Origin of the sequence: Stagnihabitans tardus, from assembly GCF_009925085.1 — a bacterium.
In the GTDB taxonomy this organism is placed as follows: Bacteria; Pseudomonadota; Alphaproteobacteria; order Rhodobacterales; family Rhodobacteraceae; genus Stagnihabitans; species Stagnihabitans tardus.
The window spans coordinates 170,028-280,426 of record NZ_JAABNR010000003.1 but is presented as its reverse complement, the minus strand read 5'-3'; the positions used below and the strand labels follow the sequence as shown (position 1 = coordinate 280,426).

Here is a 110,399-nt window from a genome sequence, read left to right as displayed (position 1 = left end):
TTGGGAAAGAAGGGCCGAAGCCGGTCCATCTGGGCTTCGGTCAGCCAGAACAAGTTGCTCATAAATCAGGTCTCCTGGCCGACCGTGAATCACGGTCTTAGAGCGTGATCAATGGGTCCTGACCCTAAAGACTCGCCGCCTCATAGATCGGCGCGAGGCTCGCGCCCCAATCGCCGTCATAGAGCTTCAGCCATTTGTCGGCCTGGGTCTCTTCCGTCGCCAGGGTCCGCATCAGCGGCGCGAGGAAGCGTTGTTCGTCCAGGCCGCGTGCCGCCAGCCCCGCATGGGACAGGGCGACCGATGCGCGGGCCAGGTCGATCAGCTTGACGTCATCCACCTCTGCCCGCAGGCCAGAGACGGAGGCTGCGACCCGCAGGGCCTCGCGCTGGTCGGCGTCCAGCGCCTTGACCAGGTCCCAGGCGGCGTCCAGCGCGGCGTCGTCATACATCAGGCCGACCCAGAAGGCGGGGAGGGCGGTGATATGGGCGGCGTCTCCGCAATCGGCGCCGCGCATTTCGATGTATTTCTTCACCCGGGCCTCAGGGAAGACGGTCGTCATGTGGTCAGCCCAATCCGAGAGCGTCGGCTTTTCGCCGGGGAGCGCGGGGAGCTTTCCCGCCAGGAAATCGCGGAAGGACTGCCCCAGGGCGTTGATGTATTTCCCGTCGCGGTAGACGAAATACATCGGCACATCCAGGACCCAATCGACATAGGCCTGGAAGCCCATGCCCGACTGGAAGGCAAAGGGCAGCATCCCCGTGCGGGAATTGTCCAGGCCCCGCCAGATGCGCGAACGCCAGGATTGGTGGCCGTTCTTCGCCCCGTCAAAGAACGGCGACGAGGCGAACAAGGCCGTCGCCACTGGCTGCAGGGCAATCGCCACCCGCAGCTTTTTGACCATATCGGCCTCGGAGCTGTAATCCAGGTTCACCTGGACCGTGCAAGTCCGATACATCATCTGCGTGCCATGGGTGCCGACGCGGCCCATGTAGTCGGTCATCAGCCGGTAGCGGCCCTTGGGCATGACCGGCATGGTCTCGTGGCTCCACTCGGGCGCGGCGCCGATGCCCATAAAGCCGATGCCCAGGGGCTCGGCCAAAGAGCGGACCTCTTCCAGGTGGTTCAGAAGCTCCGCATCGGTCTGGTTCAGGTTCTCGACCGCAGCGCCCGAAAGTTCAAACTGCCCGCCGGGCTCCAGCGAGATCGTGGCGCCATTCCGAGAGAGCCCGATGATATTCTCGCCCTCGCGCATCGGCTGCCAGCCGTAGCGATCCTGCAGGCCCGCGAACAGGGCCGAGATCGACCGATCCCCCGCATAGGGCAAGGGCGCATGGGTATCCTTGAGGAAACCGAACTTCTCATGCTCGGTGCCGATGCGCCAATCGGATTTCGGCTTGCAGCCCGAGGCGACAAGCTCCGCCAGCTGGTCGAAGCTTTCGATGGGGCCGCCACCGGATTGAGGAATCGACATCGGCAGAACCTTCTTGCAAGTCAGGTGCGCAGAGGTGGCTTGGCCCGCGCGTCAAGTCAAGTGAGCATCACGAAAGGTCATGACCGCTGTGTGACGGCGGAGATGCGGCGCCAGATCACCCGGGCCTCGGACAGGCTCTCGGGCGGGGGGCTGTCCAGGGCGGCCACCAGGGCGGCGGTGTCCAGGCCCGGCAGGTTGGCGAAGGCGTCGAAGAGCCGCTCGGCCCCCGCCGCATCGACCGGGATCAGAAGCGCCTGGCCGTCCGATTGCTTCAGCCGCCACATCCGGGCGCCGCGCACGGTCATCAGGCGGATCTCGGTCAGGTCGTTCAGGGAGAGGAAGCCGCCCATGTCGGGGGCGAGGTAGCCCACCTGGCCCTCGTCGAGCTCGACCATGCCGGGGGCATTCACGGCCTGGACAAAGCGCGTGCGGCGCCAGGCGTTCAGGGCCAGGGCCGCCCCCAGCGCGGCGATGATCAGGCCCAGGGGAATCAGGATCAGCCCGCCCTGGGCCGCGACCCAGAGGCCAAGCAGGGTGACGGCCCCGGCGCCGATGGCCTCGCGGTGGCGGCGGAGCAGGGAGGAGAGATCGGGGCGCGAGGTCCAGAAGGGCTTAGCCATGGATCACCTCCGGGTCATGCAGCAGGATCAGCGACCAAGAGCCCACTTGGCCAAAGCCGATGCGGCGATAGGCCCGGGCCGCGGGCTCGGAGACGGCAAAGAGCGTGGCCCGCGCCGCGCCAGATGCCGCGATATGCAGCGCCACGGCCCGCCCGGCATGGCCCCGCTTGCGCCGATCGGGCGGCGTATAGACCCCGCCCACCTGCACGATCCCCGGTATCCGGGCATTAAACCCCGTCATCGCCAGGGGGGTGCCCTGATCCATCAGAACCACATGGCTGCGGTTCTTGGTATAGGTGGCATAGCTCTCTTCCACCCGCTTGGGCGCGCGGTCTGCCGGGGTGCCCAGGGCCGCAAGCTGATAGTCCAGCATCCAGGATTTGATCACCGCTTCCGGCGCTTCGGACAGGGGGAGGATCTGACCGGGCCCCTGGGGGATGGTCAGGTCCGCGACATCCAGAAGGAAATGCGGCTCGTCCTGGTCCAGGGTCTTGGCGGCGCGGGTCAGGTCGAGCGCGGCTCCAAGGCCACGGGCCCAATCGCGCACCCCCACAATTCCCGAGACCTTTCGCCCCGCCAGAACTCCTGCCGCCGCGCCATAATCCCCCGAGGGCAGGAAGGGCATGACCATGCCGCCATCGGTCAGGGTCAGGACATCGGTGATCTGCCCGGCGCGCCGGGTCAGCCAGAGGGTGACGGCATAGGGGCTGCCGCCCGCCATGCCGTGATGGGCCAGGTTGTTCAGCGGGAACATCGCCTGATGCGCATGGGGCATCAGAAAGGCTTCGATCTCGGCTCGGTCGGCCTCGGTGGCGCGGATCATGCCTGGGATCATCGCCAGTCCCCCAGGTTCGCCTGCCACAGCGTCAGGGCGGCCACGGCAGCGGTATCGGCGCGCAGGATGCGGGGGCCGAGTGACACCGGCGTGACGAAGGGCAGCGACCGCAGACGCTCACGCTCTTCGGGGGCAAAGCCGCCCTCGGGGCCGATCAGGACGGCCCAGGGGCCGGGGGAGGCCTGCAAAAGCGCGGCCTGGCCCTGGAGGCCCTCGTCGGCCCAGAGGATGCGGCGGGCGGGGTCCCAGTCCTTCAACACCCGCTCCAGGGGGCGCAGGTCATCGACGGGCGGCACGAAGGTCGCCTCGCATTGCTCGGCGGCCTCGATGGCATGGGCCTGGGCCTTGTCCTCGCGGAAGCGCTCGTTGGTATAGCGGGTCTGGACGGGCAGAAGTCGCGCCACCCCCAGCTCCACCGCCTTTTCCACGATGAAATCGCAGCGCGCCTTCTTGATCGGCGCGAAGATCAGCCAGAGGTCGGGGGGTGCCACCAGGGGCGCGCTCAAAGCCTCGGCCCGCAGGATCCCGCTGCGCTTGGCCGCATGTTCCACCCGCGCCAGCCATTCGCCATCCCGGCCGTTGAAGACCTTGACGACGGCGTCTTTTCCAAGCCGCATGACGTTGAACAGGTAATTCGCCTGAGCCTCGTCCAAGGCCAAAGCTTGCCCCGGGGCGAGGGGCTGGTCTAGATACAGCCTGATCTTTGCCTCTGTCATGACGAGGAACCTATGTCCGAGACTCCGAAAATGCCAGAGGCAGCACCCGCCCCGGATGCGGCTTCGCTCAACAAGGTCGCCGATGCGCCGAAAGACAACTGGGTCGACCTTTACGCGCCTGAGGCGGCCAAGCCCTATCTGCGGCTTTCGCGGGCGGATCGGCCCATTGGGACTTGGCTTCTGTTCTTTCCCTGTCTTTGGGGCGTGGCGCTGGCGGCCCTGGGGTCGGGCTACAAATCCTGGGACCTTTGGCTGGCAGTCTCTTGCCTGGCCGGAGCCTTCTTGATGCGCGGGGCGGGCTGCACCTGGAACGACATCGCAGACCGCCATATCGATGCCAAGGTCGCCCGGACTCGCTCGCGCCCGCTGCCCTCGGGCGCGGTCAGCGTGACCAAGGCGCTGTTGTGGATGGTGGGCCAGGCGCTGGCGGCGGCGGCGATCCTGTTCTCGTATAACGGAACGGCCATCGGGCTGGGCCTGGCCTCGCTGATCCTGGTCGCGATCTATCCCTTTGCCAAACGCTTTACCTGGTGGCCCCAGGTCTTTTTGGGCCTGGCCTTCAACTGGGGCGCGCTTTTGGCCTATGCCGCCCATACCGCGACGATCACCCCCGAGGTCGTGGCGCTTTACGCCGCTGGCATCGCCTGGACGCTTTATTACGACACGATCTATGCCCATCAGGACCGCGAGGATGATGCGCTGATCGGGGTGAAATCCACCGCCCGCCTGTTTGGCGACAAGACCCGCGCCTGGCTGCGGCTGTTCATCGGCCTGACGCTTGGGCTGATGGGGCTTTCGGTGATCCTGGCGCTGCGGGCCCAGCCCGATATGCTGAAGATGGCCATCGCCTTGGCCGGGGTCTGGGCCATGGGCTGGCACATGGCCTGGCAGATGCAGAAGCTGGACCTCGACGACCCGGCCTCTTGCCTGCGCGCCTTCCGGGCCAACCGGGATGCGGGCCTTATCCCTGCGCTGTTTCTTGCCGCCGCCGCGCTGCTGTGATTGAACGCCCCGCCCCCCAAGGCTAAGCAGCGGCAATGACCGAGATTCCTCCTCTTGCGCGCCGCCTCTCGCCCCTCTGGCTGGGACTGGGGGGATTCGCCCTCGCCGCTGTCCTGTCGCTTGGCGCGGGCATGGGCCTGTCGCGGCTGATCGAAAGCTCGACCGAGCGGGTGGTGCGGCTGAAGCTGATTGCGGCGGGGCATGACTGGGCCTCGGTGGCGAGTGATGGGCTGACCGTGACCCTGACCGGGACGGCGCAGACCGAGGGCCAGCGCTTTGCCGTGGTGAACCTGGTGGGGCAGATCGTCGATTCCACCCGCATCGACAGCCAGATCGAGGTGACGCCTCCCGAGGTCATCGCCGCGCCCCGGTTTTCGGTCGAGATGCTGCGGGGCGACGACGGCGTGCAGCTGATCGGCCTGCTGCCCGAGGGCGAAGACAAGGAGGCCCTGACCTCTGCCGCCAAGGCCCTCGCGCCCTCTCCCATGGACATGCTGGAAACCGCCGCCTATGCCGCGCCCGAGGGCTGGGCCGAGGCCCTGGCCTTCGGGACCGAGGCCCTGACCCTGCTGCCCCGGTCGAAGATTTCGGTCTCGGCGGAGGGGGTGAATATCATCGCCATCGCGGGCTCCGAGGTGGAAAAGCGCCAGTTCGAGGCGGCCCTGGCCAAGGCCGCGCCCAAGGGGCTGCGGGTGACAACCGACATTTCCGCCCCGCGCCCGGTGCTGACGCCCTTTACCCTGCGCTTCGTCCTCGACGCCAAGGGCGCGCGGTTCGACGCCTGTTCCGCCGATACCGAGGCGGCCAAGGCCAAGATCCTGGCCGCTGCGGGGATCGAGGCGGCCTGCACCGTCGGCATGGGCGTGCCCTCGCCCTCCTGGGCCGATGCGACCTCGGCGGCGATTGCGGCGGTCAAGGCCATGGGCGGCGGGACGGTCACCTTCTCGGATGCCGATATCACGCTGGAAGCCGGGGAGGATGTGACCCAGGCCGCCTTTGACACCGCCTTGGGCGATCTGCGCGCCGGGCTGCCGGATGTGTTCTCGCTGCAAGCCTCGATGCCGGAAAAGGCCAAGGCGGCGGTCTCGGGGCCCTTGCTCTTCACCGCGACGCTGGAGGCCAAGACCCACAAGGTCGATCTGCGCGGGCCGCTGTTGGATGAGCGGATGACGCTTGCCGTGGGTTCCGTCGCCAAGGCGCATTTCGGCGCCAGCAAGGTCCATGTGGCGACGGTCCTGGACGCCTCGGTCCCCGAGGGCTGGACGGCGCGGGTCTTTGCGGGGCTGGATGCGCTCGCTGTGCTGGACAGCGGCATGCTGATGGTCAAGGCGGATATGGTCGAGGTCACCGGGGTTTCGGGTCTCAAGACCGCGTCTGACCGGGTGAGCCAGCTTCTCAGCCGCAAGCTGGGCCAGGGGCAGCGCTTCAAGGTCGATGTGGATTACGACAAGGCGCTGGACCCGATGGCGGGCCTGCCCACGCCCGCCGAATGCCTGGAGCGGGTGCAGGCCGTGATGGCCAAGCGCAAGATCGCCTTTGACCCGGGCTCGGCCGAGATCGCCGCCGAATCCGCCGCGATGATGGATGCCCTGGCCCAGGCCCTGAAGAACTGCGGTCCGATCAAGATGGAGATCGGCGGCCATACCGATGCGCAGGGCTCGGCCGAGGGCAACCTGGCCTTGTCCAAGGCGCGGGCCCAGGCAGTGCTGGTGGCGCTCCAAGGGCGGCTCGTCGATGTCTCCGCCATGCAGGCCGTGGGCTTTGGCGAGGGCGTTCCGGTGGCCGACAACGGCACCGAGGCCGGGCGGCTGGCCAACCGCCGCATCGAGTTCCGCCTGATCGAACCCGGCCAGGGCGATGCGACGCTGGCGGGCCTGGTGGCGACGGCGGGCACCGGCCCGAAGCTGGAGTTCGAGACCGGGGCCGATGGCGCGCCTCTGGCTCCGCAAAAACCCGTGCCGCGCCCCAAGCGGCGGCCCGCAGAATGATCAGGATGACCCGATGAACCGCATGCAACTGACCTTCGCCACGGCCATCGTCCTGTTCCTGGCCTTTGGCCTGGGCTGGCTGGCCCATTGGCTCTTGCAGCGCCTGACGCGGGTGGCGGGGGGCGATGTCTCCGAGATGGACCACCTGGCGCAAAGCCTGCACGAGGCGGAGGAACAGCGCGACCAGGCGATCCTCTATCTCGAGGCGCGCGAGGCGGAGCTGGTGGGGCAACTGGCCTCCTCCGATGCCGAGTTGCGCGCGGCGATGGAGGGTCTGCGCGATGCGCGGGCCGAAAGCGAGGGGCTGAAGGCCTATATCGAAGAGCTGCAAGGCCGTAAGGGCTGAGGTTGCGCCGCGGAAAGGCGGCCTTGCCAAGGCGCTCCCCTGGCGGGAGTTGGCCTCTTCCCTTCAGTCAGGCCCTTCCCTGCCCCGGCCTCACCCCCTAGGCTATTCCCCGAAAGAGGTGCCCCATGACAAACCCGCATTGGATCTACACGCAGACCATCAAGACCTTCGCCGCCGGAGCCGAGCCCCCCTTCGAGGACCCGTCCGAGCTGATGCACACCTGGGGCAAGGTCTGGGGCATCGACAATGATGTAGGCCGCATCCGGTCGATCCTGATGCATCGCCCGGGACCGGAGATGCAGGTCATCGACCCGTCCAAGCGCCTGGCCGAGATCGGGTCCTATGGAGATCCGGAAGTGGGCTGGTATTTCCAGTCCGACACGCCGCCCGACATCCCCCTGATGCAGGCCCAGCATGACGCCTATGTCGCAGCCCTGCGCGCCGAGGGCGTCGAGGTCCATTTCGTCGATGGCGAGGCGGGCAACCGGCTCAAGCAGATCTACACCCGCGACCCGCTGATCATGGTCAAGGGCGGCGCCATCGTCTGCCGCATGGGCGCCCGCATCCGCCGGGGTGAAGAGCTGGCGATCACCCGCACGCTTGCCCGCCTCGGCATCCCGATCCTGCGGACGATCTCGGGCAATGGCATCATGGAGGGCGGGAGCTTCGCCTGGCTGAACGAGAAGACCTGTGCCATCGGCGTCGGCGTCCGCGTCAACCGCGAAGGCGCCAACCAGGTCGGCGAGGTCCTGGCACGGCAGGGGGTCGAGCTTCTGATCGTCGAGCTCACCGGCTATGACATCCACCTGGATGTCTCTTTCCTGATGATCGACAAGGACTTGGCCATCCTCAACCCGATGGGCCTGCCCTATTCCTTCCTGGAAGAGCTGACCCGCCGCGGCATCCGCTATATCGAGACCGATCCGGGCGACGACCCCTGGATCGTGAACTCCATCGCCATCGCGCCGGGCAAGATGCTGATGCCCGAGGGCGCCACCAACCGCACCTTGGACCGGCTGGCGGCGGCGGGGGTCACCTGGGCGACCGTGCCCTATGCCGCCAACCACAAGAACGGCGGCGGGCTGCACTGTTCGACCACGCCGCTCATCCGCGACAAGGTCTGAGGGGCGCTGCCCCTCGGGCTTCGCCCTCACCCCGGGATATTTGGGCCAAATTGAAAGACATTTCGATTTGGCCCAAAGCCCGAGCCGGTTGGGCCTGCCAAGGCCCAGAGGCGAGACATAGGCTTGCGCGGAACGCGCTCCTTACCTTTCGCCTTCCAGGTTCAGCCAAAGAACCTCGGCCTCTGACAGCTGCAAGGCCGCCCCGGCCAGGGTCGAGACGATCTCACCGGGAGACCTCGGCCCGATCAGCGCGAAGCTGGGGAAAAGCTGCGACAGCACCCAGGCCGTCGCGATGTTGTGGGCAGAAACGCCCTTTTCCACAGCCAGGGCCTCGGCCCGCCGCCGCCGCTCGGCATTCCGCTCGCTGCCGAAGCAGGTCTCGGGTGCGGTATCGGCGGGCAGCCGGTTGCGCAGTTCCTCGGGCAGGAAATAGCCCCGCGCCTGGGAGGACCAGGACAGGTGCGCCACTTCTCCGCGCCGCAGGAAGCTCAGCATGTCCGGCGTGTTGGAGGTCACGCAGCCCGCCCAGACCGGCTTTTCCATCACCGCCAGCGAGAGGTTGTTGTTCAGGATCGACATGCCCTGCAGCCCATGTTTCGCCGCATAGGTATTGGCCTCGGCCATCCGGCGCGGAGTCCAGTTCGACCCGCCGAAAATCCCGATCCTGCCTTGGGCGCGCAAAACGTTCAGCGCGTCGATGAACTCGCCCACCGGCACCTGCGGATTGTCGCGGTGCATGATATAGACCGGCGCGAAGTCCAGCCCCAGGCGGTCCAGCGAGATCTCCAGCTGCGCCCCGATTGATTCCGGGTTGCAGTAGGGCGTATGCGCGCCCTTGGCGATCACCACGACCTCACGCGCAACCCCCCGCGCCTTGATCCAGTCGCCCAGCACCTTCTCATGCAGCCCGCCGCCATAGACAAAGCCGGTGTCAAAGGCATTGCCCCCGGCCTCCATGAAAGCGTCCCAGACCAGCGCGCCCTCGGCCACGGTATTGCGGTTGTCGCAGCCGATGATCAGCTTGGAGACCGCGCCCACCCCCGCCAGCTCCGCCTTGGGAATCTGCGGCAGCCCCTTGGGCAGCACGCCCGGCGTCTTGCGGTTCGTTGCGGGCGTCTCGGCAAAGGTCCGATAGCCGACCTCGGCGCGCCAGCGGTCCAGGGTCTCGTTGTTGCCGATCGAATCGGCATGGGTCGGCGCCGGATGCACGCCTTGCAAGCCCCCCGCCGCGATGGTCGCCGAAACGGCCTCCGCCTCGAAGGCGAAGAGCATCCGCTCATCGCCCAGCACTTCGCTGCGCGACACGCCCCCCACCGTCACCGTGATCGAGGTGGTCGAGGGCCCGACATTCCGCCCCGGCACCCAGGGGTCGGCAATGACCAGGGTCCCCTTGTCGCCGGTGATCGTCGCCGAATTGTCCATGTTCCGCGCCACGGCCACCGCAATCTCGGCCACAAACCCACTGGCGAAGCCCAGGATCCCATGCGCCACCGCATCGACGCCCGTCTCTGCCAGCACCCCATGACCGCGCACGACAGAAGGGTTGGCAAAGCCCTTGCCCTCCGCCGCCCCCGCGATCAGCCGCGCCAGCGACACCGGATAGCCGCCGACATCGAGGATCCCGCCGCCGCCCAAGGCCATCTCGTAAAGCCTTGATCCCTCACGGTAAGGCGCGTTGAAGCCGAACTGCGTGCGGATATGGCGCGGAGTCCCGATCTCACCGGAGGCGATGATCTCCAGCACCCGCGCGATCTGCGGATGGCAGCGATACATGAAGGCCTCCATGAAGAAGCGCCCTTCCTGCGCTGCCACCTCGGAAATCGCCACGACCTCGGCCGCATTCATCCCCGCAGGCTTTTCGCAAAGCACATGCTTGCCAGCCCGCAGGGCGGCAATCGACAGCTCGGCATGCCAGGGATGCGGGGTGGAGATATAGACGGCATCCACCCCCGGATCCGCCATCAGGCCCGCATAGGTGTCATGCTGCACCGAAAGCCCGTATTTCTCGGCAAAGGCCTGGCGCCGCGCCGCATCGCGCCCCGCGACCGCCACCAGCTTGCCCGACTTGGATTGCGCCAGCCCATCCGCGAAATTGTTCGCGATTGAGCCGGGGCCGATGATTCCCCAGCGAATGGTCATGATGATCCTCCCTCGATACTGGCATGCTAGCAGTCGCACCGCCCCGAAGGAAGAAAGTTTTAGTAAATTTTAGCAGACCCGTCCCGCAGGCGCCAAAGCCTTTGAAGGGGGGTCGATCCCCCCTTCAAAGGCCCACCCGTCAAAGGTCGCCCCTTAAAGGCGGACCAGCTTTTCGTATTCGGTCGAAACGCGGCGGGTCAGCTCACCCACCTCGAAGTTATAGGGCCCGATCGACCCCACCGGGGTCACTTCCGCCGCCGTGCCGGTCAGCCAGCACTGCTCGAAGCCCTCAAGCTCTTCCGGCATGATGTGCCGCTCATGCACCACGATCTGCATGTCGCGCAGCATGCCGATGACGGTCTGCCGCGTGATCCCGTTCAGGAAAGCGTCGGCCTTGGGCGTATGGACCTCGCCATTCTTGACGAAGAAGATATTCGCGCCCGTCGCCTCGGCCACATAGCCGCGATAGTCGAACATCATGGCATCCGAGCAGCCCTTGGCCATGGCCGCATGCTTGGACATGGTGCAGATCATGTAGAGCCCGCTCGCCTTGGCCGCCGAGGGAATCGTCTCGGGCGAAGGCCGCTTCCACTTGGAAATGTCCAGCTTCGCGCCCTTGAACTTCGCATCGCCGTAATAGGCGCCCCAGGTCCAGACCGCGATGGCCAGCTTGACCGGGTTTGCGCTCGCCGCCACGCCCATCTCGTCCCCCGCGCCGCGATAGGCCAGCGCTCGGACATAGGCATCGGTCAGCCCATTGGCCTTCAGCGTCAAGTCCTTGGCCGCGTTGATTTCCTCGACCGTATAGGGGATCGGCATGTCCAGAAGCTCGCCCGAATACAAGAGCCGCTGCGAATGCTCGGTCGACTTGAAGATCTTGCCGTTGTAGCAGCGCTCGCCCTCGAAGACGGCGGAGGCATAGTGCAGCGCATGGGTCAGGATGTGCACATTGGCCGAGCGCCATTCCACCAGCTTGCCATCCATCCAGATCAGCCCGTCGCGGTCGTCATATCCTGCCATTTCACCCTCCGATTTTGCGAATGTTGCGCCTGTTAGGTCCACTTCGGACATAATATTGCGCGAAATCGGGGTTTGGCTATCAGTTGTGTCCGACAATGTCAACAAGGCTGACGTAATTCCTGGCTGCATTTGCAGCTTGGAACGGCAACAGGGCTGACGTAGATTCGACCAAGGGAGGATGCCATGGCAGAGAATACCTCGGGCAGCGAAGGTCTGCTTTTCCTGACCGACGAACAGCTGCGCAAAGGCATCGAGGCGATGTTCTTCGCCTATCGCGGCTTCACGGCCGATCCCGACCGCATCCTCGAAGGCATGGATTATGGCCGCGCCCATCACCGCGCGATCCATTTCATCAACCGCACGCCGGGGCTGACGGTCTCGAACCTTCTGGCGATTCTGGGCGTGACCAAGCAAAGCCTGAACCGGGTTCTGCGGACGCTTTTCGACGACGGCCTGGTCGAGGCCCGCGTCGGCCGCACCGACAAGCGCGAGCGCCGATTGCACCTGACCGACAAGGGCCAGGCCCTGGAGCGCGCGCTGTCCGACGCCCAGCGCGCCCGGATGCGGGCGGCCTATCGGGCCGCAGGGCCGCAAGCCGTCCAGGGCTTCCGCACCGTGCTGGAGGCCATGATGGACCCCGAAATGCGCCGCCAATACCTGCGCGAGGAGGGGCTATGACCGCGCCGGACGCTCATCTTCTGATCGTCGATGACGATGAACGCATAAGGGGGCTTTTGCAGAAGTTCCTGATGCGCAACGGGTATCTCGTGACCACCGCCCGCGACGCCGACCAGGCGCGGCGGCTGATGGCGGGGCTCGATTTCGACCTGATCGTCCTGGATGTGATGATGCCCGGCATGGATGGCATCAGCTTCACCCGCGAAATCCGCGCGCGGATGGCGGTTCCGGTCCTGCTTCTGACTGCGCGCGGCGAGTCCCAAAACCGCATCGAGGGGCTTGAGGCCGGGGCCGATGACTACCTGGTCAAGCCCTTCGAGCCCAAGGAGCTTCTGCTGCGCATCAACGCCATCCTGCGCCGCGTGCCCCAGGTGAAACCGCCCGAGCCCGTCAGCCGGACGCTGAACCTCGGCCCCTTCCGCTATGACCCCGACCGGGGCGAGCTTTGGCGTGGCGAGGAGCTGATCCGCCTGACCGCGACCGAGGCGCAGCTGATGCGGATTTTCGCGGCGACCCCGGGGGCTCCGGTCCCGCGCGAGAAGCTCGGCGCCGATGAGGGCGGAGACCGCGCCGTCGATGTGCAGATCACGAGGCTTCGCCGCAAGATCGAGGACGACCCCCGCCAGCCGCGCTACCTGCAAACCGTGCGCGGCGAAGGCTATATGCTGCAACCGGACTGAGCCTAGACACCCGGCCCTTCCGGGCCAAGCGCGGGGAAGCCCATGAAATTGCCACTGGAAATGCGCATCCGGCGCATGAACAAACGTCTGACCGAGCTGGAGCAATGGGTCGCGCGGGAAAGCCTGCCCCTGGCCGATTGGACGCTGGACGGCGCGCCCGTGGCCATGGGCACCCGCTGGCAGGACCAGGGCCAACCGCGCCGCTTTGCCCATCCGTCCGTCGAAATCCCCGCCCATTGGCCGCTGCATGAGACACGGCTCCAGCTCTGGCTCGGCGGAGAGGGGCTCTTGCGCATCGGCGACCAGTCCCATGGGTTGAACCCGCCGCATCAAAGCTTCCCCCTGCCCTCCCGCCGTTTCGCCATCGAGGCCGATTGCGTGGCGCGGCTGGAGCAAGGCGTCCCCGCCCGCGACGCCGCCCTCACCCGGGCGGAGGTCGTCTGGCAGGAAGAGGACCTCCAAGACTATATCCTCCTCCTGCAGCAGGTCGTGGAATTCACCCGCACCCTCGGCGGGCACGAGGTCGAGGGCTGGGGTGTGCCGAACTGGTTCCCCCGCCGCCCGCATCCCGACCACTCCGACCCGCATCCGGCCTGCGACCCGGTGATGTCCCTCGCCGAGGCGAGCTTTCACCTCCTCGACTGGCCGACCGAGACGCAAGCCTATCTCCGCCGCATCCAACACACGGCGGAAAGCCGCGAGATCTGGCGGCTGCCGGACCTGTCAGGCCCGCTGACCCCCTTGCCCGAGACCGCCCGGGCCAGCGTCCTCCGCGCCCGCGATCATCTGCGCGAGGGCCTGAGGGCGCTGCAAACCCGCTTCCCGCAGCAAGGCGAGCTGGCGTTGACGGGGCACGCTCATATCGACCTCGCCTGGCTCTGGCCGATGGACGAGACCCGCCGCAAGGCCCAGCGCACCTTCCACACCGTCACCCAACTGGCGAAACGCTTCCCCGAGTTCCGCTTCAACCACTCCACCGCGCAGCTTTATGACTTCGTGGCGCAGGACGACCCCCAGCTCCTTGAGACGATCAAGACCCTGGTGGCCGGCGGTCAGTGGGAGCCCATCGGCAATATGTGGGTCGAGCCCGACACCAACATGCCCTGCGGCGAAAGCCTGATCCGGCAGGTGCTGTATGGCGCGGCGCATTTCGCCCGCGTCTTCGGGACGACCTCGACGGTCGCCTGGCTGCCCGACACCTTTGGCTTCTCCCCCGCCCTGCCGCAAATCTTGGCGCAAGCCGGGCTGACATCGGTCTTCACCATCAAGACAAACTGGTCCGAGCGCCACAAGCTGCCGCATGACCTCTTCCACTGGCAGGGGCTCGATGGGTCCCAGGTGCTGATGCACACATTCGAGAACCCGGCCAATGGCTATAATGCCGAGATCGGGCCGAGGGCGGTGCTTTCGACCTGGAAGGACTATATCGACCGCGACCTCGTTGGCGAATCGCTCCTTTGCTACGGCCATGGCGATGGCGGGGGCGGCCCCACGGAAGAGCAGGTCCTGAAGATCCGCCAGCTCGCCGATTTCCCCGTGGTGCCCAGGCTGCGCCATGTGAATGTCAGCGACTGGTTCGGCAGCCTGCCCCCGCGGATGATCCGGACTCCGGCGACCTGGGTGGGCGAGATCTACCTGGAATATCATCGCGGCACGCTGACGACCCAAGGCCGCACGAAATACCTTCACCGCCGTGCCGAGCGCGCCTTGGTGACGGCGGAAATCCTGGGCTCCCTGGTGGCCCTGCGCGGAGGTGCCCTGCCTGCGCCGCTGACGGCGCAATGGCATGTGCTTTTGCGCAACGAGTTCCACGACATCCTCCCCGGCTCCTCCATCGCCGAGGTCTATGCCACGGCCGAGGCCGAGTTGGCCCAGGTCGTGGCCCAGGGCTGCGCCACCCAGGCCCTGGCGCTGGATGCCTTGGCCGCCCGTCACAAGGGCCCCCATCCCGGGGTCGTCGTGGTCAACCCCGACCTGCAAGCCCGCCCGATGCGCCTGGTGCTGGACCAGCCCGTCGCGGGATCGCAAGCGACCGCCGAAGGCCATCTCCTCGCCTCCCCCGAGGTTCTGCCGGGCCTTTCCGTCACGGCCCGCACCCAGACGGCGGCTCCGGGGCCGCTGACGGTCAGCGCCTCCCACCTGGAAAACGCCTTCATCCGGGCCGAGATCGGCGCCGATGGCACGATCACCAGCCTGGTCGACAAGCGCACGGGGCGCGAGGCCCTGGCCGGGCGCGGCAACCAGGTCTGGGCCTATGTCGACAAACCGCGCTATTTCGACGCCTGGGATATCGAGGAGGATTACACCGAGAACGGCCAGGAGCTGCTGGCTGAAAGCATCGCGGTCTCGGAAACCGGCCCTCACCGCGCCTCGGTGACCGTGACGCGGCGCTTTGGCGCCTCGACCCTGGTGCAGCACTATCGGCTGTGGGCCAATGCGGCGCGGCTGGACATCAGGACCGAGGTCGATTGGCACGACCGCCGCATCCTGCTTAAATCGCGCACGCCTTTGGCCATCCACGCGCAAGAGGCTCTGTTCGAATGTGCGCTTGGCGTGATCTCGCGCCCCACCCATCGCAACACGCCCCGGGACTCCGCCAGGTTCGAAGTCGCCGCCCATCGATTCGCCCTGGTCCAGGAGCGCGGCTTCGGTGTGGCGCTTTTGAACGACGGGAAATACGGCCACCACGTTCTGGGCAACGAAATCGGCCTCAGCCTCTTGCGGTCACCCGTCTATCCCGACCTTTTCGCCGACGAGGGGCGCCAGGCCTTCACCTATGCGCTCTTGCCCTTCAGCGGCGATTGGGAGGACCAGGTCCTGCCCGAGGCCCAGGACCTGAACCAGCCGCTGATCGCCAGGGGGGCAGGGGTCAGCCCGGGCCAATGGCAGGGCTTGAGCCTGCTCGGCCGCGTGGCGCTTTCGGCGCTGAAGGTGGCCGAGGCGGGTGAGTCCTTGATTTTGCGGGTTTACGAACCCGCCGGCGGGAGGGTCGCGCTGCGACCAAGGCTGGCCGAGGGCTGGCAGGTCGAGGGCGGCGCGACGCTTCTCGAGGCGCCCGCTGCGGCGGTCGAAACCCTGTCTCCCTTCCAGCTCGCCAGCCTGCGTTTGCGGCCCAGCCAGGCGTCATAAGGCATTTTAACCAAATCCTGACGCGCCGCGGGTCCCGGATGACGGGGCCGGCGGCGCCTGCCTTTTCAGCGAAACCAATTCTTAAGCGGCGGGGTCTATTCGATGGAAGACCCGGAAACCTCCGGGATGTCCGCGTAACACCTTGGTTGATTCGTCATGAGAGATGCCCATGCCGCATGACTGGAAGATTTTCGAAACTGAGGATCGGTTGAGCATCACGCCAACCGATCCACTGATGACCTTCCTGCAAGGCCACAGGGACCAGCCGGTTCGCGTCTCGATGCGCCACCAGAAAAGGCCTGATTCCCGCGTGTTGCAGGTCCTTCTGACGGCTTCGCGCAGCTGGAAGGGGCGCGATCTTGGCTTTGACGTGTCCGACTTGCCCCCCCGGCTGGTTCAGGACTTTGCCCGCCTTGGGCTGACCGCTGACAACACTGGCTGGAGTGGATTGAAATGACCTTGAAGGTTCTTGCCATCGACGATTCCAAGACGATCCGCGAGCTTTTGCGCAGCGTCATGGAAGAGGCGGGCTTCGACTATACCTCTGCGGTGGATGGCGTCGACGGGGTCGAACGCTATGCCGAGGTGCGGCCCGATATCGTGATCACCGATATCAACATGCCGAACATGGATGGCTATGGCGTCATCGATGCGATCCGCAAGGGCGACATCGACAACCAGGTTCCGATCCTGGTGCTGACCACGGAAAGCGGCGACAAGCTGAAGCAGCGGGCGCGTCAGGCAGGGGCGACCGGCTGGATCGTCAAGCCCTTCGACGATGTGTCGCTGGTCTCGGTGATCCGCCGCGTGACGGGGATTGGCTGACATGGGCAATCCGATCCTCGACACTTTCTTCGAAGAGACCGAGGAGCTGCTGGAATCGCTGGCCGAGGGCCTCGAGTCGATGCAGGGCGCCGAGTTTGACAAGGAAACGGTCAACTCGGTCTTCCGCGCGGTCCATTCGATCAAGGGCGGCGCCGGTGCCTTCAAGCTGAACGAGCTGGTCAGCTTTGCCCACAGCTTCGAAACCGTGCTGGACGAGGTCCGCTCCGAAACGCTGGAGCTGACGCCGCAGATCATGCACACGCTGATCCGCTCGGCCGACCATCTGACCGACCTGGTGGACGCTGCCCGCTCGGGCCGCTCCATGCCCGAGGATGTCTCGGCCGGTTTCCTGTCGGCGCTGCAGGCTTGCCTCGGCGAAGGCAAGATCGAGGCCGTCGATGCCTGGGACAATTTCGAATTTGCCGCCGTGACCCTGGATATCGCGCCCATCGAAGAGCCCGGTGCCGAGGCGGAGGGAGAGGCTGCACCTGCGGGTTTCAGCATCGCCTTCAAGCCCCATGCCGCGCTTTACGCCAATGGCCACGAACCGGCGCTGCTGTTTGCGGCATTGGCCGATCTCGGCCAGATGACCACGACGGTCGACCTGTCGGCGGTGCCGGAATGGGACGATCTGAACCCGACCGAGCCCTACCTGTCCTGGACGATCGCGCTGCGCACCGACGAAAGCGAAATCGCGGTGCAAGAGGTGTTCGAGTTCGTCCATGGCCTCTGCGACCTTGTGATCTCGCCGCTGACCGATCCCACGCCACCTGCCAAGGCCGAGCCTGTGCCCGAGGCGAAAGCTGCGCCAGCTCCGGCTCCCCAGGCCGCCGCACCGACGGCGCCTGCGGGCCCCTCGGCCACGGCAGAGGCGCCCAAGGCCGAGGCGCCGACCATGTCGGACCGTGCTGCGGCTGCCGTGGCGGCGCTGAAAAAGCCGGAAAAGGGCGACGATGCCGAGGCCAAGGCGCCGAAAGCCACCTTGCGGGTCGATCTTGACCGCGTCGATCGGCTGATCAACGCGGTGGGGGAGCTGATCATCAACCAGGCAATGATCGCCCAGCGCCTTCAGGACATGACCTCGACCCGCGATGACGACCTCGTCATGCATATCGAGGATTACCGGCTTCTGGCGCGCGACATCCAGGAAGGCGTCATGGCCATCCGCGCCCAGCCGGTGAAATCGCTGTTCCAGCGCATGTCGCGCATCGTGCGCGAGGCGGCCGATGCCACGGGGAAGATGGCCGAACTCGTCACCTCCGGTGAAGGCACCGAGGTCGACAAGACCGTGGTCGAGCGTCTTGCCGATCCCCTCACCCACATGATCCGCAATGCCGTCGACCATGGCCTTGAAAATCGCGAGGCGCGGGCGGCATCGGGCAAACCGGCGATGGGGACGATCAAGCTCTCGGCCTCGCATCGCTCGGGGTCCGTGATCATCACCGTGCGCGACGACGGCGCGGGGCTGAACCGACCCAAGATCCTTGAAATCGCCAAGCGCAAGAACCTGGTGGCCCAGGATGCCGAGCTCAGCGACAGCGAGATCGACCAGCTTCTGTTCATGCCCGGCTTCTCGACGGCGGCCACCGTGTCGAACCTTTCGGGACGCGGCGTGGGTCTTGACGTGGTGCGCAACGCGGTCACGGCGCTGGGGGGGCGGATCTCGATTTCCACCACGCCCGGCCAGGGGACCGAATTCACCATCATGCTGCCCCTGACCCTTGCGGTCATGGACGGGATGGTCGTCACGGTCGGCGGCCAGACGCTCGTCGTGCCGATCACCTCGATCATCGAGACGATCCGCCCCCAGCCCAGCGATCTGCACCGCATCGGCACGGATGAGACGCTTCTGTCGATCCGCGGTCGCATGATCCCGGTCGTCGATGTCTCGCGTGCCCTGGGCTTCCCTTCGCCCGAGATCACCGGCTCCCCCCTGCTTCTCCTGGTGGAATCCGAAGGTCTGGGGGAATGCGCCCTGGTCGTCGATGGGGTGCAAGACCAGCGCCAGGTCGTGATCAAGAGCCTGGAGAGCAACTTCGGCTCGGTGCCCGGCGTCTCGGCCGCCACCGTGCTTGGGGATGGGCGCATCGCCCTGATCCTGGATCCAGATGCCGTGGCCGGCGGCCGTTCCGGCTATCACATGCCCAACATCCTCTCCAACGCGGGAAGGACCGCTTACGCCAATGTCTGAAGAAAACGCCAAATCAGAAGTCGAATTCGTCACCTTCTCGGCCGGCGATCAAAGTTTCAGCATCGAGATCACGCAAGTGCGCGAGATCCGGCGGTGGAGCCCGGTGACCGCCCTGCCCCATGCGCCGCAGGAAGTCCTCGGCGTCATGAACCTGCGCGGCTCGGTCATCCCGATCTATGACCTCGCCGCAAGGTTCGGCCTGGGCCAGACGCCCGAGAATCCGCGCAATGTCATCGTGGTGGCCATGCATGGCGGCCAAACCGTCGGCCTCTTGGTCGAGGCCGTGTCCGAGATCCTCTCGGTCTCGCGCGATCAGATCCAGGAGACGCCGGACATCCGCTCGGAAATGGCGCGGCAAAGCATCACCGGGGTCATCCCGATCGAGGCTGGGATGACCCGCGTCATCGACCTCGGCGCCGTTCTGCACCAGGCAGGCCGGACGCTGCAATGAGCTTTCCCCTCCCCTCCACGCCCCAGGGCGATGACCGGATGCAGGACCGGATCAAGTTCTCGGATGCCGATTTCAAGGTCATCGCCGATCTCGCGATGCGCGATTTCGGGCTGAACCTGACCTCGGCCAAACGCGACCTGGTTTATTCGCGGCTCTTGAAACGGCTGCGGGTGCTTGGGCTGGAAGACTTCCGGGAATACTGCGCCCTGATCTCGGGGCCGAATGGGACGGATGAGCGCAATGCCATGCTCTCGGCCCTGACGACCAATGTGACGCATTTCTTCCGCGAAGAGCACCACTTCAAGCTCTTGCGCGAAGTGGCGCTGCCCGGCCTGATCAAGACCGCGAAAGAGGGGGGGCGCGTGCGCATCTGGTCGGCGGGGTGTTCGGCGGGGCCAGAGCCCTATTCGCTGGCCTTCACCGTCCTGTCGATGTTCCCCGAGGCCGCACGGTCGAACTTCCGGATCCTCGCCACGGATGTGGATCCCGAAATCCTGAAGAAGGCCGAGGCCGGCATCTATCCCGAGGACGAGCGCAAAGGCATCCCCGAGGCCTTCAACCGTTTCACCGAATCCGCCGGCCCGGGGAAATTCACCATCGGCCGCGCCGCGCGCGAGCTGATCACCTTCGGGCGGCTGAACCTGATCGAGGATTGGCCGATCTCCGGTCCCTTCCAGGTGATCTTCTGCCGCAACGTCGCGATCTATTTCGACAAGCCGACGCAGTCCAGGCTTTGGGCGCGCTTCGGTGACTTGCTCAGCCCGGGTGGCCATCTGTGCATCGGCCATTCCGAACGGGTCCTGGGCCCGGCCGAACAGATGTTCAAGGCCGTCGGCATCACCGCCTATCAGCGTCACCCCGGTATCGGTCGTGGCGCCCCATCTTTCGAGGAGCCGAAAAAATGAGCCTGCGCGACACGATCCGCATCATGGTGGTTGACGACATGTCGGTGAGCCGCGCCCTGATCACGCAATCTCTGGAAGAGATCGGCATCACGAAATACCAGACCGAGAACGACGCCAAGGCCGCACTGGGCAAGATCGTCGCGGCTCCGGTCCACCTGGTTCTTTGCGACATGAACATGCCCGGGATGAACGGGCTGGAGCTCTTGCACGCCCTGCGCACCAACAAGACCACGGCGCGCATCGGCTTCATCCTGATCACGGGGCAACCCACGCCCGAGCTTTTGCGCATCGGGCAAGAGCTGGGCCTGAACAACCTGATCCGCAAGCCCTTCACCACCGCGACGATGAAAGCCTCGATCGAGCGCGTCGTCGGGCCGCTGTAAGGAAGGGCATCATGAAGGAACCCCTCCCGCCCCTGCTGGAGCGAACGGCCGCCATCCTCGCCGACAGCGCCCGGCTCCTGCTGCAGATCGAGGACAGCATCGCGCCGCTCCTGGCGCGGCCGCCGCATGGCAGCCAGATGCCCGAAACTGTGGCGAACTTCCGGTCCTCGGTGGTTTCGCTGCAGAAGATCGACCTGCTCAGCCAGACGCTGGAGGATCTGTCGTTCTGGCTGGATGACCTGGCGCAGACCGCGCGCCATGCCGATGACGAGGGGGTCTTCGCTGAACAGGCGATGCGCCGCCTGCGGCTGGCCGACCTGCGGCAGCGCCTGTCCGGACAGGGCGCCAGCGTGGAGCCGACCTCCGAGCCTGTGCTGTTCTGACACCGTCGATGGGCCGGGCACCGCTGTCCGGACCGAAAACCGAAATCGCGATTAATCCGGCCTTAAATCGCCCACGCCATGCTGAATGCAGATGAGTCGACCTGTGGGACGAAAGGAAGAAGGTAGAACATGTCCTTTATGACATCACTTCCGCTGAGGGTGAAACTGCCCGGCGCCATCGTCGGCATCAGCATTTTCGTCGCCGCAACGGTTGGCTTCATCGGCATCCGGCAAATGTCGAACCTGGCGGAGCAACAGATCGCCCAGACGATCATCCGGGATGCGACCACGGGCAAGACCATGGTCGAAAACTTCTATGCCGATCTCACGGCCGACATCGCCGACATGTCGGGCTCGCCCAATTCGGTGGCGGGCTTCCGCCGCCTGACGCTTGGGTGGAAATCCTATGGGCCTGACGGTGCGGCCAAGGCGGTCGAGGATTACATCACCAAGAACCCCCATCCGCCGGGGGAGCGTCAGAAGTTCGACAAGCCAGAGTTCAAGACCACCTACAACGACCAGCACGCGGCCTTTCACCCCTCTTTCCGCCGCTGGACCGAGATGCATGGCTATTACGACATGTTCCTGATCTCGCCCGAGGGCGACATCATCTACACGGTGATGAAAGAGACGGATTTCGGCACGAACCTTCTGACTGGCTCGGACAAGGACGGCCCGCTGGCCGAGGTCTTCGCTGCGGCCAAGGCAGATACCGCGGGCAGGGTGCATTTTTCGGACTTCATGAAATATGGCCCCTCGAACAATGCGCCGGCCGCCTTTGCCGCCTCGGCCATCGTGGACGAAAAGGGGGTCTTCCTCGGCGTTCTGGCCGTGCAGATTTCCGACAAGCTGCTGACGACCTCGCTGACCAGCCTGGCAACGCTGGGCGAGACCGGCGACATCGTGATCGTCGGCGCCGATGGCATGGCGCGAACGAACTCGCGGTTCGAAACCGGGCCCAAGGTGCTGGAGCCCATTCCCTCGATCACGGCCGTCATGGCCAATAACCCGGCGCCTTTCACGCCAGCCGAACTCGCCCCGTCCGAGGGCATCGCCGCCGGCGAGATCGTCTTCGCCCCGATCGCGATCCAGGACCTGTCCTGGCAGGTCGCCGTGCGCATCGACAAGTCCGAGGCGATGGGCCCGGTCTATGCCTCGACCCTCTCCGCGGTCATCGGCAGCCTGGTTGCGGCCGCCCTCTCGGCCCTCATCGGCTGGCTGATCGCCCGCAGCATCGTGCGCCCCGTCGAGCGGATCTCGAACTCGGTGCGGCGCATCGCCGAAGACAACCTCTCTGACGTCGTGCCCGATTCCGATCGCGGGGATGAACTGGGCGATATCGCCAAGTCACTGGACGCGCTGCGCGAAAAGCTGGGCATCGCCGCCACGCTGGAACGGGATCGCAACCGCCACTCCGAAGAGCAGCGCGTCGTGGTGGAGGCGCTTTCGGTCGGTCTGCGCGACCTTTCGGCTGGCAACCTGACCCATGTGATCGAGGGCAATTTCGGCGACTACGAGGCTCTGCGCATCGACTTCAACCAGGCAGCAGAGCGCCTGTCCGAGACCATGGCCGTCGTCGTGGAAACCGCCGAAAGCATCCGCTCCCGGGCGCGCGAGATCAGCCAATCCTCCGAGGATCTGTCGACCAGGACCGAGACCCAGGCCGCCACGCTGGAGGAAACCGCCGCCGCGCTGGATGAGCTGACCGCCTCGATCCGTTCCGCAGCCGACCGCGCCCGAGAGGTCGAAGGCATCGTCCGCTCCGCCCGGTCCGAGGCCGAGGAAAGCGGCAAGGTCGTCGCGGGCGCCGTCTCGGCCATGACCGAAATCGAACGCTCGTCGGACCAGATCAGCCAGATCATCGGGGTCATCGACGACATCGCCTTCCAGACCAACCTCCTGGCGCTGAATGCGGGCGTCGAGGCGGCAAGGGCGGGCGAGGCGGGACGCGGCTTTGCCGTGGTCGCGGCCGAGGTGCGGGCGCTGGCCCAGCGCTCTTCCGGCGCGGCCAAGGAAATCAAGGGCTTGATCTCGGCCTCGACGCAACATGTCGGCCGCGGGGTGGAACAGGTCGGCCGGGCGGGCGATGCCCTGGCCAATATCGTGAACCGCGTGACCCATATCTCCTCGCTGGTCTCATCCATCGCCTCGGGCGCGGCCGAGCAAAGCTCGGGCCTGGGCGAGATCAACCTGGGCGTCAGCCAGTTGGACCAGGTGACCCAGCAGAATGCCGCCATGGTCGAAGAGGCCACGGCTGCGGCGCAGTCGATGAACCAGGAATCTTCCGGCCTCTCCGAGCTCGTTTCGCAATTCCGGGTCCGGGGCAGCCGATTCGGGGCCGATGCCGGCTTCCAGCCCAGCCACATGAACAGCGTGGTCGATTTCCCCCTGCCCGCGGCCCCGCCCGTCGTGCAGATGAACCCGCTGGGCGATTTCCAACTGGCCGAAGAGCCCGAACCGGAGTTCGAGGATCTGCCACCCCCCGCCCCTGCCGCGGTCGATCTGCCGGAGCCTGCACCGATTTCGCGCAAATCCGCCGCATCTTCTTCGACGAGCTCAACGAAGTGGCAGGATTTCTGATCCAGGCTGTCTTGAAGCCATCCACCAGCAGCAGGGGGAGTTTGCGTGTCTGCCATCACCATTATCGTTGCCGGTGGAAATCCGGCCATGCGGATGAAGCTGGTCAAGGCCATGGAGGGGCGGCCTGGCCTGCGGGTCATCGGCCAGGCATCGGATCTTCCCGCCACCTATACGGCGGCAGAGGCGATGGAGCCTGACCTCGTCCTCGTGGCGCGAGACCTGACGCAACTGCCCGAGTTCAGCCTGATGCGGTCACTGTTTCGCGCGCTGGACGCCCGCTGGATCGCCGTCGACCATCGGAGCTTTGGCACGGGGACGTCCCTTGGGAAAGAGCAAGCCGGGGACCTTGACCCGATCGACACCTCTCAGCCCGCCGATGCGATCTGCGCCCAGATTCGGGCCGCGATGCAAAGCCCGGTGTCGAAGCAGCCAGCGCCTTCCATCTCGCCCCCGCTCCGCAGCCTGACGGCGGTCGGCCGCTCGAGCAAGCTGATCCTGATCGGGGCCTCGACCGGGGGGGTGGATGCGCTTCTCACGGTGCTTTCGGCCCTGCCGAAGGATTGCCCACCCATCGGCGTGGTGCAGCACACAGGTCAGGGCTTCAGCGAAAGCCTGATCCGCCTGCTGGATCGGCGTTGCGCGCTCAATGTCGTCGCGGCACAAGACGGGATGGAGCTTGCGCCGGGCCATGTCGTGGTCGCCGCAGGCTGCCCCGGCCACATGCGGCTCAAGTCGACGAAACCCTTCCGGGTCAGCGTGGAACAGGGCCCGCCGGTTTCGGGTCACCTGCCCTCGGTCGATGCACTTTTCCATTCGGCGGTGGGCTCGGCCACGCATGTGGTGGCGGCGCTTCTGACCGGGATGGGGCGCGACGGGGCCGAGGGGCTCTTGGCGCTGCGAAAGGCGGGGGCGATGACCATCGGGCAGGACGAAAGCTCCAGCGTCGTTTACGGGATGCCGCGCGCGGCATGGGAAATCGGCGCAGTGCGCCAGCAGCTGGCCCTGGGCGACATCGCCGGGGCCATCCTCAAGGCCTGTGCCCAGGGAAATGAAGAAGGACGGATCGCATCGTGACTGTCGTTACCGAAGGAAAGATGGTCTATGTGGTGCAGGGGACCTACTATGTCTCCAAGCACCCTGAGGCAAAGTTTTCAACCGTTCTGGGCTCTTGCATCTCGGTCTGCCTGTTCGACCCGGTGGCGGCCATGGGGGGCATGAACCACTTCCTGCTGCCGGCAGGGCGGGGCACCGATTCGGGGCACATCCGCTTTGGCGTCAACGCAATGGAACATCTGATCAACGAGCTGTTGAAAAGCGGCGCGATGAAGTCGCGGCTTCAAGCCAAGCTTTTCGGCGGGGCCCGCATGTCGGCGACGCTTTCGGATATCGGCAAGCAGAATGCCGCTTTCGCCCATACCTTCCTCGCGAACGAGGGGATTCCCATCACCTCGGAAAGCCTGGGCGGCACCCTGGCACGGCGGGTGATCTTCACGCCCTCCACCGGGGCGGCCAAGCAGCTCTTCGTCCAGGCCGACGAGGTCGAACTGAACGAGGTTCCGCCGCCGAAGCCCAAGGCGCCGGTCGTCAACATGGAGCTTTTCTGACAGGTTGATCTTGCAGGGCCTGCCCCTGCAAGATCGCCCGAAAGCGAGGCGCCATGAGCATCGAGGACATCGAAACCCCTGCCGTCCTGGTCGATCTGACCGTGGTCGAGGCCAATATTCACCGGACCCAGCAGGGCTTCGACCAACTGGGCCTGGGGTTTCGCCCCCATATCAAGACGCACAAGATCCCCTACCTGGCGCGGCAGCAAATCCAGGCCGGGGCCATCGGCATCGCCTGCCAGAAGATCTCCGAGGCAGAGGTCTTCGCGGCAGAGGATTTCGACGATATCCTCTTGTGTTACAACCTCTTGTCGCCCGACAAGATCGCCCGGGCCCGGGCCATCGCGGAAAAGACCCAGCTCTCGCTCGTGGCCGACAACCTGGAGGTTGTGGCCGCCCTCTCCGAAGGGTTTCGCGGCGTGGATGAGCCGCTTGCCGTGCTGGTCGAATGCGACACCGGCGCCGGGCGCTGCGGGGTGCAAAGCCCGCAGGCGGCCTGCGACCTTGCCGTCTCGATCGCCCTGGCCAAGGGGCTGCGATTCGGCGGGCTGATGACCTATCCCCGCGCCGATACCGAGGACCAGGTCGAAAGCTTCCTCTCCCAGGCCCGCGACCTGATCCTGAAAGAGCTCGGCGCCTGCCCGACGATTTCCGGCGGGGGCACGCCCTCGCTGAACCATGCCGGGCGGATGCCATGCCTGACCGAATATCGCGCGGGGACCTATATCTACAACGACCGCTCGCTGATCGCGCGCGGCGCCTGCCTGGAATCCGATTGCGCGCTGACCGTTCTGTCCACCGTCGTCAGCCGCCCGACCCATGACCGCGCCATCCTCGACGCCGGGTCGAAAAGCCTGACCTCGGACCTCTTTGGCCTGACCGGTCACGGGCTGATCCTGAACTACCCGGGGGCCGAGATCGTGGCGCTCTCCGAGGAACATGCCCATGCCGATTTCCGCCATTGCGCCACGCGGCCCACGATCGGCGAGAAGCTGCGGATCATCCCGAACCACGCCTGCCCGGTGTCGAACCTGGTGGATCAGGTCGTCTTTCTGCGCGGCGAAGACGTCTGGAGACCCTTTCCCGTCGCTGCCCGGGGTTGCGTGATCTGACCTTAGGCCGCACATTCGGCCCATGACCCTGCTTTTCACCCATCCCGATGCCAGCCGCCACCGCACCCCGCCCGGCCATCCCGAACAGGTGGCCCGCGTCGCTGCCGTGGAAACCGCCCTCGCCCCCCTGGGCCTCACCCGGCGCGAAAGCCCCCTGGCCGAGGAGTCGCTTTTGCGCCTCTGCCACCCCCAGGCCTATATCGACCGGATCAAATCCGCCGAGCCCGCCAGTGGCACTGCCCAGATCGACGCCGACACCTGGATGTCGCCCGGCTCCTGGGATGCCGCCCTGCGCGCCGTGGGCGGGGCCTGCGCCGCCGTGGATGCCGTGCTTTCCGGCCATCCCAATGCCTTCGTCCTCGCCCGCCCCCCCGGCCACCATGCCGAGACCGCGACGCCGATGGGCTTTTGCCTCTTCGGCACCGTGGCGATTGCCGCGAAACACGCGCTGAAGAGCGTCGCCAAGGTCGCCGTCGTCGATTTTGACGTCCATCACGGCAATGGCACGCAGGACCTTTTGTGGAACGAAAACAACGTTCTCTTCATCACCAGCCAGCAGATGCCGCTCTGGCCCGGCACCGGAGACGCCAGCGAAAAGGGCGCCCATGACCAGATCATGAACCTCCCCCTCCCCCCCGGCAGCGGAGGCACCCAGATGCGCGCCGCCTATGCCCCGGCACTCGCGCGCCTGCGCGCTTTCGCCCCGGACCTGCTGATCATCTCGGCCGGGTTCGATGCGCATGAGGCCGATCCGCTCGCCCAGCTGAACTGGGTCGAAGAGGACTACACCTGGCTCACCCGCCAGCTTTGCGACCTTTGCCCCCGGGTGGTATCCGTGCTGGAAGGCGGCTATGATCTTGACGCCCTGGGCGCCTCTGCCGCCGCCCATGTCGCCGTTTTGCAGGAGCAGTCATGACCGAGAAACCCATCGCCGACCTCTCTTTCGAAGAGGCCATGGCCGAACTTGAACGCGTCGTGGGCGCGCTGGAGCGGGGCGATGTCGCGCTCGAGGCCTCGATCGCGCTGTATGAACGCGGCGCGGCGCTGAAGGCGCATTGCGCGGCCAAGCTCGCCGATGCCGAGGCCAAGGTCGAGCTGATCCGCGCCGCCGAGGGCCGCGCCGTGGGCACCACTCCCATGGACGCAGCGTGAGCTTCAAGACCACCATCGCCGCCGATGCCCAGGCGATCCAGGCCGCGCTGCAAACCGCAGTGGTGGGGGAGGAACCCGTCATCCAGGCCATGCGCTATGCGCTGAACGGCGGCAAACGCCTGCGCGGCTTCCTGGTGCTGGAATCCGCGCGGCTCTTTGGCCATGGCAACGCCCTGCCCGCCGCCTGCGCGGTCGAGGCCTTGCACGCCTATAGCCTCGTCCATGACGACCTGCCCGCGATGGACGATGACGACATGCGCCGGGGCCAGCCGACCGTCCACAAGGCCTGGGACGAGGCGACCGCAATCCTGGCAGGCGACGCGCTCCAGACGCTCGCCTTCGAGCTTCTGACCGACCCCGCCTTGGGCCCGGCCGAGCGCCGCATCGCTCTTGTTCGGGGCCTGGCCCAGGCCTCGGGCGCCGAGGGCATGGTCTTGGGCCAGGCGCTTGATATTGCTGCCGAAACCGCCTCCACCCCCCTGACGCTGGACCAGATCACCAGGCTTCAGGCGGGCAAGACCGGCGCGCTGATCCGCTTTTCCGCCGAGGCCGGCGCGCTGATCGCGGGCGAGGACCCCGCGCCGCTCCGCCAGTATGCGACGGCTTTGGGCCTGGCCTTCCAGATCGCCGATGACATCCTGGACGTGACCGGCGACCCGGAAAAGGCCGGCAAGAAGCTCGGCAAGGATGCGGCGGCGGGCAAGGCGACCTTTGTGTCGCTTCTGGGTCTGGACGAAGCCCGCGCCCGCGCCAAGTCGCTGGTGGCAGAGGCCTCCGACGCCCTCGCCCCCTATGGACCCAAGGCCGCGACCCTGATCGAGGCCGCCCACTTCGTCGTCACGCGAGAGAGCTGAATGGACCGTCCCGTCACCCCCACCCTCGACCGCGTGAAGCTGCCGTCCGACATGAAGCGGCTTTCCGACCGCGAGCTTCATGCCCTGGCGGGCGAGTTGCGAGCCGAGACGATCTCGGCGGTTTCGGTCACCGGCGGCCACCTGGGCGCGGGGCTTGGCGTGGTAGAGCTGACGGTGGCGCTGCATGCGGTCTTTGACGCGCCGCGCGACAAGATCATATGGGATGTGGGTCACCAGTGTTATCCCCACAAGATCTTGACCGGCCGCCGCGACCGTATCCGGACGCTCCGGACCGAGGGCGGGCTCTCGGGCTTCACCAAGCGGTCAGAATCCCCCTATGACCCTTTCGGCGCGGCGCATTCTTCCACCTCGATCTCTGCGGCCCTGGGCTTTGCCATGGCGGCCGACCTGGGCGGAGACCCCGGCGACGCGGTGGCGGTGATCGGCGACGGTTCGATGTCGGCGGGCATGGCCTTCGAGGCGATGAACAACGCCGGAGCCCTCAAGCGCCGCCTCTTCGTCGTGCTGAACGACAACGAGATGTCGATTGCCCCCCCGGTCGGCGCGCTGTCGTCCTATCTGTCGCGGCTTTATGCCCAGGCTCCGTTCCAGGAGTTCAAGCAGGCCGCCAAGGGCATGGTCAGCCTCCTGCCCGAGCCGCTGCAAGAGGGCGCGCGGCGGGCGAAAGAGATGCTCAAGGGCATGACGGTCGGCGGCACGATGTTCGAAGAGCTGGGGTTTTCCTATGTCGGCCCGATCGATGGCCATGACCTGGACCAGCTCTTGCCCGTCCTGCGGACGTTGAAGGCGCGGGCGACGGGGCCGGTGCTGATCCATGTGATCACGAAAAAGGGCAAGGGCTATGCGCCCGCAGAGATGGCCGCCGACCGTGGCCATGCGCGGGCCAAGTTCGACGTCCTGACCGGCGAGCAGAAGAAGACGCCCTCCAATGCGCCCAGCTACACCAAGGTCTTTGCCGAAAGCCTGGTGCGCGAGGCCGAAAGCGACTCGCGCATCGTCGGCGTGACCGCCGCCATGCCGGATGGCACGGGGCTTGACCTGTTTGCCGGCCGTTTCCCCAAGCGGATGTTCGACGTGGGCATCGCCGAGCAGCATGCGGTGACCTTCTCGGCGGGCCTTGCGGCGGGGGGGATGAAGCCCTTCTGCGCGATCTATTCGACCTTCCTGCAGCGCGGCTATGACCAGGTCGTGCATGACGTGGCGATCCAAAGGCTCCCGGTCCGCTTTGCCATCGACCGCGCGGGGCTGGTGGGGGCCGATGGCGCGACCCATGCCGGGAGCTTTGACACCGCCTTCCTCGCCAACCTGCCCGGTTTCGTGGTCATGGCGGCGGCGGACGAGGCCGAGCTTGTCCACATGGTCGCCACCGCCGCCGCCCATGACGAGGGCCCCATCGCCTTCCGCTATCCGCGCGGCGAGGGCATGGGCGTCGAGATGCCCGCCCGTGGCATCCCCCTGCAAATCGGCAAGGGCCGGGTCCTGCAAGAGGGCAACCGCGTCGCGATCCTGTCCTTCGGCACCCGCCTGTCCGAGGTCCTGAAGGCCGCCGAGGCCCTTACCGCCCGGGGGCTTCAGCCCACCATCGTCGACGCCCGCTTCGCCAAGCCCTTGGACCGCGAGCTGATCCTGCAACTCGCCCGCCACCACGAGGCGCTGATCACCGTCGAGGAAGGCGCCGTGGGCGGCTTCGGCTCCCATGTCGCCCAGCTTCTCGCCGAGGAAGCGGTGTTCGACCGGGGCCTGAAATACCGCTCCATGGTCCTGCCCGATATCTTCATCGACCAGGCCAGTCCCGAGACGATGTACAAGGTCGCGGGCATGAACGCCCCCCAGATCGAGGCCAAGGTGCTGGAGACGCTGGGGATCGGGGTCGTGGGGTTGAGGACGTGACAGAGGCGTCTAGTCAGTTCACTAACCTTTGATACACGACAGGAGATAGATTCTGGCTTTAACCTATCACCCAGCCCGCGGTTCCATTGTTACTGTTCGGTTTGAACCGGGCTTCCTCCCACCCGAAATGGTAAAGCGCAGGCTTGCAATTGTTCTCTCTCCTGCGATCCGTTCTCGTCCTGGCCTGTGCACCGTGGTCCCCCTGAGCACAACTCCGCCAGAAAAGCAGATGCCCTATCACTGCACCTATACGGTGCCGTTTGAGATGCCAAAGGGTTGGGGCAACATCGAGCGCTGGGTAAAGGGAGACATGGTCACCACTGTGGGATGGCACAGGATCGATCTGCTCTCACTTGGCAAAGACAAGGCAGGCAGGCGCCGTTACCAAACAGAGGCCATTGATACCGATAGTTTTACAAAGATTAAACGTTGCGTCCTGCATGGTCTGGGCTTCTCGCCTTTGACAAAGCACCTCTAGATGCCTATGTTGATAGCGTGGCGGCTCTGCTCATGTCATCCGCATTAAGACCCTTCCAAGGGCCGCTGGCCAGCGTAACGAAAGCAAGTTATAGGTCAGCGCTGTGGGGCCCCGCTTCGGCGGGGCCTTTGCATTTGAAAGAAGCGGGCCATTGATGAAACTCGCCTATATCTCCCAGCGCGGCCACGGAGCCACCGGCACCTGCCTGACCGAGGCGGCCGAGATCCTGACCCAAGCGGGGGTCGCCCTGCAAGGCACGGTCACCGTCCCCGACCCCTGCATTGATCCCACCTGCGACATGCTGATCCGCGTCCTGCCCGATGGGCCTGTCATGCGGATCAACCAGAACCTTGGGAGCCAATCCAAGGGCTGCCGCCTCGACACCGGGGCGCTGGAGGGCGTCGTGATGGAGGTCTCGCGCCACGGGATCGGCGGCCGAGTCATGATCGTCAACAAGTTCGGCAAGCTGGAAGCCATGGGGCGCGGTTTCGTGCCCCTGATCGCCGAGGCCCTGGGCGCGGGCACCCCGGTCATCGTCGGAGTCAATGCGGTCAACCTGCCCGACCTCCTCTCGTTCGCCGGGGACCTGGGCCAAGAGCTCCCCCCCGATCCGCAGATGATCGCCAATTGGGCCTTGGGTCAAATCTGAATAGCCTTTGACTAACCCAGGGTTCAATCGAATTTAGTTCCATTTACGCCGAACCCTGTCATCCTGACCCATAGCGAATGGGGTGCATCATGGGAATCGAGGTCAAAGCGGCGCGTGAGCTGGCGGAGAATGTCTCCGCTCCTTTCGAGCGCGCCCATGCCATGCCGAAATCGGTCTATACCGACGCCGACTTCCTGGCCTTGGAGCAATCGCGCATCTTCGCCACCGAATGGATCTGCGCCGGTCGCGCCGAGACCCTGCCCAACCCCGGCGACTACATGACCCTGACCATCGCCGGAGAGCCCGTCATCGTCTTGCGCGACGCCACCGGCATCCGCGCCATGTCCAACGTCTGCCGCCACCGCATGTCGACGCTCCTGGAGGGGCGGGGGCATACCAAGCTCATCGTCTGCCCCTATCACGCCTGGACCTACAACCTCGACGGGACGCTCCGGGGCGCGCCCGCGATGCAGTTGAACGGCTCTTTCTGCAAGGAAGACAATGCCTTGCCGCAGGTGCGCTGCGAGATCTGGCAGGGCTGGATCCTCGTGACGCTGAACCCCGCCGCGCCCTCGCCCGAGGTCACGCTGAAAGGCGTGCGCGAGCTGATCCCGGCGCTGGATATGGCGACCTACACGGAAACCTATCGCGAGACCTTCCGCTGGGCGACCAACTGGAAGGTGCTGGCCGAGAATTTCATGGAAAGCTACCACCTGCCGATGTGCCACAAGGGCACGATCGGCGGGGCCTCTCGGCTGGAAGAGATGGTCTGCCCCGAGGGGACCGAGGCTTTCAACTATCACTCGATCCTGAAGGACGACCGCGTCCCCCTGGCCCTGGCGCATCCGTCCAACACCACGCTGCAAGGCGAGGACCGGATCAAGACCTGGCTCCTGGCGATCTATCCCTCTTTGCTGATCACGCTGACGCCGGGGTATTTTTGGTATCTTTCCCTCACCCCCGACGATCCCGGCCATGTGAACGTGCTCTTCGGCATGGGGATGAGCGCGGATTGGCTGGCCGATCCCGAGGTGCCCGCGCATCTGGCCAAGGTCAAGGCGCTGCTCGATGAGGTCAACGCCGAGGACAAGGGCTGCACGGAAAAGGTCTACCAGGGTCTTCTGTCCAGCATGGCGAAGCCGGGGCCGCTGAGCCACCTGGAGCGGCCCAATTACGAATTCGCGCAGTATCTGTCGCGCAAGACGAGGTAAGTCATGGAAAAGGTTCAAGCCCTGGTCGTCGGCGGCGGCCAGGCGGGCATTGCGATGTCCGAGCATCTGCAACGCATCGGCCTGCAACATGTCGTGCTTGAAAAGGCCCGCATCGCCGAGAATTGGCGGACGGCGCGCTGGGACAGCCTGGTCGCCAATGGCCCGGCGTGGCACGACCGCTTTCCGAACCGGACCTTTTCCTCGGACCCCGACGGCTTCCCGGGCAAGGAGGAGGTGGCCGATTACATGGCGGGTTATGCGGCGCAGATAAACGCACCGATCCGCACCGGCGTGACGGTGACCAAGGTCCGCCGCTTGGACAGCCGCGCGGGCTTTCGTGTCGAAACCAGCGCCGGAGACTTCGAGGCCGATTACGTGATCTCGGCCACCGGGCCGTTTCAAAAGCCGGTGATCCCGCAGATGGTGGAGGACCCTGCGATCACCCAGCTGCATTCCACCGCCTATCGCAACCCGCAAAGCCTGCCCGAAGGCGGGGTTCTGGTGGTCGGCGCGGGCTCGTCGGGCGCGCAGATCGCCGAGGAGCTGCGGCGCGCGGGCCGCAAGACCTGGATCGCGGTGGGCCCCCATGGGCGGCCTCCGCGCGCCTATCGGGGCCGCGATTTCTGCTGGTGGCTGGGGGTCCTGAACAAGTGGGACATGGAGTATCAGCCGGGCAACGAACATGTGACCATCGCGGTCTCGGGCGCCTATGGTGGGCGGACGATGGACTTCCGCCGCCTCGCGCATGAGGGCCTGATCCTGACCGGCCGGGCCGAGGCCTATGACAACGGCGTCATGACCTTCGCGAACGACCTCGCGGCGAACATCGCCAAGGGGGACGCCGATTACCTGGCCGTCCTGGCCGAGGCCGACGCTTTCGTCACCGCCCATGGCCTGACCCTGCCCGAAGAGCCCGAGGCCCATGTCATCCCCCCCGACCCCGATTGCGTGACGCATCCGATCCGGAGCCTCGACCTGAAGGCCGAGGGCATCCGCACGATCATCTGGGCCACGGGCTTCGAGAACGACTATTCTTGGCTGGATGTCCCGGTGGTGAAGGACAACAAGCCGCAGCACAAGCGCGGCGTGACGGATGTGACGGGCTTCTATTTCGTGGGCCTGCCCTGGCTCTCGCGCCGGGGCTCGGCCTTCATCTGGGGCGTCTGGCACGATGCGAAATTCGTGGCCGATCACATCGACAAGCTGCAAAATTACCTCGCCTATCAAGGAGCTGCCGAATGACCACCCACCGCCGCATCCGTCCCTTCAACACGAAGGTGACCTATCCCGAACAGAACCTGGACAACGACCTCTGCCACGCGGTGGTCACGCGCGGAGGCACCACCGTCTGGTTCCGCGGCGCCTGCCCGCAGGACCTGGATACCTCGGAAAGCCTGATGACCACCGACCCGGTCGCCCAGACCCACAAGGTGATGCAGAACATCCAACAGCTGATCGGCGAGGCCGGCGGCAAGATGGAGCACCTGGTGAAGCTGGTCGTCTACCTGACCGATGTCCGCCACCGCGAAGCCGTCTACCGCACGATGGGCGAGTATATCAAAGGCGTCCACCCGGTCTGCACCGGCCTGACCGTGGTGGCCTTGGCCCGCCCCGAATGGCTGGTCGAAATCGACGCCACCGCCGTCATCCCTGATTGACCCCCCGGGGAGGCGCTGCCTCCCCGGACCCCTCCGGGATATTTGTGCCAGTATGAAAGACATACCCCTTTCATACTGGCATAAATATCTCTGGGGGTCCGGGGGCAAAGCCTCCGGGGCTATCCGCTGGAGCCACGCATGACCTTTTCGCTTGTTGCGCTTTGTGAAGAGACCGGACAGTTCGGGATGGCGATATCCTCGTCCTCTCCGGCAGTGGCGGCGCGTTGTGCCAATGCCCGGGCCGGGGTGGGGGCGGCGGCCTCGCAGAATGTCACCAACCCGGGGCTGGGGCCCCTGATGCTGGACGGCATGGCGCGGGGGCTTTCGGCGGAGGAGGCCGTGGCGGCTGCGGTCAAGGCCGAGGCTTACCCGGAATATCGCCAGCTTCTGTGCATCGACCGACAGGGCCGCACCGGGGTTTGGTCCGGCGAGAAGGCGCTTGGGGTCTGGGGCGCCGCCGAGGGGCGTTGCGTCGCGGCGGGGGGGAACCTTCTGGCCGATCCGGGGGTCCCCTTGGCCATGGTCCGGGCCTTTGAGGGTGCCAAGGGCCATCTCGGCCACCGGCTGCTGATCGCCATGCGGGCGGCGCTTGCCCTGGGCGGAGAGGCGGGGCCGGTGCATTCCGCCGGCCTCTTGATCGTGGGGGAACATCCCTGGCCGCTCGCGGAACTGCGTTGCGACTGGGAGGAGGGGGATCCGATCGCCCATATCTCCCGTGCCTGGGAGGTCTATAGGCCCCAGATGGCGGCCTATCAGACCCGGGCCTTGGACCCCCGCGCCGCGCCGTCCTATGGCGTGCCGGGCGACAAGTGAGCCTGCGCTTCACCCTGCGGCAGCTGGAATACCTGGTCGCCGTCGGCCAGGCGGGCTCGATCACCCTGGCGGCGGAGAGGCTCAATGTCTCGGCCCCCTCGATCTCGACCGCCATTGCCGCCTTGGAGGCCGAGTTCGGCCTGCCGCTCTTCGTGCGCAAACATGCCCATGGCCTCTCGCCCACCCCGGCCGGGCGCGAGATGATAAGGGCCGCCGCCGAGACCCTGGCCTCGGCGGCGCGGCTTTCGGACCTTGCGGCCACGGCGCGGGGCACGGTGGCGGGGCGGCTGACCGTGGGCTGCCTGCTGACCTTTGCGCAGATCGTGGTCCCGCAACTGCGGCGCTCTTTCCTGGCGCGCTATCCGCAAGTGGCCTTCCACCAGGCGGAGACCCACCAGGCTGCCCTGATCGAGGGCCTGCGCGATGCCTCGCTGGACGCCGTCCTGACCTATGACCTTTCGCTGCCCACGGATCTCGAGTTTCTTGAACTCGCCACCCTGCCGCCCTTCGTCATGCTGGGGCCGGATCATCCCCTGGCGGATCGGCCGATCCTGACCATGGCAGAGCTTGCGCCCCATCCCCTCGTGCTTTTGGACCTGCCGCTCTCGGCCGATTACTTCCTGGGTTTCTTCGAGACGGCGGCGCTGCGGCCCCGGATCTCCGAGAAATCGCGTGACATGGCCGTGGTGCAAAGCCTGGTCGCCAATGGCTTCGGCTATGCTTTCGGCAATGTGCGCCCCCTGTCGGACCGAGCGCCGGACGGGCGGCCACTGCTCTTCCGCCCGCTGCAAGGCGTGGCGCCCTTGCGGATGGGGCTCTTGACGGCCCAAGGCGCGGCCGCCTCCCTGACCATCCGCGCCTTCATCGACCATGCACGCGAGACCCTGCCCGCGCTTCTGCCGGAGTTGACGATATGACTTATGACCTTCTGTTCCAGCCCGTGAAGATCGGCGCCAAGACCGCCAAGAACCGCTTCTACCAGGTGCCGCATTGCAATGGCGGGGGCTATCGCGACCCCTCGGCTGCGGCGGCGATGCGGGGGATCAAGGCTGAGGGCGGCTGGGGGGTGATCTTCACCGAACAGACCGAGATGCATCACACCTCGGAAATCACCCCCTTCATCGAACTGCGGCTGTGGGAGGACAAGGACATCCCCTCCATCGCCAAGATGGCCGCGGCAATGAAGACACATGGGGCGCTGGCGGGGATCCAGCTGGCCTACAGCGGCATCAACGGGCCGAACATGTACACCAAGGAGGTGCCCCTGGCGCCCTCGGCCCTGCCCATCCGGACCTTCACCAACGACCCGGTGCAGGCAAGGGCGATGGACCGGGAGGATATCCGCAACCTGCGGCGCTGGTTCGTCAATGCGGCGAAGCGCTGCAAGGTGGCCGAATTCGACCTGATCTGCCTTTACGGCGCCCATGGCTTCGGGATTTTCCAGCATTTCCTGAGCCGCGCGACCAACCAGCGCAGCGATGAATACGGCGGGTCCTTGGAGAACCGCTCGCGCTTTGCCCGTGAGGTCGTGGCGGATATGCGCGACGCGGTGGGGGATGACCTGGCGATCACCATGCGGGTGAGCCTCGATGAGACCATCGGCGACCTTGGGTTTTCGAATGCCGAGGTGCGGGATTTCATCGCGATGAATGCCGAGCTTCCCGACCTTTGGGACCTCGCCATGGGGACCTGGGAGGATTGCTCGGGGCCTTCGCGCTTCAAGGCCGAGGCGGCGCAGGAGGACTGGGTGCGGGGGATACGAGAGCTCTCGCCCAAGCCCGTGGTGGGGGTGGGGCGGTTCACCTCGCCGGATGTGATGGTGCGGATGGTGAAATCCGGGGTGCTGGATTTCATCGGCTGTGCGAGGCCGTCCATCGCCGATCCGTTCCTGCCGAAGAAGATCCAGGAGGGGCGGATCGAGGATATCCGCGAATGCATCGGCTGCAATATCTGCGTGACGGGGGATATGACCCAGGGCATGGGGCGCTGCACGCAGAACCCGACCTGGATGGAGGAATGGCGCCGCGGCTGGCATCCGGAGAAGATCGCGGCCAAGGGGGAGAGCCAGACGGTCCTGGTCATCGGTTCCGGCCCCGCGGGCCTGGAGGCGGCGCGGGCCTGCGCCCTGCGGGGCTACGATTTGGCCGTGGCCGAGGCCCTGGAGGTCTTTGGCGGGCGGGTCACGCGGGAACGCACCCTGCCAGGGCTGTCGGCCTGGGGGCGGGTGGCGGATTACCGGCTTTATCAGCTGGGGCAGCGAGCCAATGTGCAGATGTATCAGGGGTCTCGGTTGACGGCAGCGGAGGTGCTGGAGTTCGGCTTTCAGCACGTCTGCGTGGCCACCGGGTCGCGCTGGCGGGCGGACGGCGTGGCGCGGCAGCATGTGGTGCCGATGCCGATTTCGGGCCGGGTCTATACGCCGGATGACCTGATGGCGGGGGATGTGCCCTCGGGCCATGTGGTCGTCTATGACGACGACCATTACTACATGGGCGGGGTTCTTGCGGAATTGCTGGCGACCAAGGGGGCGCGGGTGACCTTTGTCACGCCCTCGGCCTATGTCTCGGATTGGACGGCGAATACTTTGGAGCTGTCGTCGATTTACCGCAGGCTGAGCGGTCTGGGGGTGACGATCCGGCTGAATACGGGGGTGACCCGCGTCGGCCCCGGTGCGGTGGAGCTGAACTGCAGCTACACCGACCGGCGCGAGGTCCTGGACTGTGACGCCGTGGTCCTCGTGGCCTCGCGCGTGGCCGAGGACGGGCTGTATCACGATATCATGGCGCGGCAAGTCGAATGGGCGGACCATGGCCTGCGCTCGGTGCGGCTGATCGGGGATGCGGCGGCGCCTGCACCCATCGCCTGGGCGACCTTTGCCGGCCACCGCTATGCAAGGGAACTTGACGAGCCCGACTGGGGCGACGCCCTGCCCTTCCGCCGCGAAGTCACCGCTCTCGAAGACTGAATGGGGGAGGACTGAATGCGCGTGCAGCTTTGGGACCGTCCGGGGGCTTGGGAGATCGCGCTTCAGGGCGAGCGGATCGCTTCGGTGACGCCCAGCGCGGGGGAGGCGCTTGGGCTGGCGCTTCCGGCTTTCGTCGAAAGCCATGCGCATCTTTTCGCGGGCGGGGTTGCTTTGGGGCAGTTGAACCTCTCGGCGGTGCATTCCGAGGCGGAGTTGCGGGCGGTCTTGCTGCCCTTTGCGGCGACGGTGCCCGAGGGGGAAATGGTCTGCTGCTTCGGCGCCAATTACGACCTGATGGGCGGGCGGCCCACCCGCGCTGCCTTGGATGCCGTGCTGCAGCGCCCGCTTTACATCGTGGCGACGGATTACCACTGCGCCTGGGCGAACTCCGCCGCCCTTCAGGGCGTGCCAGAGGCCCCGGGGGTCGACCTGGCGCTGGGAGAGCTGCATGAATTCGCCGCCATGGACCTCGTGGGCCGCAAGGCGCCCTCGGGGGGGCGGCAGTCGCTGGGGCTTTTGGCCGCTGAACCCGAGACCCCCGACCCCGAGCGGGACAAGGCCCTGATCCGCGCGGCCATGGCGGAATGTCTGCGCCACGGGATCACCCGCGTGGTGAACATGGACGGCAACCTCTATCAGGCGCAGCTTTTCACCGAGCTGGCGGAGGAGGGGCTGCCCATCGACGTCTCCCTGCCCATGACCCTGGTGGCGGGGATGGAACCGGACCGCCTTGACGCGCTGTTCGCGGCGGCCCGGCGGCCTCCGGTTGGAAGGCTCAGCTTTGGCCGGGTCAAGATGTTCATGGATGGGGTCTTCGACACCCATACCGCCTATCGCGTGACGGATTACCCCGACCGCCCGGGGTTCCGGTCGGAGCCCCTGATCGGGGCGGAGTTTGTGGAGCTTTGCATCCGCGCCGATGCCCTGGGGCTTCAGATCGCCACCCATGCGGTCGGCGACGCGGCGGTCCGGGCGACGCTGGACGGCTACGAGGCCGCCCGCATCGCCAACGGCGCCCGTGACAGCCGCCATCGGGTGGAGCATATCGACCTCCTCCACCCGGACGACCTGCCCCGGTTCAAGGCCTTGGGCGTCACGGCCTCGATGCAGCCGGTGCATCCTCCGGGGCTGGCAGGGCTGCCGCTGGAGCCCACGATCTCCATCGTCGGGGCCGACCGTTGGCCGGACAGCTTCCCCTGGCGGGCGCTTCATGGCCAGACCAGGCTCTGTTTCGGCACGGATTGGCCGGTCTCGCCCCTGTCACCACTGCATGCGATCCGCTGTGCCATGACGCGGCAACCCTGGGCGCCGGGGAACCCGGATCAAAGGCTGACGCTGACGCAAGCGCTTCAGGCCTATACGACGACCGGCGCCTGGGCGGATTTCGTGGACCACGCTCTGGAACCCGGCGCCCTGGCCGATATCGTCATCCTGTCGGGCGACCCGTCAGACCCCGCGACCCGGGTGCTGGAGACCTACAGCCGGGGCGTCCGCAGCGCGTTCATCGCCTGAACCAGGGCCTCGGTGATGGCGGGTTCCGAGAGGGCATGGCCCGACATGGGGATCAGCCGCAGGCTGCATTTCTCCCAACCCCGGGCCAGGGTCCAGGCGCCGATGGGCGGGCAGATCATGTCGAGCCGGCCCTGCACAAGGGTCGCGCCGATATGCTCGATCTTGGATCGGTTCGCCATGATCCAGCCATCGCTCTCCAGGAAGCCGCGGTTCTGGAAATAGTGGTTCTCCAGCCGGGCAAAGGCGCGGGCGTAGTCGGCCGGACCCTCGCCCCAATAGGCATCCGCGCCGACCGAGGCCAGCGCGTTCTCCCAGTTCGACCAGATGCGGCCGTGGCGGATTTCCTCGGAGAGGTCGCCGGAAAACAGCCTGCGGTGATAGGCGGCGATGAGGTCGTGGCGTTCGTCCTCGGGGATGGGCGCCACGAAGCGCGCCCAGAGGTCGGGGAAAAAGACCCCCGCGCCGCCCGCGTAGAACCAGTCGAGCTCGGCCTTGGTCATCAGGAAGATGCCACGCAGGACCATATGGGCCACGGCGCCCGGATGGGTGATCGCATAGATCAAGGCCAGCGCCGCGCCCCAACTTCCGCCGAAGAGGATGAATTTCTCGATCCCCAGGGCCTCGCGGATCACCTCGATATCGGCGACCAGGTCCCAGGTCGTATTGGCCTCGACGCTGGCATGGGGGCGCGAGCGTCCGCAGCCGCGCTGGTCGAACAGCACCACGCGATAGACCGAAGGGTCGAAATAGCGCCGCATCGCGGGGGAACAGCCGCCCCCCGGCCCGCCATGCAGCACCAGGACCGGCACGCCCGCCGGATTGCCGCATTGCTCGACATAGATGCGGTGGCCGTGGCTGACCTCCATCATCCGCTGGTCAAAGGGCTCGACCGGCGGGTAAAGGAAATCTGTCGCACGTTTGGGGCCTGATCTCTGGTCCATTCCGCCTTATATAGGCAGCAGCGTCCGACATGAAACGGAGATTGCGATGCAGACCACGATCGACCCCGCCGAAGTTGCCAAATTCGAGGCGATGGCTGCCGAATGGTGGGACCCGAAGGGCAAGTTCAAGCCGCTGCATCTGATGAACCCCTGTCGGCTGGACTATATCACCGCGCAGATCGCGGCGGAGTATGGCCGCGACCTGAAGGGCCCGCTGCCGTTTCAGGGCCTGCGGGTGCTGGATATCGGCTGCGGCGGCGGGCTTCTGTCCGAGCCCATGGCGCGGCTCGGCGCCACGGTCGTCGGCGCCGATGCGGCGGCGCGCAACATCCCCGTGGCGCAGGTCCATGCGGAACAGATGGGGCTGAAGATCGACTACCGCTTCACCACCGCCGAAGACCTTGCGGCGGCTGGCGAGCGCTTTGACGTGGTTCTCAACATGGAGGTCGTGGAACATGTCGCCGACCCCCAGGGCTATCTGACCGCCTGCCAGGAGCTCTTGAAGCCCGGCGGGATCATGATTTGCTCGACCCTGAACCGGAACCCGCAAAGCTTCATGATGGCCATTATCGGCGCGGAATGGGTGATGCGCTGGCTGCCCAAAGGGACGCATGACTGGCAGAAATTCATCACCCCGGACGAGCTTTATACCCTGATCACCCGGGCGGGGCTGACCCCCCTCGACCGCAAGGGCATGGTCTTCAACCCGGTGACCTGGTCCTGGCGGCTTTCCGCGCGGGATCTGTCGGTAAACTATGTGACGACCAGCCGGAAAGAGCCCATGGTCTGAGCGGCGGTTGCCCTTTCCCGCCCCTTTTGCGATGATCCAGACAGGGTAAAGGGGTGCGCGATGCGGTTCGGTTTGGCTTTGGTATTGCTGTTGGCGGGTCCGGCGGCGGCGGATATCAGCCTTGTCATTCAAGGTGACAAGGCGATGCAAAGGGCGGTCCGCGCGGCCTCGGGGCTCTCGGAGGACGGCAAGACCGCGCTTGACCTCTATACCGATGCCCAGGCCGAATATGGGCGGCTGATCTCGGCGCTTTATGCCATGGGGCATTACGGGCCGGTGATCAGCGTGAAGATCGACGGGCGAGAGGCCTCGACGATTGCCCCCCTGGATGCGCCCGCGCAGGTCCGGTCCATCGTGGTGACGGTCGATCCCGGCCCTGCCTTCGCCTTTGGCGCCTTGCGGCTGGCGCCTTTGGCGGGGAATACCGAACTGCCCGAGGGCTTCAAGACGGGCGAACCCGCCTATTCCGGCACGGTGCAGGATGCCGTCACGGCGGGCATCGACGGCTGGCGCGAGGTCGGCCATGCCAAGGCAGGCGTCGGGCGGCAGGCGCTTTCGGCCGATCACCAGGCGGGCACGCTGTCGGCTGATATCACCCTGGCCCCCGGCCCGGTCCTGCGCTTTGGCGGGCTTGCGGTCTCGGGCGCCAAGACGATCACGCCGCAGCGCATCGTCGCCATGGCGGGCCTGCCCACGGGGCGGACCTTTAGTGCCTCCGAGGCCACCCGCGCCGCCGAGCGTCTGCGCCGCAGCGGGGTGTTTTCCTCGGTGACCCTGTCCGAGGCCGAGGGCATCACCCCGCCCGATATCCTGAACTTCTCCGCCGAAGTGGTCGAGGCCAAGCCGCGCCGCTATACTTTCGGCGCGGAATGGGCGACGGATGACGGCGTCTCGGTCAACGGCTCCTGGCTGCACCGCAACATCTTCGGCGGCGGCGAGCGGCTGGAGATCACCGGCGCCGCCAGCAATATCGAGGCCGGGACCAGCGGCATCGACTATGACCTGGGGGTCAGCCTGAACCGGCCCGCCTCTCTGGGGCCGGATACCGCCCTGTCGCTGTCGACCGACTTTTCCCATGTCAACGACGATGACTATTCCGCCAATACAGTGACGCTGGGCGCCGGTTTCACCCGCTATTTCACCCCGACCCTGACCGGGACGGCGGGGCTGGGGGCGAGCTACAGCCGGGGCAAGGATGCGGCGGGGGATTTCACGCAGAGCAGCCTTTCGGTGCCCATCTCGGTCACCTGGGACCGGCGCGACAGCACGACCAGCCCGACGAAGCTGTTTTACCTGAACGGAGAGGTCAAACCCTTCGTCGGCTTCGGCGATACCGATACCGGCGCGCGGCTGGCCTTTGACGCGCGGGCCTACAAGTCGGTGGGCAAGACGGTCCTGGCGGCGCGGTTGCAGGGCGGCGCGGTCGTGGGGGCCAGCGCCTTGGGCACGCCGCGCGACGACCTGTTTTACTCGGGCGGCGGCGGGACGGTGCGGGGTCAGCCCTATCAGTCGCTGGGCTTTCAGATCACGCGGGATGCGACCTCGGTCGGCATCGGGGGGACGCAATTTGCGGCGCTTTCGCTGGAGGCGCGGGTCAAGGTCACGCAATCCATCGGCGTCGTGGGCTTTGTCGATGCGGGGACGGTGGCGATTGCGGGTGAGGGCGACTGGCACGCGGGCGCCGGGATGGGGCTGCGCTATGAGACGGGCTTGGGCCCGGTGCGGCTGGACCTGGCGGTCCCGGTCGGTGGCGACACCGGCGACGGCTTGCAGATTTACGTCGGTTTGGGACAGGCCTTCTGATGCGCAAACTCGCTCTCCTTCTGTGCCTTGTGCCGCAAATGGGCCTGGCCGATGCCGCCGAGGACAAGGGCTGGATCGTCAACTGGCTGCAAGACAACCTCTCGGGCGCGGGGCGCAAGGTCGAGATCGATGGGTTTAAGGGGGCTTTGTCCTCCCAGGCCAGCCTCGAACGCCTGACCATCGCCGACGACCAGGGCGTCTGGCTGACCCTGACCGGGGTGACTTTGGACTGGAGCCGCTCGGCGCTTTTGTCGGGGCGGGTCGAGGTCAATGCCTTGACGGCAAAGGAAATCGATCTCGCCCGCCTGCCCGAGGGTGAAGGCACCACGGCCGAGGCGGGGGGCTTCTCCCTGCCCGAACTGCCGGTTTCGGTCTCGGTGGCGGGGGTCTCTGCGGAGGTCATCCGGCTCGGCGCCCCGGTCCTGGGCGAAGAGCTGACGGCCAGCCTGACGGCCAACCTGACCTTGGAGGGCGGTGCGGGCACCGGTCACCTGGACCTGACGCGGACAGATGCCGAGGGCCATGTCCGCGTCGCGGCGAGCTATGGCAATGCGGATGGCGTCCTGTCGCTGGACCTCGATGCGGCGGAGGCTGCGGGCGGGATCGCGGCGCGGAAGCTGGGCGTGCCGGGCGCGCCCTCGACCAGCCTGCGGATCGCGGGGACGGGGCCGCTGTCGGACTTTACCGCCCAGGTGAACCTGTCGACCGATGGGGCGACGCGACTGGGGGGCTTGGTGACGCTGAAGGAGGGGGCCTTTTCGGCGATCCTTGCGGGCGATCCGACGCCGGTCTTCCTGCCGGAATACGCTGCCTTCTTCGGGCCGAATGTAGCTTTGCAGGTCAAGGGGTCTCAGGGGGCTTCGGGCCTGGTGCTGGACAGCCTGGCGCTGCAATCGGCGGCGCTGACGCTGGAGGGGCGGGCGCGCTTTGCCCCGGGCGGGCGGCCGGAGCTTTTGGACCTGACGGGGAAGCTTGGGATGGGTGGCGGGGCGGTGACCCTGCCCTTGAGTGCTCCGGTGACGGTCACCGGGGGCACGCTTCAGCTGTATCACGATATCACGGCGGGGCAGGACTGGACGCTTTCCGCCAGGCTGAACGGGCTTGTCACCGCCAGCCTTGCTGCCACCGAGATCGCGGTCAGCGCCGAGGGCGACCTGGCCGAGGGGGTCTTCGACGGCACGGCCGAGGTGACGGCCAAGGGGTTGAAGGCGACGGACCCGGCCTTGGACCGCGCCTTGGGGTCCGAGGTCGCGGCCTCGGCGCGGTTTCACAGCGATGACAACGGCTTGACGGTCGAGAACCTGGGGCTGACGGCACCGGGCCTGTCGCTGGCGACGCTCGGGCGGATCGGGCTGGACGGGGTCTTCAACGGCCAGGCCTCGGGGCGGATCGACGACCTGACGCGGATCTCGGGCTATCAGCCGGGGCTGTCGGGGGCGGTGACGTTTGACCTGGCGGGCAGCGTTCAGGCGCTGACCGGGGGGTTCGACCTGACCGGCACGCTGGAGGGCCGGGCGCTGACGGTCGGTCAGGCCGAGGCGGATGCGCTTCTGGCGGGGGAGAGCCGGATCGAGGTCTCGGCCCTGCGGGACGAGACCGGGATCACGCTGCGGCGGCTGGTGGCCGTGGCGGGGGGGCTTTCGGCCAATCTCTCGGGCAAGGTGGCCAGCGCGGGCAGCGATCTGACCGGCAGCGTGGCCTTGGCGGACCTTGCGGTGATCGGGCGCAAGGGGTCCTTGGCGGCGCAGGTCCAGGTCACGGGCACGCCCGCGCAGGGCAGTGCGAGCGCCAAGCTGACCGGGCAGGATCTTGGCATCGGCCAGGCCGAGGTGGACAAGCTTCTGCGGGGCGCCTCGGTCATCAGCCTGGAGGCGACGGTCTCGGATGGAGCCCTGGTTCTGCAAGCCTTTGATCTGAAAGCCGATCAGCTTTCCGCCCAGGCCGCCGGGCCGCTCGAAGGGCTGCAAGTCACCGCCCGGCTGGCCAATCTTGGGCTTTTCGTGCCGGAGTTTCCGGGGCCTGTGACCCTTGCGGGCAAGGCGGGGTGGCAGGAGGGCGCGGTGCTGGACCTGAAGGTCCAGGGGCCGGGGCATATCGCGGCCCAGGTCGCGGGTCGGCTCGGGACCCGGCTGACGATCAAGGGCACGGCGGCGGCGGCCTTGGCCAATCCTTTCCTGCGGCCAAGGTCGGTCTCGGGCGGGCTGCGCTTTGACCTGGCGCTGGGGGACATGTCGCTGGCGGGGCTCTCGGGGACGGCGCAGCTGAGCGATGGGCGCTTTGCCGACCCCGCGCTGCCCTTTGGCCTGACCGGGATGGCGGGCTCGGTGCAACTGGCGGGTGGGCGGGCGACATTGCGCGCCGAGGCCCAGGTGACCACCGGAGGCACGGCGGGGGTGACCGGGAGCCTGGGGCTCGCGGCGCCCTATACCGCTGATCTGGCTATCAAATTGGCCGGGGTAAAGCTGCGCGACCCGCAGCTTTACGAAACCACGGTGGGCGGAGAGATGGCCTTTCGTGGCCCGGCCCTGGGGGGCGCCTCGATCACCGGGAACCTGAGCCTTGGCCGGACCGAGCTGCGCATCCCCTCGACGCTGGCCACGGCGACCCCGCTGGAGGGGCTGACCCACAGGGGCGATTCGGCAGCCGTGCGGGCGACAAGGGCGCGGGCGGAGGGGGATTCGGCGGACGCCAAGGGCGCCTCGGGCCCGGCCTATGGGCTGAACCTGCGGATCACGGCGCCGAACCAGGTCTTCTTGCGCGGACGGGGTCTGGATGCGGAACTCGGCGGCGGGCTGACCCTGGGTGGGACGACCCAGGCCATGGTGCCGACCGGGGGCTTTACGCTTCTGCGCGGTCGGATGGATATCCTTGGCCGTCGCATGACCCTGTCCGAGGCCACCCTGGACCTGCAAGGCGCGCTGATCCCGATGGTCCATGTCGTGGCCTCGGTCGAGGCCTCGGACATCACCGCCATCGTCACGGTCGACGGCCCGGCCACGGCGCCTGAGGTGGCCTTTACCTCCTCACCGGCCCTGCCGCAGGAAGAGGTCCTGGCCCAGCTGCTCTTTGGCCGCAGCCTCGAGACCGTCTCGGCCTTCCAGGCGGCGCAACTGGCCTCGGCGGTGGCGACGCTTTCGGGGCGCGGCGGCGAGGGGATCATGGGCAAGATCCGCGCCAAGACCGGGCTGGACAACCTGGACGTCCAGACCGATGGCGCGGGCGGGGGCAGCCTGACGGCGGGCAAGTATCTGAGCGAGAACATTTATTCCGAGGTCACCGTGGACAGCGCGGGCAAGAGCGACATCAGCCTGAACCTGGATGTGGCGCGGCATATCACGCTGAAGGCAAAGGTCGATACCGAGGGCAATTCGGGCGCCGGGATCTTCTTGAAAAAGGACTACTGACGCCGCCGCTCGGCATCGACCGCCGCGCCCAACAGCACCGAAAAGGCGCTGGCGTAGAGCCACATCAGCAGGATGACGACCGCGCCGATCGTGCCGTAGACCTTGTTATAGCTGGGAAAATTGGCCAGGTAGAGCATGAAGAGCCGCGCCGCCAGGGCCCAGAGTCCGACGGCGACCCAAAGCCCCGTGGTGAAGAGCCGGGGCTTCACGCGGTGGTTCGGGCCAAAGCGATAGGCCAGCGAGATCGAGATCAGCACGAGGAAGACGCCCAGGGCCAGGTTGGCGCGGTGCAGAAGAACCGCATCATCTCCCGGCAGGGGCAAGACCGCGATGACCAGGGGCGCCACGACGGTCGCCAGCATCGCCGCCAGCGCCAAACCCATCAGGGCCAGCGTCAGGACCAGCGCTCTCAGGTGGTGATGCCCGGTGGTCCGGTTCGGCAGGCGGTGGATCGCGTTCAACCCGCGGATCAGCGCGTCCACTCCAGCCCGCGCCGACCAGAGCGCAAAGAGTGTCGAGATCGCCGTCGCCCAGCCCAGGGGCGCACCGCTGACCGAGACCAGGGCGCGAACCTGGACATGGATCAGGCTCAACGCCTCGGGCGGGAGGACGGGGCGCAGGACGTCGATCTGTTTCTCGATGATGGCAGGGTCATACCAGGCCCCCCAGATGGCGATGATCACCGCCGTTGCCGGGAACAGCGCCAGGAAGCCGAAGAAGGCCACACCGGCCGAGATCAGGCTCAATTCGGCCTGTTCCACCCTTCGGTAGAGGTTCCAGCCCGCTGCGATGACGCGGGGCGGCAGGAAGCGGCTCAGCACGGGTCACCTTCAAAAGGAAAGGGCAGACGCAAGTGAATGCGTCTGCCCAAAAGTCTCATGCCACAGTGGCGATCAGTTGGTGCCCGTGGTCGTGGTCGTGGACGAGGAACCGCCCAGAACGGCCAGCAGAGCCAGCGGAATCACGGCCAAGGCAGCCAGCGGAAGACCACCAGCAAGCGCGACCGGAGCCGGGGCAGGCGGAGCCGGCGGGGTCGGCGTGGTTTGAGCAAAGGCGGCCGAAGAGGCCAACACCACGGCAGTCGCCAGAACGACAAACTTTTTCATTGTTACACTCCTCAGCATTTCACTTTGTTCCGGGATAGCACGAACGGACAGGCTTGATAAGCCGTTTCGTTCAAATTCAATCCACAATCCGCTGAATCAGCATGGGTGCCGTTCCAGGCGACAGTCTTTGCTCGGACTGCCTGATTTTTCCACCCTTGTCGAACCAGTAGCGATTCTCGAAGCGGTCCGCGCCCTTGTAACAGGTCTCGACCACCAGGCGCGTGTCATAGACCTGATCCAGGACCGTGACCCTTTGCGCCCCGCCCGCCGCGAAGTCGCAGTCGTAATCCATCTGCACCGGCACATCGAGCCCGTTCAGGTATTCATAGACCCGGTGGACGCTGCCCGAGGCGGCGGAGACCTGCGCGATGCCCGGCCCGGCCGAGGCCATCAGATCGGGCCCAAACCCGCGTGAGGACTGCAAAATCCCGTCCTTCAGCGTCACGGTCTCATAGCCGGGGCTTGACCAGGTCATGGCGTCCCTGGACGGGTAATAGGGCGCCATCAGCGAGGCATATTTCAGCCCCGGCAGCGCCACGCTGATCACCGGCTGGCCATCGGCCTCCAGCGCCTCGCGCAGCGTGGCCAGTTGCGCCGGATCGACGTCACCCGCGCTCCGCTGCGCCAAGAGCGCGGGAATCCGGGCAATGGCCTTCAGCGAGACCGCCGCGTCGGCACGGTCAGGCGTGTTGCCGCAGCCCTGAAGCGACAGGCCCAGCGCCAGAATCATGACCAGCTTGCGCATCATTTCCACACGCGCCCCCAATCCGCCGTGATTCGTGCGGCGTCATAGTCCCGCAGGGTCTCATACAGGCGGCCCTCGACCGCCAGCCTGGCACCGCCGTCGCGCTGGATCGGGCGGATGACGAGGTTGCGCTGCGACCGGCTGGGGCGGCCGAGGAACCAGTTCGTCGGGATATGCACGTAGATGCCCTTGTCGAAAGAGCCCTCGCCGAAATCCGCCGCCGAGACATTGGTCAGCGTCGCAAAGCCACCCATGCGCCAGCCATTGGCGAATTCGCGGCTCAGCGTCAGGGTCGCGCCGACATCCCCCGCCAGGTAGCGCCCCACATCCAGTTGCAGATTGTAGCCGCGCCCCATGTCGAGATAGCCCGAGACATGGCCGGTCGCGACGGAATAGTCGAAATGGTCAAAGCCCAGCATGCCGTCAAGGTCGCGCTGCGCGACGTAATTGGCCTCGATCCCCAGGGACCAGGCCTTGCCCTCGGGCCGATACAGCATCTCGGCCGAGACGCCGCCGAACATCCGCTCAAGATAACCCGCCGTCACGCGGCCATAGAGATTGGGGCCGAGCCGGGCGTAATAGGCCGCCGTCAGCGAATCGACGACCGGAGTCTTGACGACCTGGTACGAGGAAGCCTCGGTCCGCACATGGGGCAGGACCGAATTGCTCTTGCGGTCGTTGGTGATCCCCTGGCTCAGCGTCTTGACCACGGAGCCCGCGAAAATCAGGCCCGGCGCGGGTTCCAGCCGGAAATTGGCCCTGGCGCCGATGTTGATCTGGAACGGGTCGGCCGGGTCGAAGGTCCGCGTCTCGCCCGTGGGGACGATGGACCAGGTGAAGCGCGGGTAAAGGTCGGGGTTGGTCGCCATCCCCTCGGGCGGCGTGCCGGCCTCCTGGATATGGCTGCGGATCAAGAGCGCGGGACCGGCGCCAAGCTCGCCCTCGAACTTCTCGAGGTTGCTGCGGTAGATCACGACCTTGGTCGCCGCCATGCCGTTTTCCAGCGGCACCAGCTCGAAGACCTCGATCGAGGCGGGGACGACATAGGTCAGGGCCCGCGCGATCCGCCCGATGGGCTGCGAGGCCGCATCATAGGCCGAGCTGCGGTAGCGCACCTGCACCCGGTCATCGGTCACGTCCAGGCTTTCGATGATGATGCCCAGGTCGCGGTCGATGTAATTCTGCAATGCCGTCAGATAGCTGGCATTCACGCCCTCGGTCTCGGTCCAGCCGGTGACCCAAGCGCCCGGATCGGACTGCGGTGAGGGGCGGGGCAGGACCGGATAGGGCGCGGGGCCTGCGAGGTTGCCCGTCGGCCTCTGGTTCGGGTTGATCGAGATGGCAAGGTTCATGCCGATCTGATCGCCATACATGTAATAGGCGCCCAGGTGGAACGCGCGGCTCGGCTGGTATTCGATCCCGAAGTTGAAAGGGCTGGAGCGGCGGAAGGTGCCGCGCACCCCGGCCTCTTCGCTATAGGCATCCGAGGAATACTCGACCTTGGCGCGCCACTTGTCGTTGATCGCATATTCGATCCCGCCAAAGGGCGCGACATCGCCGCGGAACCACAGGTCATAGTTCGGCTTGCCGCCCATGCCGAAAGAGGCCTTGGGACGGGTGCCCAGCGTCGCAATCGGGTTGTAGGTGGCCAGGCGCCCGAAGCCCAGGCCCGCCGTCACCTTCAGCCGGTCGCCGAAGGTCTTGGTCGCCGCCACATACTCGCCCGCATTGATCCCGGTGCCCGCGAAATCCAAAAGCCCGATGGACAGGGCCGGACGATAGCGCCCCTCGGTCAGGATCTGGTAGCTGATGTCGAAGTTGCGGTCGTAATAGGTCTCGAAGCTGTTGACGCCAAGACATTGCGGCCCCGGGCAAAACGCGTCGTTCCAGTTGCGGATGCCGATATAGCGGAAGGTTCCGGTCAGGCGCGGGGTGAACTGGGCGGCAATCGAGTAGCGGAAGATCGGCCCCATGCGCGAGCTGTCGACCGTGATGAAGCCATCGGGCTGCATGTCGCCCGAGGGCATGTCGATCAGGCCGGTGTTGCCGATCATGTTGACCGAAGGCACCATCTCGGCCCCGGTCGCGCTTGCCATGCAGGCCAGCGCCACGCCCCCCAGCAATCGGGCGACCGAGAGTCTCAACTGCGACACGAAATACCCTTTCCTCACCGAAGCCGCTCCATCTTAGCGGCGGCGGCGGCAAATGTCCAAGCGCGAGCCTTGGTCTAGGGCAGGCGGTCCGCGAAAACCGGGGATTGCCCCTCGGCGATGCCGCCAAAACCCTCGACATAGGCGGCGGCGACGGCGCGGGCGGCCTGGGCATCGCCGGTCGCCGTGGCATGACGCAAGGATTGCAAGGCCTTGGCCATGTCCAGCTCGGTCAGGCTGCGTTCGCGCGCCCGCAGGATCTTGGCATGGGGCGTCGTCAGAAGCCCCGCGCCGATCAGCAATTCCTCATGCAACTTTTCACCGGGGCGCAGGCCGATCATGCGAATCTCGATATCGCCATCGGGGTTGGCCTCGTCCCGCACGCGATAGCCGGCGGCGAGAATCATCTGCTCGGCCAGGTCGCGGATGCGCATGGGCTTGCCCATGTCCAGGACGAAGACATCGGCCTCGGCCCCGCCCACCGGGAAAGAGCCCGCCAGCAGCACAAGCTGCACGGCCTCGGATATGGTCATGAAATAGCGGGTGACGTCTTCATGCGTCAGGGTGATCGGCCCGCCCTTGCGGATCTGTTCCTTGAACAAGGGCACGACCGAGCCCGAGGACCCCAGCACATTGCCGAAGCGCACGATGGCGAAACTGGTGCGGGTGGCGCGCTTGGCCAGGTCTTGCACGACCATTTCCGCCATGCGCTTGGAGGCGCCCATGACATTGGTGGGCCGCACCGCCTTGTCGGTCGAGATCAGGATGAAGCGTTCGACCCCCGATTCCTCGGCCGCGTCGGCCAGGATTCGGGTGCCCAGCACGTTGTTCGACATGCCCGCCACCGGATTGCTTTCGACCAGGGGCACATGCTTGTAGGCGGCGGCATGGATCACGACCTCGATCCCGTGGTCGGCCATCGCCGTCCGCGTCGCCCGCGAATCGGTGATGGAGCCCAGGAGCGGCACCAGCTCGACCCCGGCAAAGTCAGGCAGCTCACGCAGCTCGCGGTCGATGTCGTAAAGCGCCTTTTCGGAGACCTCGAACAGCACCAGCTTGCGCGGCTTCAGCGCCAAGAGCTGGCGACAAAGCTCGGACCCGATGGAGCCGCCCGCCCCCGTCACCATCACCGACTTGCCCGGATAGACGGTCGAGCCCGTGGTGATCTGGTCATCGACCGACTGGCGGCCCAGGAAGGCATCGGGCACGACGGGCGCCAGGTTGTCGATCAGCGCCTCTGTCCCCACCAGTTGCGCGAAGGAGGGCAGGGCCAGCACATCCAGCCCCAGGCTTTGCAGCCGATGCGCGATCTGCATCTGCCGGGGCGCCGAGGCCGAGGGCATGGCCAGAAGCACGCGGTCGACCTCTTTCTCGCGGACCAGGCGTTCGATCTTGTCGGGAGAATGGACCTTGAGGCCCGCAATCGTCATGGACTGCTGCCCCTCATCGTCGTCAATAAAGGCCACGACGACGATGGATTCGTGATTCTTCAACGCGGCGGCCAGTTGCACCCCCGTGGTGCCCGCCCCATAGATCGCCACCCGCCAGCGCCTTTGCCCCCAGCGCAGCACCAGGAGATAGGCGTTCAGCATGGCCAGCCGCACGCCAACCGAGCCGATGAAGAAGGTCAGCCCGAACAGCGCATAGCCGATCAGGGTGAAGTGGAAGTTCTTCAGGCCGAACATGGCCCAGAGCGCGACGACCAGAAGCGCCGAGAAATTCGCGGTCTGGGTATAGGACAGCGACTCATAGGCCTTGAGCCGGATGTTCGGGATGCCCAGCGCCGTCGAAAGCGCCGCCGCCACGGGCGGCAGGAACAGGAAGACCGCGCCGATTTGCGCAAGCTCCTCCCCCGGCCAGAGGCTGGAGGCCTCGAGCATCAGGGTGGCCAGGAGCGCGCATTCGACGATCAGGATATCGATCGACAGAAAGACCAGCCGCTTGTGCGTGCGGCTTAGCCGTTCAACCAAACCAAACAACCTGGAACGCAACGGCGTCATTTCAACAACACTGGCCTTTCGCATACTGCCGGACCACCTGCACAGAATTGGGCTTGGTCCGGTCACATCCCTGATGGAGCGACCGGTTCAGGCTATGCCCCGCAGTCTTCGGGATCAAGCCAACTGGCCTAAACTTCCGGCATAAAGCTTTCACCGACGTAAACTTGCAGCATGAAATACGGTTTCAAGCATCAGACCAAGGTCTGAACAGATGGTCCGGCGGCGTTGATACAGGATGTCGATCCGCGCCTTGCGCGGGATGCAGCGACGGCAATAGACCGCGTCGGTCTCTTCGGCGGTGCGGCAGGCGGCCAGCAGTTTCTCCTCGTGGCGGTGGAAGATCAGGGTCGCCAGCCCCGTCACCCCGGGCTTGTCGCGCAGGACTTCCGCGTAAATCTCGGGAAAGCGCTCGACATAAAGCCGCAGCGGCGGGCGGGGGCCTACGAAAGAGATATCGCCCTTCAGGATGTTCCAAAGCTGCGGGATCTCGTCCAGCCGCTTGCGCCGCAGGAAGGCGCCGGTCGCCGTGATCCGCGAAGCCTTGTTCCCGCCCGAGACCCCCTGTTCCGGCGCCACGACCGACATGGTCCGCAGCTTCCACAACAAGAACGGCCGCCCCGGGGCCTTCATCCGCTCGGCCACATAGAACAAGGGCCGCCCCTCGCGCAGGAGAAGCCACAGGCACAGGGCAGCAAAGGGCAGGGCCAGCACCGCCATTAGAAGCAAAGAGAGGACGATATCCAAAGCGCGCCGCATCATGGCCAGATGCCTTTCAACGAGGTCAGTTCCGCCACAAGCCCTTCGGGCGTCGCCCGGGGAAGGTCAAGCCGGGCGATCTCCATCTCGGCACGTGGCGTGGGGGCCGGGCGGGGCCCAAGGCTCCAGTCGGCGCCCATCGCGGTCAAAAGCGCGCCCATCGGCAGGGCGGGAGGCTGCGCCAGGTTGAAGACCCCGGGCTGCGGGTTTTCCACGATCTCCCACAACACCCGGGCAAAGGTCAGCGGCCCGATCCAGGACCGGACCGGACCGAGCGGCCCCGCCTGGTCCAGCACAACCGGCCCCGCAAGCGCCGCGCGGGTCAGCGCATCGGCGCCAAAGAGATTGCCCAGCCGCAGGATCGTCGGCGCGAAGGGGGTGAGCAGCTCCTCGACCTCCAGCTTGGCGCGGGCGTAATCGCTGACCGGCGCCGGAGGGCTGGTTTCGGTGAAGACCTGCGCCGCGTTGCCATAGACCGCAATCGACGAGACCAGCACCAGCCGGTGCCCCGGTCGCAATGCCTTGGCCAGCGCCCGCGCCGCCCGCAGGTTCTGCGACAGGTCACCGCCCGTCGTGCCCGCAAGATGCAGGATCACGGCCCCCCGGGGCAAATCCGGCGCCTTTCCCGCGCCCATATCCCAGGCCAGGTCGCTGCGCCGCCCCGACCAGACCACGCCGCGATCTGCCCAAAGATGCCGCAAAAGTCGGCCAATTCGGCCCTGCGCCCCCGTCACGACTCGGCAATTTTCCGCAAGAACTGACTTATCCACAGACCTATCCCCAAAGCCCTGCCGCATGGAGCCGCATAATCATTGACCTGCCCCCGGTGGCCAGTATGACTCTGGCCCTGACAGAACCGCCGCTGCTGGCGGGGTCACGGAGCCTCTGATGCCGTTCATTTCCGGGCCGAAAGGCCGCGTCCTTGCGTCGATCCTGCTGACCCTGCCGCTTTGGGCATGCAGTCCGCCACAGGATGTGGCCAATGTCCAGCAGGTCGTCGCGGGCTCCGAGGACGAGAGCGCCGATTTCGCCGTGCAGCCGGTGGATGCCCTGACCCTGCCGATGGTGCAGGGCTGGCCCTCCAGCCATCCCGACAGCCACCACGGCTGGATCGGCTCGGGGGGCGGCACCTCGGATCAGGTCATCGCGGGGGGCGACCTTCTGAACCTCGCGGTCTTTGCCGGGAACGAAAGCGCGCTTCTGGCCGATCCGATCCAGTTGCCGAACCTGAAAGTCTCCAGCAAGGGCACGGTTTTCCTGCCCTATATCGACGAGGTCGAGGTGGCGGGCATGACCGCCGATGCCGCCCGGTCGCGCATCCAGGAAAAGCTGACCGCGATCATCCCCGATGTGCAGGTGCAACTGACCCATGCGGCGGGCACCAAGAACTCGGTCGAGGTCGTGGCGGGGATGCCCCGCAACGGCAGCTATCCGCTGACCTCGGGCGATACGACGGTGACGGCGATCATTGCGGCGGCCGGCGGCCTGCCCGAGACGATGAACAACCCGCAGGTCAACCTGCAACGCGGTGGGCGGCTTTACCGCGTCGGCGCCAAGACGATCCTTGAAAACCCGGGCCTTGATACCGTCCTGCGCGGCGGCGACCGGATCTATGTGACGCCCGACGACCGTTACTTCCTGTCGCTGGGTGCGGCGGGGAAAGAGGCGCTGGTCGATTTCCCCAAGGACGAGGTCACGACGCTGGACGCCATGTCGCTGATCGGCGGCGTGGATCAGAACACCGCCAACCCCAAGGGCATCCTGGTTCTGCGCAACTATCCGGCCTCGGCCGTGGCGGCGAACCCGGACCGGGGGCCGTCCAAGCAAAAGGTGGTCTTCGCCTTCGACCTGACCTCGGCCGATGGGCTTTTCGCCGCCGGTCAGTTCAAGATCGAGGACCGCGACCTGGTGCTGGTGACGCAAAGCCCGCTGGTCAACACCCGCACGATCCTTGGCTTCTTCACCGGCTTCATCAGCGCCGGGCGGACGACGGCCACGGCGGTCAATTAATCGGCGTCTTCCAGCCTTATCCGCAGCTCGCGCAGGACCGGCAGCGCGGCGCGCACCCGGTCTTCGCCCACCGATTTCACCAGGTCGGCGATCAGCGGCGAGACCGCCTGAACCGCCGCATCCCGGGCCGCGCGTCCCGCCGGGCTGATCGCCACCATCTTGCGCCGCGCATCGTCCCAATCGGGCCGGATATGGATATGCCCCGCCCATTCCAGCTTGGAGAGCGTATTGGTCATCGCCCCGCGCGTGACGTGAAAGGCCTTGGCCAATTGCGCCGGGCTGCGTTCGTCCATCAGGCCCGAGAGGTGGTTCAAGACCATGAAATGCGACAGTTCCATTCCCTTGGGCAGAACCGAAGAGATGCGGGAGCGGGCGAGCTGGTCGGCCATCAGAAGCTCACCGAACAGCGAAACGGCGAGATCGTCGGTCGCGCTCATGCCGGGCCGTCGAAGTTGCGGTCGTGCATGAGGGCGGGGATGCGGCGGCGGGCCTCTTCGACCTGGTCGAGGTCGAGCTCGGCGGTGATGACCCCGGGCTCGGTCCCGGCATCGGCCAGGACCTCTCCCCAGGGGGAGACGATCATGGAATGGCCCCAGGTGCGGCGGCCCTTGCCCTCTTTCTCGGGGTGATAGCCGGTTTGCGCCGGGGCGAGGACGAAACACCCGGTCTCGATCGCCCGGGCGCGCAGAAGCACCTCCCAATGGGCGCTTCCGGTGGTGTGATTGAAGGCCGCCGGAACGGTCAAAATCTGCGCCCCGGCCTTGGCCAGGCGGCGATGCAGATGGGGAAAGCGGACGTCGTAACAGACCGTCATGCCGATCTGGGCCAGGGGCGTCCGGGCCAGGACGCAAGAGGACCCGGGGCGGAAGGCGGTGCTTTCGCGGTAGACCTCGGTCTCGGAGACATTGACGTCGAACATGTGGATCTTGTCATACCGGGCCACGATCGCGCCATCGGGGCCGATCATGTAACTGCGGTTTGCGAAACGCCCATCCGGGTCGTTGCTTTTCACCGCGAGAGAGCCGACCAGCAGCCAGACCTCGTGCTGCATGGCCACGCGGCGCATGGCGGCCAGCGTCGGGTCATGCGGCTCGGTCCGCATGGCGCCGCGCTGCTCGGCCCGGTTCGACCAGAGCCCGTTCGTGCATTCCGGCGTCAGGATGAACTGCGCGCCCTGGGCCTTGGCGCGCGCAATCAGCGCCAGGGTCATGTCCAGGTTCGCGACCGGATCATCGCTGACATTCAGCTGGACGAGCCCCGCGCGGATCATGCCAGCATCGGATCAAGCTTGCCGGCATGGTCCAGCGCGTGGATGTCATCGCAGCCGCCAACATGGGTGCCGCCGATGAAGATCTGCGGCACGGTATAGCCACCATTGGCGCGCTTGGTCATCGCAGCCCGGAGGCCAGGGTCGCGCGAGACGTCGATCTCGGTGAAAGCGACGCCCTTCTTGTCCAACAGCCTTTTGGCCGCCATGCAATAGGGGCAGGTGGGAGTGGTGTAAATCTCGACGGGTTTCATGATCTGTCCTTGGGCCGCGCTTACCATAACAAGCTAAGCCTCCTTTGCAACGCGCGCCATGACAAGAACCGATATCCCGATTGCACCGCCCGCAAGACAGGCCTCTGCCGCCGCATGCATCGTCGCACCCGAGGTCATGACGTCGTCGATCAAAAGCACATGCCGCCCCTCGACCCTGGCGCCGCGGCGGGGGTGCAGCGTCAGGGCGTCGCGCATATTGGCATGGCGGCCCTCTTTCGTCCGCCCCTCCTGGCTGCCGGTGGATTTTCGGCGCTGGAGGAGGTCCGGGCAATGCTCCAACCCCGCCAGCTTCGCCACCCGGGCCGACAGAAGCGCGGCCTGGTTGTAGCGCCGTTTCACCATCCGCAGCCAGTGCAGCGGGATGGGCACCACCAGCATGTCAGGCTTCAGGATCGGTTGCGCCGCGCGGAACATCCAGTCCCCGGCCGGACGCGCAAGGTCGATCCGGTCGGCATGTTTCAGGGCCAGCACCATCTCCCGCCCCTTGTCGCGATAGGACAAGGCCGCCCGCGCCGCCGACCAGGGATGGCTTTCGGTCAGGCAGGTGTCGCAGAGCGCCTCGGGGTCGTCCTCGCCCCCCAGGAGCGGGATGCCGCAGGCGTTGCAGACCGTCCCTGTGATGAAGGGCGTGTCGCGCCAGCAATCGCTGCACAAGGCGAAATCCGACTGCACCCGGCATCCGCAGGCCAGGCACTGCGGCGGGTAAAGAAGATGTGCCAAGGCTTGCAATCCCAACTTTGCCCCCTAATGTCCGCGCCATGACGCCAAAGCTGACAGACCGCGCCCGACTGCGTGCCAACCGCGCCCGCGCCACTGCCCTTTTCCTCCAGGAAATGGCCGTGGACGAAGTGCAGGAGAGGCTCAAAGAGGTTAACAGGACGTTTACCGCGCCCCTGGTGGTGACGGGTTTTCCGCATCTGTGGCCCGATATGCCCACGGTGGCGGATGAGGACACGCTTGCCGTGACGCCCGGAGCGCACGATCTTGTGATCCATGCGCTCTGCCTGCATTGGGCCGATGACCCGGTGGGCCAGCTTGTGCAATCCCGCCGCGCCCTGCAGCCGGATGGCTGGTTCATCGGCATGGCCTTCGGCGGCCAGACGCTGCACGAGCTCCGCGCCTGCCTGGCGCAAGCGGAAACCGAGGTCACCGGCGGCCTCTCCCCCCGCGTCCTGCCCATGGCCGAGATCCGCGACATGGGCGGGCTTCTGGGCCGGGCGGGCTTTGCGCTGCCTGTGGCCGACAGCTTTACCCTGACGGCGAAATACCGCGACATCTTCCACCTGATGCAGGACCTGCGCGCGATGGGAGAGGGCAATGCCCTGGCCTCCCGCCTGCGCCACCCCACCCGCCGCGCGGTTTTCGCCCGCGCCGCCGAGCTTTATGCCGAACTGGCGGTGGACGGGTTGATTCCCGCCACCTTCGAGATCATCACCCTGACCGCCTGGGCGCCGCACGAAAGCCAACAAAAGCCGCTGAAACCGGGCTCGGCTGCCGCGAGGCTGGCCGATGTGCTGCAATCGGTCGAAAAGAAACTCCCCAAGCTTTGACCGCCCCCGTCAAAGACCTACATTGGGACAAAACAGGAGCCCGGATGGACCGTCTCGCCCATGCCCCCGCCAATCACCCGCCCGTCAAGCCCGCCAAGGTGGGGGTCCTGGTCGCCAACCTCGGCACGCCGGACAATTACGACTATTGGTCGATGCGGCGGTATCTGAACGAATTCCTCTCGGACAAGCGCGTCATCGACCTGCCGTCGTGGAAATGGCAGCCGATTCTTCAGGGCATCATCCTGACCGTGCGTCCATCGAAATCCGGGGCGAACTACAAGTCGATCTGGAACCACGAGGCGGGGGAGAGCCCGCTGATGACGATCACCAAGGCGCAGACCGCTGCGCTGAAAGAGAGCCTTGGCGCGATCTATGGCGACAAGATCATGGTCGATTTCTGCATGCGCTATGGCAATCCCTCGACCGCCTCGAAGGTCAGGGCCATGGTCGAGGCCGGCTGCGAGAAGATCGTCTTCCTGCCGCTTTACCCGCATTACGCCGGCGCGACCTCGGCCACGGCCAACGATGCTTTCTTTGCCGCCCTGGCGAAGGAAAAGCGCCAGCCCGCCGTCCGCACCGTGGCCGAGTATTTCGACCACCCCGCCTATATCGCCGCCTTGGCTGATTCGGTCCGCAACGCTTACGCGAAACTGGACCATGTGCCGGACGTTCTGGTCACCTCCTACCACGGCATGCCGCAGCGCTATTTGATGGAGGGCGACCCCTACCACTGCCAATGCATGAAGACGACGCGGCTTCTGCGCGAGGCTTTGGGCTGGGAAAAGGGCTCGATCGACGTCAGCTTCCAGTCGGTTTTCGGCCGGGAAGAGTGGCTGAAACCCTATACGGTCGAACATGTGGCCGAGCTGGCCCGCCAGGGAAAGAAGCGGATCGCGGTCATGGCGCCGGCCTTTTCGGCCGATTGCATCGAAACGCTCGAAGAAATCCAGGGCGAGATTGCCGAGGCTTTCCACCATGCCGGTGGCGAGAGCTTTACCTATATCCCCTGCCTGAACGACGACGCGGCCCATATCTCGGCGCTGACGCAGGTCATCCAACAAAATCTGGGGGGATGGCTGTAAGGCCAACCTTTCGGGGGCCCCAAAAGCAAAAGGACGGCACGCCATGTGCCGTCCTTCGCTATTTCGGGATGCCCGATCTCAGTTCGCGGAAACGGCCGCGGCAACCACGAGGAGCAGCAGCAGCGGAACGACGAGGCCGCCGTTCGAGGACGAGGTCTGGGTCACGGTGTCGACAACCGGGGCGGCTTCGACGATCGGCTGGTTCATGCCGCCAGCGAAAGCGGTGGAAGCGGCCAGCGACAGGGCGGCGGCGAGAGCGATTTTCTTCATTGGAATCTCCGTTTGTGTATCCGGCCGCTTGTCCGATCCCCGTGCCAGGGGGGGCGCGACAGAATTGTTGCTCGTGAAGCGGATAAAAGCATTTTGGGCGGGGAATTGCAACCGCACTTGGCCCGAAACCGGCGGGTTTACGCCCCGCTCGCGTCCAAGTGTTGCCATATTACCAAGCGGTGGAAATAGAAAAGACGGCGGGCAGCCCGCCGTCTTTCCAATTCTGTAGCCGAAGCTCAGTTCGAAGCGGCAGCAGCCAGCACGAGCAGGAGCAGCAGCGGAACGACCAGGCCGCCAGCGGACGACGAGGTGGTGACAGCCTTGACTTCGGGGACGACGACTTCCGGAGCGCCACCAGCGAAAGCGGTGGAAGCGGCCAGGGTGAAGGCGGTGGCGAGAGCGATTTTCTTCATAGTAGACTCCAGTTTCAGCGCCCAGCCGAGTGTCGCAGAGGCGGCGGACGCACCCAAGATGTTCCTCGTAGTGCCGTCAAAGCAGAGCGGCCAAATCTTTGCAACAGGTTGGGGCGGTTTTTTGCCGATCTGCGCCAAGGAATCGTCAATTTGGCAACACTTGGGCCAAGAAGTGGCCCGTGCGGGGCGCAACGGACGCCCCTCCTCCGACGGGGCGGAGGGGCGTTGGGGCGGAAATCCGCGAAGGCTCAGAGGAAAAGCACCTGAGTCCCGACCTTGGCGAGGTCGAAAAGCTCGACGATATGCTCGTTGTACAGGCCCACGCAGCCATTGGACGACCGGCGCCCGATCTTGCGGGTGTCATGGGTGCCATGGATTCGGTAGGTCGGCCAGCCGAGATAAAGCGCCCGCACGCCCAAGGGATTGTCGGGCGAGCCGCCCTCGATCGACTTGGGCCAATCGGGGTTGCGCTTCAACATCGAGGCCGTGGCGACCCAGCGCGGGTTCACGACCTTTTCGATGACCGAGGTCGCGCCGCGCTTGGTCAGGTCCTCGTTCAAGGGGACCGAGGTCGGGTAAAGCTTGTAGATGGACTGATCCTCGGACCAATAGTGCAGCGCGCGCGAGGTCAGGTCGCAGAGGATCGCGCCGTTCTTCGTATTGGCGAAGAAGTCGCGCCAGTCGCGCATCACGAAGCTGGAGATATTGGCGCGCGGATTGTTCGGCGTGGTCGGCGTCTCGAACTCGGTCGAGCCGGTGAATGTTTCGGCCCTTGCGGGAAGGGCGCCGGCCATCAGCCCGGCAGCGGCGCCAAGGAACAGGCGGCGCGAGGACTTGTGGGGCAACTCGTCAGACATGCTCTGATCTCCTTGACGTCTCGATGGGGGGTTCATACAGCCTTGCGCCCCAAGCTTCAATTCACAGCGAAGTCATGCAGAGCTTTCCCGCCAAGGGTTTTCCCGCGCCGCAAAACGCGCTATGCGGGGGGCAAGCAAAGGCCCGGCGAAGGGCCAATACAGGTGTATGATGGAACGACGCTCTGCCCTTCTCCTTGGCGCCGCCGCGGCGCTTGCCGCTTGTGGACCCGCCCCGGCCCCGGCACCCCTGGGGCCCGATGGCCGCCCGCTGCCCAAGGTCTATCCGATCAAGCCGGGCGACGAATCCGCGATTTCCTACCGGATGCTCGACGGGCTGAACGCGCTGCGCCAGTCCAAGGGCGAGACGGCACTGGCCTTCAGCGCGCCGCTGATCGCCGCCTGCGCCACCCATGCCCGCGACATGGCGGTGCAGAACCGGCCCTGGCATTTCGGTTCGGACGGCTCCTCGCCCCTGGTGCGGGCCCAGCGCGTGGGCTACACCGGCAAGCTCCTGGGCGAGCTGATCTCGGAAACCTATCAGACCGAGCTTGAGACCCTGGCCGACTGGTCGGCCCAGGCCGATACGCGGGCGGTTCTCCTGGACCCGCGCGCCACCGATTTCGGCTTCGCCTGGTTCCAGGAGCCCAGCGGCAAGCTCTGGTGGGCGGCGCAAGTGGGCGCAGCGGTTTAAGGTCTAGGGCTCTGATGGGTCTGCGTAGCCCGGGGTATACCCCGGGCTTTTTCACGACCCCAAACGAAAAGGCCCCGGTTTCGCCGGGGCCTTTCGCTTTACGGGAAAATGCGGATCACGGTTCCGGGGTTCACCATGCGGTAGATCTCTTCGATCTCGCGGTTGCTGACGGCGATGCAGCCCGCCGTCCAGTCGCCCCCGCGCGCCCCGCGCCGGTTGGGCTGGCCATGGATGAAGATATCCCCGCCTGGCTTCTTGCCGGCCGCCTTGGCCGCGGCCACCTGGGCCGTGTTGGGATAGGAAATCCCCAAGCTCAGGTGATAGGCCGAACGCGGGTTGCGGTGGGTGATCACATAGGCGCCCTCGGGGGTCTTGCCGTCGCCCTCGAACTGCTTGGGCCCGATCGGGTTGCCGCCCAACTGGATGTCATAGGTCTTCACGACCTCGGAGCCCGAAAGCAGATACATCTTGCGGTCGGCCTTGTGGACCTCGATCAAGGTGATGGCCGGGCCGGTATAGGGCCGATCGCCACCGCCGAAGAGGCATCCCGTGAGCGTGACGAAAGACAGGACGACCAGGATCGCCCGAAGAATTGCGGTCATGACTGTCCCTTGCCTGCCCGGTGGTTTTTTATGCCTCTAGCCGAAAGGCGCCCGCGCGCCAACAGCCAAGATCGACCTCGCTAAAGCGTGAAGAGGAAAAGTGGGCAACGGTATTCCGTCCTTCACGCGACCGGGAAAAAACACCTAAAGCGTGAAGAGCGCCGCCAGCTCGACATGGTTCGACCAGCGGAACTGGTCGACCGGCTGGACCCAGTGCAGCTTGTAGCCGCCCTGGACCAGGATCTTGGCATCGCGGGCAAAGGTCACCGGGTTGCAAGAGACCATGGCGATGACGGGCACCTTGGACTTGGCCAGCGTGTGGCACTGCGCCTCGGCCCCGGCGCGGGGCGGGTCGATGACGACCGCGTCGATGCCCTTGAACTCGTCAGGCTCCAGCGGGCGGCGATAGAGGTCGCGGATATCGGTCGTCACCCGCTTCAGCCCCTCGGCCAGGCGGAAGCCCTTGTCCAAGGCGGTCAAGAGCGCCACGTCGTTTTCCACCGCATGAACCTCGGCATTCTGCGCCAGCGGCAGGGAGAAGGTGCCAAGGCCGGAGAAGAGGTCGATGATCTTCTTGGCGGGCCCGACGGCCTCGCGGACAAGGGTCAGAAGCGCCGCCTCGCCCTCTTCGGTCGCTTGCAGGAAGGCGGCGGGGGGCAGGGCCACGCGGGCGGCGCCCAGCTTGATGATCGGCGGGGTGCGTTGGGCGACCACTTCGCCGTTCCAGGTCAACCTCGCCAGCCCATGGGCCTCGACCAGCCGGGCGAGGTCAAGCTGCAGCTCGGCATCGGCGGGCTTGGCGTTGGTGACGACGACATCCGCGCCGGTCAGGGTGCGGGTGACGGCAAGCGTCATCTCGACCGTGCGAGAGCCGCCGATCTTGACCAGCGCCTCCAGCGCGGGAAAGGCGGCGATCAGGTCGGGATGCAGAAGCTGGCAGTTCGGGACCGGAGCGATGGTGTCCGAAGCGCGCAGGTGAAAGCCCATCAGCACCCCGCCCTTGGTCCGCCGCGCGGCCAAGGTCGCCCGACGACGGCTTCGCGGAGGCGAGGTGATGATCGGCCGCACCTCGGCCGAAAGCCCCTGCCCCTCCAGGGCGCCGCGCACGATGGCGGTCTTCCACTCGGCCACCGTGGCATCGGAGGCATGCTGCATCAGGCAGCCGCCACAGGTCCTTGCATGGGAGCACGGCGGTTTCACCCGCGAAGAAGAAGGCGTCAGGATGCGGATATCGGTCAGGGTATCGCCCTGAAGCTCACCCTCGACCTCTTCGCCCGGCAGGGTGCCCGGCGCATAGACCCCCTCTGCGATCCCGTCACCGCGATGGCCCAGCCTGGCAATGGTCAGCTTCACTCTGCGGCTTCCTTCTCGTCGGTCCCGATGAAGCCCCCGCTTTGCCTGCTCCAGTAGCGCGCGTAAAGCCCCCCAAGGGCCAGAAGCTCGGCATGGGAGCCCTGTTCGACCACACGCCCCTGGTCCAGCACGATGATCCGGTCCATTTCGGCGATGGTGGACAGGCGGTGGGCGATGGCCAGGACGGTCTTGCCCTGCATCACCCTTGTCAGGGCGGTCTGGATGCTGGCCTCGACCTCGGAGTCGAGGGCAGAGGTCGCCTCGTCCAGCACCAGGATCGGCGCGTCCTTCAGGAAGGCGCGAGCCAGGGCGATCCGCTGCCGCTGCCCGCCCGAAAGCTTGACGCCGCGCTCGCCCAGGAAGGCCTCGTAGCCCGTCCGGCCCTGGTGATCCTTCAGCCCCAGGATGAACTCATGCGCCTCGGCAGCCTCGGCGGCGGCGTAAAGCTCGGCGTCCGAGGCATCGGGGCGGCCGTAGAGGATGTTCTCCCGGGCGGAGCGGTTGAACATCGCCGTTTCCTGCGTGACCATGCCGATCTGCTGGCGCAGGCTTTCCTGCGTCACCTTGGCAATGTCATGCCCATCGATCAGAACCGCGCCCTTTTCGGTGTCGTAGAGCCGCAGCAAAAGGTTGACCAGGGTCGATTTCCCCGCCCCCGAGGCGCCCACGATGCCGATCTTCTCCCCGGCGCGGATGGTCAATGAGACCTCCTGCAAGCCCCCCTTGCGCCGCCCATAGGCGAAGGAGACATGGTCCATCACGATCTCTCCGCGCACCCGGGGCAGGTCCTTGGCGCCCGGGTCATCGGTCAGGGAATGCGGCGGGGTCAGGGTGCGGATGCCGTCCTCGACCTCGCCCAGGTTGCCGAAGATCGTCATCAGCGAGAACGAGACCCAGCCGGTCATCTGGCTCAGCCGGAAGGAGATCGCCCCCGCCGCAGCGATATCCCCCGCCGTGGCGCCCCCATGCATCCAGAGCCAGACGGTCATGCCCACCATGACAACCGGCAGAACCCCCGCCAAGGCCATCAGGTTGAAGCGGAACCAGGAGGAAATCGCGCCATATTTCATGGCGCTGTCGCGGAAAGAGCCCATGGCGTCCAGGGCCACGCGGTCTTCATGCTCGGTATGGGCGAAGAGCTTGACCGTCTTCATATTGGTGACCGTATCGACGATCTGCCCGGTGACATTGGCCCGCGCCGAGGCCCGCATGGCCGAAGCCCCGCGCACCCGTTTCAGGAAATGCCGGATAAACAGCACATAGGCCAAGACCCAGGCCACCAAGGCGCCCGAGACCGAGGGGTTGATCGCCAGCATCAGCGCGACCGACCCCACGACCGAGGCCAGGGAAAAGGCCAAGGTTTCGATCGTCCCCGTCACCACATCGGTGGCCGCCCTTGCCGTCTGCATCTGCTTTTGCGCGATGCGGCCCGCGAAGTCGTTGTCAAAGAAGGTGACCGAGTGCCCCAGCGTCCAGCGGTGCAGCCGCGACAGGATCAACGGGAAGAGGTTCGGTTCGATGATCAGCGACAGGCCATAGGTGTTCAGCCCCAGGACCACGGGCCGGGCGACCAGGTAGAAGAACAGGAACCAGGCCACCAGGTGCCCATGATCGACCATGAAGGCCGAAGGGTCCGCCATGGTCGCCGCATCGACCAGGTCGCCCAGAATCGTCGCCGAAATCGCCTCCAAGGAGCCCGCCGCGCAGGACCAGAAGACCGCCCAGAGGATCCCCGGCCAGGCCCCCTTCACCGCCCACATGAAGAAGGCGAGGGTCCCCGAAGGCGGCGCCGTTTCAGCCTTGGAGAACGGCGCGATGCGGGGACCCAGAACGAACATCAGACTTCCTCTTCGATATCTTCACCCAGGAACCCGCCGGATTGTCGGGCCCAGAGCTGCGCATATAGCCCGCCATTCGCCAAAAGCGCGGCATGGGGGCCTTCTTCGACGATATGACCACGGTCCAGCACCACGATCCGGTCCATGGCGGCGATGGTCGAGAGCCGGTGCGCGATGGCGATCACCGTCTTGCCCTCCATCACGCCGAACAGGGCCTTCTGGATCAGCGCTTCCGCCTCGGAGTCCAAAGCGCTGGTCGCCTCGTCCATGATCAGGATCGGCGCATCTTTCAGGATCACCCGGGCAATGGCAACCCGCTGGCGCTGACCTCCCGAAAGCTTGACGCCCCTTTCGCCGACATGGGCGTCATAGCCCCTGCGGCCCTTGGGATCCTCGAGATCCAGGATGAAGTCATGGCTCTCGGCCTTCTTCGCCGCCGCGATCATCGCCTCCTCTCCCGCCGTGGGGTTGGGGTAGAGGATGTTCTCGCGCACCGAGCGATGCAGGAGCGTCGATTCCTGCTGCACCATGCCGATCACCCGGCGCAAGGACTCCTGGCTGACCTTCGAGATATCCTGACCGTCGATCAGGATCCGCCCCTCCTCGGTGTCGTAGAACCGCAGGATCAGCTTGACGAGCGTCGTCTTGCCCGCGCCCGACCGGCCCACCAGGCCGATCTTCTCGCCGGGCCTGATCACCAGGTTCAGCTTGTCCAGACCCCCGGCGCCGCGCCCGTAATGGTGGCTGACGCTTTGGAACTCGATGAGCCCCTGCTTGAACTGCAAGGCGGGCGCCTCGGGCGCGTCGACCAGGGTGATGGGCTGGGCGATGGTCTCCAGGCCCTCGGCCACGGTGCCCAGGTTCTGCACCAGGTTGGTCGAGGCCCACATGATCCAGAAGGTCATCGAATGCAGCCGCAGGACCAAAGCCACGGCCGAGGCCACGACGCCCACCATGGCAAGCCCATGAACCCAAAGGTAAATCGCCAGGGCAGCGACGGACAGGATCATCAGCCCGTTGATCAGGTTCAGGACAATGTCCATCACCGTGACGATGCGCATTTCCTTTTGAAAGGCCGTGCGCGCGCCCTCGATCGCCTCGCGGGCATAGTCCATTTCCTGCCCGTGATTGGCGAAAAGCTTGACGGAATGGATGTTGGTATAGCTGTCCACCACGCGGCCCGTCACCGCCGAGCGCGCCTCGGAGGCCGCCGTCGAGGCCGGGCCCGCCCGCTTGATCGTCCAGCGCATCAGGGCGAAATAGGCCATGGCCCAGAGGATCAGCGGCACCATCAGGCGCGGATCGGCGTCAAACAGCATGATGCAGGCGCCGACAAAGGTCGTGACCGCAAAGACCGCCATGTCAAAGACCTGGAAGACCGCATCCCCCGCCGCCGGTGGCGCCTGCATGATCCGGTTGGCGATGCGGCCGGCGAAGTCGCTCTCGAACCAGCCCACGGGTTGGCGCAGCACATGGCCATGCGCCCTCCAGCGGATCATCGTGCCGAAGTTGGTCAGGATCGTGTTGTGCAAGAGAGCCACCGACCCCGCCGCCACCACCGGGCGGATGAACAGGATGACGACGGCGACCAGGACCAGGTCGAGCCAATGCGCGGCCAGGAACTCGGCCGGCGAGGTCTGGGTCATCATGTCGACCAGGCGGCCAAGATACCACAGCATGCCGACATCCAGCACGCCATTGCCCACCGAAAACAGCGCGGTGACGGTGAAGACGCCCCGGAACTCGCGCACATAGTCACGCAGAAAGGGCCAAAGCCCCTTCGGCGGCGTGTCGTTCATGGCATAGGGCTTATAGGGGTCGACGAGGTTTTCGAAGAAACGAAACATGGGGAAACGTCCAAGGAGAGTGTCAGCAAGGGAAGGCGGCGGAGGTCAGGAGCGACCGCCACGACAGGACCGGTCGGCTCAAATGAGGCGATTGGGGGTCCCGTGATCCATGCTGTTCTCCTTGTTGGGTTTGGGTGACTTAGCCGATCCGCGGCGCTTTGTCACGCGCAAATCGGCGCTGGCATGTCAGGCCAGGAGCTGATCCCGGGTCAGGGTCAAGTCGCTGGCGAGCCAGGCGGTTTCCAGCGCCTTCAGCCGCGCGCCAAGCTCGGGGCCTTGCAGGGCGGGCATCAGGTCGGCCGCCGCTACCGGGAAATGCGCAGCCGCGCCCCGGTCGATCTCTGCCTGCCAGCGCTCGGGCAGGGGCGTCTCGAACAGCGCCGCCCTTGCAAGGATCACATCGCTGGCCGGGGTGATTCCCAGCTTCCAGCCCAGCGCGGCCGGGGTTAGCGAGCTGCCCAACTGGTCGCGGAGCTGGACGATCTCGGCGGCCTCGGAGCGCGAGAGGCGCAGGTCGCCCTCGCCTCCCATCAGGCAAAGCCGCCTTTGCCAGCGCGGGGCCTGGGCGTTGAGCGTCTCGAGGTGGACCAGGGGCCCGATGCCGCGCGGATCGGCGCCGGGCAGGACCTGGGCCAGGACGCCGCTGGCCTGCATGGCGGCCAGAGCCGGGGCGGGATCGGGGGCCGAGAGCAGCTTGCGCATCTCGTGGCCCACCCTTTCGCGCGACAGGCCCTGGATGCCATCGGAAAGCGCGGCACAGGCGGCAAGCCCCTCGGCGTCGATGCCCTGCATGGGGTCGCCATAGGCCGCATGAAAGCGGAAGAACCGCAGGATGCGCAGGTAATCCTCGCGGATGCGCGTCGAAGGGTCGCCCACGAAGCGCACCCGGTGGGCCAAGAGGTCGGGCAGGCCGCCCAGGGGGTCGAGGACCTCGCCGGAGGGCTCGGCGTAAAGCGCGTTCATAGTGAAGTCGCGGCGGGCGGCATCCTCGGCAATGTCGCGCGAATAGGCCACCGTGGCGCGGCGGCCATCGGTCGCCACATCGCGGCGGAAGGTGGTGATCTCATGCACCGCGCCGCCCGCGATCACCGTGACCGTGCCATGGTCGATGCCGGTGGGGATGACCTTGAACCCGGCCTCCTCGGCCAGTTTCATCACCGTGACCGGTGCGGCATCGGTCGCCATGTCGATATCCGAGACCCGCAGCCCCATCAGCGCATTGCGCACGCAGCCGCCGACGAAGAGGATGCGATGCCCCTCCAGCGCCAGGGTCGCACAAAGCGCCTGGGTGCCGTGATGCGAGGTCCAAGGGCCCCCGATCTTCATTTTGCCCCCGCCATCTGGCGCAGGATCCGCGCCGTTGCGCCCCAGATGTAGTAGGGGCCCCAGGGCACAGCATAATAGGCCCGCATCGTCCCGCGCCACTGGCGCCGCTGGACCGTGTAGTTTTGCGGGTTCAACAGATGCGCCAGGGGCACGGTAAAGGCCTCGTCGACCTCGGAAGGGTCGCATCGGAAGTCACTGGGGGCGACACGGGCCAGGATCGGGGTCATGGAAAACCCCGTCACCGTCTCATGCGCGGGCAGGCGCAGGAGGGGGGTGACATGGGAGGGCTCGAGGCCGATCTCCTCCTGTGCTTCCCGCAGGGCAGCATCCTCGGGCGTCTCTCCGGCTTCCAGCTTGCCGCCCGGAAAGGCGATCTGGCCCGGGTGGTGCTTCAGATGCGAGGCGCGCTTGGTCAGGATGACCCGTCCCTCGCAGATGCCGACCAGGACGGCGGCCGGGCGCAAGGCGCGCTCGGCCGGACGCAGGGCCGGGTTCAGGTCATAGTCCGAAGAGCCCTCGCCCAACCGGGCGCAAGCCTCGGCCAGGCGAGAGATTTCGGTCATTCGCGCGCTTCGGCCTCTTTGCGGGCCTTTTCGGCTTCCAGCCCCAGGGTCGCGGGGTCCATCTCGTAATGGGCGCCGCAGAACTGGCAATCGGCGGTGACGACGCCCGCCTCGGTGGTCATGCGCTTGATATCCTTGGCCCCATAGATCGACATGGTCTGGCGGACCTTGTCCTCGCTGCAGGAGCAGCCGAAATGCACCTCGGTCTCCGGGAAGACCCGGGGCTCCTCTTCCGAGAAGAGCCGGGTCAGAAGCTGGGTCGGAGAGACCGAGGGGCCGATGAGCTCCATCTCTTCGACCGTGTTCAGAAGGATGTTGACGCGGTTCCAGTTCTCGGCCGGCTCGCCCGAGAGGATATCGGTGTGGTCGAGAAGCCCACCCTCCCCCGAGCCGCCCTCGCCGGTGTCCTTCATCGCCATGCCCACCTGCGGCATATGTTGCAGCATGATCCCGCCGCCGCGCCAGCTTGCTGCCTGGCCGGGGGACTGAGACCGGCCAAAGGTCAGGGCAAAGCGCGTGGGCAGCTGTTCGGACTGGGCGAAATAGGTTTGCGCGCAGTCCGAAAGGCTGGTGCCCGCGATGGGGGTAAAGCCCTGGTAGGGCGTCATATGCGGCCCCTGGTCCAGCATGACGGCGAAATAGCCCTCGCCGATCTGGGAGAAGGGGTCAGCGCCCTCGTCCAGCCGTTCCGCATCATAAGAGGCATAGGCGCGGATGCGGGCCGGGCCGCCCTCCTCCTCGGGGCCGTAGTAATCGGTGGCGATCAGCCGCGCCGGGCCCTTGCCGCGGACCTGGATCGAGAGCTTCCAGCGCAGCTTGATCGACTGGCCGATCAGCGCGGTCAGAAGCGCGGTCTCGGCCACCAGGGCCTCGATGGCGGGGGGATAGGAATGCTGGCCCAGGATCTCGTCCAGGGCGCCGTCCAGCCGCACGACACGGCCCCGCACATCGGAAGCGTCAAGCTGGAAGGGCAGGACGGTATCGTCCCAGGGAATGGTGGTGGACATGAGGGGTTTCCTGAAGGCACCGGATTCGGCATATCGGGCCTATATAAGCAGAATGGTGTCCGCACCAAGGGGGAAGCTATGATCCGGCGGTATGGCGAGGCTGTGAAAAGCGGGATGCAATACAGGCGCAGGCCGGGGGTCTATGCGGTTCTGTTGCGCGGCGACCAGGTGCTTCTGACCCACCAGGCCGAGCCCATCCCCGAGTTCCAGCTGCCCGGCGGCGGCATCGACCCCGGCGAGGCCCCCATCGCGGCGCTTCACCGCGAGGTCTATGAGGAGACCGGCTGGCATATCTCATCGCCGAAGCTGGTGGGGATCTATCGCCGTTTCACCTATATGCCGGAATACGACAAATGGGCCGAGAAGGTCTGCGCGATCTATGTGGCGCGGCCGACTTTGTGCATGGGGCCGCCGTCGGAGGCTGGCCATACCGCGATCTGGACGGAAGCGGGCTCGGCCCTGGCGCTTTTGACCAACCAGGGCGACCGGGCGATGGCGGCGCGGGTGCTGCGGGGCTAAGCTGCGGCCGTCGGGGGCATCGAGCCCCCTCCGCCCGCGTTGCCACGAGAGGCGGTGAGCGGTCGCCAAGGCGGAACCCGGGGCAGCGGGAGACACCCTCGATCTGCCTCGCCCCTGTGGCAGCGCTCGTCTCGCCGACCTTCATGCACCAGGCGAGAATGTTGCCCGGGGGGAACCCCGGGATTGGTCGGTGCTTCCCAGATCAAGCGGGACCCGTAGCCCGGGGTATACCCCGGGTCTTGCGGAAGGGTCGTGGCCCCGGTTCAAGCCCGGGGCGGCGGGGAGGGTGTGGGGCGGCGGTTTAGAAGGGCGGCGGGGTGCCCGTCACCAAGGTCCAAAGCGCGCGGAAGATCGGGGTCAGGTGATGAGCCGCGATGCCCGCCACGTCATGGATCGTCTTGGCCCGCGACAAGCCGCCCAGGGGATCGCCCTTCCAGCGCCCGCCCTCGGACTGGACAAACTGCCTCAGCCGCACGACGATCCGCCCGACAAAGCCCGCTGCGAAAACCGCGCCCCGGTTCAGCTCTTTCTGCGCCGCCGCCAGCTTTTCGGGATCATGGGCCGTCATCAGCCGGCGATTTGCCGCCTCGGCATGGCGCTCAACCATCTCCAGCGCCTTGCCAACCGAGGGCGCGAGGATTTCCGCCTCTGCAATCGCCTTCTGCGCCGCCCTGATCTGCGGGAACAACTCGCGTTGCAAGGTCGCGGGGTCGGTCTTGACCTCATGCCGGACGCCCAGAAGCGCGCGGGGATAGTATTCGGCCAGGAAAGCGTCATGTTCGACCATGAACCCCCGCAGGGCGGAGAGGTCGAACCCGTCCAGCCCCGCCGAAAGGTCCGCATCCGCCAGGACTGCCCGAATGTCATTGCCCAGAAGGTTCAGGATGCGCGGGTTCAGGGGCTGGATGCGACTCTGCTCGGCATAGTCGCGGAAGCTGTCGGCGACCTGTTGGCCCATGCGGTTCTGCACATTGGCCCGCGACAGCCGGGTCGAGGAGAACTGCAAGGCCCCCAAGAGCTCCTGATGCCGCAAGTCCGCCGCAACCTCTGGCCCCCGCTCGACGGAGACGGCAGCAAAGACCGGACCTTGCCGCTCGATATCGGCGAGGCTCTCGACAAGGATGGGCCCCTTTAACGCCGCCTCCAGCGCCGCTTCCAGACGGAAGGTCTCCTGTTCGGCGAGGTGGTCGAGGAGGGCCTTGGAGCGCTCGCCGCCGTGGAGGATGGCGGCGATTTCGGCGAGGCGGGGGTCGGAGGCAGCGGCGGGGGTGTCGGTGAAGGAGACGCCATCGTGTTCGCCGCCTTCCGCTAAAGCGTAAAGATGGGTCAGGGGGGAGAGGTCGGCGATTTCGGTAGAAGTGATGTCCAGATAGGTAAGCGAAGTCATTTCCGAAAGCGGGGAGCAGTCTTTGACCAGACTTTCATTGGCGACGAGAGACTTAAGCTTGGCAAGGGCAGCCAGTGGCACCAGATCGGCAACAAACGTGCATTCGATATTCAACCTCTCCAAGTTCTCGAGCCCCCCGAGGTGCGAAAGGTCGGCAATCCGTGTTTCACCGATGTAAAGCCGTCTCAGGGAAGCGAGCTTCGATATTGGCTCAAGATCAGTCACTGCGCTTTTGCTGAGTTCGAGTGAGATTAGTTCAGCCATCCCAGACAGGGCGGAAAGGTCGGAGACAGCCGTATTGGTAAGCTCTACTTCCCAGATATCGTGAAGATCAGCAATCTCGGGCGGCAGCCGCTCCAAATGTGCGGCAAGCTCTCGCAATGGCCCATCCTGCCCAAGATCAAGCTTCGCCGAGCCCGCCGCCTTCACCCGGGCAATCTCCGCTCGGGCTGCGGCATAGGCTTCTGCGGCGCGGTCGCTCATGTTCTGGGGTCCAATGCGAAAGGCGCCGAGGCTTCCCCCGGCGCCTTGGAAAAGGGGTTAACCAATTCCTAATGTCACAGCAGAACTTGCCCGAAATCAAGCCTTTGCACTTCTTGCACGCGTGCAAGGGTCACAGGGCGGCGATCTGGTCCTGCAAGAGCTTCACATGTTCGTCGATCATCAGCGGAGCGGTGATCCGGGCCAGGGCGGCCTGGTGCAGCGCGACATCGGCCGACAGCGACAGGATCATCCGCGACAGGGTCTCGGAATCCCCGACCGGGAAAAGCTCGCCCCAGCCGCCGACCTTTTCCTTCATGCCGCCGATGTTCGAGGCGATGACCGGGGTCCCGGCCAGCCGGGCCTCCTGGATGACGACCGGGGAATTCTCCCACCAGACCGAGGGGACGACGACCCAGCCATAGCCGCGCATCAGGTCCAGGACCTCGGTCGGGCGATAGGTGCCGCGGAAGCGGACATTGTCGGGCAGCTCCGGCTCTTTCGGCCAGAGCTCGCGGAAGCGCTCTTCGGTCACGCCGTGGATATCCAGCGTGAAATCGGTCTTCTCGTCCTGCTCGACCGCGCGACGGGCGGCGCGCAGAAGCACGTCCAGCCCCTTGGTCGGCGTCGCCTGGCCGAAATAGGCAAAGCGGCGGTGACGGTCGGGCGGGGGGGCATGGGTGCTGGCCTCTTCCGGCATCAAGCCGTTCTCCAGCACCTTGAGCTTGGCCTCGGGCAGGCCCCAGGCGATGAACCGGTCGGCGAGGAACTGGCTGGGCGAGAAGAGCACGTCGAAACAGGCCAGCATCTCTTGCAGCCGGTGCTTGCGGACGACGAAATGCGCCGGGATCAGATAGGGGAAACACAGGGCACAAGAGACCGCGCTGGATTCGGTGCAAAGCTGGCCGTTGTTGCGTTTGACCATCTGGCCGTCATGCATGCAGATCGCGATGAATTCGTGCAGGGTGCAGATCAGCTTGGCCTCGGGCCGCGCCGCGCGCAGCCGCCGCACCACGCCCGCACCGATGTTCCAGAAGTGGTGGAAGTGATAGACATCGGCCTTGTAGCGCAGGAGGATCGCGAGAAGCGCGTCCTCGTCCTCCTGGTTGGTATGCTCCATCAGGCTGCTGTCCATCGGGAAGGCCCGGAAGCAGTGGTCATGGGGCGCGAATTCGACCAGGCGGTTATGATTGGGAAACAGCGTCGGGATGACGGCCTGGTCATAGGCCGCCCCGAGGAACCAGGCGTCCTGACCGATGCTGCGCATATGTTCGAACTGCCGATGCGCGGCCACTTCGCCGCCGCCGCCCCTCAGCTTGGGGTGAGAGTGAGAGATGATGACAGTGCGGGTCAATTGGCGGTCTCCTCGGCGACGAGGCGCATGGCGCGAAGTTCGATCTGGCGGCTTTGCGCGGGAACCGGGTCGCGTCCGGGCAGGAAGGACAGGCCGGGCAGGCCGATGAAAGTGACGGCACCGGTCTTGGCCAGCGAGACCATCAGCCAGCGCATCTGGCCGGTCTGGGTCATGTGCAGGCATTCCGGGTGAACAAGCGGTTCCATCATGGACTGGTCAAGCTGCGCCACGAAGGGCTTGCCCTGCATCAGGGCCTCGGCCGCGACCTCGGGCGCGATCTCGGCGGGGCCGCTTTCCAGGTCGTCGATCAGGACGATGCAAAGCGCCCCGACCTCTTCGGCGCGGGCCTTGGCCAACATGGCGAAGGGCATGGTGTGGAACAGCGTCACGGCGGTCGAACAGATCAGGTGGCGTGCCTCGGGCGCCCAGCGCGCCAGGGGCTGATTGGCGGTCACCAGGTCGAGACGCGGCGCGCTGGCCCCGGCCTCGATCCGGTCGAAGAGGGTGGAGCGGATCAGCCCCTCGCTCGCCTGGTCGGTGATCAGGCTGACGCGGACGACATCGCTGTCGCTGCAGCGCACCAGGCGGACCACGTCGCGGCCCTGCCAATGGTCGAGGTCAAGTTCAAGGACATAGGCCAGGCCCTGGGGCGGCTGGCTGCGGTCCACGGGCTCTCCGACGCCGTTCAGGTGATCGGGGAGGGAGGGCAAGAGGTTGCCGAAGATCGTGTCGGCCTTGTCGGCGGCCACCAGGTTGCGGCGCATCAGTTCGAACTGGCCGCCGAGATCGGCCAGCCCCTTGGGCTGCACGCTGCGCAGGGTGGCAAGCGTCGTGCCGTCCTGGATCAGACCCACAAGGCAGACCGGATCGGTGCCCGTCGAAGGCTCAAGCCGCGCGGTCCCGACAAAGCCCGAGGAAACACCGACATTCAACGACCGGATCTGCACCCCGGCCAGGTCGGGCCGCATGAGCGCATTGGGGAACAGGGCGACCGGCGCGATGCCTGCCGAATCGATGATCGAGGCCTGGTGTTTGATCTCGGAGTTTTCGTCGTCGCCCATCCAGCCGTTGACCAGAAGGCGCGGCGGATTGGCGAAGCTCAGGGCCTGGTCCTGGGCCACGGCAGCGCCGGGCAGCTCGGCAAAGGGCCGGTTGGCGGCTATGGAAACCAGCCGCTTGTGCGCCTTGGCAAAGGAGGCGGGCTCTTCGATGGCAAAGACCCCATCGACCACGCCCATCATCAGGCACAGGAAGCCGTCATCCGTTGCAGCCCCGATCAGGGCGTCGATATTGGCCGAGGAGGGCGGGAAGGCAGCGATCCGATCCGGACCCGAAAGGTGCAGCTTGGTCGTCTCGACATCCAGAATCTCGCCGCCCAATTCAAAGCGCAGGATGAACCCGATCGCTCCGGTGGGCAGATCGGCACGCATATGGGTCAGCGCCGAGGTCGCCGGCAACCTCTGGTCGCCAACATGCAGAACGGCGTTTTCGATCGGCCCCTGGGTCCATCCGGCGATGCAGACAGCGTCCTGCCGCTTCATCCGAAAATAGAAATCTGTGTAGAGCATTCATCCTCCGGGTCGACACAAGCGGAGGCAGAATGCCCCACCAAACAGGGAATGGCGCGGTCTTCTGGCCACTCTTCAACGGTTTCCTTCATGACAGGCGCGTCATTCTTGTCAAGACGGGGGCAATTCGGCCGACGAAGTCCCGCCGTTCGGTCCGGCGACGGCAGCGGGGCGGAAAGCATGGCAGGTCGGGGACATGGCGTTGCGCATCGGGGGGAACGCGCCCCCGCGGGGGTCTGCCCGAAAAATGGACAATTCGAAGCTTTCTCTCTCCCCTGCCCTGCGGCGCCGGCCGCTTTGGACCTGCCAAGGGTCTCAGATGTTGAACAGGTAGTCGCCCAGGTGCGTGGCGGCTGTGCCTTGCAGGACAGCCAGCAAGGTCAGCTCCGCCGCGCTGACCTGGGCATCCGCCCCGGCACTGACAAAGCGGAAGACCCCCGTCGCGCTGCCATCGCTCACCACGAAAGCCACGCTTTGGCCCAGGCCATAGGCGCCCGAGGCCGCGCCGATCCGAGCCGCGGCCTCGGCCGTCGTCAAGCCGGTCGCGGCCTGGGTCAGGATGACCAGCTCGGCCAAGGCGCCGAAGACCGCCTGGGTCTCGATCCCGCCCTCGAGCAGGGTATCGCCATCCCCGATCGCCAGACCCGACTGCCGGAATGCGAACTGATCCTGGCCCGAGACGAAATCCGTCACCAGGTCCGTGCCCAGGGTCGTCGTCACGCGGAAGCGGTCGGCCCCTGCGCCCCCGGTCAGGACATCGTCTCCGGTGCCGCCTTCCAGCGTGTCGTTTCCCGCAAGGCCGAGCATCGTGTCGTTGCCGCCATTGCCGGTCAAGAGGTTGCCGGTGGCATTGCCCGTCAACAGGTTGTTGGCCGAATTGCCCCCGGCCAATACCGCCGAGGTGCCCGTCAGGGTCAGGTTCTCGAGCGTGGCTTGCAAGATCCAGCTCACGGCCGAGAAGACGCTGTCGATGTCGCCCGGCGTCACCCCGGTCTCGGAGACGATATCCGTCGCCGCGTCGCAGTGATAGCTGTCCGAGCCCTCTCCGCCCAGCATCGTGTCCGACCCCGCCCCGCCGTTCAGCGTGTCGTTGCCCGTTCCGCCGATGAGACTGTCGTTGCCGCCATTGCCGAAGACCTGGTCATGGCCGCCGCCCGCGGACATGACGTTGTTCGACCCATTGCCGCGCAGGACGTTGTCCCTTCCGTTGCCAGTGCCCGTCGAGGCGGTGCCGGCCAATGTCAGGTTCTCGAGCGTCGCCTGAAGCGTCCAGTTGACCGATGAGATCACGCTGTCGACCTCGCCCGGGGTCACGCCGCTTTCGACGATGATGTCGGTGGCCGCGTCGCAGATATAGGTGTCGCCGCCCTCGCCCCCGGTCATCGTGTCGCCGCCCGCGCCTCCGTCCAGCACATTGGCCCCGGCATCCCCGGTCAGGCGGTCGGCAAAGCGCGAGCCGGTCAGGTTCTCGATATTGATCAGCGTGTCGCTGCCCGCCCCGGTGACCTGGGCCCCGGCCACCGCCAGCGAGACCGTCACCGCCGCCCCGGCCTGGGCATAAGAGGCCGTGTCGCGCCCCGCCTTGCCGTCCAGAAGATTGGCCCCGGCATTGCCGGTCAGGACATTGTCCAGCCCATTGCCCGTGCCGCGCAGATTGGCCCGACCCAGGAGGACCAGGTCTTCCAGGTTGGCGCCCAGGGTCCAGGCCTGGCTGGCGCGCACCGTGTCACGGCCCTGGCCCGGGGCCTCGAGGATCGTGACGGGCTGCGAGACGACATAGGTGTCATCCCCCTCCCCGCCTTGCAAAAGCCCCTGCATCAGGGGATTGGCGATGCGGAAGACATCCAGTTGCCCGCCGTTGGCATCATTGGGCCCCAGGTTGGTGGCCGAGGTCTCGAAGACGATCCAGGCGCCATCGGCCGAAATCTCGGGGGCGCCCGAGGATTGGTTGGCGGCAGGGCCCGAGAGCTTGGCAATGGCGCCCGTCGCCAGGTCCTTGACGAAGACATCTGGCCAGCCATTGGCATCGCCCGCCACCAGGTCATCCGAAAAGCTGCGAAAGACAACAAAGCGGCCATCGTCGGAAATCGCCGCATCGGTGCTGGACAGCGCGACCTGCGCCCCGGTCGCCGTGGTCGAGACGCGGACAAAGCCTGCGGCCTGGCTCCAGGCGTAAATGTCGGTCTGGGCGCCGGTATCCTCGGCGACCAGGGCCCGGCTGGTCTCGAAGACCACGACCCCGGTCGACGAGACATCGACCCCGGTGCTGGAGGCCGCCCCGGTCAGCGCGGTCAGGTTGGTCAGGGCATGGGTCGAGGCCTGCCACAGATAGACGTCGCGCGCGCCATTGCCGGAGAAACTCGCCGTCAGGTTGGTGGCGGCGCTGGAGAAGGCGACATAGGCGCCATTGCCCGAAATGCGCCCGCCCACGGCATCGTCATTGGCATCGCCTCCGCCCGTGCCGGTGGTGATGCGCTCGACCGTGCCGGTGACGCGGTCCTTCAGGAAGAGGTCCGCCGTCGTCCCCGCGCTGCCTGAAACAAGGTTCGTCGCCACGCTGTTGAAGATCACATAGCGCCCGTCCGCCGAAATGTCGGCGCCATAGCTGACGCCATTGGCCATCGTTCCGCCAACGGCCGAGACCATCTCGATCCCCGGCCCGCCGACCTCGGTGGCATAGATCGCGCCGAAACTGGCGCCGGGGACCAGAAGCGAGAAGCTTTGAAACACCACGGTTCCGCCATCCGCCGAGATCTGCGCCCCGCCCGAACCCGAAAGGGCAAAGCGCCCGTCCCAGGTCTTGTGCTCGTTCACGACGGCTCCGGTGGCCATGTCCTTGACGATGATGTCCTGAGCCGAGTTGTCCAGACTGCCAAAGCCCGTCCAGCCGCCCGAGAAGACGACGTAACGCCCATCGGCCGAGATCGAGGCGCCGTAGCTTGCCGTAGGAGCGCCCAGGCCTGCCGCCTGGCTGACCTGTGTCAGGCCCGCAGGACCGACCGCCCCGCCCCCCTGGGCCACGATCCAGTCATTGCCCAGGCCCCCGATCAGCGTATCGGCCCGGCCGAAGCCGATGATCTGGCTGTCTCCCGAAGTCCCGGCCAAGGAGATCAGGCGGCTCAGGGGATCGGCGATGCGCCCCGAGGTGCCATCCGCGACGATCAGCGTTCCGCTGGTGAAGACGATCGTGCCATCCTGGAACCCCGGCCCGCCGGCCGAAAGATCGCCCGGGGCCAGCCCGTCCAGCCAGATCGTCTTGCCCCCGAGACTCAGCCCAAGACCCGAGGCACCGGCCGTCAGCCGCAGGTCCGCCGCCGAAAGCCCGGCGACGTCGACGATGACCTGATCAAGGTCCGGATCAACCGTCAGATGCGCGCCGTCCAGAAGTCCTGAAAAGAGATAAACCGTCATCGCCTGGGCATCCTTCTCGGGTTCAGACCGATCCTAACGCGGCGCGCCCCGCCTGGATAGGCCGGTCTTGCCGGGGGTCAAGGGACTGCATCGGGGTCGGACCCCGCGCAAGGCCCGGGGCACTGCGCATCAAGGGCCGAGGGTCGGGCGCCTTTTCGGCCTTTCGGTCTGGCGGCGGAAGGGTTGCAGGAGCAGCCGGTCGATCCACTGCTCGCGGGGGGCACGGAATTCGGTCAAACCGGTCTCCATCTGTGACCCCAGGCGCGCGGCGGGGCGGTAAGTGCCGAAGATCCGGTCCCACCACGGCAGGTTGAAGCCATAATTCGAATTGGTCTCGACCGGATCGGTCGAATGGTGGACCCGGTGCATGTCCGGCGTGACGATCAACCGCCGCAACAGGGGCTCCAGCCGGGGCGGCAACGAGACATTGCCGTGGTTGAACAGCGCCGTGGCGTTCAGGATCACCTCGAACACCAGGACCGCGACCGGGGGCAGGCCAAGCAGGGCGACCACGGCGAGCTTGATCGCCATCGACAGGACGATTTCGACCGGATGAAAGCGCAGCGCGGTCGTGGTGTCGAAATCGGGGTCGGCGTGGTGCATCCGGTGCAGGCGCCACAACAGGGGCACGGCATGGAAGACCCGGTGCTGAAAATAGATCGCAAGGTCCAGAAGCAGCAGGCCAAGCGGAACCGCGACCCAGCCCGGCAGCGACAAGAGGCCGAAGAGCCCGCCGCCCTCGATCCGCGTGGCCAGTCCGACGGCCAACAGGGGAAAGGCCAGGCGCAGGATCGCGGTATCCACGATCACCAGCCCAAGGTTGTTGGTCCAGCGGATCACCCGAGGGACCTCTTGCCGTCGCACCGGGCTGGCAAGCTCCCAGGCCATCATCGCGGCAAGGACGCCGAGGAAGGCCGCCACCCTCAGCGCCGGTTCGTGGTCCAGAAGAAAAGTCGTCATGGCGTCCTCGGGGGATTGGTGGCCGGAGCCGTCCGGCGCCCCTAGTGGTAGTCGTAAAGCTTCAGGCTGCGCTGCAGGACCTCGTCAAGCTTCTCGATCGTGTCGGGGCGCAGCTTGCGGCGGTGGTCACCGGGGGTCACCGAGCGGATGAAGCGGTTCTTGTCCTCGGCGGTGGGCACGACATCGACCTGGGCCAGCAGGGCCTCGGTCGCGGCCTTGGGCATCGGCAGGGACAGGTGCTCGGCGATCTTGGCGATCAGGCGCTTCTTCTGGAAGACATGTTCTTCATAGCGCAGCTTCAGCGTCAGGGGCGAGCGCAGGACCTCGGCATAGCCCATGAAGGCCTCGTCCATCGACCGCGCCTCTTTCAGGACAAAGTCGTTGATGTCGGTGGCCAGGGTCCGCTCGCGCTTGGCGATGAAATGGCGACGGGCGGCCTGGGCCTGTTCGCTGTCTCCCTCCGGCAGGGAATGGGAATAGGCGTCCGAGAAATACTGGCTGACCAGCGCGTCGCGGGGGTCGCGGAACATGAAGACCCGGCGCGAGCGGGCGAAGAGCGGCGCGCTGGCAAAGGCGGGCGGGCAGTTGCGGAAGCCGATATACATGTTGCCGGGGCGCAGGATGGCCGAAAGGTCGTCGTTGTGCCAGGCATCCAGCGGCACGCCGGCGTTGAAGAAGGTGCCGGGCAGGTCGACGTAATTGACGCCGTTCCGTTCGGCGATGAACTTCAGCATCTGGTTCAGCAGGCTCGACCCGCTCTTGCGCAGGCCAAGGACGAAGCGGGCCGGGCCGGGCTCGTCAGAGAGGCGGAAGCTGACGCCCTTGAACTGGATTTCGCGGGTCGGGCGGGCATCGGTCATGGGTCAAACCTCGTTGGCGGCGGCCAGCATGTCGGTAAAGACCTGCGGCGGCAAGAGCTGGCCCAGGAAAAGCGCCCAGACCCGCCACTCCTCGCGGAAGTTGCGCCAGAAGGTGATGTCCCAGGGCTTGGGGCGGTCAAGATAGTGCAGGAGGATGCCGTCCTGGACCTGGCCGTTCTGGGGCCGGAAGGGGCGCAGGAAGAAGTTCCATTGCGGCGGCAGATCGGCGGCGCGGAAGGCGATGTTCAGCGCGCATTGGTCGTGGAAGATCAGCCGGTCGGGCTCTTTCTCTGACAGCTCGATGGCCCGGGCGAGGCCGGGGCCCAGCCTGGGATGGGTGAAATCCATCGCCAGCACGCCCGAGTTGAAATAGCGCGCCGGGTCGATGTTGTTCCTTGTGGCGGCGGCCCGGACCTCGGGGCCCTCTTCCTCGACCCGCGCGGCCAGGGGGGCGCCGCCCAGGTCCAGCGTCACCAGCGGCGTCAGGTCGCCCCGGCAGATGATGTCAGTGTCGACGTAAAGCGCCCGCGAGAAGCGGTTCAGCGCCATCAGCCAGCGCGCGGCGTAAAGCCGGTAATAGGCGGCCCGCGACAGGCCGGTGCCCGCCGCAAAGAAGCCAAGCTCGACCTTCAGCGCCACGCCTTCGGTCACGAAATCGGCCTCGGAGACGATCGTGACCTCGCGGCCGAACCGCTGGGCCAGGGTCTGGATCGCGGGGGGCCAGTCGGGCGGCACGTCGGAGTCCAGAAAGACATAGACCGGGGCGTCGCTTTGGACCGGTTGACCGAAGACCGAGGCCAGGCAGGTCAGAAGCGACAGGAAATAGCGCCGGTCGGCGCAAAGATAGATCACCCCGCCGGAGTCAGGCGCCTTTGCCCCCGAGAGCCAGCGCAGGGCATCGGTCACCGGCGCCTGACCCTTGGCCGAGGCGATCAGGTCGCGGTCCAGCCGAACCAGGTCGATGAAGTGGTCGTGATCCGGACCCATCGGCGCGGCCAGGGCCAGGACGCGGTCATGCAGCCCCGCCTTGCGCAGCGCCCGCATGGCATGAAACACCGTCTCGCCAAAGCCATGGCCCTGGGCCAGGTGCGACAGGATCACCGCCCCGGCCTCGTCCCAGGCCTTGACCTCGGACAGGAGCCGCAGCGCGATGATGCCATCGGCATTGTCCAGACGCATCCCGGCCAGTTTTTCGCGGTAAAGCGCCAGGGCCTCGGCGAGATGGCCCGAAAGGAACAGCATCTCGAGCCGCCGCGAGGCCAGGTTCAGCTTGGCGGCGACGGGCTGCGTCTCGGCCTCGGTCAAGAGCGCGGCCAGGTCCGAAAGCTGGCGGCGCTGAAGATACATGTGGATGCGGGCTTGCAGGGCAAAGGGGTTCTCGGCCGCAGTGGGGGCAAGGGCCGCATGCAGCAGCGCTTCGGCCTCGGCCTCTCCGGGCTCGGGCTGCATCCCGGGCCGCACGAGCTTGTAGGCCGCCTCGCACAGGACGCTGGTCTCGACCCCGTGCAGGTCCGCCCGGCGCAGCGCCAGGGTCAGCCCGGCATGATCGCGCTGCAAGGCCGCCAGCCGGATGCGGATGCTGTCCAGGGCGGGCGAGGCGTGATCCTGCAACCCCTCCACCATCTGCGCCGCGCCCTCGGGGTCCTGGGCCTCGAGCAAGAGCCCGGCGGCAGCTGTCTGAAGCGCGGGCTCGCCGCGCAGCCCGTGCAAAAGCGCCGAGGCCCCCCGGTGGTCGTTCTGCATCAGGGCCAGCCGGGCCAGGGCGATCCGGGCCCAGCCCCGGGGGCCGATGTCGCGCAGCGCCCCGGCGAAGCGCTCGGCCGCCGCCAGGTCGCGCGCATCGAGCGCAGCCTCCAGCCGCCGCAGGTTGGCCAGTTCGGGGAAAAGCCGCAGGGCATCGGCCAGGATCGCCTCGCCTTCGGGCGTCTCGTTCAGACTGGGCGGAAAGGTCCGCAGAAAGTCCTCGTACCGGTCGGGGCCATGCGGGTTGTCGCCCAGCATCCGGGCCGTCACGGTCGGATTGGGCAGGGTCTGGCCACGATGGGCCAGGTAATGCGCCAGGGGCCGTTGCGGGCTGAGCGGGGCCTGGGTCCGGCGATACCAGGTCGGGTCGAAATGCGGCGTGACGCGGATGTCCGGCCGGCGCAGATAGTGCAAAAGGCGCGGCTCGCCATGGGGCAGGCCCATCTGGGTGGCATAGGCTTCGGGGTCGAAGCAAAGGTTCGGCCGCCGCCCCTCGGCCTCTCCGGTTTGGATATAGTGCAAGAGCGGCGGGCGGTGATACTGGGTGTCGGCGCCATATTGGCGGATATACCAGTCATGGTCGAACAGGCCCGATTCCTCGATTTCGTGCCAGGCCCTCACGGTCTTGAATTCAGGCCGCATCTCGCCATCGGTCTTGGCATCGACAAGGGCAAGGACCGCGGCGGCGGTCGGCGGCAGGGGGAGGTAGGGCAGGCAGAGGCCCTCGTTCGCCGTGCGCAGCTCGACCGGGGCCTCGGGGGTCTGCGCGACGATGCGGGCCAGGGCAGGGCGGTCAAGACGGCTCCAGCCCAGGAGATAGCCGCACCAGGTCTTGCGACCAAGCGCGCGGTCGATCCCGGGACGGTCCAGGATGGCGACGGTCTGGCCCAGGCGCTCACCGGCACACCAGGCCTCCAGCCGCTGCGCCACGCCGGGCGCCGAAGGCAGGACAAGCCAGCCGCGCAACCCCGCGCCTTCGTCGATATAGTCGCAGACCCCGGCGAAGGCATCGGGGTCGGCAATCTCCGGAGAGATCAGGTGATCGGCAGGCGGAAGGGTCGGAAGCTGCACCTTGGGCTACCTGTTCTGGGCCGTCTCACTCGGGGCCTATGCTACCCACGCCCCGGTGGAGGAGCAATAGACCCCAGGTTGCAAGGTTACCTGCGACCGTGGATGGCAAAATCCAGCAGGTCGAAAGGCAAAAGCTCGCCATCGGTCGACAGCACCAGGCGCACCCGGGTCAGGCGGCGCAGGACCTCGGGGTCGATCTGGCGCAGCGCCAGGACGAGGTTCATCGTGCTGCCCGCATCGGTGCCGCGCAGGGTGCCGACATCGACGGTCACATTCTCACCCCCGCCGTCCAGCATGAACTGCGCGTAAAGGTTGCGCGGCCGGGCCAGGGCATAGCGCAGCGTCCAGTCCATCGAGATGTATTCGGTGAGCGGCGCATCGGGCAGGACCATCTCGTAGGTGAACCAGGGCTGCCGCCGCCCCTGGGGTTTCAGCGCGATGGCGCGGGTCGTGACGCCCTTGCGGCTGCGCACCGGGTGACAGGAGAGGTCGCAGACCACGCCCGCATTCTCGGGCGAGCCGAATTGCAGGAAACCGGCGTAAAGCTCGTAGCGCTGCAAGAGCGCGGTTTCGTCCGGGCCGTTCTGGCACAGCTCGACCCAGGGCGCGGGGGTCAGGTCGACGCGCTCCATCTCGGCATCGCCGGCGGAAAGCGGTGCGATATGGGCGGGCGGCGGGATATCGGCGTCGGAGCCGACCGTGCGGGTCGCTCCCACGCGGTCGATGGCCTGGGCCAGGGCTTCGGTCGCGGCCAGCCAGTGGCGGTTGGCCATGGTCGCCGTGGCGGTGTCCGACAGGCGGCGCAGGCGGGCAGGGTCGCTCGCAAGCGACTCCAGCGCGGACAGGCAGCCCTCGACCGCCTCTTCCAGCGGCAAGAGACAGCCGGTCACGTCATCGACCACGACTTCGCTTACCGCGCCGACATCGGTCGCAATCGGCACCACGCCCTGGCGCATCGCCTCCAGCACGGTCAGGGGCAGGCCCTCGAATTCCGAGAGCAGGACAAGGACATCGGCCTCGGCAAAGGCGGCGGTCAGCTCTTCGGGCGTGGTCAGGGCCGGTTCCAGCACCGCCAGGACCGAAGGCGGCACCGGAGGCGCGCCGTCGGTCAGGATGGCGCGGCCGATGACGCGCCAGTCGATGGGCAGATGGGCAGAGCGGGCGATGACCTCTCCCAGGCGCTCCAGCCCCTTTTGCGCATCGAGGCGGCCAAGAAACATGGCCCGCAACCGCCCCGGCTGACGCGCGGACCGCTCTGCGATCAGCGCCGAAAGCCGGTCGGGGGCGATGTCGAAGCTGGGCGCATTGGGCGCCGGGGTGATCTTGTCCTCTGGGATGCCCATGGCATGGAGCCAATCGCCCAGCGCCAGGGAGCAGGGCGCGAAAAGGTCGAAGGCATGTTCATAGGCCAAGGTCAGGAAGGGATTGCCCGAGGGCCGCCCCATCGGCGACAGGTCGGCCAGGTGCAAAGAGGTGACCGTGACGGCGCCCAGCTTCTTGAGCTGGCTCATCACCGCGACGGCGGCGCCGGAATGAAGATCGACCACCGCATCCAGCCAATGAAGAAGCGCGATCAGGCGGGGATGGTTGCCCGAACTCGCCCAGCGCGGGATCTCGTTGCCGAAATAGCTGCGGTCGCCGCCGCCCCAGGGCGAGAACTCGGGGTCGCCGAGGAAGGTGACGCTGGCGATCGTGTCGCGCCATTCCTGGCTGACGGCGGCCTCACGGCTGCCCAGGATGAAGAGGTGCAGGGTCCAGCCCCGCGCCGCAAAGGCCCGGGCGAAGTTCAGCGCGACCTTTTCGACCCCGCCGAATTCCAGGATGGACAGGATCAGCCCCATGTGCCGCCCCGTGCCGCGCAGCATCGGCAGGTTGGGCTGCTGGCCCAGCCTTTGGCGCAGGATCATGTGCGACCCCGCCCGGCGGCGCAGGTCGGGCTGGCGCCAGTCGCGCAGGGAAAGCGCTCCGGCGGCCCAGTGGGACTGGCGCATTCCGTCGAGGAAGGCCAGAAGCGCCGCCGCCATGCCGCCCTCGCCCAGGGCGAAGATCGGCAGGCTGGGCGGCAGGGTCACCTGGGCCAGGGCCACGCGCGGCTGCGGCGCGGCCGAGATCAGCGACTTCATCCACGAGCCCTGGGCATCCCCCGCCGCCGCCATGAAAAGGTCGGTCGTCAGCATCAGCATTGCGGCCTCGTCCGGGCTGCGGCTGGCCTCGGGCAGGATGTGCAGGCCCATGCGGTCGCTTGGCGCATGAACCGCCAGGAGCCCCGCCAGGTGGACCTGGTCGACCATGGTTTCAAGCTGCCACAAGAGCCCATGCAGCATCCCCGCCGCCTGGGCCTCGGCCAGGGTCTCGGACCGGGTCACGACAGTCAGGGGCGGCAAGTGATGGCGTCCCGGGGCCGAGCGCGCGCGCCAGAGCCGCTGGGAATAGTCCTCGGGCGTCAGGACCTCTGACTCGGCCAGGGGATCGGTGGTCAGCCAGACCTCGTCCAGATCGACAAGAAAGAAGGCATAGCGCGGCGCCTCTTCCTGCTCCAGCTCCAGCATGGCACGGGGGGAAAACAGCGCCCGGTGCTTGGCGCGCATCCGGGCCAGGATCGGCTCGCGTTCGCGCTCGCTGTCGGCCAGCATCGATTCGGGGCGCTTGCGGTAGAGGAAGCCGAAGCCCTCGATGTTCTTGCCGCGGAAGCCCGCCTCGACGCAGGAGAGGAAGAAATCCCAATCCTCGAACCCCGCCTTGAAGGTCACGTCGAACATGACCCCGGCCTCGAAGACCTCGCGGCGGATCAGTGACCCCGCCTCGCAGGTGTTCATCGCGGTGTGCAGCAGGACGGAATAGGGGCCGGAGTAGTCATGGCCCGAAGACAGGCCCACCATGTCGATGTCGGGATAGATCCAGCCTGCCTCGGGGTCCTCGTCCAGGGCCGCCATGGCCCGGGCCATGGAATCGGGGCGCAAGGCGTTGTCGGCGTCCAGCATGTAGATCGCCCGGACCGAGGGCAGGTGGTCCAGCGCGTAAAGGATGCCATGGTTGCGTGCCGAGGAAAGCCCGCCGTTCTGTTTTTTCAGATAGGTGATCCGGTCGGGATGGGCGCGGGCAAAGGCGCGGCAGGTCTCGTCCGTCTCGGGATGGGGGCAGCCGTCGTTGACGATCAGGATGCGGATGCCGAAGGGCGCGCGTTGCGCGAGGGCGCTTTCGACCGCCTCGATCAGCAGGACCGAGTGCCGGAAGACCGGGATGACGATGGCAATGCTGGGCGCCTCAGTCATCGCGGCCCGTCAGGCTGGCAAAGGCCTCGATCCGCTCGAAGACGACGACGGCGGGATGTTCGGCCGCTTCGGGCACGCGGGCCATCAGGACCAGGTCCTGTGCGACCTCAAGCCGGGGGAGGGTGACATGAAGCTGATCCGGTTCCGCCGGGGTGACCACCTGCCAGCTCTGCGGGTCGGGCTCCTGACCCGGAGCCGCCACGGCATAGGTCAGCTCGGCCTGGGCGCCGATGCCCTCGACCGAGACCATGCCTTGCAGCCGCACCATGCCCGGACGCGCCAGGCCGGGCAGGCGCAGGCCCAGGGTCTGGCCAGGCTCGGGGCGCATGACGACGCCGCCCGCCCAATCGAGGAACTCGATCCGCTCGGGGTCGGCCGCCAGGGTCGCCGCCTCGCCCAGCGCCGCAAGACCGATCAGCCAGCGACCCCGGGTCGGGCCCGCGCTGGGCGGCAGGGAGTCGGGCGACAGGGGGGCATTGGTGCCGGGAATGAACTTCCACAGCTTCAGGGCCAGGGTCGGCCCGCCCTGGCATTGAAAGCGCGGATCGGGGTGATCGAGGGAAAGGCCAAGCGAAAGCGGCGACGGACCGGACCAGGTCAGACGCAGAACCGGGGTCTGGGCATCGGTCGACAGGGCGCGCGGCAGGGCCAGCCGCAGCCAGCCCGCGCCGGGGTCACTGACCACCCAGGTCGCGACGGTCACGGCGGTCTCCATCAGGTCCAGCGCGACGGTCAACTGGCCCTGGGCCGGGGCCGCGACCCACAGCGCCAGGTCAGACAGGCCGACACTGTCGGTCGGCAGGCGCTGCTCGGCCTCGGACAGGGCCAGCGTGGCGCCATCGGCCCGCGCGGCCAGGTTCAGGACCTGGTTGCGTTCGCATTTCGCGGTCTGCCAGACAAAAGCCTCGAGCCGCTCGAAATGCTGGAGGCTGGTTTCCGTCAACTGCCGCATCTGCGCCAGCTCGCGCATCTGCTTGACCACGCGGCCTTGCGACTGCACCAGGGCCGCGGCCATCAGGGAAAACAGCGCGGCGGGCGCCTCTGCCGGGGTCACATCGCGGCGCAGGCCCTGAAGCGTGCGGCCCGTCTCGGCCAGGTGAAGCTCGAGCCGGTCCAGGAGAGCCGCGCCCTTCGGCGAAAGGCTGAGGGCAGCGACAAGGCGGGGATGCAGGGTGTCGATGCCCAGCTCGACGCCGTCCAGCCGCAGGGTCAGGTCGTCCTCGACCACGGCGACCGGCATGGGCCAAGCGGCGGCCTGCAGGTCACATGATGCCACGAGGCACAAAGGTGTCCATGGGTCAGTCATACCGATCTCCTGCTTGGTCGGCGCCTTGATGGCACAGGGCAGCCAAGGCGTCCAGACTTTGACCGCGCAAAGCGTGAACGGAGCGGCCCGGGGATTCCCTTTATGCCCGTTTCGCGTCAGATATGTGCCAAAGCTCAAGCGGAGAAGAAAATGAAACAGCCGCGCGCATGGCAAAGGATGCTCTCGGGGCGGCGGTTGGACCTTCTGGACCCGACCCCGGTCGATATCGAGATCGAGGACATCGCCCATGGCCTGGCCTTTGTCGCGCGCTGGAACGGGCAGACCTTTGGCGACTGGCCCTATTCGGTGGCGGAGCATTCCCTGCTGGTCGAAGAGATCTTTGCCCGCACCGAGGCCGATCCGCGCTGGCGGCTGGCGGCCCTGCTGCATGACGCGCCGGAATATGTGATCGGCGACATGATCAGCCCGGTCAAGGCGGCGGTGGGGCCTGGTTATGCAGAGCTGGATGCAAGGCTGACGGCGGCGGTCCATATCCGCTTTGGTCTGCCTGCGGTGCTGCCGGTCGCGGTGAAAAAGGCGATCAAGGCGGCGGACAAGGTCTCGGCCTGGTTGGAGGCCATTCAGATCGCGGGCTTCCGCGAGGATGAGGCGGATCGGTTCTTCGGGCGCCCGCCCGAGGCGCTGCGGGGCATCGCCCTAAGACTAAGGCCGCCCGCGGAGGTGCGGACGGCCTATGTGAAGCGGCACTTGGCCTTGATGGACGGTCTTTGATCAGCGACCACGCTTGTGCGCTTTCGGCTGGGGGCCCATCAGGGTCAGGGTCATCAGGGCGTCTGCAATCAGGTTCAACATTTTCTTCTCCTCTCGGGTCTTCCGATGCTAGGGATATAGGCGCAATGCTTGGATTTCCCAAGTCAGGGAATCTTTCGACATGTAAGCTGAGCTAACAGATTACGGATTTGTAAACATGATCGACTGGCGCAGTTTCCCCTCCCTGACCGCTCTGCGCGCCTTCGAGGCGGCGGCGCGGCTGCAAAGCTTCACCCTTGCTGCGCGCGAGCTGAACGTGACCCATGCCGCCGTGGCGCAACAGGTGCGCGGGCTGGAGGATCACCTGGGCCGCGAGTTGCTTTACCGCGAGGGCCGGGGCATGGCGCTGACGCCCGAGGGGGCCAAATTGGCGGCGGCCTTGGTCGAGGGCTTTCGGGGCATCGGCCAGGCCCTGGCCGAGGTCAAGGGCGGCGGGCCCGGGGCCGCGCTAAGGGTGACCTTGACGGCGGCCTTTGCGGCGAATTGGCTGATGCCGAAACTCGGGGGATTTTGGAAAAGCCATCCCGATATCGAACTCTCGCTGAACCCGGAAAAGCGCGTCGTCGATCTGCGGCGCGAGGGCATCGACCTGGGCATCCGCTTTGGCAATGGCAAGTGGCCGGGGCTGGATGTCGAATTCCTGACCGCTGCCGATTACGTCATCGTGGCGGCTCCGGAATTGCTGGCGGGACGGGTTGATTTGTCGAATGCGGAAATGTCGGACATGCCCTGGATCATGGCCGAGGACTGGCCGGAGACTCAGACCTGGCTCAAGGGCTTTGGCCTGAAACCCGATGCGATGAATATCACCGATGTGCCGACCGAAGACCTGGCGCTTTCCGCCGCCCGCGCGGGGCTTGGCCTATATGTCGAGGCCGAGGCCCTGGTCGAACATGACGTCGAGAACGGCACGCTGCAAATCGTGGGGCGGCTGAAGGATGACAGCCTGGCCTATTACATGGTCACCCGCCCCGGGCCGAAACGCCCGGAGCTGAAGGCTTTCATCCGCTGGCTGAAGGCGGCGGTCTAGACCAGAAGGTCTTCGCGCTTCTTGCCGGCGGCCATGGCCTCGATGAACCAGCGCGGCTTGCGGCCCCGGCCCGACCAGGTGTCGGACTTGTTGGCCGGATTGGCATAGGTCACCGCCGAGGGCGCCCTTTTGCGGGTCGTGGTCAAAGCGGTCAGCTCTTCGAGCTGAAACCCATCCGCCCGCGCCAATTCGCGCAGCTTGGCGAGGGTTTCAAGTTTCTTGCGGTCCTCGAAAGAGGCAATCGCCTTGGCGACCTGGGCCTGCAGGTCTTTCAGTTCTTTCAGAGTCATCGAATTGAGATCGGCCATTCCCAGGTCCTTTCATGGTTGGGTCATGCCGGTGTTAAGAATATTGACTTGGGATGACAAGTCCAAACTTCATTTCGGGCTGCGCTTGGCCAATATGCGCTGCAAGGTGCGGCGATGCATCGAAAGCCGCCGCGCGGTTTCGGAAACATTGCGGTCGCACATTTCATAGACGCGCTGGATATGTTCCCAGCGCACGCGGTCGGCGGACATGAGGTTTTCGGGCGGGGCGGGCAGATCCTCGCCCTCTTCCAGAAGCGCCTTGGTGATGTCATTGGCATCGGCGGGCTTCGACAGGTAATCGATCGCCCCGATCTTGACCGCCGCCACCGCCGTCGCAATCGCGCCATAGCCGGTCAGCACGATCACCCGGCAATCGGGGCGCTGTTCGTGCAGGGTCTGGACCACGTCCAGCCCATTGCCATCGGCCAGCCGCAGATCGACCACCGCAAAGGCCGGAGGCCGCGCCAGGGCCATGGACTTGCCCTCGGCCACGCTGAGCGCGGTCTGCGACTGGAATCCGCGCTTGTCCATCGCCTTGGCCAGGCGCCGCACGAAAGCCTCGTCGTCATCCACCAGAAGCAGACTGCGATCCGGCCCGATGTCTTTCAGCTCTTCGGTCATGCGCCCCTCCCAAGGTCTGGGGCAGGCTAACCTAGGCGGCGCCCAGATAACAAGGCGCGGATTGCGCGATTTCCTCGGCGGTATTCTCGCGCTGGAAGACCGCGACGACCTGGCCACCCGGCTTGGCCAGGTAGGTCATCGTGGTGTGGTTGACCGCGTAAAACCCGCTGGGATCGGTCTTGTAGGCGGCCAATTCCTCCGGGTTGATCTCGAAATAGACGCGCCAGGCCTTGGTGGCGGCGGCCACCTCTGCCTCGGTGCCGGTATAGGTGCGGACATGGTCGAAGGCCGCCTGGTAGTCGGCCAGGACCTCGGGCGTGTCGCGGGTCGGGTCGACCGAGATGAAAACCGGGGTCAGCGTGATGCCCTTCTCGGCCAGGAGCCGCGCCACCTCGTCATTGCGGGCATTGTCGATCGGGCAGACATCGGGGCAATTGGCATAGCCGAAATAGACCAGGGAGGCGCCGGAGAGGATCTCTTTCTCGGTCACCGCCTTGCCCGTGGCGTCATGCAGCGCCAGGGGCCCGCCGATCTCTGCCCCCATGACCGCGCCGCCCTGGCAGGCGCCCGCGGTCTTCTGCGACAGGACGTAATAGCTGGTGGCGCCCAGCATGGCGGCCAAACCGACCGCTGCCGTGACGGCGATGACAGAGCCTATGCGCATGAGGGCCTCCAAGGCATTGATTGCGAAGCGCCTGCACCATAACAATTCCCGCAGGCAGGCGCGAGGGGGAGAGCCATGGACCAATTGCCCGGGCCCTCGGGCCGCGATTTCAGCGACGGCGAATGGGTCCGGCTGCGCACGCTGACGACGCTGCGCTGGGTGGCGATCACGGGTCAGGTCGCGGTCCTGACGGCGGCCCATACATATTACGGCCTGATCCTGCCCATCGGCCAATGCGCCCTGGCCGTGGGCGCCGCCGTGGCGTTGAACATCATCAGCACCCTGGTCTTTCCCGGCAACCGTCGCCTGGCCGATCACGAGGCCATGCTGCTTCTGCTCTTCGACCTTCTGCAACTGGTCTACCTGGTTGGCATGACCGGAGGCCTGGACAATCCCTTCCTGCTTCTGGTCATCGTCCCCGTCACGATCTCGGCCTCGGCGCTGGAGCTGAAATCGACCATCTTCCTCGGTGGGCTTGCCGTGCAATTGGTCACCGCCGTGGCCTTCGTCTACAAGCCCTTGCGCTTTGCCAGTGGCGAGATCGTGGTCCTTCCCCTGCAATTCGAGGTCGGCTTCTGGCTGGCCATCGTCTCGGGGACCGTCTTCATCGCGATCTTCTCGCGCCGGATCGCGGTCGAGATGCGGGCCATGGCCGATGCGCTCCTGGCGACGCAGATGGCGCTGTCCCGCGAACAGAAGCTGACCGACCTCGGCGGCGTGGTCGCTGCGGCGGCGCATGAGCTGGGGACTCCGCTGGCCACGATCAAGATGGTGGCCTCCGAGCTGGTCGATGACCTGACCGGTGATCAGCGCGAGGATGTGCTCTTGATCCGCGCCCAGGCCGACCGCTGCCGGGATATCCTGCGCGACATGGGTCGGGCGGGGAAGGATGACCTCCACCTGCGCCAGGCCCCCTTGATCGCCGTGGTCCGCGAGGCCGCCGATCCGCATATGGAACGCGGCAAGAGGGTCGAGATCGTCGACAACATCGGCCTGCACCTGCAACCGCGCATCCTCCGGCGGCCCGAGGTCATCCACGGCCTGCGCAACCTGATCCAGAACGCCGTGGATTTCGCCGTGGCCAAGGTCTGGGTCGACCTCGAGCACTCGCATGGGATGATCCGCGTCCGCATCGTCGATGACGGCGACGGCTTCCCCTTTCACGTCCTCTACCGCATCGGTGACCCTTTCGTGCGCACCCGTCGCGAGCCCGAGGAGGAGAAGCGGCCGGGTTACGAGGGCATGGGCCTGGGTCTTTTCATCGCCAAGACGCTGCTCGAGCGGACGGGGGCGAGCCTGACCTTCGTTAATGGCTCGGATCCCTTCTCGGGCCCCGGCATCCGGCCAGAGCGGTGCGGAGCGGTGATCGAGGTGGTCTGGGCCGAATCGGACATCCTGGCGCCGGACCACCTGGTTCTGGGCGACAATCAACCCATGCAGATCTGAAGTCGCGCATATCAAGGAAAAAAGGGAATTAATCGCTTAACCGTTCATTAACTTTGACTCCCTAGCCTCCAAGATCGGACAATCTTTCTGGGGGCGCCGGTGGACTGGCTTCTGCAAGCTGAACTTTTTCTTCTGGCCCTTGCCACGGCGGGTATCGTTCTGGGCGCCATCGCCTGGATGGAGCGGCGCCAACGCCGCGCCCCGGTTTCGGTCTTTGCCGAGGACACTTCGGCCACCGTCTTCCTGTTTGACGGAGAGGCGATGATCGACAGCACCCCGGGGGCGCGGGCGCTCCTGGCGGCGATCCCGGGGCAAGGCAGCCCCTGGGCCCGTCTCCTGACCTATCTGACCCCGCATTTCGCCGAGCTTGAGGCGCGGCTCCTGCGCCTGCCGCTGGATGGGTCGCTGACCCTGACCTCGGCGCCGGAGAAGGGCAATGCCTTGATGTTGCAGGCAGAGTTGCGTGGCGGCCTGACCCGGGTCGTGCTGACCGACCCCAGCCACCAAGTCCCCTCGGGGGGGCAGGACGTGATGGCGCTGCGCGCGATGGAGGAAGAGATCAACCTCTTGCGCGACACCGCCGCCAAGGCTCCGGTCCTGATGTGGAAAGAGCGGGCGAATGGCGATGTGATCTGGGCGAACCAGGCCTATATGCTGCGCGCCTCCGAGGTTCTGGCCGCCAACCAGGACCTGACCTGGCCCCTGCCCCGGCTTTTCTCCGAGCCCGTCAAGCGCCCGGGCCCCGCCAAGCCGAACGAAGGCAAGCGTCACACGCTGACCCTGCGCGAGGGGGGCGAGGTCTGGTATGAGGTCTCGGCGCATGAAGAGCGGGGCGAGAAGATGTTCTTCGCCACGCCGATCGACAGCCTGGTGACCTGCGAGACGGCGCTGCGCGACTTCATGATCACCCTGACCAAGACCTTTGCCCATCTGCATGTCGGCCTGGCGATCTTTGACCAGCATCGGCAACTGGTGCTCTTCAACCCCGCGCTGATGGTCCTGACCGGGCTGCCGGCCGATTTCCTGACCATGCGGCCCTCGCTTTTGTCGGTGCTGGACGGGATGCGCGACCGCAACATGATCCCCGAGCCCAAGGATTACCGCAGCTGGCGCCGTCAGCTGATGGAGATGGAGCGCGCCGCCGCCTCGGGCCTGTATGAAGAGACCTGGAGCCTGCCGGGCGGCCAGACCTACCGCGTGATCGGCCGTCCGCATCCGAATGGCGCGCTGGCGCTGTTGATCGAGGATATCTCCTCCGAGATGATCCGCACCCGCCGTTTCCGTGCCGACCTGGAGATCAGCCAGTCGGTCATGGACCAACTGGAAGAGGCGATTGCCGTCTTCTCTCCGGGCGGTCAGCTGGTGATGTCGAACGAGGCCTATGCGCGGCTTTGGGGGGTGGACCCTGCGGCCAACCTGGCCGAGGCGACGCTCCGCAGCGTCTCGGCCACCTGGCGCGACCGCTGCGCGCCCTCGCCGGTCTGGGCCGACCTGGAAGATTTCGCGGCCCAGGGCGGGGAGCGTTCGGCCTGGGGCGCGGACCTGCGGCTCCTGGACGGAAGGATGATCGCCGCCCGCTTCGTCCCCCTGGCCGGCGGCGCGACGATGACCGGTTACCGGCTCAGCGAGACGGCCTCGACCAGCCCCAAGGCGATCTTCATGAAGGACCCGGGGCGCAAGACGGCCTGAGCGGGGCCATGCGGCGCCTCCAGCCGAGAGGGTCCATTGCGCCTCGCAAAGGGCCAGGCGCAATTGACCCACCCCGGGGGAGGGACTGAGCCAGCGTCCCCCAGGTTTCTTGCCGCCGAACAGGTCTTTGAACCTGCGCAGGAAATCGTTCTCCTTCTGTCTCAGGCCGATCCGAGATCCGTGCTTTCCGGCCCCTTCCCGGACGTGTTTTCTGGCTTCCAACTCCAAACTCGGGCGAGTCATCGGTTCCTCAACGGCCTCATAAGCCTGTCAAACTCCGTCACCCCCCTGCCCCTCCCCCCTTTGCCCCGCTTGGCCCTTGGTCTAGTGTCCGCCCATGGACCAGAGCTTCGACCTTGTGGATGAAACCGACACCGCCGCCCTCGGCCGCGCCCTGGCGGGCCTCTTGGCTCCGGGGTCGGTGCTTATGCTGTCCGGCCCCATCGGCTCCGGCAAAAGCCACCTCGCCCGCGCGCTGATCCGGGCGAGGCTGGGCGAGGCTGTCGAGGTCCCCTCTCCGACCTTTACGCTCGTCCAGACCTATCCCGGCGAGCCCGAGATCTGGCACGCCGACCTCTACCGCCTGACCCATCCCGACGAGGTGCTGGAGCTGGGCCTGGAAGAGGCCTTTTCGACCGCGATTTGCCTGGTCGAATGGCCCGACCGCCTGGGGAAAGCCACCCCGCCCGGCGCCCATCACCTGACCTTCACCGCTTGCGGAGAGGGGCGGCGTCTGACGCTCTCGCCAGGGATCGAGGGTCTGCCCCAGGCCTTCCGCGACATGCAGGCCGAGGATTTCCTGACCCGCCACGGGCTGGAAAACGCCCCGCGCGAGGCCCTGGGCGGCGATGCCTCGGCGCGGCGCTATACGCGGCTGCCGGGTCTTCTCCTGATGGACGCGCCCAAGGACCAGCCCGACCGGACCGAGGATTTCACCCGCATCGCCAAGCACTTGCGCGACATCGGCCTCTCCGCGCCCCAGGTCCCCGCCGAAGACCATTCCCGCGGTTTCCTCCTGGTCGAGGACCTGGGCCCCAACCTCTATCCCCAAGCCATCGCCACCGACCCGAGCCTCGAGCGCCCGCTCTACGAGGCCGCTGTCGACGTCCTCCGCCACCTGCAATCCCACCCCGCGCCTCAGGGCCTGCCCAACCTGACAGCCGCCGATTGGGCCGAGGCGGCGGCCTTGGTGCTCGACCCTAAGACCTCCCCCCAGGCCCGCGCCGATTTCACCGGCACCCTGGCCGAGACCCTGGCCCTCGCCGATGGCCCCCGCGTGCTGATCCTGCGCGACTACCACGCCGAAAACCTGCTTTGGCTTCCACGCCAAGGCCTCGCCCGCGTCGGCCTTTTGGACTTCCAGCTCGCCCAGATGGGCCAGCCGGGCTACGACCTGATCTCCCTGACCCAGGACGCCCGCCGCGATGTCGCGCCCGAGCTCGAGGCCCATCTGATCACCCGCTTCGACCCCTCGCCCGACTTCGCCGCCGCCTGCGCCGCGCTTGGCGCCCAGCGCGCGCTGCGGATCCTCGGCATCTTCGCCAGGCTCGCGAAACAGGGCAGACCGCGCTACCTCTCGCTGATCCCAAGGGTGCAGCGCCACCTGGCCCGCAACCTGGCGCATCCGGCGCTGGCCCCCTTGAAATCCTTGTGCGACAAGCTCTTATGACCTTTCCGCTTTTCCTTTTCGCCGCCGGTTTCGGCACCCGCATGGGCGCCCTGACCGCCGACCGCCCCAAGCCGCTCGTCCAGGTCGCTGGCCAGACGCTCCTCTCCCACGCGCTGGCCCTGACCGAGACCCCGGTCGTCGGCCCCCGCTTCATCAACACCCATTACCGCGCCGAGCAGATCGTGGCCGCCCTGCCCCCCGGCGTTACCCCGGTCCACGAGCCCGTGATCCTCGAAACCGGCGGAGGCCTGAAGGCCGCCCTGCCCCAGGTCGGCGACGGCCCGGTCATGACGCTGAACACCGACGCGATCTGGACCGGCGCCAACCCGCTGGAGGAACTCGCCGAGGCCTGGAGCGACGAGATGGATGGGCTCCTCCTCCTCGCCCATCGCGACCAGGCCACGGGCCACAAGGGAGCGGGCGATTTCCTGATGCAGAACAACCGCTTGACCCGGGCGAATGGCGCGGTCGCCCCGATCTATCTCGGCGCCCAGATCCTCCGCGCCGGGCGCCTGCGCGAGATCCCCGAGACGGTGTTTTCGATGAACCGCCTCTGGGACCACCTGATCGCCGAGGGGCGGCTTTACGGTGTGCTCCACCAGGGCGGCTGGTGCGATGTGGGCCACCCGGGCGCCATCCCGCTCGCCGAGGCGATGCTGCATGGCTGAGCTCGCCTACCTCCCCCCCGGCGTCGACTTCGCCACCGAACTGGTCGAGGGCCTGCGCGCCCGCCACCCCGACCTCTCGCGCGTCACGCTTTTCGTCAACAGCCAGCGCATGGCGCGGCGCGTGACCGATCGCCTGACCCAGGGCGCGCCGAGTTTCCTGCCGCGCCTGCATGTGCTCTCCGACCTCGGCCGCCACCCGATCCTGGCCGACCTGCCCCCCGCTCCGGGTCGGCTCTCGCGGCTCCTGGACCTCTCGCGGTTGATCGAGCGCCTTTTGACCGCCCAGCCCGACCTGGCGCCAAGGGCCGCGCTCTTCGACCTGTCGCAGAGCCTCGCCGCGCTGGCCGATGAGATGTCCGACGAAGGTGTCGCGCCCGAGACCCTGGCGGGCCTCGATGTCTCGGGTCACTCGGCGCATTGGGCGCGGACCCAGGCGTTTTTGGCCATCATAGGGCCGCTTTTGCAGGGCGGCCGTGCCCGCAAGGCCGCCGACAGGCTGGCCGCGCGGCTCTCTGGCCCGGTCGTGGTGGCGGGCTCCACCGCCTCGCGCGGGGCGAACCTTCTGCTGATGCGGGCGGTGGCCGAACACCCGGAGGGCGCGCTCGTCCTGCCCGGGTTCGACCCCGACCTGCCACCCGCGGTCTGGGCGACGATGGAGGATCAGCTCTCCGCCGAGGATCACCCGCAATACCGCTACAAGCGGCTGACCGATCTCCTGGGGCTGACGCCCGCTGACCTGACCCCCTGGACCACGACGCTGCCTGAGGACCCGGATCGCAACCGGCTGATCTCGCTCTCGCTGCGGCCAGCGCCGGTGACCGACCAATGGCGGACAGAAGGAGCCTTGCTGCCCCCCCTGCCCGAGGCATCCAAGGGCCTGTCCCTGATCCATGCGCCCTCGCCCCGGACCGAGGCTTTGGCCCTGGCGCTGGCGATCCGCCAGGCGGTCGGCCAAAGGCGAAAAGTGGCTCTGATCACGCCGGATCGCAACCTGGCGCGGCGGGTGACGGCGGAGCTGGACCGCTGGGGGATCACGCCGGATGACAGCGCGGGGGTGCCGCTTGCGCTCTCGCCGCCGGGACGGCTCTTGCGGCAGGTGGCGCGGGCCTTCGAGGCTCCGGTGACGCCGGATGTGCTGGTCGCGCTGTTGAAACACCCGCTGGCCGGGAGCGGGCTGAAGCGCGGCCTCCATCTGCGCCTGACCCGCGAGCTGGAGCTTGAGCTTCGCCGCAAGGGTCCGGCCTTTCCGGATGCGGCTTTCCTGCGCGCCTGGGCGCTGGCCCGGCCCGAGGATGGCGCGGCGGAGTGGGGTCAGGCCATGGCACGCGCGCTGGACTGGCTTGGGGCGCCGGCTCCGTCCGATCTTGCGGGCCACCTCGCCCGCCACCGCGCCGCCATCGAAGCCCTGGCCTGCGAACCCAATTCCGAGCTTTGGAAGAAGGACGCTGGCATCGCCGCCCTGGACCTGATGACCACGCTTCAGGCCGAAGAGGCTGAGGGCGCCGACCTCTCCCCCAGTGACTACAGACGCCTTTTCGAGGCCGAAATCTCCGGCGGCACGGTGCGGAGCGCGGTCGTGGCCCATCCCCTGGTCTCGATCCACGGCCCGCGTGAGGCGCGGGAGGTGCAGGCCCAGGTCCTGATCCTGGCGGGGCTCAATGAGGGCATCTGGCCCGCGACGCCCTCCCCCGACCCCTGGCTGAACCGCCAGATGCGCAAGGAGGCCGGGCTTCTTCTCCCGGAACGCCAGATCGGCCTGTCGGCGCATGACTGGCAGCAGGCGGTCGCGGCGGAGGAGGTCATCCTCTCCCGCGCGCTTCGCGATGCCGAGGCGGAAACGGTTCCGGCGCGCTGGCTGAACCGGCTTTGCAACCTGATGGCGGGTCTGCCCGACCGTCAGGGCCCCGAGGCGCTCGCTGCGATGAAGACGCGCGGCGCCGCCTGGCTGGACCGCGCCGCGCGGCTGGAGGAGCCCGAGGCTCCCTTGCCGCCGGAACCCCGCCCTGCCCCCGCGCCCCCCGTGTCGGCGCGGCCTGCAAGGCTCTCGCTGACCCGGATTTCGACGCTGATCCGCGACCCCTATGCGATCTATGCGCAATATGTCCTGCGACTGCGCCCCCTGGACCCGCTGCGCCCCGAGCCTGACCCGCGCGACCGGGGCAACGCGATCCACCGTATCCTGGAGACCTTCGTGAAAGAGCGTCCCTCAGAGACGCTGACCCAGGCGAAAGCCCGGCTTTTGGCCATATCAGAGACTGTTCTGGCCGAGGAAACCCCCTTCCCCTCCGCCCGGCTTCTGTGGCTGGCGCGGATCGAGAAGGCGGCGGATCACTTCCTGTTCCAGGACCGCAAACATGGCGGCAAGGCCCAGCAGGTCGAGACCAAGGGAGAGATCGCCGTCGAAGACACGGGCTTTACCCTCTTCGGCATTCCCGACCGGATCGACGTTTTGCCGGACGGTCGCTTGCACCTGATCGACTACAAGACCGGGACTCCGCCGACCAAGAAGCAGCAGGCGGCCTTTGACCTGCAACTCCACCTCGCCGCAGCGATGGCGGAGCGGGGCGGCTTTGGCGACCCGGCGGAGGTGGGGATGATCTCTTACATCGGCCTGTCGGGCGACAAGGCCATCGACACGCCGCTGACGCCTGCCGAGATCGACGAGATTTGGGCCCGCTTCGTCAAGCTGATCAGAGCCTATCAAGGCGAAAATCAGGGCTATACCGCCCGCCGCGCGGTCTTTGACACGCGCTATCCGGGCGATTACGACCACCTTTCGCGCTTTGGGGAATGGGACATGACCGAGAAGGCCAAGACCGTGAGGCTCTCCGATGATCCCCTTTGAGGCTTTGACGGCGCAACGGCGGGCGGCGGAGCCCAAGGCCTCGACCTGGCTCTCGGCCAATGCGGGCTCGGGCAAGACGCGGGTGCTGACCGATCGGGTGGCGCGGCTCTTGCTGGGCGGGGTCTCGCCGCAGCGGATCTTGTGCCTGACCTATACCAAGGCGGCGGCGACCGAGATGCAGAACCGACTGTTCGCGCGCCTCGGCGAATGGGCGATGATGGAGGATGCGCGGCTGACCGCGGCGCTCTCTGACCTGGGCGAGACCGGGCTTGGCGCGGACACCCTGGCCCGCGCCCGCAGGCTCTTTGCCCGGGCGATCGAGACGCCGGGGGGCCTGCGGATCCAGACCATCCACTCCTTCTGTGCGTCTCTGCTCCGGCGTTTTCCGCTGGAGGCCGGGGTCTCGCCCGGTTTCGCCGAGATGGACGACCGCGCCACAAAGATGCTGCGCGCCGATATCCTGGAGGAGATGGCGACAGAGGATCCCGCCCCCCTGACCCGCGCTGCGCGCTATTTCCCGGGCGACGGCTTCCCCGATCTTCTGTCGGAAATCGCGCGGCATCCAAAGGGCTTCGACGCCAACCCCTTCCCCCCCGACAGTGCCGAGGCGCTTCTGGCGCGGGTCTTCCTGGGCGATGAGGCCGACCTTCTGGCCGCGATGATCCCGATACTCGCCACCGGCCTGAAGACCGATGTCGAGGATGCGGAAGCCCTGACGCGGCTTCTCCCCTGGGCCCCCGATCTTGCGACCCTTCAGGCGCTGGAGGACCTTTTCCTTTTCGGCGCCAAGGCGGCGGCGCCCTTTGGCGCGCGTCTTGCCAAGTTCCCGACCAAGGGCACGCAGGGCAAGCTCGGCGACCTTCTCCCCCGGCTTCACGCCCTGATGCTGCGGGTCGAGGCCGCGCGGCCGCGCAGGCTGTCGCTGTTTGCCGCCGAGAAGACGGCTGCCTTGGCGGGTCTCGCGCAGGCCTTCCTGCCGCGCTGGAATGCGCGAAAGGCGGCTTTGGGAGTTCTCGATTTCGACGACCTGATCGCCCGGGCGCGGGATTTGCTCTCGGACCCCTCGGTCGCGGCCTGGGTTTTGTTCCGGCTGGATGGTGGCATCGACCACGTGCTGGTCGATGAGGCACAGGACACCTCCCCGGATCAATGGCGCGTGGTGGAGCTTTTGACCGCCGAATTCACCGCCGGGGAGGGCACGGCTCAGGGCGGGCGGACGCTGTTTGTCGTGGGGGACAAGAAGCAGTCGATCTACTCTTTCCAGGGCGCCGATGTCGCGGCCTTTGACGAGAAACAGGCTCTGTTCCAGCGGAATTTCACAGAAGCGCGGCAGGTTTTCCAGGTCTTGCCCTTGGAGTATTCCTTCCGCTCTTCTCCTGCCATTCTGAACCTGGTCGATGCCGCGCTGGCGGGCCGCGACCCCGCCGCTCTGGGGGCAGAGGTCAGCCATCGGGCGACCAATGACACTCTGCCCGGGCGGGTCGACCTTTGGCCGCTGATCGCCGATGACGAGACGCCGGAGGATGTCCCCTTCGAGGACCCGGTCGACCTGATCCGCGACACCCATCCCGTGGCGCGGCTGGCGGCGGGCATTGCCTCCGAGATCGACGGGATGCTGAAGCGCGGGGAGCGCTTGCCGACGCGGGAGGGCTCTCGCGCCATGACGCCGGGGGATGTGCTGATCCTGGTGCAGACGCGGGGGCCGGTGTTTGACGAAGTCATCCGAGCCTGCAAGGCGCGCGGCCTGCCCATCGCGGGGGCGGATCGGCTGGAGCTGACCGAGGAGCTCGCCGTCAAGGACTTGATTGCGCTGCTGAAATTCCTCGCGACGCCGGAGGATGACCTGTCCTTGGCGGCGGTCCTGCGCTCTCCGCTTTTCGGGGTCACCGAGGCGGAGCTTTACCGGCTGACCCGGCGCCAGGGCTTCCTATGGGAGGCGATAAGGGGCCATGACAGCCCTTACGTCGCCGCGCTGCATGACCTGCGCGACCGGGTGGACTTTCTGCGGCCCTATGAGCTGTTGCAGCGCGCCCTGATCCGGCATGACGGGCGGCGGCGGTTGATCGCGCGGCTGGGGCATGAGGCGGAGGATGCGATCGACGAGCTTCTGAACCTCGCGCTGGCCTATGAGGCGGGCTCGGTGCCCTCGCTGACGGGGTTCCTCTCCTGGCTGGAGCAGGACGAGGCGCAGGTCAAGCGCCAGGCCGAGGGCGCGGGCGGGCGGATCCGGGTCATGACGGTGCATGGGTCGAAAGGGCTCGAGGCCGAGGTGGTCTTCCTGCCGCAGACCAATGACCGCAAGGGCAACGACCGGGGCGCGATGCTGCAAGACGCCGAGGGGCGGGTCTTTGCCAAGGTCGCCGCCGCCGAGGCTCCACCCGAGATTTCGGCTCTGATCCAGCGGAAACAGGCCCGCGAGGCGGAGGAGAACCTGCGGCTACTCTATGTCGCCCTCACCCGGGCGCGGTCCTGGCTGGTGGTCTGCGGCGCCGGGGAGGCGAAGACCGAGAAGGCCTGGCATGGGATCGTCGCCCAGGGCATGGCCAAGCTCGCGGCGAAAGAGATGCCCTTTGGCCTGCGCCATGAACATGGGGCCTGGCCGGAGCCTCAGGCCCCCGAAGCCGTCGCGGCTGAGACCCCGGCGCCGCTGGAGGCCTGGGTCTTTGCCCCGGCGGAAAAGATGGACCGGCCCAAGGTGACGCTCTCGCCCTCGGACCTCGGCGGGGCCAAGGCGCTGCCGGGGCTGGGGGAGGATTCTGACACCGCCAAGGCGCGCGGCACGGCTTTGCACCTGTTGCTGCAGCATCTGCCGGATCATCCGGTGGAAAGCTGGCCGCAGGTGGCAAAGGGCCTCGGCGCCGAGGCGCAGCTGGAGCGCGCCAGTGCCCTGATCCTGGACCCCGACCTCGCCCATGTCTTCGCGGGTCAGGCGGAGGTGAGCCTAAGCGCCGATTGGAACGGGCGGCGGCTCTTGGGGTCGATCGACCGGCTGGCCGGGCGGCTGATCGTCGATTTCAAGTCGAACCTGACCGTGCCGAAGCGCCCCGAGGAGGTGCCCGAAGGCATCCTGCGGCAGATGAGCGCTTATCGGCTGATGGTGGGCCAGGTGGCGGGAGAGGCCGATTGCGCCGTGCTTTGGACCGAAACCGGAGAATTGATGCAACTGCCCCGGGCCTTGGTGGACCAGGCCCTCGCCCGGGCGATCCATGACATTGCTGCAATGCCGGTAACCCAAGATGTCGTGGACCTTGACGCCCTGACCCCCGCATCTTAGGTTCCGGGTCTTGAATTCCATTGGAGAACTATCATGGGCGCTGCCACTGTTGCCGTGACCGATTCCACCTTCGACAAGGAAGTCCGCCAGTCCGACGTGCCGGTCGTGGTCGATTTCTGGGCGGAATGGTGCGGCCCCTGCCGTCAGATCGGCCCGGCTCTGGAAGAGCTGGCCGCCGAATACGGCGGTAAGGTCAAGATCGTGAAGGTCAATGTCGACGAGAACCCCGACAGCCCGGCGGCTTTGGGCGTGCGCGGCATCCCCTCGCTGTTCCTGTTCAAGAACGGCCAGGTGGCCTCGAACAAGGTCGGCGCCGCTCCCAAGGCTGCGCTGAAGAACTGGATCGACTCGGCCATCTAAGGGCTGGATCTTGCGGAAAAGGCGCCCTTCGCGGGGCGCCTTTTTCATTTGGAACCCGGTTTGGGCTCTGCGACGGGCCAGCCCAAAGCCCGCAGCCGCCAGAGGATGCCGCGCGGGTGATCATCCCAAGCGCAAAGCGATTGGTGGCGCAGATACCAAAACAGGTAGCGGCCGAAGTCCTGGGGCTTTTCGGCCTCGGCAAAGGCCCTTTGCACCCCGTCGCGCGGCACCGAGGCCGCGACATGGTGCCAATCGATCCGCGCCCAAAGCATCGCGGGCTTGTCCAGGAGAAAGCCCTTGAAGGCGACCGTCGAATTTTGCGTGACCACCAGCGCGGCCCCGGCCAGAAGCGCATCGCTGGCGGGCTCCACCGAGAGCCTGGGATAGCTCCGCGCCAGGCCCTGCAGCGCCTCGGTCTCGTCCTCGCCATAGGCCTCGGAGGGATGGGTCGTGGCGATCACCTTCCGGTCGGGCCAGTGGCGCAGGGTCTCGTCCAGCATGACCAGCGGGCTGGCCGACTGGAAGGACCGCGTCTCGGTCAGCTTGCCTTGCAGGGGGGCAAGGATGTGGCGGCCCTCCTGCGGTGCCAGGCCCTTCAGCACATGCTTGCGCCAGTTGGCGAGAAAGGTGTCGATGCGCTCTTGCGGGACATCCTGAGGGGTATAGTCGAGGCTCGCCGTCTCCCAGTCCCAGCGGCGGTTGGTGGGCTGGATCTGCCAGAAGGGCTCGAACCCTGCCGGGCGGAGCGTCAGGCAGCGCGGGCCCTCGGGTTCGTTGTTGACCACCATGTGATAGCCGTCGCGGTGGGGGATATCGGGGCGCTCGGCCTCGGGGCAGATCGTGACCTGCCAGCCCGCGCCCTGGACGGCGGCGATGACACGGGCGGGCATGGTGTTCTCACGCCTTGCCAGGCGGGCACGAGCCGGCGGCTTGAGGTAGAAATAGAGCCGCATCCCCGCCTCCCGGTTGCCGTTGGCCTTCGCCTTCCGCATATAGGAAGTCATAGCAGGAGGCGGCAATATGGCAGACGACAAGTTTCCCGGGTGGCATGGCACGACGATCCTTGCGGTGCGCAAGGGGGGTGAGGTCGTGGTGGCGGGCGATGGCCAGGTGAGCTTGGGCCAGACGGTGATCAAGGGCACGGCGCGCAAGGTGCGGCGGATCGGGTCGGGCGTGGTCTGCGGCTTTGCGGGATCGACGGCGGATGCCTTTACGCTCTTGGAACGGCTGGAGAAGAAGCTCGAAGGCTCCGTCCCCTTGGCGCGGGCCTGCGTCGAGCTCGCCAAGGACTGGCGAATGGACAAGTACTTGCGGAACCTGGAGGCCATGCTGATCGTGACCGATGGGGAGGGGCTTTACGTCCTGACCGGGGCGGGCGACGTGCTGGAGCCGGAGAATGACGTGGCCGCCATCGGCTCGGGCGGGAATTACGCGCTCGCGGCGGCGCGGGCCTTGATGGACAGCGACCTGCCGGCCGAGGCCGTGGCGCGCAAGGCCATGGCGATTGCGGCGGATATCTGCGTCTATACCAATGGCAACCTGACCGTGGAGCGGATCAGCGCCTGAGGCCTTTCTGCGCCTCCATATAGGCCCGCAGGACCGCGTTGATCCGGGTCTGATAGCCCTTGCCCTGGTCTTTGAAGAAGTCGATCAGGTCCTTGTCGAGACGGATCGACAAGGCCTGCTTCGGCTCCGGCGTGACGATGCGAGCCGTGGCCCAGTCGACCTCGATGTCGTCGGGATCAGGGCCGGGATCGGGGGCCGTGGCAAGACGATCCCAATCTGTCTGGCCCTTAGCCTTGCGGATCTCCTCGATCGTATAGCGCTTGATAGTGTTCTCGTTCATTTGTCCTGGCCGCCCTGGCGGTTATGATCCGGATCGTGTCGCCGCGCATCGTAAAGACCACACAGATGATCCGGCCTCCCAAAGGTGCGATGGCGTATCGGCGTTCTTCGACCTCGCTGCGTGCGGCCACTTCGAGATAGGGGCCCAAAAAGATTTCGGCAGCGTCACGAAAGTCGATCCCGTGCTTCTCAAGCGCCTTGAGGCGCTTGGTTTCGTCCCATTCGAACATTGATAGGTTCCTTTAACCTTCCTGCGCCTGTCATTCCTGCCTCCTTTTTTATCGCTGGTACTCCCAGCTCTTGGGTTATGCGAAAGGCTATCACTTGTATATACACCACGTCAATACAAATCTCGCCCTTGGCCTTTCCTCCTCTGCCCCTTACATCTGGACCTCTGGAGGTGACCCATGACCGACCTGACCCCGCGCGAGATTGTCAGCGAATTGGACCGTTTCATCATCGGCCAGGCGGCGGCCAAGCGAGCCGTCGCGGTGGCTTTGCGCAACCGGTGGCGGCGTAAGCGGCTGGGGGATGATCTGCGCGATGAGGTCTATCCCAAGAACATCCTGATGATCGGGCCGACCGGGGTGGGCAAGACCGAGATTGCCCGCAGGTTGGCGCGGTTGGCGAAGGCTCCGTTTCTGAAGGTCGAGGCGACGAAGTTCACCGAAGTGGGCTATGTCGGCCGCGATGTCGACAGCATCATCCGCGACCTGGTCGATGTGGCCATCGTCGACACGCGCGCCCGGATGCGGGATGAGGTGCGCGCCCGGGCCCAGGCGGCAGCGGAGGAGCGTGTGATCGAGGCGCTCGCCGGCAAGGAGGCGCGCGAGCAGACCCGCGAGATGTTCCGGGGGAAACTGCGGCGGGGCGAGCTCGACGACAAGGAAATCGAGGTCGAGGTCGAAGAAGCCGCTCCGGTCATGATGCCGGGGGCGGAGCAGATGCAGGGGCTTCAGGACCTCTTCAAGGCCTTTGGCGGGCGGACCAAGCGGAAGAAGGTCAGGGTGGCGGACAGTTACGACCTCCTGCTGGGGCAGGAGGCCGACAAGCTCCTGGATGACGAGGCGGTGAAGGCCGCCGCCTTGGATGCGGTGCAGAATGGCGGGATCGTCTTCCTGGACGAGATCGACAAGATCTGCGCCGGGGCGGAGCGGCGGGGGGCGGATGTCTCGCGCGAGGGGGTGCAGCGCGACCTGCTGCCCTTGATCGAGGGGACGACGGTTTCGACCAAGCATGGGCCTGTGAAGACCGATCATATCCTGTTCATCGCCTCCGGAGCCTTTCACATCGCCAAACCCTCGGACCTTTTGCCGGAGCTTCAGGGGCGTCTGCCGATAAGGGTGGAGCTGCAACCCCTGACCGAGGGCGATTTCGTCCGCATCCTGACCGAGACGGAGAACGCTCTGACACGGCAGTACAAAGCGCTGCTGGCGACCGAGGATGTGACGGTGACCTTCACCGAAAGCGGCATCGCGGCCCTGGCCTCGATTGCGGCCGAGGTCAACCGCAGCGTCGAGAACATCGGCGCCCGCAGGCTTTACACGGTGATGGAGCGGGTCTTCGAAGAGATCAGTTTCAGCGCACCCGACCGCTCGGGCGAGGAAATTACCGTCGATTCCGCCTTTGTCGAGACACATATCGGCGCGCTCGCCCGGTCTACGGATATCAGCCGCTATGTTCTATAGGCTCCTCCTCATCCTGGTTCTGGCCTCGTGCACGCCAAGGGGCGAGCTCGGGTTCTCGCCCTCTCCTTCCCCCAGCCGGGCGATCTATGTCGGCACGACGCGCAGCTTCGATGCGAATGGCGATCCGACCAGCTTCGACCGCAGCGGCACCCTGGGGCTGGCGCGCTATGACGTGGCGGTCCCGCCCGAGCATTTGCCGGGAGAGATCACCTACGGTCAGGACCCGTTGAAGGACTTCGTGGTGACCGGAAAGCGTCACTATGACAGCGGTTCGGCCTTTCGCGGCGATCTGGCGGCGGCCTTGGCGCGGTCGAATGGCGAGGCCATGGTCTTTGTCCATGGCTATAACACCAACTTCGCCGAGGGGCTGTATCGCATGACCCAGCTCGGGCATGACTTCAAGATCCCGGCGACCCTGGTCAGCTATTCCTGGCCCTCACGCGGGACGGTGGCGGGCTATGCCTATGACCGCGATTCCGCGCTTTTTGCCCGGGATGGGTTGGAGAGCCTCTTGCAAGAGCTGCGACAGGCCGGGGCCAGGCGCATCGTCATCGTGGCGCATTCGATGGGCACCTCGATCGCGGTCGAGGTCCTGCGGCAGCTCTCCATCGCGGGGGACCGCGCGACGCTGGACCGGGTGAGCGGGGTGATGCTGATCTCGCCGGACCTGGATGTCGATGTCTTCCGCAGCCTGGCCGAGCGGATCGGGCGCCTGCCGCAGCCCTTCATCATCTTCACCTCGCAAAAGGACAAGGCCTTGCGGCTGTCGGGCCTGATCAGCGGCGAAAGGGCGCGGCTGGGGAACCTTCAGGACGTCTCGGAGGTCGCGGATCTGAAGGTGACGCTGGTCGATATCGGCGCCTTCAATGCCGGGGATGGGCATTTCAACCTGGGCAACTCGCCCGCGCTGATCTCGCTTTTGAACCAGACGGGGGCGGTCCAGGCGCTGGTGGAAAGCGACGGAGCCTCGGCGGGGCTTTTGCCCATGGTGGTGCTGTCGGTGCGGAATGTGACGCAGGTGATCCTGCGGCCGGTCATCCAGTAGTCAGCGTTTCCGAAGATAGACGTAATAGGCGCCGCCGCCGCCGTGTTTCAGATGCGCCTCGCGCACTTGCAGCACGGCGGGGCCAAGGGGCGCCATGTGCAGCCAATGCGGGACCTGGTGGCGCAACACGCCCATGCGCTGCGGGATCGGGCCGTGGTCCGGCCCCTGCTTGCCCTTGCCGGTGATCACCAGCACCAGCCGCAGCCCCGCCGTCTGGGCGTTGAGGATGAAGCGGATCAGCTCGGGATGGGCCTCGGCGAGCGTCATGCCATGCAGGTCGATCCGCGCCTCGGGGTCGAGCTTGCCGCGCGTCATCTGGGAATGCTTCTTGGCATCCATCTGGACGGGCGCCTGGGCGAGGTGTTCGGCCGGGGTCAGGGGCTCCCAGGGTTTGGGCTTGGCGGGCTTGGCCTTTTCGCCCAGGCGGAAGGCCTCGAAGAGGGTCTTCGGCGCGCGGGGCTGGATCGGCTCGGGCAGGGGCTTGGTCTTTGGGGCGAAGATCTTCGCCATCTTCTCGGCGCGGATATGGGTCTCGGCCCGCTGGATCGTGCGGGCGACCTGGGACCAGAGGTCCTTTTCGTCGTCAGAGAGGGCGCGGCGCTTCATTCGTCGGGTGCAAGCGCGAAGGCGCGGTCGATGGGGAGGAGCATGACCAGCCGCCCGCCGTCCTTGACCGTGCCCGCGGCGAGGCCCGCCGCGTGACCCGAGCCGAAGAAGATATCGGCGCGTTGGGCGCCCTTGATGGCGCCTCCGGTGTCCTGGGCGATCATCAGGCGGTTCAGGGGGTCGGCGCCGGATTTCTCGATCCAGACCGGGGTGCCCAGAGGGACGAAGGCGGGGTCCACGGCGACCGAGCGCATGGCGGTGATCGACCGGCCCATGGCGCCGATGGGGCCTTGGTCGTCGGTCAGGCCGAGCTTGCGGAAGAAGATATAGGACGGGTTCTGGTTCAAGACCTGCGCCCCGGCCTGGGGATTGGCGCGAACCCAGGCCGCGATGCTTTGCGCCGAAAGGTTGTGCTGCGACAGGGCCCCCCGCGCCACCAGGACCGAGCCGATGGAGCGGTAGGCATGGCCGTTGCGCCCGGCATAACCCACCCGCAACATCGTGCCATCCGGCATCTGGATCCGGCCAGAGCCTTGGATATGCAGGAAAAACACATCGACCGGGTCGTCGAGCCAGGCGATCTCCAGCCCGCGCCCCCTCAGGATGCCGCTTTCGATAGTCGCGCGGTCATACCAGGTCATGCCGTCGCGCAGCTCGGGCGGGCGGCGGTAGATCGGCCATTGAAACCGCGCCGTCCGCACCGGGGAGCCCTGAAGCACCGGCTCGTAATAGCCGGTGAACAGAGCCGGCGGATGACCCAAAAGCACCGGCCGGAACAGCAGTTCGAAGAAGTCGCGCGCCGCCGTTGGGTTTGGGTCCACCGTGGCGGCCAGCTTGCAGATCGGCGCCCAGTCGGGCTGATCCAGCATGTCACAGGTTTTCAGGAATGTCTCGAAGGCTTCCAGGTGGTTGTCGGCGTCCCAATCGGGAAGCTCGGCGAAATCAAGCACTTGCGCCGGGGCCGCCATCAGCGACCCCAGCCAGAGGAAGAAAGCCGCAAGCGAGACACGCATGGCCTCAGTCGCTGATGGCGACGAGTTGCCAGTTCGGATCGCCCGCCCCCATGGTCCGCGCAAAGGCCCAAACCTCGCGCTGGCGCTGGATCGCCGTGGCATTGCCCTCGATCACCTTGCCCTCGGCATCCTTCACCGCGCGGATCACCTCTCCGGTGAAGCGGATCGAGATTTCGGCGCGCTTGCTGGCGCGGTCGAAGGTGGCCTCGGTCATCGCCAGCTCGCGGATGCCCATGAAGGAGGAGGTCACGGTCAGCCCGCGCGCCATGCGGTCGGCGACGGAGGCGTCGAAGCCCGCCTCGACCTCGGGGCCGATGAAGGGGCGGATGCGGTCGATCTCGGCCTTGTCATAGGCCATGAGGATCATCTCATAGGCGCCGCGCGCGCCCTTCAGGAACTCGGTCACGTTGAACGAGGGCTCGACGCCCTTCATCGCGGCCAGGGCGGAGCGGCTGGCCCCGTCGGGGGCGTGGTCCGAGATATCCTCGTCCAGGCTGCCGTCAACCACGGTCTCGGCCATGGACCGCGCGACCGGCGTGGTGGCCGTGGGTTCAAAGCCGTCGCGGGTGCCCAGCACCGAGCGCAACTTGATGATCAGGAAGACAGCGATGCCCGCGAGGACGAGAAGCTGGATCGAGACGGTCGTCATGTGGAACCCATACCTATGGCGAAGGCCGATTGAGATGCATATGTAAGGACTGGTGGGCCCCAAGTCCACCTTTGGCGCCACAGCTTTTTGCGGGATGGGAAAAATGCGCGTGATCTTGGGGCTTCTGGCCTGGTCTCTGGTGGAAATCGGGCTTTTCGTCGTGATCGGCGGGGCCATCGGGGTTTGGGCGACCTGGGGCGTGGTCCTGGGCTCGGGCGTGCTGGGCGTCCTGATGATCCGGGGGGC

The 110,399-nt window shown here is 66.4% G+C and carries 98 protein-coding genes and 1 pseudogene (1 of these 99 only partly in view); 53 read left to right on the top strand and 46 right to left on the bottom strand.

Annotation, left to right across the window (positions count from 1 at the left end):
• Positions 1 to 124: 124 nt before the first annotated feature.
• The 4 genes from GV832_RS04850 to GV832_RS04835 form a co-directional block, all read right to left on the bottom strand.
• Positions 125 to 1,471 carry a glutamate--cysteine ligase gene (locus GV832_RS04850; protein ID WP_168773698.1) on the bottom strand — a complete coding sequence of 449 codons (1,347 nt, stop codon included), beginning with the start codon at positions 1,469 to 1,471 and terminating at the stop codon, positions 125 to 127.
• Between the two features lie 77 nt (positions 1,472 to 1,548).
• On the bottom strand, positions 1,549 to 2,091 hold the full coding sequence (locus tag GV832_RS04845) for a hypothetical protein (protein WP_168773697.1): 543 nt from the start codon (positions 2,089 to 2,091) through the stop codon (positions 1,549 to 1,551).
• The gene (locus GV832_RS04840; protein WP_168773696.1) at positions 2,084 to 2,926 is read right to left on the bottom strand and encodes a GNAT family N-acetyltransferase; all 843 of its coding nucleotides are present in this window, start codon (positions 2,924 to 2,926) and stop codon (positions 2,084 to 2,086) included. The genes GV832_RS04845 and GV832_RS04840 overlap by 8 nt, the downstream gene beginning before the upstream one ends.
• Positions 2,923 to 3,642, bottom strand: coding sequence for a 16S rRNA (uracil(1498)-N(3))-methyltransferase (locus GV832_RS04835; RefSeq protein ID WP_168773695.1), 720 nt, complete (start codon positions 3,640 to 3,642; stop codon positions 2,923 to 2,925). Before GV832_RS04835 ends, GV832_RS04840 begins: the two co-directional genes overlap by 4 nt.
• Positions 3,643 to 3,672: 30 nt before the next feature.
• Between GV832_RS04835 and ubiA the strand changes: the two genes are divergently transcribed.
• The 4 genes from ubiA (at position 3,673) to GV832_RS04815 (ending at position 8,102) form a co-directional block, all read left to right on the top strand.
• Positions 3,673 to 4,644: a 4-hydroxybenzoate octaprenyltransferase gene (gene ubiA, locus GV832_RS04830; RefSeq protein WP_168773694.1), complete on the top strand. Its 972-nt coding sequence runs from the start codon at positions 3,673 to 3,675 to the stop codon at positions 4,642 to 4,644.
• A gap of 35 nt (positions 4,645 to 4,679) precedes the next feature.
• Positions 4,680 to 6,632 (top strand): OmpA family protein, encoded by a 1,953-nt coding sequence (locus tag GV832_RS04825; RefSeq protein WP_168773693.1) that lies wholly within the window; start codon positions 4,680 to 4,682, stop codon positions 6,630 to 6,632.
• Between the two features lie 13 nt (positions 6,633 to 6,645).
• The gene (locus GV832_RS04820; protein ID WP_168773692.1) at positions 6,646 to 6,978 is read left to right on the top strand and encodes a hypothetical protein; all 333 of its coding nucleotides are present in this window, start codon (positions 6,646 to 6,648) and stop codon (positions 6,976 to 6,978) included.
• A gap of 125 nt (positions 6,979 to 7,103) precedes the next feature.
• Positions 7,104 to 8,102: a dimethylarginine dimethylaminohydrolase family protein gene (locus GV832_RS04815; protein ID WP_168773691.1), complete on the top strand. Its 999-nt coding sequence runs from the start codon at positions 7,104 to 7,106 to the stop codon at positions 8,100 to 8,102.
• 141 nt (positions 8,103 to 8,243) lie between these two features.
• On the opposite strand, the gene GV832_RS04810 is transcribed toward GV832_RS04815, so the two are convergent.
• Together GV832_RS04810 and GV832_RS04805 are read right to left on the bottom strand one after the other, a co-directional pair.
• Positions 8,244 to 10,241 (bottom strand): aldo/keto reductase, encoded by a 1,998-nt coding sequence (locus tag GV832_RS04810; RefSeq protein WP_227754222.1) that lies wholly within the window; start codon positions 10,239 to 10,241, stop codon positions 8,244 to 8,246.
• Positions 10,242 to 10,394: 153 nt separating this feature from the next.
• Positions 10,395 to 11,261, bottom strand: a complete 867-nt coding sequence (locus GV832_RS04805; RefSeq protein ID WP_168773690.1) for a branched-chain amino acid aminotransferase — start codon at positions 11,259 to 11,261, stop codon at positions 10,395 to 10,397.
• Between the two features lie 183 nt (positions 11,262 to 11,444).
• Here GV832_RS04805 and GV832_RS04800 point away from each other — a divergent pair, with 183 nt between their 5' ends.
• From GV832_RS04800 to GV832_RS04670, 27 genes are all read left to right on the top strand, one after another.
• Complete coding sequence (locus GV832_RS04800) at positions 11,445 to 11,939, top strand: MarR family winged helix-turn-helix transcriptional regulator (RefSeq protein ID WP_168773689.1); 495 nt, start codon at positions 11,445 to 11,447, stop codon at positions 11,937 to 11,939.
• The gene (locus GV832_RS04795; RefSeq protein ID WP_168773688.1) at positions 11,936 to 12,619 is read left to right on the top strand and encodes a response regulator; all 684 of its coding nucleotides are present in this window, start codon (positions 11,936 to 11,938) and stop codon (positions 12,617 to 12,619) included. The genes GV832_RS04800 and GV832_RS04795 overlap by 4 nt, the downstream gene beginning before the upstream one ends.
• A 75-nt stretch (positions 12,620 to 12,694) precedes the next feature.
• Positions 12,695 to 15,748: an alpha-mannosidase gene (locus tag GV832_RS04790; RefSeq protein WP_227754221.1), complete on the top strand. Its 3,054-nt coding sequence runs from the start codon at positions 12,695 to 12,697 to the stop codon at positions 15,746 to 15,748.
• Positions 15,749 to 15,917: 169 nt separating this feature from the next.
• Positions 15,918 to 16,205: an STAS domain-containing protein gene (locus GV832_RS04785; RefSeq protein WP_168773686.1), complete on the top strand. Its 288-nt coding sequence runs from the start codon at positions 15,918 to 15,920 to the stop codon at positions 16,203 to 16,205.
• Positions 16,202 to 16,573, top strand: a complete 372-nt coding sequence (locus GV832_RS04780; RefSeq protein WP_168773685.1) for a response regulator — start codon at positions 16,202 to 16,204, stop codon at positions 16,571 to 16,573. Before GV832_RS04785 ends, GV832_RS04780 begins: the two co-directional genes overlap by 4 nt.
• A gap of 1 nt (position 16,574) precedes the next feature.
• Positions 16,575 to 18,764, top strand: a complete 2,190-nt coding sequence (locus GV832_RS04775) for a chemotaxis protein CheA (RefSeq protein WP_168773684.1) — start codon at positions 16,575 to 16,577, stop codon at positions 18,762 to 18,764.
• The gene (locus GV832_RS04770; protein WP_168773683.1) at positions 18,757 to 19,215 is read left to right on the top strand and encodes a chemotaxis protein CheW; all 459 of its coding nucleotides are present in this window, start codon (positions 18,757 to 18,759) and stop codon (positions 19,213 to 19,215) included. The genes GV832_RS04775 and GV832_RS04770 overlap by 8 nt, the downstream gene beginning before the upstream one ends.
• Positions 19,212 to 20,120 carry a CheR family methyltransferase gene (locus tag GV832_RS04765; protein ID WP_168773682.1) on the top strand — a complete coding sequence of 303 codons (909 nt, stop codon included), beginning with the start codon at positions 19,212 to 19,214 and terminating at the stop codon, positions 20,118 to 20,120. The genes GV832_RS04770 and GV832_RS04765 overlap by 4 nt, the downstream gene beginning before the upstream one ends.
• Entirely contained in the window at positions 20,117 to 20,503 is a 387-nt protein-coding gene (locus GV832_RS04760) for a response regulator (protein WP_168773681.1), read from the top strand. The genes GV832_RS04765 and GV832_RS04760 overlap by 4 nt, the downstream gene beginning before the upstream one ends.
• An 11-nt stretch (positions 20,504 to 20,514) precedes the next feature.
• Positions 20,515 to 20,886, top strand: a complete 372-nt coding sequence (locus GV832_RS04755) for a DUF8776 family protein (RefSeq protein WP_168773680.1) — start codon at positions 20,515 to 20,517, stop codon at positions 20,884 to 20,886.
• Positions 20,887 to 21,015: 129 nt separating this feature from the next.
• Positions 21,016 to 23,466 (top strand): methyl-accepting chemotaxis protein, encoded by a 2,451-nt coding sequence (locus tag GV832_RS04750; RefSeq protein WP_168773679.1) that lies wholly within the window; start codon positions 21,016 to 21,018, stop codon positions 23,464 to 23,466.
• A gap of 45 nt (positions 23,467 to 23,511) precedes the next feature.
• The gene (locus GV832_RS04745; RefSeq protein ID WP_354001919.1) at positions 23,512 to 24,540 is read left to right on the top strand and encodes a chemotaxis protein CheB; all 1,029 of its coding nucleotides are present in this window, start codon (positions 23,512 to 23,514) and stop codon (positions 24,538 to 24,540) included.
• Positions 24,537 to 25,070 carry a chemotaxis protein CheD gene (locus GV832_RS04740; protein WP_354001918.1) on the top strand — a complete coding sequence of 178 codons (534 nt, stop codon included), beginning with the start codon at positions 24,537 to 24,539 and terminating at the stop codon, positions 25,068 to 25,070. The genes GV832_RS04745 and GV832_RS04740 overlap by 4 nt, the downstream gene beginning before the upstream one ends.
• Positions 25,071 to 25,123: 53 nt before the next feature.
• Complete coding sequence (locus GV832_RS04735; protein ID WP_168773678.1) at positions 25,124 to 26,182, top strand: D-TA family PLP-dependent enzyme; 1,059 nt, start codon at positions 25,124 to 25,126, stop codon at positions 26,180 to 26,182.
• Positions 26,183 to 26,204: 22 nt separating this feature from the next.
• Positions 26,205 to 27,098, top strand: coding sequence for a histone deacetylase family protein (locus GV832_RS04730; protein ID WP_168773677.1), 894 nt, complete (start codon positions 26,205 to 26,207; stop codon positions 27,096 to 27,098).
• Complete coding sequence (locus GV832_RS04725; protein ID WP_168773676.1) at positions 27,095 to 27,334, top strand: exodeoxyribonuclease VII small subunit; 240 nt, start codon at positions 27,095 to 27,097, stop codon at positions 27,332 to 27,334. Before GV832_RS04730 ends, GV832_RS04725 begins: the two co-directional genes overlap by 4 nt.
• 35 nt (positions 27,335 to 27,369) lie before the next feature.
• Positions 27,370 to 28,188, top strand: a complete 819-nt coding sequence (locus GV832_RS04720) for a polyprenyl synthetase family protein (RefSeq protein ID WP_354001922.1) — start codon at positions 27,370 to 27,372, stop codon at positions 28,186 to 28,188.
• The gene (gene dxs, locus GV832_RS04715) at positions 28,189 to 30,099 is read left to right on the top strand and encodes a 1-deoxy-D-xylulose-5-phosphate synthase (protein WP_168773675.1); all 1,911 of its coding nucleotides are present in this window, start codon (positions 28,189 to 28,191) and stop codon (positions 30,097 to 30,099) included.
• Between the two features lie 49 nt (positions 30,100 to 30,148).
• Complete coding sequence (locus GV832_RS04710; RefSeq protein WP_354001921.1) at positions 30,149 to 30,577, top strand: type II toxin-antitoxin system PemK/MazF family toxin; 429 nt, start codon at positions 30,149 to 30,151, stop codon at positions 30,575 to 30,577.
• A gap of 154 nt (positions 30,578 to 30,731) precedes the next feature.
• Positions 30,732 to 31,226, top strand: a complete 495-nt coding sequence (locus tag GV832_RS04705; protein ID WP_168773674.1) for a DUF2478 domain-containing protein — start codon at positions 30,732 to 30,734, stop codon at positions 31,224 to 31,226.
• A gap of 89 nt (positions 31,227 to 31,315) precedes the next feature.
• A complete protein-coding gene (locus GV832_RS04700; RefSeq protein WP_168773673.1) occupies positions 31,316 to 32,437 on the top strand; it encodes an aromatic ring-hydroxylating oxygenase subunit alpha in 1,122 nt (373 codons plus the stop codon).
• A 3-nt stretch (positions 32,438 to 32,440) separates the two neighbouring features.
• A complete protein-coding gene (locus GV832_RS04695) occupies positions 32,441 to 33,679 on the top strand; it encodes a flavin-containing monooxygenase (RefSeq protein ID WP_168773672.1) in 1,239 nt (412 codons plus the stop codon).
• Entirely contained in the window at positions 33,676 to 34,095 is a 420-nt protein-coding gene (locus GV832_RS04690; RefSeq protein WP_168773671.1) for a RidA family protein, read from the top strand. Before GV832_RS04695 ends, GV832_RS04690 begins: the two co-directional genes overlap by 4 nt.
• Positions 34,096 to 34,233: 138 nt before the next feature.
• A complete protein-coding gene (locus GV832_RS04685; RefSeq protein ID WP_168773670.1) occupies positions 34,234 to 34,908 on the top strand; it encodes a DUF1028 domain-containing protein in 675 nt (224 codons plus the stop codon).
• A complete protein-coding gene (locus GV832_RS04680; RefSeq protein ID WP_168773669.1) occupies positions 34,905 to 35,825 on the top strand; it encodes a LysR family transcriptional regulator in 921 nt (306 codons plus the stop codon). Before GV832_RS04685 ends, GV832_RS04680 begins: the two co-directional genes overlap by 4 nt.
• Positions 35,822 to 37,873: an oxidoreductase gene (locus GV832_RS04675; protein ID WP_168773668.1), complete on the top strand. Its 2,052-nt coding sequence runs from the start codon at positions 35,822 to 35,824 to the stop codon at positions 37,871 to 37,873. The genes GV832_RS04680 and GV832_RS04675 overlap by 4 nt, the downstream gene beginning before the upstream one ends.
• A 15-nt stretch (positions 37,874 to 37,888) precedes the next feature.
• Positions 37,889 to 39,385: an amidohydrolase gene (locus tag GV832_RS04670; protein ID WP_168773667.1), complete on the top strand. Its 1,497-nt coding sequence runs from the start codon at positions 37,889 to 37,891 to the stop codon at positions 39,383 to 39,385.
• Here GV832_RS04670 and pip read toward each other — a convergent pair.
• Positions 39,349 to 40,326, bottom strand: coding sequence for a prolyl aminopeptidase (pip, locus tag GV832_RS04665; RefSeq protein ID WP_168773666.1), 978 nt, complete (start codon positions 40,324 to 40,326; stop codon positions 39,349 to 39,351). The two genes, GV832_RS04670 and pip, sit on opposite strands and share 37 nt — an antisense overlap.
• 46 nt (positions 40,327 to 40,372) lie before the next feature.
• Between pip and ubiG the strand changes: the two genes are divergently transcribed.
• Genes ubiG through GV832_RS22300 form a run of 3 tightly spaced genes read left to right on the top strand, consistent with a single transcriptional unit; the run spans position 40,373 to position 46,323 of the window.
• Positions 40,373 to 41,116 (top strand): bifunctional 2-polyprenyl-6-hydroxyphenol methylase/3-demethylubiquinol 3-O-methyltransferase UbiG, encoded by a 744-nt coding sequence (gene ubiG / locus GV832_RS04660; protein ID WP_227754220.1) that lies wholly within the window; start codon positions 40,373 to 40,375, stop codon positions 41,114 to 41,116.
• Between the two features lie 60 nt (positions 41,117 to 41,176).
• Entirely contained in the window at positions 41,177 to 42,919 is a 1,743-nt protein-coding gene (locus tag GV832_RS04655) for an autotransporter assembly complex protein TamA (protein ID WP_168773665.1), read from the top strand.
• Positions 42,919 to 46,323 (top strand): translocation/assembly module TamB domain-containing protein, encoded by a 3,405-nt coding sequence (locus GV832_RS22300; RefSeq protein WP_168773664.1) that lies wholly within the window; start codon positions 42,919 to 42,921, stop codon positions 46,321 to 46,323. Before GV832_RS04655 ends, GV832_RS22300 begins: the two co-directional genes overlap by 1 nt.
• Here GV832_RS22300 and GV832_RS04645 read toward each other — a convergent pair.
• The 7 genes from GV832_RS04645 to GV832_RS04615 form a co-directional block, all read right to left on the bottom strand.
• Complete coding sequence (locus GV832_RS04645; protein WP_168773663.1) at positions 46,317 to 47,144, bottom strand: YihY/virulence factor BrkB family protein; 828 nt, start codon at positions 47,142 to 47,144, stop codon at positions 46,317 to 46,319. The two genes, GV832_RS22300 and GV832_RS04645, sit on opposite strands and share 7 nt — an antisense overlap.
• A 72-nt stretch (positions 47,145 to 47,216) precedes the next feature.
• On the bottom strand, positions 47,217 to 47,429 hold the full coding sequence (locus GV832_RS04640) for a hypothetical protein (RefSeq protein WP_168773662.1): 213 nt from the start codon (positions 47,427 to 47,429) through the stop codon (positions 47,217 to 47,219).
• 76 nt (positions 47,430 to 47,505) lie between these two features.
• Positions 47,506 to 48,177 (bottom strand): YjbF family lipoprotein, encoded by a 672-nt coding sequence (locus GV832_RS04635; protein ID WP_168773661.1) that lies wholly within the window; start codon positions 48,175 to 48,177, stop codon positions 47,506 to 47,508.
• A complete protein-coding gene (locus tag GV832_RS04630) occupies positions 48,174 to 50,327 on the bottom strand; it encodes a YjbH domain-containing protein (protein WP_168773660.1) in 2,154 nt (717 codons plus the stop codon). Before GV832_RS04630 ends, GV832_RS04635 begins: the two co-directional genes overlap by 4 nt.
• 74 nt (positions 50,328 to 50,401) lie before the next feature.
• Positions 50,402 to 52,324 carry a polysaccharide biosynthesis protein gene (locus GV832_RS04625; protein ID WP_435531740.1) on the bottom strand — a complete coding sequence of 641 codons (1,923 nt, stop codon included), beginning with the start codon at positions 52,322 to 52,324 and terminating at the stop codon, positions 50,402 to 50,404.
• Positions 52,325 to 52,474: 150 nt separating this feature from the next.
• Complete coding sequence (locus GV832_RS04620) at positions 52,475 to 53,083, bottom strand: sugar transferase (RefSeq protein WP_168773659.1); 609 nt, start codon at positions 53,081 to 53,083, stop codon at positions 52,475 to 52,477.
• Positions 53,080 to 53,781 carry an NAD-dependent epimerase/dehydratase family protein gene (locus tag GV832_RS04615; protein ID WP_168773658.1) on the bottom strand — a complete coding sequence of 234 codons (702 nt, stop codon included), beginning with the start codon at positions 53,779 to 53,781 and terminating at the stop codon, positions 53,080 to 53,082. Before GV832_RS04615 ends, GV832_RS04620 begins: the two co-directional genes overlap by 4 nt.
• A gap of 187 nt (positions 53,782 to 53,968) precedes the next feature.
• Between GV832_RS04615 and GV832_RS04610 the strand changes: the two genes are divergently transcribed.
• Positions 53,969 to 55,090 (top strand): polysaccharide biosynthesis/export family protein, encoded by a 1,122-nt coding sequence (locus GV832_RS04610; protein WP_168773657.1) that lies wholly within the window; start codon positions 53,969 to 53,971, stop codon positions 55,088 to 55,090.
• Here GV832_RS04610 and GV832_RS04605 read toward each other — a convergent pair.
• From GV832_RS04605 to GV832_RS04590, 4 genes are read right to left on the bottom strand one after another with little or no spacing between them, the layout of a single operon-like run.
• Entirely contained in the window at positions 55,087 to 55,527 is a 441-nt protein-coding gene (locus GV832_RS04605) for a MarR family winged helix-turn-helix transcriptional regulator (RefSeq protein ID WP_168773656.1), read from the bottom strand. The genes GV832_RS04610 and GV832_RS04605 overlap by 4 nt on opposite strands.
• Entirely contained in the window at positions 55,524 to 56,357 is an 834-nt protein-coding gene (locus GV832_RS04600; protein WP_168773708.1) for a carbon-nitrogen hydrolase family protein, read from the bottom strand. The genes GV832_RS04605 and GV832_RS04600 overlap by 4 nt, the downstream gene beginning before the upstream one ends.
• On the bottom strand, positions 56,357 to 56,611 hold the full coding sequence (gene grxC / locus GV832_RS04595) for a glutaredoxin 3 (protein ID WP_168773655.1): 255 nt from the start codon (positions 56,609 to 56,611) through the stop codon (positions 56,357 to 56,359). The genes GV832_RS04600 and grxC overlap by 1 nt, the downstream gene beginning before the upstream one ends.
• Before the next feature lie 33 nt (positions 56,612 to 56,644).
• Entirely contained in the window at positions 56,645 to 57,367 is a 723-nt protein-coding gene (locus GV832_RS04590; protein ID WP_168773654.1) for a ComF family protein, read from the bottom strand.
• 23 nt (positions 57,368 to 57,390) lie between these two features.
• Here GV832_RS04590 and GV832_RS04585 point away from each other — a divergent pair, with 23 nt between their 5' ends.
• A complete protein-coding gene (locus GV832_RS04585; RefSeq protein ID WP_168773653.1) occupies positions 57,391 to 58,182 on the top strand; it encodes a methyltransferase domain-containing protein in 792 nt (263 codons plus the stop codon).
• A gap of 44 nt (positions 58,183 to 58,226) precedes the next feature.
• Complete coding sequence (hemH, locus tag GV832_RS04580; protein WP_168773652.1) at positions 58,227 to 59,264, top strand: ferrochelatase; 1,038 nt, start codon at positions 58,227 to 58,229, stop codon at positions 59,262 to 59,264.
• Between the two features lie 78 nt (positions 59,265 to 59,342).
• Here hemH and GV832_RS04575 read toward each other — a convergent pair whose 3' ends face one another.
• From GV832_RS04575 to GV832_RS04565, 3 genes are all read right to left on the bottom strand, one after another.
• A complete protein-coding gene (locus tag GV832_RS04575) occupies positions 59,343 to 59,534 on the bottom strand; it encodes a hypothetical protein (RefSeq protein ID WP_168773651.1) in 192 nt (63 codons plus the stop codon).
• A 236-nt stretch (positions 59,535 to 59,770) separates the two neighbouring features.
• Positions 59,771 to 59,947: a hypothetical protein gene (locus tag GV832_RS21970; RefSeq protein ID WP_227754217.1), complete on the bottom strand. Its 177-nt coding sequence runs from the start codon at positions 59,945 to 59,947 to the stop codon at positions 59,771 to 59,773.
• Positions 59,948 to 60,195: 248 nt separating this feature from the next.
• Positions 60,196 to 60,804 (bottom strand): L,D-transpeptidase, encoded by a 609-nt coding sequence (locus GV832_RS04565; protein WP_168773650.1) that lies wholly within the window; start codon positions 60,802 to 60,804, stop codon positions 60,196 to 60,198.
• 169 nt (positions 60,805 to 60,973) lie between these two features.
• Between GV832_RS04565 and dalA the strand changes: the two genes are divergently transcribed.
• A complete protein-coding gene (gene dalA / locus GV832_RS04560) occupies positions 60,974 to 61,495 on the top strand; it encodes a divisome-associated lipoprotein DalA (protein ID WP_168773707.1) in 522 nt (173 codons plus the stop codon).
• 98 nt (positions 61,496 to 61,593) lie between these two features.
• Here dalA and GV832_RS04555 read toward each other — a convergent pair whose 3' ends face one another.
• From GV832_RS04555 to hslO, 7 genes are all read right to left on the bottom strand, one after another.
• The gene (locus tag GV832_RS04555; protein WP_168773649.1) at positions 61,594 to 62,097 is read right to left on the bottom strand and encodes a L,D-transpeptidase family protein; all 504 of its coding nucleotides are present in this window, start codon (positions 62,095 to 62,097) and stop codon (positions 61,594 to 61,596) included.
• 144 nt (positions 62,098 to 62,241) lie between these two features.
• Positions 62,242 to 63,450: a class I SAM-dependent RNA methyltransferase gene (locus GV832_RS04550; RefSeq protein ID WP_168773648.1), complete on the bottom strand. Its 1,209-nt coding sequence runs from the start codon at positions 63,448 to 63,450 to the stop codon at positions 62,242 to 62,244.
• Positions 63,447 to 65,288 carry an ABC transporter ATP-binding protein gene (locus GV832_RS04545; protein ID WP_168773647.1) on the bottom strand — a complete coding sequence of 614 codons (1,842 nt, stop codon included), beginning with the start codon at positions 65,286 to 65,288 and terminating at the stop codon, positions 63,447 to 63,449. Before GV832_RS04545 ends, GV832_RS04550 begins: the two co-directional genes overlap by 4 nt.
• Positions 65,288 to 67,135 (bottom strand): ABC transporter ATP-binding protein, encoded by a 1,848-nt coding sequence (locus GV832_RS04540; RefSeq protein WP_168773646.1) that lies wholly within the window; start codon positions 67,133 to 67,135, stop codon positions 65,288 to 65,290. Before GV832_RS04540 ends, GV832_RS04545 begins: the two co-directional genes overlap by 1 nt.
• Before the next feature lie 186 nt (positions 67,136 to 67,321).
• Positions 67,322 to 68,461: a CCA tRNA nucleotidyltransferase gene (locus tag GV832_RS04535; RefSeq protein WP_168773645.1), complete on the bottom strand. Its 1,140-nt coding sequence runs from the start codon at positions 68,459 to 68,461 to the stop codon at positions 67,322 to 67,324.
• The gene (locus tag GV832_RS04530) at positions 68,458 to 69,024 is read right to left on the bottom strand and encodes an NUDIX hydrolase (RefSeq protein ID WP_168773644.1); all 567 of its coding nucleotides are present in this window, start codon (positions 69,022 to 69,024) and stop codon (positions 68,458 to 68,460) included. The genes GV832_RS04535 and GV832_RS04530 overlap by 4 nt, the downstream gene beginning before the upstream one ends.
• Positions 69,021 to 70,031 (bottom strand): Hsp33 family molecular chaperone HslO, encoded by a 1,011-nt coding sequence (hslO, locus tag GV832_RS04525; protein ID WP_168773643.1) that lies wholly within the window; start codon positions 70,029 to 70,031, stop codon positions 69,021 to 69,023. Before hslO ends, GV832_RS04530 begins: the two co-directional genes overlap by 4 nt.
• Positions 70,032 to 70,109: 78 nt before the next feature.
• Between hslO and GV832_RS04520 the strand changes: the two genes are divergently transcribed.
• The gene (locus GV832_RS04520; RefSeq protein WP_168773642.1) at positions 70,110 to 70,550 is read left to right on the top strand and encodes an NUDIX domain-containing protein; all 441 of its coding nucleotides are present in this window, start codon (positions 70,110 to 70,112) and stop codon (positions 70,548 to 70,550) included.
• Between the two features lie 301 nt (positions 70,551 to 70,851).
• Here GV832_RS04520 and GV832_RS04515 read toward each other — a convergent pair whose 3' ends face one another.
• The 9 genes from GV832_RS04515 to GV832_RS04475 all read right to left on the bottom strand — a co-directional run bounded on the left by GV832_RS04515 (position 70,852) and on the right by GV832_RS04475 (position 87,962).
• Positions 70,852 to 71,937: a hypothetical protein gene (locus tag GV832_RS04515; RefSeq protein WP_168773641.1), complete on the bottom strand. Its 1,086-nt coding sequence runs from the start codon at positions 71,935 to 71,937 to the stop codon at positions 70,852 to 70,854.
• A gap of 613 nt (positions 71,938 to 72,550) precedes the next feature.
• Positions 72,551 to 73,771 carry a glycosyltransferase gene (locus tag GV832_RS04510; RefSeq protein WP_168773640.1) on the bottom strand — a complete coding sequence of 407 codons (1,221 nt, stop codon included), beginning with the start codon at positions 73,769 to 73,771 and terminating at the stop codon, positions 72,551 to 72,553.
• Entirely contained in the window at positions 73,768 to 75,339 is a 1,572-nt protein-coding gene (locus tag GV832_RS04505) for a hypothetical protein (protein WP_168773639.1), read from the bottom strand. Before GV832_RS04505 ends, GV832_RS04510 begins: the two co-directional genes overlap by 4 nt.
• A 315-nt stretch (positions 75,340 to 75,654) precedes the next feature.
• Entirely contained in the window at positions 75,655 to 78,750 is a 3,096-nt protein-coding gene (locus tag GV832_RS04500; protein WP_168773638.1) for a beta strand repeat-containing protein, read from the bottom strand.
• A 129-nt stretch (positions 78,751 to 78,879) separates the two neighbouring features.
• Positions 78,880 to 79,710, bottom strand: a complete 831-nt coding sequence (locus tag GV832_RS04495; protein ID WP_168773637.1) for a sterol desaturase family protein — start codon at positions 79,708 to 79,710, stop codon at positions 78,880 to 78,882.
• A gap of 41 nt (positions 79,711 to 79,751) precedes the next feature.
• Positions 79,752 to 80,570, bottom strand: coding sequence for a sulfotransferase domain-containing protein (locus GV832_RS04490; RefSeq protein WP_168773636.1), 819 nt, complete (start codon positions 80,568 to 80,570; stop codon positions 79,752 to 79,754).
• 3 nt (positions 80,571 to 80,573) lie between these two features.
• Entirely contained in the window at positions 80,574 to 83,384 is a 2,811-nt protein-coding gene (locus GV832_RS22495) for a glycosyltransferase family 8 protein (protein WP_168773635.1), read from the bottom strand.
• Between the two features lie 86 nt (positions 83,385 to 83,470).
• Positions 83,471 to 86,656 carry a glycosyltransferase gene (locus GV832_RS04480; protein WP_168773634.1) on the bottom strand — a complete coding sequence of 1,062 codons (3,186 nt, stop codon included), beginning with the start codon at positions 86,654 to 86,656 and terminating at the stop codon, positions 83,471 to 83,473.
• Positions 86,649 to 87,962, bottom strand: coding sequence for a DUF6212 domain-containing protein (locus tag GV832_RS04475; RefSeq protein ID WP_168773633.1), 1,314 nt, complete (start codon positions 87,960 to 87,962; stop codon positions 86,649 to 86,651). The genes GV832_RS04480 and GV832_RS04475 overlap by 8 nt, the downstream gene beginning before the upstream one ends.
• Positions 87,963 to 88,112: 150 nt before the next feature.
• On the opposite strand from GV832_RS04475, the gene GV832_RS04470 reads away from it, so the two are divergent.
• Both GV832_RS04470 and GV832_RS04465 read left to right on the top strand, forming a co-directional pair.
• A complete protein-coding gene (locus GV832_RS04470) occupies positions 88,113 to 88,694 on the top strand; it encodes an HD domain-containing protein (RefSeq protein ID WP_168773632.1) in 582 nt (193 codons plus the stop codon).
• Positions 88,695 to 88,890: 196 nt separating this feature from the next.
• Positions 88,891 to 89,763 (top strand): LysR family transcriptional regulator, encoded by an 873-nt coding sequence (locus GV832_RS04465; RefSeq protein ID WP_168773631.1) that lies wholly within the window; start codon positions 88,891 to 88,893, stop codon positions 89,761 to 89,763.
• On the opposite strand, the gene GV832_RS04460 is transcribed toward GV832_RS04465, so the two are convergent.
• The 3 genes from GV832_RS04460 to GV832_RS04450 all read right to left on the bottom strand — a co-directional run bounded on the left by GV832_RS04460 (position 89,760) and on the right by GV832_RS04450 (position 91,356).
• Positions 89,760 to 90,071, bottom strand: a complete 312-nt coding sequence (locus GV832_RS04460) for an H-NS histone family protein (RefSeq protein ID WP_168773630.1) — start codon at positions 90,069 to 90,071, stop codon at positions 89,760 to 89,762. The genes GV832_RS04465 and GV832_RS04460 overlap by 4 nt on opposite strands.
• A gap of 69 nt (positions 90,072 to 90,140) precedes the next feature.
• Positions 90,141 to 90,692, bottom strand: a complete 552-nt coding sequence (locus tag GV832_RS04455; RefSeq protein WP_168773629.1) for an ActR/PrrA/RegA family redox response regulator transcription factor — start codon at positions 90,690 to 90,692, stop codon at positions 90,141 to 90,143.
• Positions 90,693 to 90,723: 31 nt separating this feature from the next.
• Complete coding sequence (locus tag GV832_RS04450) at positions 90,724 to 91,356, bottom strand: SCO family protein (RefSeq protein WP_168773628.1); 633 nt, start codon at positions 91,354 to 91,356, stop codon at positions 90,724 to 90,726.
• 75 nt (positions 91,357 to 91,431) lie between these two features.
• Here GV832_RS04450 and regB point away from each other — a divergent pair, with 75 nt between their 5' ends.
• The 8 genes and pseudogenes from regB to trxA all read left to right on the top strand — a co-directional run bounded on the left by regB (position 91,432) and on the right by trxA (position 103,307).
• Positions 91,432 to 92,802, top strand: a complete 1,371-nt coding sequence (regB, locus tag GV832_RS04445) for a sensor histidine kinase RegB (RefSeq protein WP_168773627.1) — start codon at positions 91,432 to 91,434, stop codon at positions 92,800 to 92,802.
• A 99-nt stretch (positions 92,803 to 92,901) separates the two neighbouring features.
• Positions 92,902 to 94,491, top strand: a complete 1,590-nt coding sequence (locus GV832_RS22490) for a PAS-domain containing protein (RefSeq protein WP_168773626.1) — start codon at positions 92,902 to 92,904, stop codon at positions 94,489 to 94,491.
• Between the two features lie 337 nt (positions 94,492 to 94,828).
• Positions 94,829 to 95,254: pseudogene (tsaE, locus tag GV832_RS22485) on the top strand (tRNA (adenosine(37)-N6)-threonylcarbamoyltransferase complex ATPase subunit type 1 TsaE); the annotation flags it as partial.
• Positions 95,255 to 95,272: 18 nt separating this feature from the next.
• Positions 95,273 to 96,160, top strand: coding sequence for an aminoglycoside phosphotransferase family protein (locus GV832_RS04435; RefSeq protein ID WP_354001920.1), 888 nt, complete (start codon positions 95,273 to 95,275; stop codon positions 96,158 to 96,160).
• The gene (locus GV832_RS04430) at positions 96,157 to 96,828 is read left to right on the top strand and encodes a nucleotidyltransferase family protein (protein WP_168773624.1); all 672 of its coding nucleotides are present in this window, start codon (positions 96,157 to 96,159) and stop codon (positions 96,826 to 96,828) included. Before GV832_RS04435 ends, GV832_RS04430 begins: the two co-directional genes overlap by 4 nt.
• The gene (gene addB / locus GV832_RS04425) at positions 96,821 to 99,673 is read left to right on the top strand and encodes a double-strand break repair protein AddB (protein WP_168773623.1); all 2,853 of its coding nucleotides are present in this window, start codon (positions 96,821 to 96,823) and stop codon (positions 99,671 to 99,673) included. Before GV832_RS04430 ends, addB begins: the two co-directional genes overlap by 8 nt.
• The gene (gene addA, locus GV832_RS04420) at positions 99,660 to 102,947 is read left to right on the top strand and encodes a double-strand break repair helicase AddA (RefSeq protein ID WP_168773622.1); all 3,288 of its coding nucleotides are present in this window, start codon (positions 99,660 to 99,662) and stop codon (positions 102,945 to 102,947) included. Before addB ends, addA begins: the two co-directional genes overlap by 14 nt.
• Before the next feature lie 33 nt (positions 102,948 to 102,980).
• Complete coding sequence (gene trxA, locus GV832_RS04415; RefSeq protein WP_168773621.1) at positions 102,981 to 103,307, top strand: thioredoxin; 327 nt, start codon at positions 102,981 to 102,983, stop codon at positions 103,305 to 103,307.
• A gap of 44 nt (positions 103,308 to 103,351) precedes the next feature.
• On the opposite strand, the gene GV832_RS04410 is transcribed toward trxA, so the two are convergent.
• Positions 103,352 to 104,299 carry a hypothetical protein gene (locus tag GV832_RS04410; RefSeq protein ID WP_168773620.1) on the bottom strand — a complete coding sequence of 316 codons (948 nt, stop codon included), beginning with the start codon at positions 104,297 to 104,299 and terminating at the stop codon, positions 103,352 to 103,354.
• Between the two features lie 28 nt (positions 104,300 to 104,327).
• Between GV832_RS04410 and hslV the strand changes: the two genes are divergently transcribed.
• Entirely contained in the window at positions 104,328 to 104,873 is a 546-nt protein-coding gene (gene hslV / locus GV832_RS04405) for an ATP-dependent protease subunit HslV (RefSeq protein WP_168773619.1), read from the top strand.
• Here hslV and GV832_RS22295 read toward each other — a convergent pair.
• Both GV832_RS22295 and GV832_RS04395 read right to left on the bottom strand, forming a co-directional pair.
• Positions 104,863 to 105,153 (bottom strand): BrnA antitoxin family protein, encoded by a 291-nt coding sequence (locus tag GV832_RS22295; RefSeq protein ID WP_168773618.1) that lies wholly within the window; start codon positions 105,151 to 105,153, stop codon positions 104,863 to 104,865. The two genes, hslV and GV832_RS22295, sit on opposite strands and share 11 nt — an antisense overlap.
• The gene (locus tag GV832_RS04395) at positions 105,101 to 105,382 is read right to left on the bottom strand and encodes a BrnT family toxin (RefSeq protein ID WP_168773617.1); all 282 of its coding nucleotides are present in this window, start codon (positions 105,380 to 105,382) and stop codon (positions 105,101 to 105,103) included. The genes GV832_RS22295 and GV832_RS04395 overlap by 53 nt, the downstream gene beginning before the upstream one ends.
• 177 nt (positions 105,383 to 105,559) lie before the next feature.
• Here GV832_RS04395 and hslU point away from each other — a divergent pair, with 177 nt between their 5' ends.
• Together hslU and GV832_RS04385 are read left to right on the top strand one after the other, a co-directional pair.
• Positions 105,560 to 106,840: an ATP-dependent protease ATPase subunit HslU gene (hslU, locus tag GV832_RS04390; protein WP_168773616.1), complete on the top strand. Its 1,281-nt coding sequence runs from the start codon at positions 105,560 to 105,562 to the stop codon at positions 106,838 to 106,840.
• The gene (locus tag GV832_RS04385) at positions 106,830 to 107,885 is read left to right on the top strand and encodes an alpha/beta hydrolase (RefSeq protein ID WP_168773615.1); all 1,056 of its coding nucleotides are present in this window, start codon (positions 106,830 to 106,832) and stop codon (positions 107,883 to 107,885) included. The genes hslU and GV832_RS04385 overlap by 11 nt, the downstream gene beginning before the upstream one ends.
• Here the strand turns inward: GV832_RS04385 and GV832_RS04380 are convergent, their stop codons facing one another.
• Genes GV832_RS04380 through GV832_RS04370 form a run of 3 tightly spaced genes read right to left on the bottom strand, consistent with a single transcriptional unit; the run spans position 107,886 to position 110,153 of the window.
• A complete protein-coding gene (locus GV832_RS04380; RefSeq protein ID WP_168773614.1) occupies positions 107,886 to 108,491 on the bottom strand; it encodes a Smr/MutS family protein in 606 nt (201 codons plus the stop codon).
• Positions 108,488 to 109,504: a murein transglycosylase A gene (mltA, locus tag GV832_RS04375; protein ID WP_168773613.1), complete on the bottom strand. Its 1,017-nt coding sequence runs from the start codon at positions 109,502 to 109,504 to the stop codon at positions 108,488 to 108,490. The genes GV832_RS04380 and mltA overlap by 4 nt, the downstream gene beginning before the upstream one ends.
• Positions 109,505 to 109,508: 4 nt before the next feature.
• Positions 109,509 to 110,153 (bottom strand): Tim44/TimA family putative adaptor protein, encoded by a 645-nt coding sequence (locus tag GV832_RS04370; protein ID WP_168773612.1) that lies wholly within the window; start codon positions 110,151 to 110,153, stop codon positions 109,509 to 109,511.
• Positions 110,154 to 110,256: 103 nt separating this feature from the next.
• Here GV832_RS04370 and GV832_RS04365 point away from each other — a divergent pair, with 103 nt between their 5' ends.
• On the top strand, positions 110,257 to 110,399 hold the 5' end (the start) of the coding sequence (locus GV832_RS04365) for an FxsA family protein (RefSeq protein ID WP_168773611.1). The gene runs 298 nt beyond the window's last position; only the first 143 of its 441 coding nucleotides appear in the window; its start codon is at positions 110,257 to 110,259; the stop codon falls past the right edge of the window.

Coding starts and splice junctions, on each gene's coding strand:
- GV832_RS04850 (WP_168773698.1), bottom strand. CDS start 1,471: ATGTCGATTCCTCAATCCGGTGGCGGCCCCATCGAAAGCTTCGACCAG.
- GV832_RS04845 (WP_168773697.1), bottom strand. CDS start 2,091: ATGGCTAAGCCCTTCTGGACCTCGCGCCCCGATCTCTCCTCCCTGCTC.
- GV832_RS04840 (WP_168773696.1), bottom strand. CDS start 2,926: ATGATCCCAGGCATGATCCGCGCCACCGAGGCCGACCGAGCCGAGATC.
- GV832_RS04835 (WP_168773695.1), bottom strand. CDS start 3,642: ATGACAGAGGCAAAGATCAGGCTGTATCTAGACCAGCCCCTCGCCCCG.
- ubiA (WP_168773694.1), top strand. CDS start 3,673: ATGCCAGAGGCAGCACCCGCCCCGGATGCGGCTTCGCTCAACAAGGTC.
- GV832_RS04825 (WP_168773693.1), top strand. CDS start 4,680: ATGACCGAGATTCCTCCTCTTGCGCGCCGCCTCTCGCCCCTCTGGCTG.
- GV832_RS04820 (WP_168773692.1), top strand. CDS start 6,646: ATGAACCGCATGCAACTGACCTTCGCCACGGCCATCGTCCTGTTCCTG.
- GV832_RS04815 (WP_168773691.1), top strand. CDS start 7,104: ATGACAAACCCGCATTGGATCTACACGCAGACCATCAAGACCTTCGCC.
- GV832_RS04810 (WP_227754222.1), bottom strand. CDS start 10,241: ATGACCATTCGCTGGGGAATCATCGGCCCCGGCTCAATCGCGAACAAT.
- GV832_RS04805 (WP_168773690.1), bottom strand. CDS start 11,261: ATGGCAGGATATGACGACCGCGACGGGCTGATCTGGATGGATGGCAAG.
- GV832_RS04800 (WP_168773689.1), top strand. CDS start 11,445: ATGGCAGAGAATACCTCGGGCAGCGAAGGTCTGCTTTTCCTGACCGAC.
- GV832_RS04795 (WP_168773688.1), top strand. CDS start 11,936: ATGACCGCGCCGGACGCTCATCTTCTGATCGTCGATGACGATGAACGC.
- GV832_RS04790 (WP_227754221.1), top strand. CDS start 12,695: ATGAACAAACGTCTGACCGAGCTGGAGCAATGGGTCGCGCGGGAAAGC.
- GV832_RS04785 (WP_168773686.1), top strand. CDS start 15,918: ATGCCGCATGACTGGAAGATTTTCGAAACTGAGGATCGGTTGAGCATC.
- GV832_RS04780 (WP_168773685.1), top strand. CDS start 16,202: ATGACCTTGAAGGTTCTTGCCATCGACGATTCCAAGACGATCCGCGAG.
- GV832_RS04775 (WP_168773684.1), top strand. CDS start 16,575: ATGGGCAATCCGATCCTCGACACTTTCTTCGAAGAGACCGAGGAGCTG.
- GV832_RS04770 (WP_168773683.1), top strand. CDS start 18,757: ATGTCTGAAGAAAACGCCAAATCAGAAGTCGAATTCGTCACCTTCTCG.
- GV832_RS04765 (WP_168773682.1), top strand. CDS start 19,212: ATGAGCTTTCCCCTCCCCTCCACGCCCCAGGGCGATGACCGGATGCAG.
- GV832_RS04760 (WP_168773681.1), top strand. CDS start 20,117: ATGAGCCTGCGCGACACGATCCGCATCATGGTGGTTGACGACATGTCG.
- GV832_RS04755 (WP_168773680.1), top strand. CDS start 20,515: ATGAAGGAACCCCTCCCGCCCCTGCTGGAGCGAACGGCCGCCATCCTC.
- GV832_RS04750 (WP_168773679.1), top strand. CDS start 21,016: ATGTCCTTTATGACATCACTTCCGCTGAGGGTGAAACTGCCCGGCGCC.
- GV832_RS04735 (WP_168773678.1), top strand. CDS start 25,124: ATGAGCATCGAGGACATCGAAACCCCTGCCGTCCTGGTCGATCTGACC.
- GV832_RS04730 (WP_168773677.1), top strand. CDS start 26,205: ATGACCCTGCTTTTCACCCATCCCGATGCCAGCCGCCACCGCACCCCG.
- GV832_RS04725 (WP_168773676.1), top strand. CDS start 27,095: ATGACCGAGAAACCCATCGCCGACCTCTCTTTCGAAGAGGCCATGGCC.
- dxs (WP_168773675.1), top strand. CDS start 28,189: ATGGACCGTCCCGTCACCCCCACCCTCGACCGCGTGAAGCTGCCGTCC.
- GV832_RS04705 (WP_168773674.1), top strand. CDS start 30,732: ATGAAACTCGCCTATATCTCCCAGCGCGGCCACGGAGCCACCGGCACC.
- GV832_RS04700 (WP_168773673.1), top strand. CDS start 31,316: ATGGGAATCGAGGTCAAAGCGGCGCGTGAGCTGGCGGAGAATGTCTCC.
- GV832_RS04695 (WP_168773672.1), top strand. CDS start 32,441: ATGGAAAAGGTTCAAGCCCTGGTCGTCGGCGGCGGCCAGGCGGGCATT.
- GV832_RS04690 (WP_168773671.1), top strand. CDS start 33,676: ATGACCACCCACCGCCGCATCCGTCCCTTCAACACGAAGGTGACCTAT.
- GV832_RS04685 (WP_168773670.1), top strand. CDS start 34,234: ATGACCTTTTCGCTTGTTGCGCTTTGTGAAGAGACCGGACAGTTCGGG.
- GV832_RS04675 (WP_168773668.1), top strand. CDS start 35,822: ATGACTTATGACCTTCTGTTCCAGCCCGTGAAGATCGGCGCCAAGACC.
- GV832_RS04670 (WP_168773667.1), top strand. CDS start 37,889: ATGCGCGTGCAGCTTTGGGACCGTCCGGGGGCTTGGGAGATCGCGCTT.
- pip (WP_168773666.1), bottom strand. CDS start 40,326: ATGGACCAGAGATCAGGCCCCAAACGTGCGACAGATTTCCTTTACCCG.
- ubiG (WP_227754220.1), top strand. CDS start 40,373: ATGCAGACCACGATCGACCCCGCCGAAGTTGCCAAATTCGAGGCGATG.
- GV832_RS04655 (WP_168773665.1), top strand. CDS start 41,177: ATGCGGTTCGGTTTGGCTTTGGTATTGCTGTTGGCGGGTCCGGCGGCG.
- GV832_RS22300 (WP_168773664.1), top strand. CDS start 42,919: ATGCGCAAACTCGCTCTCCTTCTGTGCCTTGTGCCGCAAATGGGCCTG.
- GV832_RS04640 (WP_168773662.1), bottom strand. CDS start 47,429: ATGAAAAAGTTTGTCGTTCTGGCGACTGCCGTGGTGTTGGCCTCTTCG.
- GV832_RS04635 (WP_168773661.1), bottom strand. CDS start 48,177: ATGATGCGCAAGCTGGTCATGATTCTGGCGCTGGGCCTGTCGCTTCAG.
- GV832_RS04625 (WP_435531740.1), bottom strand. CDS start 52,324: ATGACGCCGTTGCGTTCCAGGTTGTTTGGTTTGGTTGAACGGCTAAGC.
- GV832_RS04620 (WP_168773659.1), bottom strand. CDS start 53,083: ATGATGCGGCGCGCTTTGGATATCGTCCTCTCTTTGCTTCTAATGGCG.
- GV832_RS04610 (WP_168773657.1), top strand. CDS start 53,969: ATGCCGTTCATTTCCGGGCCGAAAGGCCGCGTCCTTGCGTCGATCCTG.
- GV832_RS04605 (WP_168773656.1), bottom strand. CDS start 55,527: ATGAGCGCGACCGACGATCTCGCCGTTTCGCTGTTCGGTGAGCTTCTG.
- grxC (WP_168773655.1), bottom strand. CDS start 56,611: ATGAAACCCGTCGAGATTTACACCACTCCCACCTGCCCCTATTGCATG.
- GV832_RS04585 (WP_168773653.1), top strand. CDS start 57,391: ATGACGCCAAAGCTGACAGACCGCGCCCGACTGCGTGCCAACCGCGCC.
- hemH (WP_168773652.1), top strand. CDS start 58,227: ATGGACCGTCTCGCCCATGCCCCCGCCAATCACCCGCCCGTCAAGCCC.
- GV832_RS04575 (WP_168773651.1), bottom strand. CDS start 59,534: ATGAAGAAAATCGCTCTCGCCGCCGCCCTGTCGCTGGCCGCTTCCACC.
- GV832_RS21970 (WP_227754217.1), bottom strand. CDS start 59,947: ATGAAGAAAATCGCTCTCGCCACCGCCTTCACCCTGGCCGCTTCCACC.
- GV832_RS04565 (WP_168773650.1), bottom strand. CDS start 60,804: ATGTCTGACGAGTTGCCCCACAAGTCCTCGCGCCGCCTGTTCCTTGGC.
- dalA (WP_168773707.1), top strand. CDS start 60,974: ATGGAACGACGCTCTGCCCTTCTCCTTGGCGCCGCCGCGGCGCTTGCC.
- GV832_RS04555 (WP_168773649.1), bottom strand. CDS start 62,097: ATGACCGCAATTCTTCGGGCGATCCTGGTCGTCCTGTCTTTCGTCACG.
- GV832_RS04545 (WP_168773647.1), bottom strand. CDS start 65,288: ATGTTCGTTCTGGGTCCCCGCATCGCGCCGTTCTCCAAGGCTGAAACG.
- GV832_RS04540 (WP_168773646.1), bottom strand. CDS start 67,135: ATGTTTCGTTTCTTCGAAAACCTCGTCGACCCCTATAAGCCCTATGCC.
- GV832_RS04535 (WP_168773645.1), bottom strand. CDS start 68,461: ATGAAGATCGGGGGCCCTTGGACCTCGCATCACGGCACCCAGGCGCTT.
- GV832_RS04530 (WP_168773644.1), bottom strand. CDS start 69,024: ATGACCGAAATCTCTCGCCTGGCCGAGGCTTGCGCCCGGTTGGGCGAG.
- hslO (WP_168773643.1), bottom strand. CDS start 70,031: ATGTCCACCACCATTCCCTGGGACGATACCGTCCTGCCCTTCCAGCTT.
- GV832_RS04520 (WP_168773642.1), top strand. CDS start 70,110: ATGATCCGGCGGTATGGCGAGGCTGTGAAAAGCGGGATGCAATACAGG.
- GV832_RS04515 (WP_168773641.1), bottom strand. CDS start 71,937: ATGACTTCGCTTACCTATCTGGACATCACTTCTACCGAAATCGCCGAC.
- GV832_RS04505 (WP_168773639.1), bottom strand. CDS start 75,339: ATGCTCTACACAGATTTCTATTTTCGGATGAAGCGGCAGGACGCTGTC.
- GV832_RS04500 (WP_168773638.1), bottom strand. CDS start 78,750: ATGACGGTTTATCTCTTTTCAGGACTTCTGGACGGCGCGCATCTGACG.
- GV832_RS04495 (WP_168773637.1), bottom strand. CDS start 79,710: ATGACGACTTTTCTTCTGGACCACGAACCGGCGCTGAGGGTGGCGGCC.
- GV832_RS04490 (WP_168773636.1), bottom strand. CDS start 80,570: ATGACCGATGCCCGCCCGACCCGCGAAATCCAGTTCAAGGGCGTCAGC.
- GV832_RS04480 (WP_168773634.1), bottom strand. CDS start 86,656: ATGACTGAGGCGCCCAGCATTGCCATCGTCATCCCGGTCTTCCGGCAC.
- GV832_RS04475 (WP_168773633.1), bottom strand. CDS start 87,962: ATGACTGACCCATGGACACCTTTGTGCCTCGTGGCATCATGTGACCTG.
- GV832_RS04470 (WP_168773632.1), top strand. CDS start 88,113: ATGAAACAGCCGCGCGCATGGCAAAGGATGCTCTCGGGGCGGCGGTTG.
- GV832_RS04465 (WP_168773631.1), top strand. CDS start 88,891: ATGATCGACTGGCGCAGTTTCCCCTCCCTGACCGCTCTGCGCGCCTTC.
- GV832_RS04460 (WP_168773630.1), bottom strand. CDS start 90,071: ATGGCCGATCTCAATTCGATGACTCTGAAAGAACTGAAAGACCTGCAG.
- GV832_RS04455 (WP_168773629.1), bottom strand. CDS start 90,692: ATGACCGAAGAGCTGAAAGACATCGGGCCGGATCGCAGTCTGCTTCTG.
- GV832_RS04450 (WP_168773628.1), bottom strand. CDS start 91,356: ATGCGCATAGGCTCTGTCATCGCCGTCACGGCAGCGGTCGGTTTGGCC.
- regB (WP_168773627.1), top strand. CDS start 91,432: ATGGACCAATTGCCCGGGCCCTCGGGCCGCGATTTCAGCGACGGCGAA.
- GV832_RS04435 (WP_354001920.1), top strand. CDS start 95,273: ATGCAGGCCGAGGATTTCCTGACCCGCCACGGGCTGGAAAACGCCCCG.
- GV832_RS04430 (WP_168773624.1), top strand. CDS start 96,157: ATGACCTTTCCGCTTTTCCTTTTCGCCGCCGGTTTCGGCACCCGCATG.
- addB (WP_168773623.1), top strand. CDS start 96,821: ATGGCTGAGCTCGCCTACCTCCCCCCCGGCGTCGACTTCGCCACCGAA.
- addA (WP_168773622.1), top strand. CDS start 99,660: ATGATCCCCTTTGAGGCTTTGACGGCGCAACGGCGGGCGGCGGAGCCC.
- trxA (WP_168773621.1), top strand. CDS start 102,981: ATGGGCGCTGCCACTGTTGCCGTGACCGATTCCACCTTCGACAAGGAA.
- GV832_RS04410 (WP_168773620.1), bottom strand. CDS start 104,299: ATGCGGAAGGCGAAGGCCAACGGCAACCGGGAGGCGGGGATGCGGCTC.
- hslV (WP_168773619.1), top strand. CDS start 104,328: ATGGCAGACGACAAGTTTCCCGGGTGGCATGGCACGACGATCCTTGCG.
- GV832_RS22295 (WP_168773618.1), bottom strand. CDS start 105,153: ATGAACGAGAACACTATCAAGCGCTATACGATCGAGGAGATCCGCAAG.
- GV832_RS04395 (WP_168773617.1), bottom strand. CDS start 105,382: ATGTTCGAATGGGACGAAACCAAGCGCCTCAAGGCGCTTGAGAAGCAC.
- hslU (WP_168773616.1), top strand. CDS start 105,560: ATGACCGACCTGACCCCGCGCGAGATTGTCAGCGAATTGGACCGTTTC.
- GV832_RS04385 (WP_168773615.1), top strand. CDS start 106,830: ATGTTCTATAGGCTCCTCCTCATCCTGGTTCTGGCCTCGTGCACGCCA.
- GV832_RS04380 (WP_168773614.1), bottom strand. CDS start 108,491: ATGAAGCGCCGCGCCCTCTCTGACGACGAAAAGGACCTCTGGTCCCAG.
- mltA (WP_168773613.1), bottom strand. CDS start 109,504: ATGCGTGTCTCGCTTGCGGCTTTCTTCCTCTGGCTGGGGTCGCTGATG.
- GV832_RS04370 (WP_168773612.1), bottom strand. CDS start 110,153: ATGACGACCGTCTCGATCCAGCTTCTCGTCCTCGCGGGCATCGCTGTC.